Below are 115,343 nucleotides of genomic sequence, written 5' to 3'. Positions count from 1 at the left end.
CCATTCAAAAATATTACATTAGATGAATGCAAGGAAGTAGCAGAAGAAATTGGAGAAGAACTATTTAATAGATATGAAGTACCTGTTTATTTTTCAGGGGTAAATGCAAAAACAGAAGATAAGAAAGCATTGGCTTTCATTAGAAAAGGGCAATATGAGGGGTTAAAAGATTTATTAAAGGATAAGTCACATCCTGATTATGAAAAGAGAAAACCAGATTTAAGTGTAGATGGAAAACTATGCGATAAAAGAGGGGCAACGATTGTAAGTGCAGATATGGAAGGCTTGACTGCATATAATGTATTCTTAGCCACTGAAGATGTACAGATCGCAAAGAAAATAGCAAAAGGTGTTAGAGGGCCAAGCGGAGGATTTTCAACGGTTAGAGCAGTAGGGATTAAGTTTCCAGAAAGAGAAGGTGTAGTAGTATCTATGAATATGTTTGACTGTGAAAATACGCCACTTTATAGAACTTTTAGTTTTGTAAAACAAGAAGCAGCAAGATATGGTGTAGCTGTTACGGGTTCAGAACTTGTAGGACCTGTTAAATTAGAATATTTACTGAATTCTCTTGAATATTTCTTAGGATTAGAAAACCTTAATAGACAACAAATATTAGAAACGCATTTAATGAAATAAATATAGGGAAATAAACATAAGGAGGGGTTTGGAATGAAAGTAGATGTAATTGTTAAAAACGCTAGAATTCCGCAAGGTGATGACACAATTTTAACAAATATTTTAGTGAAAGATGAAAAAATTGCAGGTTTCACACAAGATTTAACAGATGTAGAAGCGGGTAATATAATAGATGCACAGGGAAATTTAACAATGCCTGGATGCATTGATTCGCATACGCACTTTATGTATCAAGGTTTTGGTCACAGAGAAAACACATTAACAGGCTCTGCTGCTGCTGCAACGGGTGGCGTTACAACGGTTATTGATATGCCATGCTGTTCTGTTCCATCTGTAAGAAGTGTTGAACAGCTAAATACAAAAGTATCTTTATGGAAACCTCAAGCGTTAGTTGATTTTGCTTTATGGGGTGGGGTAACAGGAGAAGATGTACGAGAAGGTTGGTTGCACAACGTAAAGGAACAAGTAGATGCAGGCGTTGTTGCATTTAAACTTTATATGACACCATCGGTTCCAACCTATCCTAGAGTATCAGATCCAGAAATGTTTGAATGCTTTAAAGCAGTTGCTGAAACGGGATTGCCTGTAGGGATTCATGCAGAGAACTTTGCGATGTGTGATTTTTATGTTAAAAAATATCAAGAAGAAGGACGATTAGATGGACCTGCTTGGGCAGAAGCAAGATCAATATTGGCAGAGAAGACAGCGATTCAGTTAGGGATTAGCTTTGCTGAAGAATCAGGCGCTAGACTGCACATCGTACATATGAGTACAGGTATTGGTGCACAGCTTGTAGGGGAAGCTAAAAAAAGAGGATTAAGTGTGACAGCAGAAACTTGTCCTCACTACTTAACACTTAATGCACAAGAAGCAATGACCGAGCATGGGGCATGTGCGAAGATTGCACCGCCACTAAGAAGAAAAGAAGATAATGAAATGCATTGGGAAGCATTAAGAAATGGAAGTATTGATTTTGTTGCTACGGATCATGCCCCTTATGAAATCGAAAGCGAAAAAGCGAAAGCGGGAACAAATATTTGGACTGCATTCCCAGGAATTCCTGGCGTAGAAACAATGGTACCTGTTCTTGTGAGTGAAGGTTACAATAAGGGAAGAATTTCATTAAGTAGATTAGTAGAGGTACTTTCTAAGAATGCAGCGATTCATTATGGATTATATCCTAAAAAAGGGGCAATGTTTATTGGATCAGATGCTGACTTTACCATTATTGATCTAGATAGAGCGTGGACGATTAAGCAAGAGGAACAAGTGACTTTAGCAAAATACAATCCACTACATGGCATGAAACTAAAAGGAAAACCTGTTAAAACAATCGTTAGAGGAAATCTTGTTTATTCAGATGGTGAAGAAGGGGTACTACCAAGCTATGACAATTGGGATGTTGTATTTAACACACCAGATGATTTACAGAGTGCTGAGTATCAAGTAAGCTATAGAAAAGATCATCCAGAAAAAGTGAAAAAAGAAGTGCAGTCTATTAAAGGAATCATGGTAGAACCTGGATTTGGCACATGGATTAAAAGACAAAGTATTCAGAAATTAGATAAAACGATTAAGTTCTAAGATCATACTATTAAAATACAATAAAGCATAGCAGGCAAAAATAAATGCCTGCTATGCTAAAAAAAAGGGGGCGTTTAATATGGCAAGACATGCGATATTAGTAATAGATATGTTAAATGATTTTATAGGAGAAAAAGCACCACTAAGATGTCCAGGTGGAGATGATATTGTTCCAACACTACAAGAATTATTAAAATGGGTTAGAGCGAGAGAAGATGACGATATTCATCTCGTACACATTCAAGAAGCACATAGAAAAAATGATGCTGACTTTAGAGTAAGACCTGTTCATGCAGTAAAAGGGACTTGGGGTTCAGATTTTATTAAAGAGCTATATCCAGAAGGAGAAGAGTATATCGTACCTAAGCGAAGACATAGCGGTTTTGCACATACGGATTTAGATTTATATTTAAGAGAAGAAAATATTGACACAGTTGTTCTAACAGGGGTTTGGACAAATGTTTGCGTAAGAAGTACTGCATCGGATGCACTTTATAACGCTTATAAAGTGATTACGCTAAGTGATGGTTGTGCTTCAAAAACAGAAGAAATGCATGCATATGGTTTAAATGATTTAAGTATATTCACAAAAGTTATGACGGTTGATGCCTATAAAAAAGCATGGGAAAATGGAGAAGATGCATGGGCAGGTGGCGGAGACGCAGAAAACAAAGTGAAATAGTCCTTTAGAAGAAAGAGGGATTGAAAGATGAGACTAACTGTGGCGATAACTGGAGGTAGCTGTGCAATATATGGCGTTGCGCTACTAAAAGCACTCGAACAACTTGGCGTAGAGACACATCTTGTTGTATCAAGAATGGGAGAATATGTAGTTGAACATGAATGCAATATGAACTTAGAAGAACTAAGGTCATTGGCAAGTTATTCTTATGACAATAATGATTTGGCTGCAGCAATTGCAAGTGGATCATTCAAAAATGATGGAATGATTATTGCGCCGTGTTCGATGAACACGGTAGCAGCTATTGCGAATGGCATTTCATCAAATCTGGTGGGCAGAGCAGCAGATGTAACCATTAAAGAAGGTAGAAAACTGATTATATTACCTAGAGAAACACCACTTAGTGTGATTCATTTGGAAAATATGCTCAAGCTTGCAAAGATCGGTGTAAAAGTAATGCCTGCTTCTCCAGGATTTTATCATCAGCCTCAGACGATAGGAGATATCGTAAATATTATCGTGGGTAGAATGTTAGACCAAATCGGAATAGAACACAATCTGATGAAAAGATGGGGTGAATAAATAATAAGGAGAGGCGGTAGAATGTGGAACGACAAATGCTTAGAGCTACAATAGATAAGCTAAAGAAAAATGGCTATTTAGAGATTTGTGATGTAGAGGTAGATCCTAAATATGAATTGGGTGGCGTGCTAAAACATTACAAAAATGAAAGACCAATGTTGTTTAACAAAGTAAGGGGAAGTAAAACTTCTGTGGTAGGTGCACTTTTTGGGAATCGTGAAATTTATTATGATTTATTGAATGTAACGCATGAAGAGAGAATTGCAAAATTCATAAATGCGATGATGAACCCAAAGCCTACGAAGCTTTTAGATAAAGGACCTATCATGGAGAATATTTTAACGAGAAATATTGATCTTAAAAGTATGTTACCCGTACCTACTTATCACGGAAAAGATTCCTCAAGCTATATTACATCAGGTATGTTAGTTGTCAAAGATCCACAAACAGGGAAAAGATATGTATCTGTTCGTAGATTTCAAATGCTTAAAGGGAATAAGATGAGTGCACTTATTGCTTCTCCTTTTTTAACAAGAGAATTTCAAGCATTAGAATCTAAAAATAAACCATTAGAAGTAGCAGTTGTGCTAGGATATGATGCCAATCTTTTATTAGCATCACAAATTAGTTCAGAAACTTATGGATTAGACAAATATGAAGTGGATAGTGCGTTAAGAGGAGAACCATTAGAGCTTGTGAAGTGCCATAGTGTTGATTTAGAGGTACCTGCACACGCAGAGTATGTATTTGAAGGCATTATTCCACCGAATAAAAGAGAACTTGAGGGACCTTTTGGAGAATTGATGGGTTATTATGGAAGTCAAGCACCCCATCCAATTATAGAAGTTAAAGTGATTATGCATAGAAATAACCCGATTTTCCAAACTGCTTTTCCTTGTCCACAAGAACATCTTTCAAATGGACTCATAAGAGAAATTGAAGTATATAGCCGTTTAAAAGCATTAGTCGATGTTAAAGACGTGAATGTTACAATTGGAGGAGGTTATAGATTTCATGTAGTTGCTTCTATTCACAAGAAATTTGATGGAGATGGGAAAAGTGCAATATTAGGCGTTTTAGCAAGTAGTACGGATGTAAAGCATGTAGTTATTGTAGATGAAGATGTAAATATATTTGATCATGATGAAGTAGAAGGTGCAATGGCATCTAGATTTCAAGCGGATCATGATTTGGTTGTAATAGGTGGGGCCTTAGGTTCGGGGCTTGAACCTAGTCATGTAGTGAGAGGAATTACAACAAAAATGGGATTAGATGCTACGAAACCACTAGGGGATGATTGTATAAAATTTGAAAAAGCGCGCATACCTAACTTTGAAAAGATTGACATTAAGAAATATTTTCCTAATATTGAAAAATAAGAATAAAGGGGATTAATGAGGATGAAACAAGCCTTAGGAATATTTGAAATAAAAAGTATGTTAGCCGCTATTACGGCAGCGGATGCAATGGTAAAAGCTGCTGACGTGACGATTGTTGACTTCAATTTTGTTGGCTCAGGGATCGTGTCTGTTATGGTAGAAGGAGAAGTAGCAGCCGTTAAAGCAGCGATTGAGAGTGCAGAAAAGTCTGCGAAAGATCTTGCAGAGATAGTTTCCATAAATGTAATTCCAAGACCACATGATGAAGTGGCAAAACTATTAAAGTAGTTTAATGGGGTGTTGATATGGCAAATCCATTAGCAATAAGAATCATGAAGAATATTGCTAAAAAGATGAATAAAGATATTGAATCAAATGTAGAAGTGTATGGGTTACCAAAAAAGGAACGAACGATTGATCAGAAATATGAATCATTATTAAAAGAGGTGATATATCATAAAGAGGATCAAGCAACGCACAAAACAGTTAAAAAAGAGCCTGTGAAATGGGATGCATATTTAGAAAATTTTATAGATCACCCAATAAAAGAACAATCAAAAAACAAAACAAGTGAGAAGAATACAAATAAAAAAAGTACAATGATGACATTAGAAGAACTAAGTAATAAATGATGAAAATAATGTTTTTTGCGATAAATAATGTATGTAAGCAAGCCATATGCCAATGGTTGGAGGTGTAAAATGAGAGGTGCTTTAGGTTTAATAGAAACACTTGGATTAGCAACAGCCGTGACTGCACTTGATGGCGCTTGTAAAACAGCAGAAGTTCGTCTTGTCGGTTATGAAAAAGTGATAGGAGCAGGCAAAGCTGTAAGTGTCACCATTCATATTGCTGGAGACGTAGCGGCGGTAAAGGCTGCAGTCGAAGCAGGTGTGATGGCAGCTGAAAAAGTAGGAACCGTATTAGCTCATAGTGTTATTCCGAGACCCCATGAGGAAGTACAAACACTCATTAATATTTTTAATAGAAATTTGGAAAAAGAGCAAGGAGAAAAAGTGGAAGATCAAAAAAAGGTTGAAAAAGATGTAAAATCTAACGAGAAAGTTGAAAATAATCAGATAAAAGAATAATAAGGAGGAATAAAAAAATGGGTCAAGCATTAGGAATGATTGAAACAAAAGGATTAGTAGGCGCGATTGAAGCCGCAGATGCAATGGTAAAATCTGCAAATGTAACCATCGTAGGCTATGAAAAAATTGGTTGGGGATTGGTTACAGTTATGGTAAGAGGCGATGTAGGGGCTGTAAAAGCAGCTACAGATGCTGGTGCAGAAGCTGCTAGAAATGTTGGAGAACTACATTCTGTACATGTGATCCCAAGACCTCATGCAGAAGTAGAAAGAGTTTTATTAAAATCAGAATAAGAAATAAACCTACATAACATGAAAAAAGTATTCGCGTTATGTATGAAGAGGTGCAAAAATGAAAGACAATTTTCTGGTTAAAGAAATTCTTAATAATATAGCAAGTAATATTGTAACAAGGCAGTCGGTTCAAATGAAAAATAGACAGGGAAGTGTTGGTTTAGTCAATAAAACTAAAAATATTTTGGTTGTTTTAACAGGTAGTAATAATGGAATAGACGAGATCCTAAATCATTTAAATCAGTTAAAGAGATATGGATATTGTCTAAATATTGTCCTATCTAAAACTGCAGAAAATATTATAGGGTTAGATAGACTAAAAAAGGAATTGTATAGCGTATCCATTTCATTAGAAGAAAATAAAGAACAATATTTAGATTTAATTGAAAAATCTCATTTAGTACTCGTACCTTTGCTCACCCAAAATACAGCGGCTAAATTAAGAGCGGGTATTCAAGATACAATGGCATCTTTATGTATTTGGCAAGCACTTTGGCAAGAAAAGATGGTTTTGGCAGATACAAGAGGACTTGTTTGTAATGGGAAAGATACAAAAAATGCCATACTAAACCAAATTGTAGAAGATAACTTATCATTTTTAAAAAAAATGGGATTAAAAATTTTGGATAGAAAAAGTTATCTTGTTGCAATAGATACTATTTTAAGGCATGAAGATAAAACTTTATGTCAAGAGAACCAATCAAAAGATGTAGAAAAAAAAGAACAAATAGATATTTTAGCAATCAATGAAGAAGAAGCAAAAAGAAAAATCATTACACAAAAGGATATCTATGCAATGGTAGGAAAAATGAATCAATTGCATATCCATAAGCATACAATTATAACTCCCCTGGCAAGAGATTATGCAAAAGAAAAAAATATTGAACTCATAAGGAATACGTAAATCAGGAGGAGAAAATTTTATGAAAATTGGAAAAGTTATTGGAACGGCAGTGGCCACAAGAAAAGATGAAAGGCTTGTGGGCCAAAAATTAATGATTATGCAAGAATTAGATCTTGAAGGCAATCCCAAAGGTTCACTTATTATTGCTGTCGATACAGTAGGTGCAGGGATTGGAGAATTAGTTTTGTATGTAGCAGGTGCAGCAGCACGCCATGCTACGAATAAGCCACAATCGCCAATTGATCTAGCGATTATAGGAATTATTGATAACTTAGATGTGCATCATGAACTGATAGATTCAAAAAAATAAAACAGTAGAGAGGAGGCAGAATATTGCTAGATGCTTTAGGAATAAAAAAAGCAATTGAGTATAGAGAATTAGTAGATGTCTTAATGGGAGATAAGGCATTTGCAGATGTTGTGCTTCGTGGTGGAAATGTAATTAATGTACTTACGAGAGAAGCTTATGTAGCAGATGTAGCCATAAAGGGAAAATACATTCTGATGGTAGGCGATGCATCTAAATTAATTGGGGAGGATACGAAAGTAATAGATGTTGAAGGAAAATATATTTCGCCTGGATTTATGGATTCACATATGCACTTCGAAAGCAGCATGTTGACAATTACTGAATTTTCAAGATTATCTATTCCATCAGGAACAACAACGCTCGTAGCAGATCCACATGAAATTGGCAATGCACTTGGACCTATAGGGATGAAAGCAATGGCACAAGAAGCAAGTGTAGTACCAAATCATGTTCATTTGGTGCTACCTGCATTAACACCAGATTGTCCAAGCTTAGAAACTGCTGGTTATGATATAACATCAAAAGATATGAAAGAAATTCTAAATTATCCGAATGTGATAGGTATTGGAGAACTTCAAGGTTTTAGTAATGCAAAACATGTATATAGCAATACGCCAGAGATTATTACAGATCTTATCGCATCAACAAGCTATGCAAGAAGTATTGGAAAGATTGTTGATGGAAATGCACCGGATATTTTTGGAAATGAGTTGGCAGCACATATTATCACAACAGGTGGAAAATGTTCTTGCCATGAGACAACAACAAAGGAAGAGTGTATAGAGAAGTTGAGACAAGGGGTTTACGTGTTTATGCGTGAAGGTTCTACGCAAAAAAATATGGCACAGTGTATTAGAGCTGTTACGGAAGAAAAAATGGACTCTAGACGTTGTATTTTAGCAACAGATGATATGCTTTCAGCGGACTTAGAAAAACTAGGACATATGAATGAGATCGTTAAAAGAACAATTGAGCAAGGCGTTGATCCGATTGAAGCAATACAAATGGTTACGATTAATCCAGTAACCTATTTTGGATTAGAAGATCGAGGCGTTTTGGCACCTGGTAAACTTGCAGATATTGCTATTATTAGTGATTTAACAAATATGGTTGTGGAGGGTGTTTTTATTGAAGGAAAATTAGCGGCGATTAATGGAAAACTGCTATTAGATATGCCAAAGTATATCTATTCAGATGTAGTGAAAAATTCAGTGAAAAGAAAACCATTAAAAGAGGAAGAACTTGTTATAGAAGCAAAAGGTTCAAAAGCTTTAGTAAGAGCAATTGAATTGATTCCAGATCAAAATCTTTCAGGATGCCTTGAATTTGAAGTAAAAGTGCAAAAGGGTATTGTGCAAGTAGATTTAAGACAAGATGCTTTATATATTGCTTGTGTTGAACGATATGGAAGGAATGGAAACATCGGAAAAGCTTTTGTGAATGGTTTTGGATTAAAAACAGGTGCTTTTGCGGAGAGTGTAGCACATGATACCCATAATATTATGGTAGTAGGAACGAACCTTAAGGATATGACGATCGCAGTAAATCATGTCATTGAAATAGGTGGAGGAATTGCAATTTCTAAAAATGGAAGAATTTTAGATGATTTAAGACTTCCGGTAGGAGGACTCATTACAGATGAATTAATAGGTACGCAAGTGAGTGAAAAAATTGCATCACTAGAAGAAACAGTTAAACGGGAACTAGATTGCAAGGTACATGCACCTTTTATGCACTTATCATTTTTAGCATTATCGACCAGTCCAAAATGGAAGATTACGGATAAGGGATTGATAGATGTCAACCATTTTACTGTGCTAGATCCTATTAAATAAAAATAGGCCTTATTATAAGGTGTAAAAAGCATATTTTTTTAACATGAATTGTTTAAATATTTAATAAACATATAACAAGTGCATGAAAAAATGTTCGTCAGAAGTTGTAAAAAAAGAGAAAAATAAAGGGGGATTAATCAATGAATATGCAACACGATAGTTTAGAAAAAAAAAGATTTCTCCAGAACACCTTTAAACTGACACAGCATAATACAGATATAAAAACAGAAATAATGGCTGGAATTACAACATTCATGACAATGGCATATATAATCATTGTTAACCCATTGATTATGGGTGAAACAGGTATGGATCAAGGCGCAATATTTACTGCTACTTGTTTATCAGCAGCAGTTGCTACACTGATTATGGCATTTTTAGCAAACTATCCATTCGTTTTAGCACCCGGGATGGGACTTAATGCGTTTTTTGCATATACGGTTGTTTTAGGGATGGGATATTCTTGGGAGTTTGCATTAACCGCTGTCTTTATAGAAGGGATTATTTTTATCATTTTAACCTTCTTTAATATTCGGGAAGCAATTATCAATGTAATGCCTATGAATATAAAAAATGCAGTGAGTGTTGGGATTGGATTGTTTATTGCATTTATAGGATTAGCAAATGCAGGAATTGTTGTAGCAAATCCTGCTACAAAAGTATCTTTAGGAGATATGGGAAATCCGATAGCGCTAGTTGCGATCATTGGTCTAATCATTACTGGGATTCTACTCGCTAAGAACGTTAAGGGTGCATTACTAATAGGAATTATTGCGACAACAATCATAGGAGTTCCTTTTGGCGTGACATCAATGCCTACAGGATTTGTGAGTGCACCCCCTTCATTAGCACCCATCGCATTTAAGCTTGATTTTAAAAATATATTTAGTATGGATATGTTAGTAATTATGTTTACTTTCTTATTTGTTGACTTATTTGATACATTAGGAACTTTAGTGGGTGTTGCATCGAAAGCAGATATGTTAGATAAAGATGGAAAATTGCCAAAAGCAAAACAAGCGTTATTTGCAGATGCAGTAGGAACTACTTTTGGCGCTTTGATGGGTACGAGTACAGTAACAACTTATGTAGAAAGTGCTTCAGGCGTAGCAGTAGGAGGAAGAACAGGGCTAACTGCATTTACGAGCGGTGTATTATTTTTATTAGCATTATTATTCTCACCAATCATTCGTATTATTCCAGCTGCTGCAACAGCTCCAGCACTGATATTAGTTGGACTTTTCATGATGTCTCCGATCAAAAAAATTGATTTAGATGACTTTACAGAAGCCATTCCAGCGTTCTTAACAATCATTATGATGCCACTTGCATATAGTATTGCTGAAGGTATAACTTTTGGTATTTTGGCATACGTATTTCTAAAGATGTTAACTGGAAGAACCAAAGAATTATCTATTCCAATGTATATATTGGCGATTTTATTTATTTTAAAATTTGCAATGTAGTGTATAGAGCCTCTATCCTACAAGGGGGAGAGGCTTTATTTCTAACCTATTCTTTTATATGAGTGACTATGGTAAATACAAAATAAAGCAATAAATCATAGTCATTCACATAAGTGGATATGTAAATGGAATAAAATATTTGCTAGGAGAAACGCCATACTTTAGGGATCAAAGAATGACGAGTAAATAGGGTAGTAAAACGATTACAAATATTTTCTATAGTGATTAAAGGGGAGAATAAAAATGGAAAAAAAGACTTTGGTAATAAAAAATGGAAATCTGGTGACGATGAATAAAAACAAAGAGATATTGAGTGGAGATCTATTAATAGAAGATAATCGTATAAAAAGCATTGGATCTAAATTAGATGTCAATGCGGATGAAGTGATTGATGCAGATGGAATGGTTGTTATTCCAGGACTTATTCAAACACACATTCATCTAACCCAAAGCTTATTCAAAGGACAAGCAGATGATCTGGAATTGCTAGATTGGTTAAAAAAGAGAATATGGCCATTAGAAGGTAGTCATACAGAAGAATCAAATTATATTTCAGCAAAGCTTGGTATTGCCGAGTTGATTAAAGGGGGGACCACTTCCATAATAGATATGGAGACAGTAAATCATACAGAATCTGCGTTAAATGCTGTATTGGAGTCAGGGCTTAGAGCCCATATAGGAAAATGTATGATGGATTATGGCCAAGGATTACCTGATGCTTTGATGGAAAATACAGAAGCATCAATAAAAGAAAGTGAAAGGTTATTAAAAATATGGCATCAAAGAGGAAATGGAAGAATAAAGTATGCTTTCGCGCCTAGATTTGTTGTTTCTTGTACAGAAAAATTATTATTAAAGGTAAGAGATTTGGCAAAAAATTATGATGTTATGGTTCATACGCATGCATCTGAAAATCAAGGAGAGATTGCATTTGTCCAAAAGGATAGAGGCATGCGCAATATTGTGTATCTTCATAAATTAGGACTAACGGGTGAAAATTTGATTTTGGCACATTGTATTTGGCTAAATGAAGAGGAAATGAAAATATTGGCAGATACAGGAACGAACATAGCGCATTGTCCAAATTCAAACCTTAAATTAGCTTCTGGAATTGCAAAAATACCTGAATTGTTAAATATGGGAGCAAATGTGTCTATTGGTGCAGATGGCGCACCGTGTAATAATAATCTAGATATGTTTGCAGAGATGAGAAGCGCAGCACTCATACAAAAGGCAAGACTACTTGAACCTACAACAATGCCTGCAAACCGTGTTTTTGAAATGGCTACTATCGGTGGTGCAAAAGCGATGGGACTAGAAAGTGAAATTGGAAGTATTGAGATAGGGAAAAAAGCGGACTTAGCGATTATTAATCTAAGGAATATACACAATGCACCGCATGAAAATACAGAGATCATATCCAAATTGGTTTACTCAGCATCTGCAAGAGATGTAATGACAACGATTGTGGATGGAAAGATCTTAATGAAAAATAGAGAATTAACAACCCTTAGTGAATCTTCAGTAATGAATGATGCAAATAGAATATTAAAAAAACAAATAAAGAAAGCAAAAATTCAATAAAAAGTTAGGGGTTGATACAATGATTAGACAGTGCATTACACCATCAACATTAGAAGCGGTATTAAATATATTAGATGAAGAAGGAAAAGATGTAGAACTGATAGCTGGAGGAACTGATTTAGTGATTGATATAAGAAATGAAAAATTCAAAAAAAGTAAACTTCTAAATATTGCAAAGTTTAAATTACTGAAGTTTATTAACATAAATGAAGACAAAACTTCTATAGGATCAGGAACAAAATTCACAGACATTGTTGAAAATGGTGAAGTTGAAAAGTTATTTTTAGGATTGTGGAAGGCGTGCAAATCTGTAGGAGCACCTCAAATACGTAATATGGGAACAATAGGAGGAAATATTTGCAATGGTTCTCCAGCAGCAGATTCTGTCCCTCCATTGTTAGCATTAGATGCTAACTTAATTATGATTTCTAAAGATAAAGAAAGAGTGATTCCGCTGAGGGAATTTTACTTAGATAAAGGGCGTGTGGATAGAAGAGAAGATGAACTTTTATATGCTATAAAATTCAATACTTTGAAAAGAAATGAAGGAATTGCATTTGAAAAGCTCGGACTTAGAAAAGCTTTAGCGATTTCTAGAATCTCATGCTCCATTTATATACAACTTGAGAAAAACGATTATATAAAAAATATCAGAATTGCAACAGGCGCGCTAGGAAAATATCCGCAAAGAGAAGTTGAATTAGAATGCATGTTAAAGAATCAAGAAATTAGTACAGGACTCTTAAATACTGTATCTAAGCATATGTCTCACATTGTAGAACAGAGACTAAAAGGAAGAAGCTCAATGCATTTTAAAAGAAGTGCTATTTCTGGATTGTTTATAAAAACATGCAAGGATGCAGTAGAGGAGGCTAAAAAGAATGTTTAGGATCAACTTTACTATAAATAATAAAGGGTATACAGTTGATGTAGATGAAGCATTAAGATTGGTTGACTTATTAAGAGATAAATTTCAGCTTACGGGGACGAAAGAAGGATGCGCAGAAGGAGAATGTGGTGCTTGTACAGTCATTATGGATGGAAGAACTGTGCAGTCTTGCCTTGTTATGGCATTTCAAGCTGATGGCAGTAATATTACCACGATAGAAGGGCTTGAAAGAGAAGATGGACTTCATCCTATTCAAAGAGCATTTTTAGATGCTGGAGCAGTTCAATGTGGTTTTTGTACTCCTGGAATGGTATTGTCATCGAAAGCATTATTAGATAAGAATAGTAATCCTTCGAGAGAAGAAATTCGTGAAGGACTTTCAGGAAATTTATGCAGGTGTACTGGATATAACAAAATTGTGGATGCAGTTGCATTAGCTTCAAAATATTTAAAGGAGGAAGAGTCGGATGGAGCCTCTGAAAATAGTAGGAAATAGAGAAATAAGAGTGGATGGGATGGCAAAAGTAACAGGTAAAGCGATATATCCTCAAGACATATTTTTAGAAAATGCTTTATACGGCTATACCGTTCGATCTACAAAAGTGCATGCGAAAATTGAAGTTGATATAAAAAAAGCAGAAGAAATAGAGGGTGTTGTAAAAATATTAACCCATAAAGATGTGACAGGAATGAATGCGCATGGTGTTTTATTTAAGGATCAAGAAGTGTTCTGTAGCCAAAAGGTTCGAAGAATTGGCGATCCAATTGCCTTTGTGATTGCAAAATCACAGAAGGTAGCAAAAGAAGCTTCTAAGATGGTAGAAATTAAGTATACAGAGCTTCCAGCAGTTTTCGATCCTGTTGAAGCGATGAAAGAGGATGCACCCATCATACATGATACGACCAATATACGCTATTATTATAAATGTAGAAAAGGGAATGTGGAAGAAGCTTTTAAAAAATGTGATGTGATTGTAGAAAGAGAGTACAAAACATCCATGGTTGAACATGCATTTTTGCAGACAGAATCAGGTGTATCTTATGTAGATAAAGAGGGTGTGATAAATGTATGTGCAGCTACACAATATCCACATTTTGATCAGCTTGAAGTTGCAGAGGGACTTGGTGTAAATAAGGAGCAAGTAAGAATTATTAATCCAGCTGTAGGTGGGGCATTTGGTGGAAGAGAAGATATAACACTTCAGATTCATCTAGCATTAGGCGCATATTTGCTCAAAAAACCTATAAGGATGACTTACTCAAGGGAAGAATCTTTCTATGCGCATGCGAAAAGACATCCAATAGTCATGAAATATAAAACGGGTGCTGATAAAAATGGAAAATTAATAGCGATGGAAGCAACACTCATAGGTGATACAGGAGCATATGCTTCATGGGCAATAAACGTAATGAGAAAAGCGGGCGTTCATGCTACGGGACCTTATGAAATTCAAAATGTAGCGATAGATAGTTATTCAGTTTACACAAACAATCCATATTGTGGCGCGATGAGAGGCTTTGGTGCTACACAAGTACCTGTTGCTTCTGAGCAACAGATGGATATTATTGCTGAAAAATTGGGGATCAGTCCTATTGAGATACGATTACGAAACTGTTTTAAGGTAGGAAGTAAAACAGCTACGGGTCAATTATTAAATGAAAGTGTCCCATTAAAGAAGTGTATAGAGGAAGTTCAAAACAAATTGTTTTAAAGAAGAGAGGTGATAGTGTGAAAAAAAGAGGTAAAGGCATAGGGGCAACTTTTTATGGTACAGGATATGGAAATGGGTTTCCAGATGTATCAAAAGCAGTAGTTGAAATAGACAAGGACGGAAAGGTGTCTATTTATTCATGTGCAACAGAGGTAGGGCAAGGTGCGAAAACGATTATGATGCAAATTGCTGGTGAAGTATTAGGGTTAGGTGTAAATGATATAAACTTTATATCTGAAGATACTTCGTTAACACAGGATTCAGGAACAGCCGCAGCGAGTCGTCAAACTTATAATACAGGAAATGCGATAAAACTTGCGGCAGAATCTATGAAAAATAAACTACTAAACTTGGCAAAAGATTATTTGAAGTTAAATGCTACTTTGGGATTAGAAATGGAAGATCATAAAATATATTTAAAGATGGAACCGGAAAAGTGTGTGTATTTTAATCAACTAGTAGAAAAAGAAAACATAAAAGTTTCAGAAAGTTTTACAGCGCAATCAACACAAATGGATGAAGAAACAGGTCAAGGGTCTCCTTATTGGCCATATACCTTTAACTGCTACGGTGTTGAGGTAGAAGTGGATACAGAAACAGGGATCGTAGAAGTGATAAAAGGTGTATGTGCGCAAGATGTAGGAAGAGCAATTAATCCAGAACTCGTGGAAGGACAAATCGATGGTGGATTTGCAATGGGACTAGGTTATGCCATTATGGAAGACTTAAATTGTGTAAATGGAAAGATTCATAATAATAAATTTTCAAAATATTTAATTCCAACTGCACTAGATATGATAGACCTTCAAAAAATTATTGTGGAAGATCCAGAATCTACCGCTCCTTTTGGTGCAAAAGGAATCGGAGAACCAGTAATGACGGCTGTTACACCAGCAATATTAAATGCTGTATATGATGCAATAGGCGTAAGATTTTATGAAATTCCTATTACGCCAGATAAAGTATTAAAGGCAATAAATGATTCATTAAGAGAGGGTGAATAAGGGATGAAAGACATTATAAAATTAAGGATTGATATAGCTGCAGGAAGAAAAAAAGCGTCTCTTGTGCTAAAGAACTGTAACATTGTGAATGTGTTTACTGATGAAATTATTTACGGTGATATTGCAATAGAAAAAGATACAATTATAGGTATAGGCATATATGAAGGTAAAGAAGAAATAGATATGTATGAAGCATATGTTGCGCCAGGACTTATTGATGGACATCTGCATATAGAATCCTCAATGCTAACGCCATCTGAATTTTCAAGAGCCATTTTACCAAGAGGAACAACGACAATCATTGCAGACCCACACGAAATCGCAAATGTATGTGGATTAGCAGGAATAGAATATATGATTGATGAAAGTGAGAAATTACCTTTATCTGTATATATTATGTTGCCTTCTTGTGTTCCAGCTACTTCTTTTGAAAACTCAGGCGCTGTATTGAATGCTAAAAAGCTAAAAACACTTGTTGATCATCCAAGAGTATTAGGACTCGGAGAATTGATGGATTATCCAGCTGTAATTAACGGGGATGAAAAAATATTAGATAAAATTCATATTGTAAAAGATAAATTAATAGATGGGCATGGACCTGTCATTTCGGATAAAGCATTAAATGCTTATGTAGTGGCAGGAACAAAAACAGAACATGAGTGTTCTACTGTAGAAGAAATGATCAATCGGTTGCGTTTGGGTATGTATGTTCAAATAAGAGAAGGTTCTGCAGCTAGAAATTTAGAGGTACTGCTTCGTGGTGTGACAAAAGAAAATCTTAGAAGATGTATATTTTGTACAGATGATCGTCATCCTGAAGATATATTGATGCATGGGCATATTGATAACAATATTAGAGAAGCAATCAAGGGTGGTTTAAATCCAATATCTGCAATTAAAATGGCAACACTAAATGCTTCAGAATGCTATGGATTGAAAAATGTAGGTGCTGTAGCGCCTGGGTATAAAGCAGATTTAATTGTAGTGGATGATTTGAAAAAATTTAATGTTAAAACAGTATTTAAAGAAGGAAAATGTGTAGCACAAAATGGAAAGGCGCTATTCCATGTAGATAAACATCTTAATCCTTCAGTGTTAAATACTATGCACATGGATAAAGTAGATTTAGAAAAATTACGCGTGAATGTTCAAACGGATATTGCGAATGTGATAAAAATATTTCCGCACAGTTTAACTACAGAAAAAGTAGTAAGAAAAATTCAAACAGAAAATGGTGCGTTTAAATTTCATAAACAATTGGACATTTTAAAAATGGCTGTGATTGAGAGGCATAACAAAACAGGAAATATAGGGCTTGCACTGGTAGAAGACTTCAAATTAAAAAATGGAGCCATTGCTTCTACAGTGGCACATGATTCTCATAATCTTGTTGTTATTGGGGATAGTGATGAAGATATGCTATTAGCAATCAATGAGATTGAAAAATGTGGTGGAGGTATTACGATTTGTTCAAGCGGAAAGGTTTTAAAAACTTTGTCATTGCCTGTTGGAGGACTTATGTCAGATATGACGATTGAAGAAGTACATATGAATCTAAAGGAAATGATAGAGATTGCTTATGGGTTAGGGGTGAACAAAGAGATTGATCCATTTATGACATTGTCATTTCTTGCACTGCCTGTAATACCACAAATAAAATTGACGGATATGGGTTTGTTTGATGTTACAAAATTTGATTTTATTGAATTAAGCGTAAAAGAGTAAGTGTCAAACAAGATAAATAGAATTTGAAATTCAAAATTTAATACAAATAAAGGGTGAAAAAATGGATTTAGTACGTGTGAAATTATTTGATACACCAGTGGTTATAAAAAATGAAAAAAAGATAGATTTTTCATTTAAAAAGGCTGAGGCGCTATTTTATTATTTATTGATTTGCCAACAAGCTACACGTGATACTTTGGCGAATATTCTATGGGGTGAAGTAGAAGAAAAAACGGCAAAAAAGAATTTAAGACAAGCAATGTATAAAATCAAAAAAGATTTTGATATGGATATTATTATTTCTCCTAAAAAATCTGTGGTCATGTTAAATAAAGATATTAAGATCGAAACGGATATCCATCATTTTTTAAGAGATGAAGAAAATAGTATTGAAGTATATACGGGAGAATTTTTAAAAGGTTTCCATGTGAAAGATGGAGAACCATTTGATGAATGGATGATGCAATATAGAGATAAACTAAAGGATTTGTATATGCAAAGATTAAATAGAAAAATAGAAGATGCGCGCTCAGAAAAAGATGTACAAACTGTAATTGCTTATGCAAAAAAACTAATTGAAATAGATAATTTTGATGAAAAACCTTATCGGATTTTAATGAAGACTTATGCAGATGAAGGTGTATTTCATAAAGCCATTGATGTATATAATTGTTTGGTACATGTATTAGATCATGAACTTGGAATAGAACCGGATTTTAAGACATCTAAAATTTTTGATGAAATTTTACTTACGCGTAATACAATGAAAGTGAAAAAAAAGAAAGAAGTAGACTTTTTTTATGGAAGAACTTATGAACTTTCCATACTTGAAAAATATTATAAACAATTTAAAACAAATGAAGATAGCAAATCGTTAATGATTCGGGGAGATGCAGGAATTGGTAAAACAAAATTAAAGGAGAAATTTTTAGAAAGTATTCATCTAGAGGAATGTATTTTATTAGAAGGTCAATGTTATCAAGCGGAACAATATTATTTATTTAAACCATGGAATGAGATATTTATAAAATTAGTAGAGATTATTAAAGAAGAGAAAATTGAAATTCCTCATTTGTGGAAAACTATCATCAGTAATATATTTCCTAGTTTTGCAAGAGAGAATGGAGACGGAATTACACATTTAGCAGAAAAAATGGATTTGTTGAAACATCAAGTAATAGAAGAAGTAATGATTGCGGTACTTAAAGAAGTATCAAAAAGACGAAAAATATTATTGGTTTTTGAAGATATTCAATGGATGGATGATATAAGTATATCTTTGCTAAACAATATGCTGATGCATCAGAAAAAAAATAATATATTTTTTATTGGAACATTGAGAAATGGATATGAAGGAAAAATTCATAAATCTATACGATCTGATTTACGACATAATAGACTTGAGGAAATTATACTCAACCCATTTAATAAAGCACAAGTACAAGAATTTGTTCAGATGGGTATGCTAAAATATTCATGGAATGAAAGGTTGTATGATCAGATTTATCATGAAACAAAAGGGAATACCTTTTTCTTAAGCGAAATATTAAATAGTATAAAAGAGAAAGGGAATATGACATATATGTCTCCAAAAATGAAGGATATATTAAAAAATAGATTTTTAGATATTTCTAAAGAAGGAAAAGAACTTTTAAATATTGCATCTTTATTTTTTGATAAAGTAAGTTTAGATATGTTGAAACTTCTTACTTCAAAAGATGTATTGACAGTAATGGATATTGTGGAGGAACTCCAAAGTAGAGGGATAATAAGAGAAGTAAGTGATAGTGAAGAGATTAGCTTTGCTTTTACACATCAGAAGTTAAGAGCATTCATTTATATAGATCAATCCAGCGTAAGAAAAAAAATATTGCATAATCATATCGGATTGATTTTTGAAAAAAAATTACATTATGATAAAAGAGACCGATTTTTGTATTCAAAATTGATTTATCACTTTGAACAAGGGGGAAATGAACTTCTGGCGCTGAAATATAGAATGAAAAATTTAGATGTATATTTTAATTTTACCCATGAGTTATTTCCTGTTTTAAAAGATGGAAACATAGAGGACGAATATGTAAGTTATTTGAGCCAACAGGAAGGGATCAAGCAAATCAAAAATATTGAAAAAAATATGATAAAGATTCTTCGTAAAGAGTCTGATTCAGAAGAAATAAAGAGGCTCCGTATTAATTTTTTACATATTAGAGGAAGATATTTTATTCGAGAAGGAGAATATGAGAACGGGGTTTGCGATATTCAAAAAATGATAGAAATTGCACGAGAGATAAAAGATGCTGACTACGTAATAAAGGGATATAGACAAATGATTTATTACGGAATACAAACATACAATGTAGAATGGATGGGAAAATATATTGAACTTGGTTTGGATTTAGCTAAAGCATATAATGATCAAAAAGATACTGGAATTATGCTGAGATTAAAAGGAATAGAAAAGCTTATGGATGGAAAGCATGAAGAAGCTGAAGAATTTTTAAAACAATCTATTCGTATTTTTGAAGTTGTGAACGAATATGAAGATAAATATACATTAAATATGGCAGCTGCATATAATTATATCGGAGAAATTAGAAGACAAAACATGAAATTTATGCGTGCATTGGAATATTATGATCGTGCAGTAAATGTATGTGTAGAGAAAAATGTTATTGGTGGACTTACGATCTTTTATACGAATGGGGGGCAAACAGCTTTGGATATGGGAGATGATGATCGCGCAAAAGTGTATTTTGAAAAAGCCATTCAGTTGTTTGATCAATTAAACACGTTATGGGGAAGATCTACGGCTGAGGGATATATGGCATTATTGTTAATTAGAAAAGGGGAATATAAAAAAGCATTAAAATGTCTAATGAGGGCAGAAGAATATGCTAAAAAGATGAAAAGTCCTTATGAAATGGGTTTGTTATATCGTGTAAAAGCAGAAATAAAGGTGCGTATGAAGGACAATGGATGTATCCATGAAGTATTTAAAAATTATTTAACACTAAATATAAAAAATTATTGTGATAAAGGAATAGAATTTTTAAAGCAAGTAAAAGATCCTTATGAAATAGAAATATTAGGAGTACTCAAAAAAAATGCTTAGCTGCTTAATAATATTTAGCAGCTAAGCATTTTTTTATGAAGATTTTGTGGATTTATTTTCTTCTCCCTGTAGGTAAACAAACCAATAAACAGTCCCTACAAATAATGCGCCTCCAATGATATTTCCAATGGTTACTGGAATTAGATTATTGGTGATAAAGGTGGTCCAATTTAAATTTGCTAATTTTTCAGGCGAAAGATGAGAGGCTGCTGCCCAACTGCTATTGGCTTTTGCCAAAATACCTGCAGGAACATAATACATATTTGCAATGCTGTGCTCAAAACCAGATGTGATAAATAACCATATTGGAAAAAATATACCAAATATTTTTCCAATCATACTTTTGGTACCATATGCTAACCACACAGCTAAACAAACAAGCCAATTGGCCATAATGCCTAAATAAAGAGCAGATAGAAATGGTAATGCTACTTTGTAAGAAGCAATTTTAATCGTTACGCCACCAAGTACATCTGCACCACTACTTAATAATCCTGATTGTACAATCATGAAAGCGATAAACAAAGAACCTATGAAATTTCCTATATATACAGTAACCCAATTTTTTAGCATATCACGAATACTTACTTCACCTTCTAAAACACTGATGATGATTAATGTATTTCCTGTAAATAATTCTCCACCTGCCAAAAGAACAAGCATTAAACCCGTACCAAAAATTGAACCTGCTAAAACTTTTCCTAGACCATAGGTTTCAGGTTTTGCAAATAAATTAAATGCAGCCATATTAGAGCCTTCTGATGCAAAAGCAATAAATGATCCTGCTAAAATTCCTAATATAAGTTGAGAAAGCATGGAGAGTCTTGTCTTTTTAATGCCGGTTTGTACTGTAGCTGTTGCAATTTCAACAGGTGTTAAACATTGTTTTGGATCCATTGTATCAGCCCCTTTTTTAAAATTTATAGATTTTATTCTTAGGATTGAACGACAAAAAGTTAATAATCAACGAAGACTATACTATTAGTCTAATCATTCTTATATACTATATAGTTGCCGTCACTAAAGCGTCAATATATAAATAAAATTAACGAAAAAACAAAGTGAGGGTGAAGAAACTTTCCTTTACTATGCAAAAATAATATAATAGCAGTATACTATAGGCGAAATTTCAAATTAAGGGATAAGAGAAAATAATTTGTTTTAGCATATCCCTAAGTGAGGATAAAGGGTGAGGAAAATGGATTTAATACGTGTGAAATTATTTGATAGTGCCTTCGTTTATAAAAACGAAAAAAAAATAACCTTTCCATTTAAGAAGGCGGAAGCTTTGTTTTATTATTTATTGGTTTATGGACAGGCTACTCGGGATACATTGGTGAATCTTTTATGGGGAGAAGTAGAAGAAAAGGTTGCAAAGAAAAACTTAAGACAAGCTATGTATAAAATCAGAAAGACCTTTGATATGGATATTGTTATTTCTCCTGAAAAATCTATCGTTATGTTAAATCCAGACATTCAAATAGAAATAGATATTCACCAATTTTTGAAGAATAAAGAAACGGCTATTGAAGTATATAACGGAGAATTTTTAAAAGGATTTCATGTAAAAGATGCTGAAGAATTTAGTAGTTGGATGATACAATATAGGATGTATTTAAAAAATGTGTATATTGAAAGGTTAAATCAAAAAATTGAAGATGCTTTTTCGAAAGACGATATAGAAGCAATCATTTTTTATGCAAAAGAAATGATTAAAGTAGATGATTTTGATGAAAAGGCATATCGAATTTTGATGCAGGGATATTCTCATAAAGGAGAATTTAATAAAGTGGTTGAGGTATACAATCATTTAACCTATATACTAGAAAAAGAACTTGGAATAGCACCAGATGCTGATACCTGTAAGATTTTTGATGAGATATTACTGATACGTAATATAAAGAAGGTAAATCAAAAAAAAGAATCAGATTTTTTTTATGGTAGAGTGAATGAAATTGGAATATTAAAGAAAAACTATAAAGCTTTTCAAGAAAATAAAGGGAACAAATCATGCATTATTATGGGAGAAGCAGGTGTAGGAAAAACAAAATTAAAAGATACATTTTTAGAAAATGTAAAAGGAAGTGAGATTTTATTAGAAGCGCATTGCTATCAAGCAGAGCAAGGACATTTATTAAAACCATGGAATGAAATTTTTATAAAACTAGTAGATATTATAAAAAAAGAGAAAATAAGCATTCCTAGCTTATTGAGAAATATGATTAGTCATGTATTTCCAACATTTGCAATAGAAAATGGACAAACCAGTATTAATCCTGTGGAGAAAATAGATTCATTGAAGTATCAAGTAATAGAAGAGGCGATGATTGAAGTACTAAAAAAAGTAGCACAAAGAAGAAAAATTGTATTGATTTTTGAAGATATTCAGTGGATGGATGAACTAAGTATCGCTTTGGTAGGAAGTATTTTATTACGTGTGCATAATAACATATGCTTTATCGTAACTTGTAGAAATGGATATAAAGAAAGAATTAGTGAATTGATTACATCTGCTATTAGATATAATAAACTTGAAAAAATCACGCTGAATCAATTTACAAAATCACAAGTACAAGAATTTGTACAAATGGGACTGCCGAAGTATTCGTGGAATGAAAAATTATATGATAGAATCTATAAAGAAACGGAAGGCAATGCTTTTTTCTTAAGGGAAGTATTAAATAGTATAAAAGAAAAAGGATATATTACACAAATGTCTGCAAAAATGCAGGATATATTAAAAAGTAGATTTGTAGATGTTTCTAAAGAAGGAAAAAATCTATTGAATATTGTTTCTATGTTCTTTGACAAAGTGAATTTGGATATGTTAAAACTCCTTAGTTCAAAAAATGTATTAGAAATAATGGATACTGTGGAAGAACTTCAAAGTAGAGAAATTTTAGAAGAAGTTATTGACAGTGAAGAGATTAGTTTTGCCTTTACACACCAGAAGTTAAGAGAATTTATTTATCTTCAACAATCAAGTGGAAGACGAAAAATACTACACAATGAAATCGGAATCCTTCTTGAGAAGAAATTACATCATAACAAAAGCGATCGATTTCTTTATTCTAAATTAATTTATCACTTTAAAAATGGAGGAAATCATGTTTTTGCACTCAAATATAAGATGAAAAATCTAGATGTACATTTTAATTTTACACATGAGTTATTTCCAGTTTTAAAAGATGGAAACATTGAGGAAGAGTATGGAAGTTACCTAAGCCAAGAAGAAGCGATTCGGCAACTACAAGATATTGAAAAAGACCTTTTGCGCGTAATTGAAAAAGAACCTGTATCTGAAGAAACAAAAATGCTTCGTATTGTTTTTTTGCACATGAGAGGAAGGTACTTTATCAGAGAAGGAGAATATGGAAAAGGCATTCAAGATATTCAAAATATGATAGGATTAGCACTACAGATGGATGATGCAGATTATGCGCTAAAGGGATATAGGCAAATGATTTATTACGGAATACAAATTCATAATGTTGCGTGGATGAAAAAATATATTGACGTTGGCTTAGAATTAGCAGAAGCATGTAATTATCAAAAAGACACGGGAATAATGCTTAGATTAAAAGGAGTTCAAAAAATAATGGACGGAGATTATGAGGAAGCTGAAGAAATATTAAAAAAGTCTATTCGCATTTTTGAAGAGACAAAGGAATATGAAGATCAATATACATTAAATATGGCAGCAGGCTATAATTATATTGGAGAAATCAGGCGTAGGAATATGAAATTCCTGAGTGCTTTAGAATATTATGACCGTGCCATAGCCGTGTGCGCAGAGAAGAAAGTCATTCATGGACTTACCATATTCTATACCAATGCCGGACAGGTAGCCTTTGATATGGGAGATGATGACCGAGCAAGAACTTATTTTGAAAAAGCGATTCAGTTATATAATCAATTAAACACCTTATGGGGAAGATCTACAGCACAAGGGTATATGGCAATGCTTCTCATAAGAGAAGGAAACTATCAAAAGGCATTAAAATATTTAATGAGGGCAGAAAAATATGCACAGCAGTTAAGAAGTCCTTATGAACTAGGGTTACTATATCGTATAAAAGCAGAAGTAAGAGTGCGTATGAAAGAAAATGAAAGTATTAAAGAAATATTTAGTGATTATCTGACCTTAGATATAAAACAGTATTGCGATAAAGGGATAGAATTTTTAAGACAGTTAAAAGATCCTTATGAAATTCAAATATTAGAAATATTAAAAAAAAATAGTTAGAAAATATACCAAGGCTTATAGATGAACTGAATGAAAGAGGTGAGCATTTTTTTGAACGAAAAATTAAAGCGATTAAAAGCGAATACAAATAAAATGTATAGTTTGATAGAGAAAAATATATAAATATAAATTTAAAGGATTTATTGATCATAAAGAATATAGTTAAGAAAAAGATGCAAGGAAATATGAACTTAATGTACCACAATACGGGAAAAATAATCATTTTAAGTTTCCTTATAGATTTAAAGGAGGGATGATTTTGGAAGATTTAAATATATTACAAAATATCAAAATATTATATGTAGAAGACGAGCGTATTACTAAAAATCAAGTTTTTAGATTTTTAAAAAAAAGAGTTGGGAAAGTGGTTTTGGCAGAAAATGGAGAGGATGGAATTAAAAAATTTATTGAATATAAACCGGATATTATTATAACCGACTTAATAATGCCAGATATGAGCGGTATTGAAATGCTGAGAAAAATTAGAAATGATGGTTATAAGTGTCCTTGCATTATTACTTCAGCATTATCAGATTCAAAAACAATTTTAGAGACTGTAGATTTAAAAATTGAAAAATATTTAATAAAACCTATTGATGTGGATGCATTGGTAAAATCCTTAAAAGATATCGTAAGTGAAGAATTAGAATGTAGTGAAAATTTATTAGTAATAAACAGACAGTTTATTTTAACAGATGATAAAAAAAGTGAATTAGAACTTGAAATTCGAAACGTATATTCAAGATATTTAAAAAAAGTTACAGGAAAAGGCGCTAAAATAATTCAAGTTTTTATAAAAGGAAAAGAAATAGAAATACTATCCAAAGAAAATTTAACGGCTATTGAAGAAAATTTACTGTTAGCTGGAGAAAATTTTAAAGCGATAGAAATAATAAGAAAAACTGTATATGAACATACAAAAGTAGATATTGAAAAGCAAATCGCTGATTTGATCAATAGAAATGTGACAATTAAAAAAATAGAAATATGTCCAAAAGAAAAATATGAAAGAATTATCGTACATGTTACGAATTAATCGTATAGACTTATTTATTTTTAATGTATTTGTTTCTGATGACAATAATAAGGGAGAAAGATGAACTCTTGCTAGAGAAATCAGCGCTATTGACAAAATAAACAAAAATGATATAATTTGTATAGATTCCTAAATTGCATTTTATATAGAGAAAAATTTTAATAAATAAAAGCAGATATATTAAAATATATAAACTGTTTTTATATTAAAAATTATATTATGATACAATAAAAATTTTATAGGGTAGGTTATGGAAGAACTATTTAAATCAAATACTTATTTGCAATTTAAGTGGCCCATAATAAAAGACGTACTGTCTTTTGTTATGGGCCATTTTTATTTACTTCTTATTTTTAGAATACGAAAAATGCAATAACTTAGAATCCATATTGGTATTAAATAAATAGGAGGCATTAAGGATGATATACAAAAGATGGACGAAAGAAGAGACCAATTATTTAATTTTTAATTATTCTAGAAAAAGTATTATTGCGATTGGTGCGAATTTAAATAGAACGAAAGATTCTGTTTTTAAAAAAGCAAAAAGATTGGGATTAACAACAGAAATGAAGCATTGGATAGAAAATGAAATTAATTTTTTGGTAGATAAATGGGGAAAAAAACCTGCTGATGATATAGCAAAGGAACTAAATAGAAGCATCCTTTCGATAAAGAAAAAAGCAATTGAATTGAAATTGGGGCCTGAGAGGATTGCTAATGGTGAATTTTTAACTACTGGAGATATAGGATATCTATTAAATAAAAATCCAGGTTTAATCTATAGATGGATAAAAGATGGAATTATTAAAGGGAAGTGTTTTGGGAAAAAGAAAACACTTCAAACAAAGCCAGATCATTTGATAATTTTTTTAAAAGATTATCCTGAGAAATGGTGTGCGAATAAAGCAAGAATAGATTTAATAAAACCTTACTTTTATTATAAAAACCGTGCGGATTTACCTGATTGGTTTACTAATAAAGTTAGAAAAGACGTATACTACAAAAATAGTCCAACAGGTATTTTATAACATAAAAGCTTTCTATATTAAAGGAAATATTCGAAATACATGGATCTAATTCATCCAGTCCTTTATAGACTGTTGATTATTTATTTCCTGCAAAAGAGCTACTATTTCTTTTTTGTGATCTAGATTATTTAGTTTGCTTAATATAGTTTCAAGTTCTTTTTTTAACTCATCCTTAAAATTGTACAATTTTCCTTGCCGAGTTGCATGTAATATTTCTTTGAATTTTTTTTGAATGATAAAGTCCATAATTTTACTGGGATTTTGCATTGAAATAGCCTCCTATAAATTTTTTATGGTATAAGTATTCTATATAGCATATAATATTCCTTTAGGTACTTAATGGAAGAACTTTTAGCAAGAAGGGGTAAGAAAATTTTATTTCATGATTCATCGTTGTAATATGCGACTGAATTAAGCACAACATGTATAAGCGTTTATCCTATTTTATATATTTTATGAATAGTATATTTTGATAAAACACATATATATATGTAAATAGAAAGGAAATTGAAGAAAAGCATAGAAATAGATAGTTTTTATAAGAAAATTGAATAAAATGTTAAATAATTGGTAAAAATGAAAAATATAGCGCATAAATGTGGCAAAATCAAGTTTGCCTAATAGATATAGATGTAATAAATTATAGTTAGCACTCGACAGTGGTGAGTGCTAACAATGTTAAGAAGATTGTAAATTAAATATATATTTCAAGGAGGGTTTCTAATGAATAATATTAAACCGTTAGGCGACAGAGTTGTAATTAAGAAACTAGAAGCAGAGGAAAAGACAAAGAGTGGTATTGTCCTTCCAACACAAGCAAAAGAACAACCACAAATGGCTCAAGTAGTAGCAATTGGACCAGGTGGTATGGTAGATGGAAAAGAAGTAAAAATGGAAGTAACAGTGGGCGATAAGGTAATATTCTCAAAATATGCAGGAACAGAAGTGAAATATGATGGAATTGAATACACAATTTTAAAGCAAAGTGATATTTTAGCGATTGTTGAATAATAAAATAATCATACATAATTGGGAGGTAATTAAAAATGGCAAAGGAAATTAAATTTTGTGAAGATGCACGCCGAAAGTTAGAAACAGGTGTGAATAAATTAGCAGATACAGTAAAAGTAACATTAGGACCAAAGGGAAGAAATGTTATTTTAGATAAAAAATTCGGTTCACCACTTATTACAAATGATGGGGTTACGATTGCTCGCGAAATTGAGCTAGAAGATGCTTATGAAAACATGGGTGCACAGCTTGTAAAAGAAGTGGCTACAAAAACAAATGATGTTGCAGGAGATGGTACAACTACAGCAACATTATTAGCGCAAGCAATCATTCGAGAAGGTCTTAAAAATGTTGCAGCGGGTGCAAATCCAATGATTCTTAAAAAAGGTATTCAAAGATCTGTAGATGTTGCAGTAGACGAGATTAAAAAGATTTCTAAAACAATTGAAAGTAAAGAAGCCATTGCACAGGTTGCGTCTATTTCTGCATCAGATGAAACAATCGGGAATTTAATTGCGGAAGCTATGGAAAAAGTAGGAAAAGATGGTGTAATCACTGTTGAAGAATCTAAAACAATGGGAACGACATTAGATGTGGTAGAAGGTATGCAATTTGATAGAGGATATGTATCTCCTTACATGGTAACAGATGCAGAAAAAATGGAAGCATTGCTTGAAAATCCATATATTTTAATTACTGATAAAAAAATTAGCAATATTCAAGAAATTCTTCCAGTTTTAGAGCAAATTGTACAACAAGGTAAAAAATTATTAATCATTGCAGAAGATTTAGAAGGTGAAGCATTAGCAACACTTGTTGTAAATAAATTAAGAGGAACTTTTGAATGTGTAGCTGTAAAAGCACCAGGATTTGGAGATCGAAGAAAAGCAATGCTTCAAGATATTGCAATTCTTACAGGCGGTACAGTAATTTCTGAAGAACTAGGGCTAGATATTAAGGAAACTACTTTAGATATGCTAGGTCGTGCAAATTCTGTTAAAATCGATAAAGACAATACAACCATCGTCAATGGCGGAGGAGAACCACAAGGCATTCAAGACCGTGTAAGACAAATTAAAGCGCAAATAGAAGAAACAACTTCTGATTTTGATAGAGAAAAATTACAAGAAAGACTTGCAAAACTTTCTGGAGGTGTTGCAGTAATAGAAGTAGGTGCAGCAACTGAGACAGAATTAAAAGAAAGAAAATTAAGGATTGAAGATGCATTAAATGCGACACGCGCTGCTGTAGAAGAAGGTATTGTAGCAGGTGGTGGTACAGCACTGATCAATACAATTGGGGCTGTGGAAAATTTAATTGCTACATTACATGGAGATGAAAAAACGGGTGCAGTGATCATTAGACGTGCCCTTGAAGAGCCAGTAAGACAAATTGCTGAAAATGCAGGATTAGAAGGATCAGTGATCGTAGAGAAGGTTAGAAACAGCGAAATTGGTATCGGTTTTGATGCACTAAACGAAAAATATGTAAACATGATTGAAGCGGGTATTGTTGACCCAACAAAAGTTACACGTTCAGCACTACAAAATGCTGCCTCTGTATCAGCTATGCTACTTACAACTGAAGCTGCTGTTGCAGATATTAAAGAAGAAGGTTCGATGCCAGGAATGCCTCCAATGGGTGGCGGAATGCCAGGTATGATGTAAGCATAATAAAAGAGAATCGCGGTAAAAGCGATTCTCTTATTTTTTTTATTTTAATTCACTCTTCATTTGGTTATATTTATCCTTAGCACTTTGTACATCTTGAGCAGGTGCTTTTTTTACTTGGTACCAACCTCTTTGATTCATAGATTGAAAGATATTTTCTTGATTAGACAATACATTTTGTTCACATTGTAATAATAGGTTTCTTAAATTAGAACAAGATGATTCAGTAATACCTACTGTGTAAGCAGATGAAACCTGTTTTTCAGACATTAACAAGTCATTCATCAATTCTTTTTCTGTAAAGCTTGCTTGGTGTGCCACTGAAATACCTCCTTTAGGATATGAAAATATAGGGTAAATTATTGATGAGAATTCAAATAATTTAATAAATTATTGAAGTTTTGGTTATGCTTTTGTCCACCTTGCTGACAAACATTTTTAAGCTGTGGGTCTGTACAATATTCAGCGTATTGGATTAACTTTTTATTCATCATGCATTCATAATTCAATTGATCTTCTAAAACTTTTAAATTAGGTGCATCTAGCTGTGCTTTCGTGTTCATTGGCATTGTAAATATTCCTCCTTTGTAACATATAGTTTATTATTTGTTTACTTGATTAGTATGTGAATTATAATAAAAAGTATTACATACAATAATTGTAAGAATGAAGGAATGAATAAAATTTTTTAAAAATATATTTATAAGTAAAGGAAGATAGGGAAAACTAAAAGCAAGTATAAATATATTTAAGGAGGTTACTTGGATGAATGAATTTATAAATAGGATTTTTAGAAATCTGACCAGAAAAGAATCTAAAAAGAGGGAATCAAACGTAGGATTAATTAGTAAAATGCCAGAGAATGTACTTTATGGAGAAGATCCAGGAATCGTTCCTTCAGACGATTTAAAAAACCAGTTAGACAATGATATAAAATAAGGAAGTGTAAAATTTTCACACATCCTTATTTGTATATACAAAATGATAAGAATTTTTCTATTATTTTATTGAATCTAATAAAATTTTTGGATAAACTATAGATAAGTTTATTTTAAAATAAATAGGGTTCAATAATAAATATTGTGATAAATCGTATACATACTCTGTCAAGATATACGATACAGGAAAATTATTGATATATTTTCCATGAACGTAGAAACATAATTTTAGATATATTTGATATTTTTATCTATATATAGTTATTATTCCTATAAAGGATAATTATAACAAAATAAGTAGTTACACGTATCCTAGGTACCTTGAAAAACTGAAATTTTAAGCACATTTAAATTCGTGTTTCACTTTAATTTCCCAATTATCACGATTACGATATTCGTAACTTCTTAGGAACTTTCTTTTTATTTTTTTGTCACCCAATAGGTGAAATTAAATTTTATGGAAACAGACCATTGGTAGTAGTTATTGATTGGAAAAACAAAAATGGCATGTTATATCAGTAAATGATTTTGGATTATTAAATTTAGTATTAGCAAAGACCGGAGTAGCATCTGCTGATACAAAAGAATTATCAATAAAGCCTAAATCTTTAACAAGCAAAACTAAATTCTGCATAATATTAGAAAAATATTGATTAGGAGTATTTTTAATAAATCTTTCAAAAGTCCAATAAGAATGTAAAGGTTTAAATAGATCAAAACCATAAAGATAAGCAATATAAAGCATTTAAAGTTATGCTAAATGCTATTATTTCTATATAAGGAGGGGGCGCTTATGAATTCAAAAAGAAATGTTATATTCTTAAGTTTTACATTTGCTGTAACATGGGCAACACACTGGATATTGGCTTATATTATACAGAATGATATATTACAACTTGAACAATCATTGAGTCAGCTATTGTTGTTTGTAGGAGGAAGTGGACCAATTGTTGCAGCGTATGTTGCTATAGCTCATACTAAAGATGAGGGTGATCAGAAAGAATTTCATTCTCGGGTACTAAAAGTAAAAGTAAATTATAAATGGCATCTGATGGTAGTGCTAACCCCTGTGGTTTTGGGCGGTGTGGCAGTAGCCATAGGATACTTTTGTGACAATCAAAGTTTAGTTTATAATCCTATTGAACCTTTTTATTTATATATACCAGCTTTTCTTAATTCTATTATTGCTGGTGGCATTGAAGAATTTGGATGGAGAGGGGTAGTTTTGCCTGAATTATTAAAAAAATATAATGCTATGATTGCCACTGTTATTCTAGGTGTGATATGGGCTTTATGGCATCTTCCACTTTTTTATATACCTGGCACAGGACAATTTGAATACTCATTTATTATTTTTATTTTATCCTGTATAGGTATAAGTGGTTTCTTAACTTGGATTTATGTTAATACAAAAAGTATTTTCCTTTGCGTTGTTTTTCATGCTAGCTTAAATGCTTCAGGTATAATAGGATTAACTGTTTTAAAAAGTGATATAATAGCATATGTTATATATACCATTTTAGAAGTAGTTATTGGATTGTTGTTGTTGATGAATTTAGATAAGAATAATACAGAAATAAAACAAGAGGCAGGCTGCTAAAGTATTAATATAGTGGTGTTAGATATATATTCTAAAAAATCTAATAGGGATAGACTTTGATTTTAAAATAAGGCGCTATATAATATTATCCTGTGCAAACTTAATATAACGCTTATGCCAGTCTGTACAAATCACAGAAGTAACATAAAGCCTTTCTAAATTGTTTGTTTTGATGCTACCTTTAGAGATCATTTCCATTACAATATTGTTGTTTCTATCAATTGCAGTAGCAATACACACTTAGAACCACTAGTCTTGACTTTAGATGTCTTGGCAATATCTATAATTCGTAATTTAGAAAAATGCACTAAATGATAAGTAAATTATCGACCGAAAAACCAATACTTGACAGATGAAAATAAATTTGTTATATTTTAAGTGTATTATTATATATAACACACTTAATACGATTAGTACAGAGGAGGTGTAATATGTTTCAAATCGATTTAACGAGCAGAAAGCCCATATATGAGCAAGTGATGGATAAATTTAAGCAGTTAATTATAAAAGAAATACTTAGTGCTGATGAAAAAATCCCTTCAGTGAGAGAATTAGCAACGCAGCTTACGATTAATCCCAATACAATACAAAAATCATACCGAGAGCTAGAAAGACAAGGGTACATCTATTCTGTTAGAGGAAGAGGAAATTTTGTTTCTAATAAAATAAAAAAGGTGGATGAAGAAAAATTGAATAAATTAAAACAGCAAGTTCAAAACTCCTTATCGGAACTTATTTATTTAGGAATAGAAAAAGAAGAATTGATTGAATTAATTGAAAAAACCTATGCAATGATAAAGGGAGGAAGTAGAGATGATTGAAGTAAAAAAACTTTCAAAATCCTTTCAAAAGCATCAAGTTTTAAAAGATGTTGATTTAACGGTGAAAAAGGGTTCGATTTATGGGTTAATTGGTGCGAATGGTTCTGGAAAAACCACTTTGATAAAGCATTTAATGGGAATCTATAAACAGGATGCAGGAGAAGTTTTTATAAACAATGAAAAGGTTTTTGAAAATAATGATATAAAAAAAAGTATTGGTTATATTCCTGATGAACTGTATTATTTTCCAATGTACAGCATGAAAAATATGGCATCATTTTACAAAAAAATCTATCCGAATTGGAATGAAGAAAGATATATAAATATGGTACATACATTTGAACTAGATGAGAATAGGAGAATCAACAAATTATCAAAGGGAATGCAAAGGCAAGTAGCTTTTATTCTTACGCTTTCAACCATGCCAGAGGTAATGATTTTAGATGAGCCAATTGATGGATTAGACCCATTGATGAGAAAAAAAGTTTGGAAATATATCGTTGAGGATGTTGCAGAAAGAGATGTGAGCGTACTGATTTCTTCTCATAATCTAAAGGAGCTTGAAAGTATTTGCGACTATGTTGGGATTTTAAATAGAGGACAAATGTTAATTGAAAGAGATTTAGATGAATTAAAATCAGATGTACATAAGATTCAAGTTGTTTATAAAACAGAAATTCCTGAAGAAATAACGAAAGATGTAAATGTCTTGCATCAAGAAAAACGTGGAACTGTATATCTTTTTATCGTTAAGGGAGAGCAAAAAGAGATTGTTTCTAAGTTTAATAAATATAACCCAATGATACTAGATATTCTTCCCCTTACATTAGAAGAAATTTTCATATATGAATTAGGAGGTGTCGGATATGAAATCCAAAATGTTATTTTTTAATATACATATCGTATTAGAAGATTTAAAAAGATACTGGGGAATGGCAGTACTCTACTTTTTGACTTTGTTTTTTTCAGGTCCATTAAATATAATGTCTTTATTTAATAATCCGAATGAATCTCCTAATAGCGCCATAAAAAACTTCTTAAACCTAAGACACGCAGATTTGCAAATGGTGCTTTCAATAGGCTTTCCAATATTATTAGCGGTGCTAATCTTTCGATATTTGCACCAAAATAAGTCAACTACTGTAATGCATTCCTTTCCAATTACAAGAGGACAGCTATTTCACAGTCACAATATAGCAGGTGTTGTATTACTGCTTCTTCCAGTAGTGCTAACCGCTGTTATTTTAATCGTTCTTTTAAATATACATCATGATGGAAGTAAATTATTTGAAGAAATATTTACAATTTCCAGTATATTGAAATGGGTTTGGTTTAGCACATTAACAAATCTCATTGTTTATGTTATTTCAGTTTTGGCAGCAATGATTACTGGTATATCCCTAATTCAGATGATTTTATCATTTATATCTATTTTTTTACCTATAGGAATTAGCTTTTTAATGATTCATAACTTTGATCAGCTTTTATATGGCTTTGTCATTAATGATCGCTTACTTGAAAGATCTGTTGCCAAAATAATACCTATCACATCATTTATGTGTAACGAAACAATCGATTCTAATTTTGTATTATGGTATATATTTCTAAGTATAGCCCTATATTTTATAGCATACCTTGTCTATAAAAAAAGACATTTAGAAAGTGCATCAGACACAATTGCTTTTGAACTATTAAAACCTATATTCAAATATGGATTTACCTTTTGTTCAATGATTTTAGGTGGCGCATACTTCTATATGATAGAAAGAATAGATTCATGGTTATATATTGGATATTTTATGGGTGCAATTTTAGGATATCTTATTGCAGAGATGATTATCCAAAAATCAATTTGGATTTTCAAAAACTTAAAAGGATTTGCCATCTATGGGATAGTAATACTGATTGTTTTTACAGGAATAAAATTTGACTTAGTGGGCTATGAAAAAAGAATCCCTAATATAGCGGATATACAGAGTGTGTATTATGGAAATGGCTTATATCGCTATTGGTCAGATGAAGAAGATCGTGACAATCATTTAAAAACCGCAGAAAATATTCATCTCGTTAGAGCGCTCCATTCAGAAGTAATCGCACACAAAGATGAATTTATACAGAAACGGGAAAATAGATCTACGGAACGTATTGGTATTGCATATAACCTTAAAAATGGAAAAACACTTACAAGAGAATATGATGTTCCTACAGAATTTGTAAATACAAATGATGCGATTTCTAAAATATATGAATCAACAGAATACAAAATGAATTACTACGATATTTTTCATTTAAATCTTAATAAGGTAAACTATATTGATATTGATCCAAAATTAAAGGATATATCTGAACCAGTAAAAATTGTAGTATCAGATGAGATGGGTGAGATGATTAATGCGATAAAAGCTGACATACTAGATGAAACCTACAAAGAGTTTATGAATAATAAAAGTCATTGGGCAGATATACATATAATATACCATGATAAAGAAAAAAGTTTGGAATCTGAATATAGAAATAACGATATATATATAGCATGGAAAAAACACGATAAGCATCTATCTAGCTGGCTTAAACAAAATGGATATTATGAAAAATCAAGAATTATGCCTAAAGATATAGATTATATAATCATTGAAAAAACAAGCAAAGAGATAAAAAATAGTGATTCTTATGATCCAATGGAATTAAAAAAAGAATTAAAAGAAAATAAAAATGAAAAGAGACTAGAAATAAAAGATAAAGAACAAATGGAAGAAATATTGGTTAATTATGGAGTTGATTGGCGTGATGAAAAAAGCTATATGATAGGCATCTATTATACGAATGGTGTGAATGATCTAGTTTGGATGACGCAAGAGAATGCACCCGAATTTGTGAAGAATTTTTTTGAGTAATAATAAATGGCAAAGGCATTCAATCCTATGAATTGAGTGCCTTTTATTATGGTTATATAGAAGATGTTAGAAGAAAAAGGATTTGATAAGAATATTCTAAATATATGAGCAAAGTGAATTTTTTTTGAAGGATTATTTATTTTAGTGTCAAATAAATAATTAGGGGTGAACGGCATATTATTCTATTTTATGAATAGAAATACTTTTGATGATATAATAACTCTTTAATCATAGTATCTGTTAAATGAATATTTAAGTCATCAGAATAATGCTTTATAAAAATTTGGCGTAGGGTCATTGGAACATTTTCTCTTTGTAGCTTATGAATAAAAACTGTGATTAAGCTTATATTTTTTTGAAACATCAATATACCCATAGTCTATCCCTCCTGATCAATGTATGATTGTGTGCTTTGCTTCTAAAGAATACGACAGATGGAAAATATTTAAGGTACGTTTATATGTAGTAAATTATGGTAATAATTAAAAGCTTAATGAGTGAGCAAATACTTAGATAAGAAGGAGAATGAATCATGTTTCAAAGCTTATTTAAAAAGAAGAAAGAAAATAGGTTGAAGGAAGAAGGAAATATGGATAAAAAAGAAACTGCTATTGCTGAGATAACCTATAAAAAAAAAGAGCATCAATTATCAAATGTATCTGAAGAAGAAATCGCAAAAGCAATAAAGTCTTTATTGTCTAAAGATGAAAGATAGAAGAAGCTACCAATGAAAGAATGAATGGAAATAAAATGGTTTAGCAATTTTATACTTGTTGAAATTTCTTAGAGTATACAGTAAGATTATGAATAAGATATAATTGAATAAAGGAGAGGAATAATTATGAACCAAAATACAAAAAAAATTGTGGCCATAACCATTGCGGGGATGATGGTTTTAAGTGCATTTTTCACAGTGTTTTCTATTTTCTAGAGATTATAGATTATCCTAATAATAGATTTTTATTTTTTCTAATCTCTAAGCGTGTGAAAAGGATGATTCTATGCAAAACAAATCAAGAATATACTGCAAAAAGTGTAAAAATTATTATATTACATGGGATATAAAATTTCCAAATGGTTGTAAATTATTTAGCATGAAAACCCAGTATATGCCCTCTGTACTTGTGTATCAATCTACTGGGCAAAATTGTACACATTATGAAGAAAAATTTTTTGAAAAATAAATTTTAAAATAGTGAATGAAACTTGCTTTTTTTAGGGATATGACTTTGGATGAAAGTCATATCCTTTTTGTTTTTGCATAAGTTTATAAGAATAGAGGTATCGAATTTATTTTATCTCTATTGAAAATACATGATAAAGGGGGATGCTTTTATGCAAGGCTTTTTAGACCTTATTGCCGCAATATCAGGATGGATTTGGGGTACGCCAATGATGATTATTCTTGTTGGTGGAGGAATATGGATGACGGTAGCATTAGGTTTTTTTCAATTTAGATATCTTCCATTCATCATTAAAGAAACTTTTGGTAAGATGTTTGCAAAAGCTGAAGGAGAGGGAACCATATCACCTTTTCAGGCTGCAACTTCAGCACTTGCTTCAACAATTGGTGCATCAAATATTGTTGGGGTTCCTGTTGCCATAGCTTTTGGAGGTCCAGGAGCAATATTTTGGATGTGGCTTACTGCTATTTTAGGTTCTGCACTTAAATTTTCAGAAGTTATATTGGGTATAAAATATCGTGAGAAAAATGAAGAAGGAGAATTTGTAGGTGGACCTATGTATTACCTTACAAAAGGGGTAACACCTATTTTAGGGACAATATTTGCTTTTGGTTTAATGATTGAATTAGTTCCTTCTATTGCAGCACAAACTGTTTCTGTTGTGCAAACTGCAAATACGATAGGCATTCCAAATATGGCAACCGGCATTGTTGTAGCGCTAATTGTTGGGTTGGTTGTGTATGGTGGGATTAAGAGGATCGCACAGGTTACAGAAAAATTAGTTCCATTTATGGCTATGTTATATCTTATTGGTGCATTGATTATTATTGTAATCAATATTGGTAGAGTTCCAGAAGCAATAGGTTTAATATTTAAATATGCATTTACACCTGTTGCAGCTGCGGGTGGTTTTGCTGGAGCTGGTATTGCAGCAACCATGAGATGGGGGATCGCTAGAGGAACTTACTCTAATGAAGCGGGTATGGGTACAGCGCCAATTGCTCACTCAGCAGCAGTTACGGATCATCCTGCTCGTCAAGCTATGTGGGGAATTTTTGAAGTAATTGTAGATACATTGGTTGTTTGTACAACAACTGCATTGGTTGTTTTGACAACAGGTCTTTGGAAGGAAGTTCCACCATCTGAAGCGGCTTCTATACCTGCTCGTGCTTTTCAAGGATTGATGGGTGAAGGTTTTGGTGGAGGTATTGTAACAATTAGTATATTGTTGTTTGTGGTTTCTACAATCATTGTTATTGTTTATTATGGTGAAAAACAAGCAGAATATCTTTTTGGCACAAGATTTTCGAAAGTTATGCGCGCCATATACATTTTGTCTATTTTCTTAGGAGCAGTTGGAGGTATTGAATTCTTATATCAATTCCTTGATATTTTATTGGCAGCAATTATTATTCCAAATATGATTGGTGTTGTATTGATGACAAAAGAAATTAAGGAATTGAAAAATGAATTTTTCAATGATCCAAAATTTTATCCTGGCGCGAGACTCAAAAAATAAAAGTTTTTAATCATATAAAAGATCAATAAATTTCTGTGTAGCAATAGGAATTGGAATATTCGTATTATGAAGAACCCCTATACTTCTTTGAGGGGGTTTTTCTTTTATATTTAAGATGAAAAATTTTTCTTTTTCGAGTGTATCTTTAATGGCATCAAGCATAACATATGAAATGCCGAGTCCAATCTTTGTTAACTCGACTAACAAATCAATACTGCCTAATTCAAATTCTGGCGTAATGGCTACATTATGTTTCTTGATAAAAGCATCAAAAAAATTTCTGGTCGTTGAATTTTTTTCAAGCAACAATAAAGGATAGTTTTCGAGTTCTTTTAGAGAAAGTACTTTACCTTTAAGATTTTTAAAAGAGCTCCCAGCAATAAAAACATCTTGAATTTTTTTGATTTCTTTGAAATGCATATTTTTATAAACTATTTTATGTGGAAGATTAATGACACTCATATCAACACTTCCCTTTTTTAACAGCTCTGCACACACAGGAGAAGGTCTATTGATGATATGAATTTTTATATCTGGATAAATTTCATGAAATTTCTTTAAAAAAGGAAGAAGATAATATTTGCAAATCGTGTCACTTGCGCCAATTCTTACTTCGCCTTTTTTTAAGGAATGAATCTCACCAACACTTCTCTCGCCAGATTTTATGAAGTTAAATGCTTGTTCAATATGTTTAAATAATAGTTCTCCTTCTACGGTGAATTTTACTTCCTTTGTATGGCGAAAGAAAAGTTTACTATTTAACTTTTCTTCTAATAGTTTGATGGATTGACTGACAGCAGATTGGGAAATATATAAATTATTGGCAGCTTGAGAAAAGCTTAAATATTTTCCGACAAAATAAAATACCTTGTATAATTCAAAATTGATCTCCAATTATAAGCACCCCTAATAGTTAATATTAATAGTATTAATTATATTTATTAATTGTATTATGTTAAAATTAAATTGTAAAGACATTAATTTATGAGGATCCTTCAATACCCTCAAGGTGCTCGAATAATGCATTATAAATTAATTTTTAAGGTAGCAGGACTATATGATGAAATATAAAATTTAATATATAAGGGTTTGAAAAAATTAGAGATAAAGGTGGGGAATAAAATGACAAAAGAGGTTAGAAGAATATTTGTGGAAAAGAAGCAGGGGTTTGATGTGGAAGCGAAGCATTTATATACGAAATTGGTAGAAAATTTAGGGATAAAGGAATTAAAAGGCGTAAGGATCCTTCATCGCTATGATATTTCAGGTATATCCAATGAAGAATATATAAAAACGAAGGGTACGATCTTTTCTGAGCCAAATGTAGACGATGTATATGATGAAAATTTTGAATATAGTGATTCGGATCGTGTATTTGCTATGGCGTATCTTCCAGGACAATACGATCAAAGAGCAGATTCAGCAGAGCAGTGTGTACAATTATTTACCCAAAAGGAAAAACCAACGATTATAACAGGAAAAATTATTGTTTTAGAAGGAGAAATTACAGAGGATATATTTTCAGCTATAAAAGATTATTGCATCAATCCTGTAGATTCGCAACAAGTACCTTTAGAAAAGCCAAATACTTTGGAAATGGAAGCAGAAATTCCAGATGATGTAGCTGTTATAGAAGGCTTTATGACAAAGACAGAAGATGAACTTCTAAAATTTAAAGAAGCGATGGGCTTTGCCATGAGTTTTGAAGATTTAAAGTTTTGTCAAAAATATTTTAGAGATACAGAAAAGAGAGATCCAACCATTACAGAACTTAAAGTGATTGACACCTATTGGTCAGATCATTGTCGCCATACGACTTTTTCAACAAAGATTGAAGAGGTAAAGATTGAAAAGGGTTCATTTAGTGAAATTATTGAAGAAGCATACAATGAATATTTAGCATCAAGAGCCTATGTTTATGAAAATAAGAAAAAAGATATGACTTTGATGGATATTGCGACAATAAGCATGAAGGAGCTTAGAAAGCAAGGAAAATTAAATGATTTAGATGTATCTGATGAAATTAATGCATGTAGTATTATAGTAAATGTGGATGTAGATGGAAAAATGGAAGAATGGCTTGTTATGTTTAAAAATGAAACACACAATCATCCAACAGAGATCGAGCCTTTTGGGGGTGCTGCCACATGCTTAGGTGGCGCAATCCGTGATCCATTGTCAGGAAGAAGCTATGTTTATCAAGCGATGCGTGTTACAGGTAGTGCGGACCCAAGAGCAAGTATGAGAGAGACCCTTCCAGGGAAATTACCTCAAAGAAAGATCACTACAGACGCAGCAGCAGGATATAGTTCTTATGGAAATCAAATCGGTCTTGCTACAGGACAAGTAGCAGAAGTTTATGATGAAGATTTTGTAGCAAAAAGAATGGAAATTGGCGCAGTGATTGCTGCCGCACCAAAAGAAAATGTAGTAAGAAAGAAACCCGAAAAAGGGGATGTGGTGATTCTCGTAGGAGGAAGAACAGGACGTGATGGTTGTGGAGGCGCAACAGGTTCTTCCAAAGAGCATACAGAAGAATCCATTTTTACATGTGGCGCTGAGGTACAAAAGGGAAATCCACCTACAGAAAGAAAAATCCAAAGATTATTTAGAAATCCATCTGTAAGTAAGCTGATTAAAAGATGCAATGATTTTGGTGCAGGAGGCGTTTCTGTAGCAATAGGAGAATTAACAGATAGCTTAGAAATAGATTTAGATCAAGTGCCTAAAAAATATGAAGGTTTAGATGGGACAGAGCTTGCCATATCAGAATCACAAGAGCGTATGGCAGTAGTAGTAGATCAGGAAAATGTAGCAGACTTTATAAAGTTTGCGCATGAAGAAAATCTAGAAGCGACTGTCGTTGCAAATGTGACAGATGATGGGCGATTAAAAATGAAATGGCGCGGGAAAACAATTTTAGATTTAAGTCGTGATTTTTTAGATACAAATGGCGTACAACAAAAGACAAATATTTATGTAGCAGCACCAAAGAACTCGGAAAATTATTTTGAAAAGTTACCAGAAGGATTGGAAATAAATGATTTAAAGAAAGCATGGATTGCAAATCTAAAAGATTTAAATGTAGCGAGTCAAAAAGGTTTAATCGAAAGATTTGATAGTACAATAGGTGCAGCGACAGTCCTGATGCCTCTTGGTGGCAAATACCAAATGACACCTGCTGAAGGGATGGTAGCAAAGATTCCACTACTTAAAGGGGATACAAAAACAGGTACAGTTATGACTTATGGATATAATCCAAAAATCGGAAAATGGAGTCCTTTCCATGGGGCATTATATGCAGTTGTTGAAGCCGTTACAAAGGTTGTAGCAACGGGTGGAAACCACAAAAATATTCGATTAACACTTCAAGAATATTTTGAAAAACTAGGAGATAATCCTACAAAATGGGGGAAACCATTTAGTGCCCTTTTAGGAGCGCACTATGCACAAAAGAAATTAAACATTCCTGCAATTGGTGGAAAAGATAGTATGTCAGGTACTTTTAAAGATATAAATGTACCACCTACTTTGGTAGCTTTTGCAGTAGATACAGTAAATGTAGAAAAGGTCATTTCACCAGAGTTTAAAGAAATTGCTAGCAACATTGTTCTTGTAAAATTAAACCGTGATGAAAATGAATTACCTGATTTTAATCATTTAGATAAAAACTTTAGTAAAATCACTACTTTGATTCAAAATAATAAAGTGTTATCAGCAAAATCTATTGGAATTGGAGGTATTGCAGCTTCCATTAGTAAGATGAGCTTTGGAAATAAAATAGGTATGGTATTTGAAAAAGAAATAGATCCTCAAACATTATTTTTAGCGGAATATGGTTCGATGCTCTTAGAAATAGATGTGCAAGAAAATATAGAAGAATTACTAAAAGATATAGAATATACAGTGTTAGGCCATACGCAAGAAAGAAATACAATCCTTATAAATGGATTAGAAATAGATATGGATTATGCCATGAGAGAATGGGAAGAACCACTTGAGAAGGTATTCCCAAGTAAAGAGGATATGGAAGGAACACCTAAGAAAATTTGTTTTGAACAAGGGGTTAAAAGTAAAGGAACTATAAAAATTGCAAAGCCAAGAATATTGATCCCTGTATTTCCCGGGAATAACTGTGAATATGATACAGCCAAGGTTTTCGAAAAAGCTGGTGGTGTGGCAGAGATGCTAGTTTTTAAAAACTTAGTTTCATCGGATATCGAAGAGTCTATAGAAGCAATGGTTCAAAGTATAAACAATTCACAGATTATTGCTATTCCTGGTGGATTTAGTGCAGGGGATGAGCCTGATGGTTCAGGGAAATTTATTGCAGCAGTTTTTAGAAATCCAAGAATAGAAGAAGCTGTTATGAACATGTTAAAACAAAGGGATGGATTAATGATCGGAATATGTAATGGATTCCAAGCGCTTATTAAGCTAGGACTTGTGCCTTATGGAGAAATCAGAGAAATGGATGCTAGTTCGCCAACTCTTACATTTAATAAGATAGGTAGACATATTTCAGGTTTGGCGAGAACAAAAATTGTTTCAAATCAATCACCTTGGTTAAGTAATGCTCGTGTTGGAGATATTCATACAGTTGCTGTATCTCACGGAGAAGGAAGATTTATTGCAAATGAAAAGGAACTGGAAATAATGATTCAAAATGGGCAGATTGCAACTCAATATGTAGACCTTGAGGGTAACCCAACTTACAATAGTGCCTACAATTCAAATGGCTCATTCCAAGCAGTCGAAGGAATCACAAGCCCTGATGGAAGAATATTTGGGAAAATGGGTCATACAGAAAGAATGGGTAAAAATATAGCGGTAAATGTTTTGGGAAATAAAGATCAGACGCTATTTGAAGCTGGTGTGAATTATTTTAGATAAGATGAACCGAGGGAAACCTCGGTTTTTTGTTATTTACTATAATAATGAAAAATGTAGATGGTATAAAAAACATGAATAAAATGACAACAGAATTTAATAGAAACGAATGTATTGATAATATTGTAAAAGTATTGGGATATGATGAATTAGAAGAGCTACCCTATCATGGTACTATTAATAATTTTTTAGAAAACCGTATATTTTCATTCAGTTTTAGAAGCGAAACTTATTTTAAATTTTAGTTGCATTGTAGCTAAAGAGGTGTTTTTTCAAAAAAGCCGCCATATATATTGTTAGGATTTTTAGAAATATTCGCAAAGATATAAAAGAGGTATTTCAGGTAAAATGTATGAATGTGCAATAGATGTAGAATATCTCAAGAAGGTAATTAATGTAATTTAAGTATTAGCGTGGGAGCGATTGCCCTGGAAAAACCCCTGTATTACATTGACTTTTGAGAATCTTAAGTTTATAATATTAATATTTATTCAATAAACTTTATATTAAGGAGGAATTATAAAAATGAACATAAAAGTAGCAAAGTTTGGAGGTTCTTCGGTAGCTGATGCCAAACAATTTCAAAAAGTAAGAGATATTGTATTAGCAGACAACCATCGTAGATATATTGTTCCATCAGCTCCAGGAAAAAGATATGGTGGAGATTATAAAATTACAGACTTACTCTATCTTTGTCATGCCCATGTACAGCATGCTGTTCCTTTTGATCAAATGTTTAGCATGATTACTGATCGTTATGTAGGAATTATTGATGAACTGAATCTATCGATTGATCTAAATCCTTATTTTGATGAGATTAAAGAAAAAATTACTCAAGGTGCATCTGCTGATTACACTGCAAGTCGAGGAGAGTATTTGAACGGACTTGTTTTAGCAAATTTACTAAATTATGATTTTGTAGATCCTAAAGAAATGATTTTATTTGACGAATATGGTGAGCTAGATACACAAAGAACACAAGAAGTTATCCGTGAAAAATTAAAACAACATAAATATGCAGTGATTCCAGGATTTTATGGAGGCATGCCAAATGGAGAGATCAAAACTTTTTCACGAGGAGGTTCTGATATTACGGGTTCTATTGTGGCGCAAGCAGTAGAAGCTGAAATTTATGAAAATTGGACAGATGTATCAGGTTTTTTAATGGCAGATCCACGTATTGTTGATAATCCAAAACAAATTGAGAAAATTACTTATCAAGAACTTAGAGAACTTTCTTATATGGGTGCAACAGTTTTACATGAAGAAGCTGTTTTTCCTGTTCGAGAAGCAGAAATTCCTATTAATGTAAGAAATACAAATGAACCTGATAATCCAGGAACAATTATTGTAAGTAATAATGAATCCAATAGGAGTATCAATACAATAACAGGTGTAGCAGGGCGGAAAGATTTTACCGTTATTGGGATTCAAAAAAATCGTATGAATGGAGAAGTAGGTTTTATCAGAAAAATACTTTCGATTGTAGAAGCAAATAACGTTTCTGTAGAGCATGTTCCATCTGGGATTGATACAATATCTATTGTTATATCTGACTCAAATTTAGGAAATAAAGGAAATAAAATTTTGAAAGAAATCAAAGAGCAATGTGACCCAGATGTAATAGAAATATATCCCAATATGGCACTTATTGCTACTGTCGGGCATGGAATGGCTTATACTCGTGGTGTCGCAGCAAAATTATTTTCTTCACTAGCAGAGAATAACATTAATATCCGAATGATTGATCAAGGATCAAGTGAAATCAATATTATTATAGGTGTTGAAACAAATGATTTTGAGAAAGCGGTACAGGCTATTTATAATGGTTTTGTAAAATAATATGATGTTTACTGACTATTTAAAGTTAAAGTGGAAGTTGATGTGAAACATTAAAAAGAAGCGACCAAGGTTGGTCGCTTCTTTATTACAGAAGTTTGAACAATAAAAATTTCAAAGAGAATTGTTTGAAACCTTTTTATTATTCATAAGTTCCTTTTACAAAGATTTCTTTTTTTTGAATCATGATACGCCCATTTGCAATAACCGTATCAATATCTAGATTTTTATCAAGAATTAGCAAGTCTGCATCAGATCTTTCTTGTATACATCCCTTTTTAGGATAAAGATTTAATGCCTTTGCAACATTTGATGTAAGGTACATAAGAGCTTCTTCAATGTTATAGTCTAATGTATCAACCATTTTCTTAAATTCATAGAATAGGCTATCAACCTGTGAAGCACCAATTTCAATAAGATTTCCGTAATCATCATAGTTTGACCAACTACCATATCCATCAGAACTCATGGTAATATTTTCAATGGGTACATTTTTTTCTTTTGCTCTTAAAATTACTTTTCCTGGAGCCAATTTGTCATAGATACCACAGGTTAAATCAATGATACCACCTTTTTTTGCAAAGTCAAAGCTTTCTATGAGTAAGTTTTCACGTCTGTTCACATGGGTAGGTCTGATGATTTTTATGGGAACTTCTGTATTTTCAACTACGTTCATGATTGGTTTTAATCCTTTATCACCATTTCCCATATGCACTACCAATATACCAGCTTTTCCTGACATCATTCCTGCAACCCGAACATCAGAGGCTAACCTAGCCAGTTCATCCTCATTAATATTTGAAGAACGATGATCTGAAAGGGCTATTTTTGCGCCGATGATTTCATCAATAAAAACAATATCTTTTTTGATAGAATCAGTAAGTGTTTTTGTAGGGTATTCATAAGAACCTGTATGAATATAAGCTGAAATTCCTTCTTCTTTTAAAGCTTTAGCTTTTGCTAAAACATTCTCTACAGATCTTGTAGTAGAATCTGTACCTAAAAGACCTACCACGGTAGTAATCCCTGCTTTTGTAAGCTTAGAAAGCGTAATTTCAGGAACTCTTGTTTTGAAGCTACCTTCTCCACCGCCACCTGTAATATGCACATGTTGATCAATAAATCCAGGAACCATTTTTTTCCCTTTTCCATCAATTACTTGTACTTTTTTATGATCAAGATGCAGTTTATCTTCTACTAATAATATCTTTCTGCCACCGATTAATACATCTTTTTTGCCTAGAAACTTTGGCGCATAAATTTCAATATTTTTTATTAATAGCATTTGCCTCTACCCCTTTTGGTTTAGTTTTATAACTTTTACTTCTTTTTATTAGGATCAAGAGGTGCAATACCTATACCTGTTATTGCAAGGATAATAGCAAACATGATCCCCATATAAGTTAAGTATTGCCCAAGGAAGGTATTCTAAAGTTGGAACACCTAAAGTAGCGGCCATATATGCTCCTGCTGCTGACCATGGCACGAGGGGAACTAAAACTGTTACTGAATCTTCTAATGTTCTTGAAAGATTTTTAGGATGAAGATTTTTTTGAATAAAAACGTCTTTAAATAATTCTCCAGGAAGTAATATGGATAAATAAGAACTTCCTGTAACAAAAGCTACGGTAAAACATGAAGCAATGGTAGAAAGAATAATACCAGCGGTTGATTTTACATGATGCATGATTGCTTGAAGAACCATATCGAGCATGCCAGATTTACTAACAATACCAGCAAAACCCATAGCACAGAAAATAAGAACGGTAGTGCCAGTAACAGAAACAACACCCCCACGATTGATCAGTTTTGTTACCTCAAAAATAGATTCTCCTTCAAATCCTGTCATAGTGACATTGAAACCATTTACAAGGGAAGTGAAACCATCTTTGAAAGTAAATCCTTGAATAAATACACCTAAAGCTACAGAAAAAAGACTTGTTCCAAGCATAGTAGGGATTGTTGGCCACTTCCTAAGGGAACCTGTAATGATAAGAAAAACAGGTAAAATTAATAGGATATTCCAGTTAAACATAGTATCTAATTGCTTAAGCATGATACCTACTGTTTCAGGTGTATTCATATGTCCAGATGCTTTTAGCCCTACAATAAAATAGACAATTAAAGAAACGATTGTAGCAGGAATCGTCGTATATAGCATGTGTTTAATATGCTCATATAGTTCACTTCCAGCAGCGATAGGCGCAAGATTGGTAGTATCTGATAAAGGAGAGATCTTATCTCCAAAATATGCACCCGCAACGATGGCACCTGCTGTAGCTGGTAATGAAACACCAAGTCCTCCTGCAATCCCCATAAGGGCAACCCCGATTGTTCCAGCTGACCCCCAAGAAGTTCCTGTAACCGTAGATACGACAGCTGTGATTATAAAAGCGGTTACAAGTAAAAATTTAGGGTTTACGATCTGAACACCGTAGTAAATAATCATCGGCACGGTTCCACTGAACATCCAAGAACCTATTAAGAACCCAACACTCCATAAAATAAGTGTTGCAGGAAGGGCTTGTGCAATTTTCTCGACAATTGCTTCTTGCATGTCTTTCCAAGTATAACCTAGCTGCATCGCAATGGTTCCAGCAACAAAAGCAGATAGGATTAATAATGGCTCTGTTCTAAATTGAAAATGCCCATAACCGATTGCTAATGCTAGAATCATGAAAATAATAGGAATGAGTGCCTGAACCAATGTAGGCTTTTTTCTGTTTGTTTCTTTCATGTTTATAAGTCCCCCTTTTTCTATTTGGTAATATATTTAGCAATTTTCATGCCAGAATTGTATGCATATAAAAAATGCATGAATACTTTGAAAAATTATATGCAAAAGATACATTTTTCAGAAGCTTCGTGCATTTTCGTAATATAGATAAATGATCAAAAAAATAATCATAAAAAATAAAAGTCTTTATTCGGGTTTTTTTTATCCATATAGTGGATGGATTTAACCGTATCTTATGCATTTATTTTAGTTTTTCTAAAAGGTGGATGCCTTTTTTTGTGATACAACAGCCTCTTTTTTTTGTGCCTATTTCAATCAATTCTTTTTGATTAAAACTTGCTAGGATGCTTCTGATTTTTCCCTCACCTAAAGAGAAGAGTTGTTTATCTGCTAAAGTTTTCAGTTTACTTCTGCCGATGCCTTCGTTTTTATATATGTTATCAAGAACCCATAATTCATGACGATTCAAATAGATCTTTTCATCTTGATGCACACTCTCAAGCAAATAATAAGGTAAATCGGAAAGGGTTATTTTTTTTTCTTCATATACAAAAGTGAGATATTCTACAAGATTGATAAGTTCTCTTACATTTCCTCGCCATCTGTAACTTTTTAAAAACGCAAGCGTATCTTGTTCGAATAGATCATCAAGGGGTTTGATTTTTTCTTTGCTAAAATAGATTTCTATAAAATGTTTCAAGAGATGAGGGATATCTTCTTGTCTGCTCCTCAATGGAATTGTTTTTAATGGCAATATATTGAGTCTGAAGAACAAATCTTCTCTGAATGCTTCTTTATCTATAAGAGATATTAAATTTTTATTTGTAGCAGTGATGACGCGTACATTGATAGGAATTTCTTCTGCTGCGCAAATTCTTCTTATTCTTTTTTCTTGTAGAACTCTCAATAATTTTACTTGAAAATCTAGAGGGGCATCTCCAATTTCATCTATAAATAAAGTGCCATCGTTGGCGATTTCAAAAAGACCGGCTTTCCCGCCCTTTCGAGCGCCTGTAAAAGCACCTTCTTCATAGCCAAATAATTCACTTTCTAATAAATTGGGTGTGATAGCTGCAATATTTACAGGGATAAACACATTTTTTTTTCTATAGGAATTCATATGGATACTTTGGGCGATGATTTCTTTACCCGTTCCATTTTCCCCTTGGATTAGAATGGTTGCATCTGTTTTAGAAAATTTTTCGGCTCTTTCTAATAATTTTTCGACTTGATGGTTTACTGTAATGTAGTCATGAAAGGTATAGTGTTTGTTTATAAATTTACTTACATAATTTCTTCTTATGGAATGATCTAATTTGGATATTTTTTCAGTATATTCTACTGTAATAACATAGCCTAAATGGTCTTCAAAGATAATAGGATCTACTTTTACTAATACCTCTTGTCTGCCGATCGTTGTAATGATCGAAGTCGTATCGGAGATAGAAAGATCTAGATTTGGAAAAAATGTATGGATCGATTGCATGAATAGATCTTTTTTATGTTTATTTAACATGTTTTCAAACTGTTTGTTAATTCTTATGATTTTTCCGAGTGCATTGATATAAACAACCCCTGATTCTACATTATTTAGAATGGTTTCTAACAATTTTTCAGATTGTTTGATTGCTTTTCTGTTAATATCAATAGATTTAGAAATTTCAACGATATCTTTTATATATCTTGTGGTCAAGCTTTCGTTAACAAATTTACTTAATTTAAGCCTTAATATAATTTCATATATAGTGCTTATATCTAGTATTCTGGTTTTTATATCAATGATTTCTTCAACAGAATGGGGAACTAAATGGGACTCACCTGGTGTTATTGCAGTAGTGAGTTTAGGATGATTTTCACATCCAGGATAGACTGGATAATATTTTATATCATCAAGTCCAATTTCTTCAAGCTGCCGAATAGCTTCAAAAGTAGAATTTTTAGCATCGTTTACAAGTAATACTTCTGTTCCATAGGCTAAAGAGATGAGTTGTTCAATATTTTTATGATTAATAACTCTTTTGGCGATTATATAATCCATATCTTTTTTGATTTTTTGTATAGAAGATAATTGAACAAGATCACTTGTAAATAAAATAAGGTCACAATCGATGGGGTGTGATTCTATTTCTGTTGACTGTATGGGTTCAATAATAATAAAATCTCCGATTAAATCAATAAGCTGTTTGGCAATAGCATTTCCTGTAATTTGACCGATACTCACAATAAGTAATTTTTTCATAAAAAGCCTCCATAAAACCTTATTTTATATAAAATTATAGCATATGTAAGTTGAAGCTTCATCGGTGAAGAAATAAATATTATTTATGCACCATGAAGCATGGTTTATAAAAATTAGCACTGGAAAATTATTTGAAAATAGATTACTATAAAACAAAAGTATAGGGGGGATGGAGATGAAAAAAATTGGTATACTTGGAGGAATGGGACCTCTTGCAACAGCTGATTTGTTCAAAAAGATTGTGCTACTAACAGATGCAAATAGTGATAATGAGCACATTCCTATATTAATAGATAATAATACAGAAATTCCTGATAGAACAGAGCATATTATTAATAATGGAGAAGATCCAACAATGCATTTAATAAAATCTGCGATTGGGTTAGAAAAGATGGGGGCAGATGTGATTATTATGCCTTGTAATACAGCCCATTATTTTTATGAAAAAATTATAAAATATGTGGATGTACCGTTTCTTCATATGATTGAAGAAACGGCAAAAGAAATTAAAAGTAAATATCCAAATGTCAAAAAGATCGGGCTTTTGGCAACAGAGGGAACGTATCAATCTTTAATATATGATAAAATCTTTGAAAAATATGATTTACCTTTAGTAAAACCAAAAGAGGGTAATAAGAAATATATTATGGAGCTTATTTATAATATCAAAAAAGGTAAAATGGATATGGATCTTACAAATTTTAAAAATGTTTTGAAGGAATTAAAAGAAGATGAGGTGGACATTTTTATACTAGGATGTACAGAACTGCCTGTAGCATTTGAAATATTTGAAATGGATAAGGAGTTTGCATGTGTAGACCCTACAAAAGTACTTGCATACAGTGCTATTCAATTTGTAGGGAAAAAGGTGAACAATAAATAAGATAATTTTTTAATAAAACATGTTAAAAAATTATCTATTGTTGCAATATTTAGAAAATTATAATACTATAGTGATAAATCAATTTGTAATATGAGATATAAATAAAATATTGTACCAGATGAGGATAGCGAGAGATATCTTTGTGAAGATAGCCGAAGGAGCAATATAAAAAGCGCTAACTTTTTATAGAAACTTTCAGGCAAAAAGGATCGCTATTGGATGGAACTCTGAAGAGTCCGAATAATCGGCACCGAAGGAGAAATACATGGTTTCATGTAGAAACTCTCAGGTTATGGAACAGAGGAATATATTGGCATAGGTGTTTATTGTGCTATTATATTCCTCTGTTTTATTTTATAAAAAAGAGGACGCAAAGGAAAATAATCATATTGTTTATGTTTTTAACCATGATAAGCAATAGTACTAAAAATGTAAAGGAGGATGCGTGATGAATGAAATTAGAAAAACATCTTTGTTTGAGCGACATGAACATCATGGGGGGAAAATCATTGACTTTTCAGGATGGGCATTACCTGTGCAGTATGAAGGGATCACGGCAGAGCATGAGGCTGTAAGAAATTTTGCAGGATTATTTGACGTATCGCATATGGGAGAAGTAGAGGCTATAGGGAGTCAATCATTTGATTTTGTACAAAATTTGGTCACAAACGATGTTTCAGTACTAGAAGATGGCCAGATACTATACACTTTTATGTGCTATCCTCATGGCGGGGTTGTAGATGATTTACTGGTATATAAGTTTAACAAGGACCATTTTTATCTTGTAATCAATGCAAGTAATGTGAAAAAGGATTTTAAATGGATGGAAGAAAACGTTGGGAATTTTGATGTGAAACTAAACAATATTTCTGACTATGTATCTGAAATGGCGATTCAAGGTCCAAATGCACAAAAAATATTACAAAAGTTAACGGATACAGATCTTTCAGAAATTAAATTCTTTTATTGTAAAAGAGATGTAGCGGTAGCGGGCGCAAATTGTTTAGTATCAAGAACAGGATATACAGGAGAAGATGGCTTTGAAATTTACTTATTCCATGAAGATGCAAAAAAAATATGGGGTGCATTGATGGAAGCTGGTAAAGAAGAAGGATTAAAGCCAGCAGGACTAGGGGCGAGAGATACTTTGAGATTTGAAGCGTCACTACCTCTATACGGAAATGAACTTTCTGAAGAAATTACACCACTCGAAGCAGGATTAGGTTTCTTTGTAAAACTGGATAAACCCAATTTCATTGGGAAAGAAGCATTGGCTAAACAAAACTCAGAAGGATTAAAGAGAAAAGTAGTTGGATTTGAAATGATCGATAAAGGAATTCCAAGACATGGATATGATGTGATGGCAGATGGCAAGAAAATCGGTTTTGTAACCACTGGTTATGCAGCGCCAACCGTAAAGAAAAACATCGGGTTGGCAATGGTAGATATAGCATATGCAAAATTAGATACAACCATTGAGATACAAGTTAGAAAAAAAGTTGCAAAGGCAAAAGTAATTAGCAAGAAGTTTTATACTAAAAATTATAAAAAATAATGGATTGTGGTGGAATGAATTTTCTATACAAGGGTAAATAGAAGCGAATGGATCAATTAACAAAATATAATATATATTTATAAAAAAAGGAGGAAGTTGTAATGAAAATTATACAAGGATTATATTATTCAAAGGATCATGAGTGGGTAAAAGTAGAGGGAGATAAGGCTTATATTGGTATTACGGAGTATGCGCAACATGCTTTAGGAGAAATCGTTTATGTAGAAGTGCCAGAAGTTGATGATGAATTAAATGTAGCGGATGTTTTTGGTGTTGTAGAATCTGTTAAAGCTGCTTCTGATTCGTATATGCCTGTTTCTGGGAAGGTTATAGAAATCAATGAAGAATTAGAAGATGCGCCACAACTGCTTAATGAAAAGCCTTATGAAAGCTGGATTTTAGCAGTTGCGTTATCGGATAGATCTGAACTTGATCATTTAATGGATGATAAAGGATATGAAGCATTTTGCAAAAGTGAAAGTCATTAATAAAAATAAATTTGTAAAGTAAGGAGGGAAAATATGCACAGATATATACCAAATACAGAAGTGGATAAAAAATTAATGCTTGATAGTATGGGTGCCAAGTCCATAGAGGACTTATTTGAAGATGTACCGAAAGAACTGCGTTTAAATAGAGCGTTAAACTTAGGGACAGCTTTATCAGAAACCGATCTTACAAAACATATGCATGCACTTGCAAATAAGAATAAAAGTATGAATGAAGGGGTTTCTTTTTTAGGCGCAGGGGCCTATGATCATTATATTCCTGCGATCATTAAGCATATTGCTAGTCGATCAGAGTTTTTTACAGCTTATACACCGTACCAGCCAGAAATTAGCCAAGGAACACTTCGTGTTATATTTGAATACCAAACCATGATTTCGAATCTTACAGGGATGGATGTAGCGAATGCCTCCATGTATGATGGACCAACTGCTTGTGTGGAAGCAGGAATGATGGCTTGTGCAAATACAAGACGAAAATCTGTTGTCGTATCAAAAACAGTCCATCCAGAGGTTAGAAAAGTAATGCATACTTATATGAAATTCAGAGATATTGAAGTGATTGAAGTAGATATGGCCGATGGTGTAACAGATATTGAAAAATTAAAATCTGTGGTTGAAAAAAATACAGCAGGCGTAATTGTGCAAAACCCTAATTTTTTTGGCATCATAGAAGACTTAACAGAAGTAGAAAAAATAACCCATGAAAATAAAGGAATGCTTATTACATATGTAGATCCAATTTCCTTAGGCATATTAAAAGCCCCAGGAGAATTAGGAGCAGACATTGTTGTAGGGGAAGGGCAATCATTAGGAAATGGGTTGAATTTTGGAGGCCCCTATTTAGGATTTATGGCAACGAAATCAAAATTAGCAAGAAAAATGCCCGGAAGAATTGTTGGGCAATCGGTTGATGTAGATAGAAAAAGAGCGTTTGTATTGACATTACAGGCAAGAGAACAACATATTAGAAGATTTAAAGCGACTTCAAATATTTGCTCAAATCAAGGATTAAATGCGTTAATGGCAACGATTTATTTAACAACAATGGGTAAAAAAGGACTTAAAGAAGTAGCGCAGCGGTGTGTTCAAAAGTCCCATTATGCATGCAATGAAATTACAAAGAGTGGTAAATTTAAACCCTTATTCAATCAACCATTTTTTAAAGAATTTGTAGTAACAAGTGATATGGACAGTGAAAATGTTAATAAGAATCTGTTAAAAAATGGAATATTTGGTGGGTATGAACTTGGAAAGGATTATCCTGAACTTGAGAATGGAATCATGTTTGCTGTAACAGAAAAAAGAACAAAGAATGAAATAGATAAGCTTTCAAGCGTTTTGGAGGTGATATAGTGAAGGCATATGATCAATTGATCTTTGAAATTTGTAAAGAAGGAAGAACAGCATATTCTCTTCCAAACTGTGACTTATGTAATGGAGAAATGAGTGAATTTATTCCTAATGCGTTTTTAAGAGTGCATGAAGTGGAATTACCTGAGGTAAGTGAAGTAGATGTGATTAGACATTACACCAATTTATCTAATTTAAATTATGGTGTTGACACAGGATTTTATCCTTTAGGATCTTGTACAATGAAATATAATCCAAAAATTAATGAAGATGTGGCATCTATTAAGGGACTTACTGATATACATCCTTATCAACCCGAAGAAACGGTACAAGGTGCGCTTGAAATGATGTACAATTTAGGAAATATGTTATCAGAAATATCGGGGATGGATAAAACAACATTGCAACCTGCTGCGGGGGCACATGGAGAACTTACAGGGCTTATGATTATAAAAGCTTATCATGAAAGCCGCGGAGATGTAAAAAGAAAGAAAATTATTGTACCTGATTCTGCGCATGGCACAAATCCAGCAACTGCTGCTGTTGCAGGATTTGAAATTGTTGAAATTCAATCTGATAAAAATGGTGCAGTAGATATAGATGCATTAAAAGCTGTGTTGAATGACGAAATTGCAGGTTTAATGTTAACCAATCCAAGTACGCTAGGGCTTTTTGAGAAAAATATAAAGTGGATTGCAGATCTTGTACATGAAGCAGGTGGACTTTTATATTATGATGGGGCAAATATGAATGCGATCATGGGAAAAGTAAGACCTGGAGATATGGGCTTTGATGTAATGCACTATAATTTACACAAGACTTTTTCTACACCACATGGTGGAGGCGGACCAGGAAGTGGGCCAATAGGCGTGAAAGAGCATCTTGTTAAGTTTTTGCCTGTGCCGGTAATTGATAAAAAAGAGGATCAGTATCTATTAAACTATGATCGACCGGATACAATCGGAAAGATTAAAGGATTTTATGGAAATTATGGAATTATGCTTCGTGCATATGCTTATATTCTTACAATGGGATCAGAAGGCATTAAAGAAGTAAGTGAAATAGCAGTTTTAAATGCAAATTATATGATGAATAAATTGAAGGAACATTATTATTTGCCAATTAATCAAGTATGCAAGCATGAATTTGTTTTAGGGGGGGTAGGGGGAGTGCTTTTAGAAGTTTCGACCCTTGATGTAGCAAAGAGGTTACTAGACTATGGATATCATCCACCAACTATTTATTTCCCATTAATTGTGAATGAAGCATTGATGATTGAACCAACAGAAACGGAAAGTCTTGAAACCATTGATGGATTTATCGAAACGATGATAAAAATTGCAAAAGAGGCAAAGGAAGATCCACAGATTTTAAAGAGCGCACCACATAATACACCTGTTAAGAGAATAGATGAAGCGAGAGCAGCAAGAAATCTCATTGTAAAATGGGAAAAATAGAGGGTATATAAGCTATTGATTCCAACGAATAATCTATTTGTTGGAATCAATAAGACCTCGTTTTGTAGGTTTGCTTAAATGAATATTTTATAGTATCAGAAAAAATAGTGGTGATAAAATTTATGGTATTTTGGTACAGCTTCCGCTACCTAAACATATAGACGATAAGAAAGTATTAGAAAGAATCAGTTATGAAAAAGAAAGATATGATTTTAAAGGAAGGTGAAAAAATGGAGAGCGGTATTATTGTATTAGGTGGGGGTCCAGGAGGGTATTATGCAGCGATTAGAGGCGCTCAACTAGGAGCAAAGGTTACACTTGTAGAAAAAGAAGAACTTGGTGGAACTTGTCTTAACTGGGGATGTATTCCAACTAAAGTGTTATATAGAAATGCAGAAATATTGAATACCTTAAAAAATATAGATGAATATGGTATTCATATTGAAAACTATCATATTGATGTTCCAAAGATTCAAGAAAGAAAACAAAATATTGTAAAACAACTTGTTGATGGGATATCTAAATTGATGGAAGCAAATAAAGTGGAAGTTGTTTATGGCGTAGGTGTATTAAAGAATAAGAATACGATTTTAGTAAATTTAAATGATGGTGGACAAATAGATATTAAAGGAAAAAATATTATCATTGCAACAGGTTCTAAAGTATCCATTCCCGCTATACCTGGAGCAGATTTAGATGAATTGCTTACAAGTAAAAAGATATTAGATTTTACAGAAATACCAAAGAGCCTTACTGTAATTGGTGGAGGGGTTATAGGAATAGAATTTGCTACGATTTTTAATGCTTTAGGATCAGAGGTAACAGTTTTATCTCGTTCACCGAATATCCTAAAAAGAATGGAAGCAGATTTGACAAAAAGACTTGCTACATCACTAAAAAAGAAGGGGATTACTATTCATAGAGGTGTACAAGGAAAAAAAATTAAAAAGGAAAATAATAAATTTGTTGTTTATGCAGATACGAAAAAGGGAGAAATAAGAGTAGAAAGTGAGCAGGTATTATTATCAAGTGGAAGAAAACCGAATATAGAAGGCATAAATCTTGAAGGTGTCGGAATCAATTTTGACAAAAAAGGAATAAAAGTAAATGAGCAGCTTGAAACAAATATCAATGGAATTTATGCTATTGGGGATGTAATTGGTAAGAATATGCTAGCTCATGTTGCATCACATCATGGTATAACAGCAGCTGAAAATATAATGGGAATAGAAAGTAAAATGAATCATGAAGTGATTCCTGATTGTGCATTCACTTTTCCTGAAATTTCAAGTGTAGGAATCAAAGAAGAAGAAGCAAAAGATAAAGGGATAAAATATAAAACCAGCAAGTTTTTATTTGGAGGAAATGGAAAGGCGCTTGCCCTAGGAGAATCTGAAGGGATGGTAAAAGTTATAGCCAATGAAAAAGATGAAATAATTGGTGTACACATTATGGGTCCTCATGCATCGGACCTGATACACGAAGGTGCTTTGGCAATTAGTTCGAAAATGAAAATTGATGATATTGCACATACAATTCATGCGCATCCAACATTATCTGAAGCTTTTGCGGAAGCTATTTTAGGATTGAAAGAGGAAGCTATTCATATGATTCCTTCCAAAAGATAGGTTTATTTTGGAGGACTCTTTAAGTGTAAAAGGAGCTGGTGCAATGAAAATAAATATTCTATTTCTTGGAAGATGTGAATATGAAAAAGCTTTAGAAATTCAGTATGATTTTTTAAAAAAGAGACAGAATCAAGAGATCGGAGATACGTTGATTTTAGTGGAACATCCATCTGTTATCACATTAGGAAGACGCGCGGAAAAGGCACATATTCTAGGAAGTGAAGAATTTTTAAAGGATAAAGGAACAAAATTATTCCAAATTAATAGAGGTGGAGATGTTACTTATCATGGAGATGGACAAATTGTTGGATATCCTATATTTGATTTGAAAAATTCTCGTATAGGTATAAGAAATTTTGTCAGTAATCTTGAGGAAGTGTTTATTAATATTTTAAAGGAAGAATACAATATCATAGCAGGAAGAGATGCAGAACATACAGGGGTATGGGTAGATGATAAAAAGATTGTTGCCATAGGTTTAGCAGTGAAAAGAGGCGTTACAATGCATGGGTTTGCTTTTAATGTGAATACAAATTTGGATCACTTTAAGTGGATCATACCTTGTGGTATATCTGATAGGGGTGTTACCTCTGTTCAAAATATTGTTGGAAGAGCGATTGATTTTAAACATGCAAATAAATTAGTATTAGATTATTTTTGTGAAACTTTCAATTATGAAAACTATGAAGAAATACATTTAAATAAATTAGTCAGCGAGAAATGATTCAAAACGACATAAATGGGAATGTATGGATAAACCAAGGGGCGGGAGGGATTATATATGGTGATACAAAGGAAACCAGAATGGCTTAGAATAAACTTAAGTGAAGGACGTAGTTTAGACTATATAAAAGATTTACTGAATAAGTATGATTTAAATACTGTATGTGAAGAAGCAAATTGTCCAAATAGAATGGAGTGTTTTAGTAAAAAAACAGCAACTTTTATGATTTTAGGGAGTGAATGCTCTCGTAATTGTAAATTTTGTAATGTTTCACATGGGAAACTACAAGACGTTGATTTGAATGAACCTGAAAATGTTGCAAATGCAGCGTTAGAACTTGGATTAAAACACGTTGTCATTACTTCAGTAACAAGGGATGATCTGCCAGATGGCGGAGCGGGGCATTTTGCCAATGTGATTAAAGCCATAAAATCACGAGATGACAGGATTGTTGTTGAGGTTTTGATTCCAGATTTTCAAGGGGATGAGGCCGCATTAAATAAAGTGATAGAAGCAAAGCCTGAGATTATTAATCATAATATTGAAACCGTTTCTAGATTGTACCCACAGGTACGTTCTATGGCAGTATATGCACGTTCTTTAGAAGTATTAAAGAATGTAAAGAAAATGAATAAACATATATTTACAAAGTCGGGAATTATGGTTGGACTTGGAGAGAAGGAAGAAGAAGTCATGAAGGTTCTAGAAGATTTGAGAGATATAGGATGTGACTTTCTAACGATTGGACAGTACTTAACGCCTAGTATAAAACATTATCCTGTTGTAGCGTATATACCACCAGAGACTTTTGAAAAATATAAGAAAGAGGCACGTAAGATAGGCTTTAAATTTGTTACTTCAGGACCTTTTGTAAGAAGTTCTTATCATGCTGCTGAGGCTATGCGTAGTCAAAAAAATTGATAGTAATTTTATGCTTCCAACCTGTAAAAAAATTTATAGATATTAAACCCCATAGATTTTTATATCTATGGGGTCGATTTTTTTAGATTGCTCTTGTTTCTTGTTTTAGCCAAGCTTTTTCTTCTTCATTTAAATAGGGAGAAAGTTTTTCATAAACGTTCTTATGGTAAGTATTTAACCAATCTCTTTCTTTTTCTATAAGCATCTCAGGAATGATTCCCTCGAGGTCAATTGGACAGAAAGAGATGGTTTCAAATTTCATGAATTGTCCAGAATCAGTCTTGCTATCTTCTGTTATTAATAGGATATTTTCTGTTCGAATGCCATGTTTTCCTTGTTTATATACGCCAGGCTCATTGGTTACAATCATTCCTTTTTCAAGTATTGTAGTATTTACACGAGGGCTTATGCTATGAGGACCTTCATGTACATTTAAGAAAAACCCTACACCATGACCTGTTCCACATTTATAATCTATACCATGTTCCCATAATGGCATTCTTGCCAATATGTCCATTCGCTCACCTGTACTGCCGTATAAGAAATTCGATATCGTTAAAGCAATATGACCTTTTAAAACTAAGGTGAAATCAATTTTTTCTTCTTCGCTTAAAGTTCCTAAAGCAATGGTTCTTGTAATATCTGTTGTCCCATCAAAATACTGAGAGCCTGCATCTAAAAGTAAAAACCCCTCTTTTTCAAGTTCGTAAGTAATCTCTGGGGTTGCTTTATAGTGCATCATCGCAGCGTGGTCTTTATAGCCTGCTATAGTATCAAAGCTAAGCCCAACAAATTGATCATCTTGTGCTTTGATTGCAGTAAGCTTTTCATCTACAGTTATTTCGGTGATTTTTTCTTTTCCGAGATTCTGATCTAACCAATGGAGTAATTTTACCATATAAACACCATCTCGGATATGACAATTTTTTATATTCTCTATTTCTATAGGATTTTTAACAGCTTTTAATGAAGTAGTAATATTTAATTGCTCAATTTTCTCACAGGCATTAGGGATTGCATGATATAACCATATATTTATTTTATCTGGATCTAATAAAACACGATCCGTATTCTTTAAGTTTTTCAAACAATTTTCTATTTCATTATATTCTTTGATAATAATGTCAGCATCTTCTAACTCTTGCCTAATATCTTTAGGAACTTTTCTGTGATCTATAAAAAGATTTGCTTCATTTTGTGAAATTAAAGCATAGGAAATGGCTACAGGACTACAATGTATATCATTTCCTCGGATATTAAAAAGCCAAGCAATATCATCTAGGCTCCCTAGTAAATAATGGGTTACATCTTTTTTCTGCATATGGGCTCTAACTTGGTCAATTTTTTCAGTTCTTGATTTACCTGCATATTTTATAGGGTGTGTAAAAATCGTATCCAATGGGGATGCAGGTCGATCATCCCAAATGAAATCAATTAAATCATATTCAGCGTTTATGCGGATATTCTTTCTAGCATATTTTTTCTCCATAGATTTAACAGTTGAAGTTGGAAATACTTTTCCATCAAAGCCTACTGTCCCACCAGGATTTAGCAAAGCATAGATCCAATCTACATACGTAGGTACATTAGGTTGCATCATCTTAAATAATTTAATACCAGAACCTTCAAGCTGTTTTTCAGCTTGTATAAAATATCTTCCATCTGTCCATAAACCTGCCTTATCTTTTGTAACAACTACTGTTCCAGCAGAACCTGTAAAGCCAGATATAAAAGTTCTTGACTTCCAATGCTCAGCTACATATTCACTTTGATGGGCATCAAAGCTAGGTATGATGTAGGCATCAATATTTTTCGAACACATCCACTGTCTTAGTGAATTGATTTTTTCTTTAATATTCATATAGGTGACCACCTCCTAGTTTATATATCCGTATTTTATAATTATATAACAGCCAAATGTTATTGTATAGAGCAAAAGTAGGATTATTGTATTTTTTTGTATTTAATGTATAGATTATACAGTTAAATAAAATTGTTTTTTCTAGCGGATCTATGCACTGTTAGAGCAAAAGATGAATTTATAGTATATATAATTGATGGATAGCACAGATTTAGATATAATAGCTACTATAGAGGAATGGGAATAGGAATATTAGAAAAAAATAGAACGATCAATTTATGAGATATAAAATTATTTTTAATCATCACATCAGGAGGGAAATGAATGTTAGAGGCAAAAAAAATATTAAAAAAGTACTATGGCTATGAGCACTTTAGAAGCGGACAGAAAAATATTATTGAGAGTATCCTACAAGGAAAAGATACATTTGCGATTATGCCTACTGGGGCAGGGAAATCGATTTGTTTTCAAATACCAGCGCTTTTATTAGAAGGATTAACATTGGTTATTTCTCCTTTGATTTCACTTATGAAGGATCAAGTAGATGGGTTAAAAAGTGTAGGGATACCCGCAACATACATTAACAGTGCATTAACATCAATAGAAGTGAAAAAACGGATTGATCATGCTAAAAACGGTGCATACAAGCTCCTGTATGTTGCACCTGAAAGATTAGAATCAGAAGGTTTTTGTCAATTATTAAACACGCTGAATATATCTTTGATAGCAGTGGATGAAGCGCACTGTGTATCTCAATGGGGACATGATTTTAGACCAAGCTATGGCGCTATTGCACCATTGATTAAAAAAATATCTAATAGACCGATTGTAGCAGGATTTACTGCAACTGCAACGAAAGAAGTTAAAGAGGATGCGATAAAGCTTTTATCTCTTGAAAATACAAATGTGTATATGACTGGATTTGATCGTGAAAATTTATCTTTCACTGTCATAAGGGGTGCAAATAAAAAAGATTTTGTAATGGATTATATTAGGGAGAATAAGGAAGAAGTTGGGATTGTTTATGCAGCAACGAGAAAAGAAGTAGAAGCGATTTATGAAAATTTATATAAAAGAGGATACGCTGTAGGAAAATATCATGCAGGCTTAAACCCTATTGAGAGGAAGGAAAGTCAAGAGGCTTTTTTATATGATGATATAAACATCATGATCGCAACAAATGCCTTTGGTATGGGGATCGATAAATCAAATGTACGATATGTGATTCATCATAATATACCTAAAAATATGGAAGCTTATTATCAAGAAGCAGGGCGTGCAGGAAGAGATGGGGAGAAGAGTGAATGCATGCTACTTTTCTCAGCACAGGACGTTATTTTGCAAAAATTTTTTATAGAACAAGGTGATGTATCTGTAGAGAGAGAAAAGAATGAATATAAAAAGTTGCAAGCGATGGTTGATTATTGTCACACAACAAAATGCTTAAGAAAATACATACTAGAATATTTTGGAGAAGAAAATGTAGGAGATATATGTGATAATTGCAGTAATTGCAAAGATGATAGTGAACTTACAGACATTACAATAGAGGCACAAAAGATTTTTTCTTGTATTTACCGCATGAAAGAACGGTTTGGTACTTCCCTTGTAGCAATGGTTTTAAGAGGTTCTAAAAATAAGAAGGTGCTAAGTCTTAACTTTGACCAATTATCTACCTATGGGATTATGAAACAATATACAGAAAAAGAAATAAAAGATATTATGAACATATTGATTGCAGAAGGATATCTTGATCTTACAGAAGGTCAGTATCCTATCGTAAAGCTAGGAAAGAAAGCGGTAGGGGTACTGAAAAATAAAGAAAAAGTTTTACAAAAGATACAAAAAAGGAAAGAAAAAGTATCTGTAGACAATTCTTTGTTTGAAAAGCTTAGAGAGCTTCGAAAAAATATTTCAACAAGAGAGAAAGTACCACCTTATATTATCTTTGCAGATAGTACCTTACGTGAAATGAGTGAATTTTATCCAATAGATCAACGAGAGATGCTTAAAATTAAAGGGGTGGGGGAAGAAAAGCTTAAAAGATATGGGGATGAATTTTTAAATGCTATTAAAGAATATGTAGAAGAAAATGGGATAAAGAATAGAAAAATAGAACATATAGAAATTGAAAAAGATCCAAAAGAAGAGAAAATACCTAGTCATATGATTACTTTTAATATGTACAAAGAAGGGAATTCCTTAAAAGAAATTGCTATGCATCGAGAGATGACAGAGATAACCATTCAAAATCATATCATTCGCTGTGTATCTGAAGGGTTAGATGTAGATTTGGATAATTTCATTCCAAATGAATATGAATCTCTAATTATAGAGACCATAGAAAAAATAGGTGCAGAAAAATTAAAACCTATAAAAGAAGCATTGCCTGATGCAGTGAACTATCTGGCGATTAGAGCGGTTTTGTGTAAACATAAAATATCTATATAGATGAATTTTTCATGGAATATATTAGTATAAATATATTCTATATATAGATAAAGTATATAGTTTTTTTCTATTGGATCATTTGGTAAATGGAAATTATAATGAAATATGTAGTATTATTGAAAAAATATAAAATTTTAAATATAAAAGTAAAATCATTCCTAATCATGAAAGAAGGGTTCTTTATGAAATATAATTTTGATGATGTAAACAATCGTTTGCATACTAATTGTTTAAAATGGGATGGATTGGAAGAACGGTTTGGGATTTCGGATAAAGATTTACTACCTTTGTGGGTAGCAGATATGGATTTTAAGGCGCCGCAGTGTGTAATAGATGCTATTATGAATAGAGCTGAGCACGGTATTTATGGATATGCTGGAGGGTATGACACTTATTATGATGCAGTAATTCATTGGATGAAGCATCGTTATCATTGGGATATAAAAAAAGAATGGATTGTATTTACACCAGGGGTTGTTCCAGCATTAAATATGATCGTAAAAGCATTCACGCATCCTGGAGATAAAGTGATCATTCAGTCGCCTATATATCCTCCATTTTTTAATTCAATTAAAAATAATAGCTGTCATGTAGTGAATAACCCATTGAAGTTTGATGGAAAGAAATATGTAATGGATTTTGATGATTTAGAGAAAAAAATGGAGGATCAAGTAAAACTTATGTTTTTATGTAGTCCTCATAACCCAGTAGGGAGAGTGTGGCACAAAGAAGAAATAAAAAGGCTTGGAGATCTCTGTATAAAGAATAATGTAATACTTGTATCAGATGAAATTCATGCTGATTTAGTGTTAAAAGGCCATAAGCATACGTCTCTTGCTTCAATAAGTGAGGAGTTTGCTCAAAATACGATTGTTTGTACAGCTCCAAGTAAGACTTTCAATATTGCAGGAATTCAAACTTCAAATATTATTATTCCAAATGAAAAAATACGAAATCAATTCTTAAAGGAAAGAGAAAGTGTAGGCATTTCAAAGCCAAATGTATTTGGAATAGAGGCGTTAGAAGCAGCATACTTACATGGTGAAGAATGGCTAGAGCAACTTTTGGGTTATTTACAAGAAAATCTTACCTTCTTGATAAAATATATAGAAGAAAATATTCCTAAAATAAAGGTAATTCAGCCAGAAGCTACTTATTTAGTATGGTTAGATTTAAGAGAACTAGGATTAAATAAAAATGATTTAGAAAATATTATTTTTAATGAAGGAAAGCTCGTACTAAATCAAGGATATACTTATGGAGAAGAAGGAGAGGGGTTTGTAAGGATTAATATTGCTTGTCCACGATCCATATTGAAAGAAGGGCTAAGCAGACTTAAAAAAGTGATAGATAACCAAATATAAGCGAGAAGAAGAGATAAAGATTGGAAGAACAATCGGCTGAATTGCAAGAAATGATGCGACATGCACAAAAAAACAAAAGATTTATCAAAAATATTGATAGAAAATGTAAATGAATTTAAGTTTTAATCAACAAAGGACAGATTGAAAAAATCTGTCCTTTGTTGATTGTTTACCACTTTCTACCTAAACCAATATTTTTATACTCAAAGAATTTTTTTGTTTTTGATTGAGGCTTTTCAGATGAAAGACTTAACCATAGATTTTCGTATAGCTGATTTCGCTTATTCTTCATATCTACAGATTTATATAGGGTTGAAATGGCTATAAGCCCTTCTACTCTTGAAATAATATCAAGTACAGCTATGTTTTTATCAATTGAGCCTTTAATTAAGCCATTTTTTTGGCCTGTATCAATGATTTCTTCTAAGATTGTACTGATATTTTTATAATATGTATCAATCTTTTCAGAAAGTGCATTAAATCTATTTGAATACAGTTGAAAAATTGTAATGAAATTTATAGGATGGTTGAAGTCATTGCCAATCATAATTGAAAGATTCGTATTAAAATCTAAAGCACATTCAAAAAATGATTGAAGCTGATCTTTAGGAGAAACAAATTTTGTTACTGAATGGTTGATCTTTTCCTCTAAATTATTTATTATAAAATAAATACTATTGAATAATAAATCTTCCTTTGACTTAAAATGGTAATAAATTGAAGGCTTCTTTATATTAACTTCATCTGCAATCATACTTAAAGTTGTATTTTCATATCCTTGGATTAAAAAAAACTTTAATGAAGCCATTAGAACTCTATCCTTTGTATTCATAATATCACATACCTCCATTTGATAATATTATATCTCAAATTATCAATATGTTCAAAAAATAATTAAATTGTCAGCTTCATACAAGTAGTATATAATAAAATAAGTAAAATTAAGCGTGGATAAAGTATTTTAAATGGCTACATATAGGAGAGATGATACAATGCATGAGAATCATGAATCCTTTAAACCTTTTATAGCAGCAGAGAAGATACTCCCTGAATTGACTTTTATATCAGTTATTACAGGAATTGTATTAGCAATTGTATTTGGCGCAGTAAATGCATACTTAGGGTTAAAGGTTGGAATGACAATAAGTGCTTCAATACCTGCAGCAGTTGTTGCGATGAGTGTAACAAGAGTAATAATGAAAAGAGATTCAATACTAGAGAGCAATATTGTTCAAACCATTGGATCGGCTGGAGAATCATTGGCTGCTGGCGTAGTATTTACAATTCCTGCAATGTTTTTATGGGCAAAATCAGTAGGGGTAGATATGCCAAGTGTTAAGTTTATAATATTAATTTCCTTGTTTGGGGGAATATTGGGTGTTATGTTTATGATTCCTTTAAGAAAAGCACTTATCGTAAAGGAGCATGGACATCTACCGTATCCAGAGGGAGTAGCTTGTGCTAATGTACTTCTAGCTGGTGAAGAAGGTGGCGAAAAAGCCAAAGCAACATTCGCTGGAGTAGGATTCGGCGCAATATATAAATTTCTCACAGATGGTCTTAAATTATTTCCATCAAATTTAGAATTTCATATAAATAAACCTTTTAGCACATTGATAGGTTTGGATGCATTACCTGCTGTTTTAGGGGTAGGATTCATAATAGGAAAAAGAATTGCAGGTTTTATGCTAGCAGGATCATTACTGGGATGGTTTGTGATCATTCCTTTGATATCAGAATTTGGAATAAATAGCCATGAGGTTATATTCCCAGCATCTGTTGCTGTTGGGCAACTGAGTAGTTGGGATATATGGAATACGTATATACGATATATAGGCGCAGGGGCTGTAGCTTTTGGAGGTGTGAGTAGTCTTATAAAATCCATCCCCCTAATATATGAAACCATCAGAGAAACAATAAACGATTATAATGAAATTATAGGTGGGAAAAGTGCCCTTCGAACAGATCAAGATATCCCCTTGTCTACAGTAGGATTAACCATTGTATTTATCATATTTGCAATAACTGTATTGCCATATGCGAAAATTGGTGCAATAGGTTCTTTGTTAATTGTAGTATTTGGATTTTTTTTCGCTACAGTATCCTCTAGAATTGTTGGAATTATTGGAAGTTCCTCTAATCCAATTTCAGGGATGACCATTGCTACATTAATCATTGCATCTTTAGCGTTTAAAATGAAAAGTGGGATAGGAAATGAAATAATATTCGCTGTATTTACGGTGGGATCCATTATATGTATTATTGTAGCTATGGCAGGGGATACATCTCAGGATCTTAAAACGGGATTTTTAATAGGCGCAACGCCATATAAGCAGCAAATAGGAGAAATGATAGGGGTTGTGGCAAGTGCATTTGTACTAGGTGGGGTGTTGGTTTTATTGGATAGGACCTTAGGATTTGGTTCATCAGCACTCCCTGCTCCCCAAGCAACCTTAGCAAAATTGGTCGTTGAAGGGGTAGTTCAAGGAAATTTGCCCTGGTCTTTAATATTCATTGGGGTGGGAATAGGAATTGTTGTAGAACTTCTTGAATTGCCAATACTTCCTATAGCAATAGGTCTTTACCTTCCGATACATCTTACGACCACAATTTTTATTGGAGGTCTTGTAAGAGGAATATTAGAATGGGATATTATTCGATGTGATGATTTTGAGAGAAATGGAAAAATTGATTTTGGCATTTTATATGCATCTGGCCTTATTGCAGGAGAGGGTGTTGTTGGTATTATAGTAGCCTTATTATCGGTATGGAATATAGATATTTCCATAGGATTGAATATGGGTAGTATTGGAACAAACATTACATTTTGTATTTTAGTGTATATGTTAATGAAATGGTCATTGTTTAAAGAGATTAAACAACATCAATAAACGATAGGGCGGATATGCCCTTTTTTTATTGCTTGCAGATGTACCCAAATTTTCAATCTATTACGTTACAGGGTTAGAATCTATCAATTATAAAAAAATATAAATTTAATAATTTAATAAAAATACAAAGTTATAAATAATTATTCTGGAATAAAGGTAGATATTTATGGAATGTGCGTTAGATAAGAGAGATATTTTTTATCGTATTATTGCTATAGGATAAATAATGATATGGGAGCCCTTTTTATATCAATGTACCGAACGTTAGGCAAATATAAAAAATATAGCCTAACGGCTGTAATTCTTGAAAATAGTGTGAAAATGAAAATGAATATACATTTAAATTCCTATAAAAATCTCTATTTGACTTTTTGAAAAAGGCTGTCTATACTTACAAACAAGGCCGAGACTTAGCGAATAAATGTGTATATGCACAAATAAAAGGTAATTATTTTTTAGCATTTTTAAGAACGACAGAATATGAATGTTTATGAAATTTAGATAACAAATAGGAAAACGTTTATGAACACAATCTAATAAATTAGGAGGAATAAAATATGTCAAGCGCGAATAAGACACAGGAATTTAAACCATTTATTTCTGCAGACAAAATATTACCAGAGTTCACTTGGACTTCAATTATTTTAGGGATATTATTATCAGTTGTTTTTGGTGCAGCTAATGCATACTTAGGATTAAAAGTAGGTATGACAATTAGTGCATCTATTCCAGCTGCAGTAATTTCAATGGGAATTATTAGAGGTGTTTTAAGAAAAGAATCAATACTTGAGAATAACATGGTTCAAACGATTGGATCAGCGGGTGAATCACTAGCAGCGGGAGCGATATTTACACTACCAGCTTTATATATTTGGATGGAAGAGTGGAATATGGGTGCGCCAAATTTAATATCAATTACAGCGATTGCTTTATGTGGTGGTTTACTTGGTGTACTTTTCATGGTTCCTTTGAGAAAAGCATTAATTGTAAAAGAGCATGGTATATTGCCTTATCAAGAAGGAACTGCTTGTGCGGAAGTATTGCATGCAGGTGAAGAAGGTGGAGAAAAGGCGAAAATTACATTTGTAGGACTAGGGATTGGTGCAGCATATAAGTTTATTGCAGATGGTTTTAAATTATTTCCAAGTGAAATAGAAACAGCTATTCCAGGGTATAAAGGAGCAGCAATTGGTGCAGATGTACTACCTGCATTATTGGGTGTTGGATTTATTATAGGACCTAAAATTTCTGCATATATGCTAGGTGGTGCGGTACTTGGATGGTTTGCATTTATTCCACTTATTGCAAACATTGGAAGTATGGGTGATGTAGTGATGTACCCAGCAACTGTGCCTATTGCTGAATTAGATTATTGGGGAATATGGAATTATTATATAAGATACGTAGGTGCTGGAGCTGTTGCATTTGGTGGTGTATTTAGTTTGGTTAAATCTTTACCACTGATTATTCAAACTTTCAAGGATGCAATGAAGGATTATTCAGGTGGCGTTGGTGGTACTACAAACCTTAGAACAGAACAAGATATGCCGATGAAATTAGTTTTAATTGGTACTTTAGCGGTTATTTTAGCAATGATGATGTTACCAATGATACCAGTAGGATTTATGGGTGCTTTATTAATTGCAATTTTTGGTTTCTTCTTTGCAACCGTTTCTTCAAGAATTGTTGGTCTTGTTGGTAGTTCATCAAACCCTGTATCAGGAATGACGATTGCAACATTAATCATAACGGCGATTATATTTAAGGCTACGGGAAATGATGGGCAAGATGGAATGATTGGTACATTAACTGTAGGTGCAATCATCTGTATCATAGCTGCTATGGCAGGGGATACATCGCAAGATTTAAAAACAGGTTTCTTAGTAGGTGCTACGCCTAAGAAACAACAGTATGGTGAAATTATTGGTGCAATAGCAGCAGCTCTTGCGATTGGTGCTGTTTTAACATTATTAAATAAAGCATGGGGATTTGGATCTTCTGAATTACCAGCACCACAGGCTACATTGATGAGATTGGTTATAGAAGGTGTTATGGGTGGAAGTTTACCATGGGCACTTGTATTTACAGGAATAGGTGTAGGTGTTACAATGGAATTACTTGGATTACCTGTTCTTCCAATCGCAATTGGTTTATATTTACCAATCCATTTAAGTACACCAATTATGGTGGGTGGTGTTATTAGAGGTATTTTAGACAAAAAGTTAGAAAAAGCAGGTGGAGAAGATAAGAGTATCAAAGAAAAAATCGAATGTGGGATTCTTTATGCATCTGGATTAATTGCAGGAGAAGGATTAATAGGGATACTACTTGCAGTATTTGCTGTAGCGGAAGTTAATCTTGCAGAGATGCTAGGGTTTAATTTAGGACAGATAGGAGCGATTATATTCTTTGGTTTATTGGTATTGTCACTGATGAAATATTCACTACTAAAGAAAGATTCATCAAAGAAACTTTAATTTAGTGTAAATAAAGAGTGAAATATATGAAATAATATAAAGAGGATATTTAAATATCCTCTTTTGAACTTATAATAAAGAGGTGGGATCATGGCTAAAAAGATAAAGAAGGATGACAATTATTTAGAACTTGTTCCTTTTAAAAATAAAGATCAAAACTGGGAGTTCAATGATCAAGGATTGGTGCAATTGATTATTCCAAGAAATAGTTTGTTGGACAAAATTGTAAGATTTTTCTTTAAAACACCTGAAGTAATGCGAATCGATTTAGATGGTCATGGAAGTTGTGTCTGGAAAGCTATAGATGGTAAAAGGAATGTAGCGGAAATTAGTAAAATAGTAAAAGCAGAATTTGGTGAAAATGCAGAGCCACTTTACGAAAGACTTGGAAAGTATATTAGTATTTTAAGAAATAATAAATTTATAACACTAGAGAAAGTAAGTGATTAATATGGCTGGCTTTGTAGTAAAAGTAGTTTTATTTGCGGTAACAATCACTTTTTTACTGGCATGGGGCTACATCAAGCAACAGCGGAAAACGGAAGAATTATTCAATCAATTATATAGAAAATGTGAAGAAAAAATCATAAAAGAACTTAGCAATGGAGAAGTTTTTACGAGTAAAGAAGTTGAAAAAATCATTCATGGAACGAAAGCATCTCTATTTTGGAGTAAAAATAAATTACAGGTTACAGATTCAAAAATAGTTATGAAGCATTTATTGACGGATCTATTAAATAAAGGATTGATTGTGGAAGTATCAAAAAGCAATCCTAAAAAATATAAACTAAAGTAAAGGGGTTTTTAAAAGTGAAAAATGTGCTAGGGGGATTAAAACCGGAAGCCGTATTTAGAAATTTTGAAAGCTTAACCCAAATACCTAGAGAATCAGGGAATGAAAAAGGCGTAAGCGACTATTTAGTTAAATTTGGGGAAAAATTAGGATTAGATGTAATTCAAGAAGAATGTTTAAATGTTATTATAAAAAAACCTGGGACAAAAGGATATGAGCATGCACCAACAGTAATCCTTCAAGGACATATGGATATGGTCTGTGTAAAAAAAGAAGATTTAGATTTTGACTTTACGAAGGATCCGATTCCACTAATGGTAGATGGAGATATGATTAGGACAAAAGGAACAACATTAGGGGCAGATAATGGCATTGCTGTAGCTATGGCAATGGCGATTTTAGAATCTAATGAATTAGCGCATCCTCCAATTGTAGCCCTTATTACTGTTGCAGAAGAAACCGGAATGGATGGAGTTTTGAATCTTAATCCAGAAAATATAGCAGGAGATATTTTGATCAACATTGATTCAGAAGAAGAGGAAACCATTCTTTCATCTTGTGCAGGCGGTGTAAATAATATTGTACGTTTACCTATTACGTGGAAAATGACAGATGGAGATAAAGAAGGATATAAGATTGCTATAAAAGGATTATTAGGTGGCCATTCTGGTATGGAGATCAATAAAAATAGAGCGAGTGCTATAAAATTACTTGGAAGAATTTTAAGAGAAATTGACAAAAAGATGGATATGGATCTAGCAAGTGTTAGTGGTGGGGAAAAGATGAATGCAATCCCTAAAATGGCCGAAGGAAAACTATTGATTAGCAAAGAAAATATTAGAGAATTAGAAAGCATTATAAAAACATACCAACAAATATTATCACATGAATTTCAGATATCAGATCCAAGAATTGAGATCCAATTAGAAAAAATCAACGGTATTGATCAGGTATTTGATGATGAAACAAAAAAAGCATGTATAGATATTTTAAGATTGTTACCTTTTGGGGTTCAGACAATGAGTGCGGCCATTGATGGCTTAGTAGAAAGCTCAAACAATATAGGGGTTTTAGTTACAAAAGAAGAGGAAATTGAATTTAGTAGTGCAGTAAGGAGTTCTGTTAAATCTTTGAAAAATGAAATAAATGATAGAATTCAAAACGTATGTGATTTAGTAGGTGCTAAAATGGTGTTAGTAGCAGACTATCCAGCATGGGAATATAAATCAAATTCACCGATTAGAGATTTAATGGGTAAGGTTTATAAAGAGAAGTATGGAGAAGAAGTGAAAATAGATGCGATTCATGCAGGCCTTGAGTGTGGATTCTTAAAAGAAAAATTAGGAGATATAGATATGGTTTCTCTAGGGCCTAATATGTATGATGTACATACACAAAATGAACATCTTAGTATTTCATCTACAAAAAGGGTATTTGAATTTTTATGTGAAGTATTAAAGAGAATAAAATAAAAAATTCAGGTGGGGGATAATCTCTACCTGAATTTTTATTTGAAAAAGAATCATATATTATGCATAAAATAATTCATAATGATAGAAGAGATTTAAATTGGTTTAAAAGAATTTTATCTTCGGAATCATAGTATCTAAATTTAGTTTGTGAATTAATAAAAGGTATATATGAAAACTATGATGAAATATCACGTTGTCATAAGGCGTTGGAGGTTGTAAAAATTAGAAGAAGATAAAAAGGATTATCAGTTTTTGTGGTTCAATCATAATATAATTTTATGTGCAATCGGACTGGAAAGGATGAGAGAAGTTCGTGTATTCCCAACTTTTTTTATCTCATCAATTAAAATTTCTAACTCTTTCATATTTTTTACCATGACTTTTAAAGTCATACAATCTCCACCCGTTACATGATGACATTCAACAATACTATTTATTGCAATTGCAAATTCCAAAAATTTTGCATATTTATCTGCAGCCATTGATATATCAATAAATGCTTGAATATTTTTATCTAGTTTCTCTGGATCAATGATAGCCTTATAGCCCGTAATAACACCATTTTCTTCTAATCTTCGAACTCTTTCGGTTACAGCAGGGGAAGTAAGACCCACCATCTTACCTAAATCTTTCATAGAAATTCGACCATTATTTTGTAATATTTCTATAATTCTATAATCTGTAGTATCCATCACTTTTACCTCCTTTTAAAAAATAAAGAAAAATAGAATTTTAACTATAATAATAAAGCAATTATATTATAACACTTTTTATAGTAACTGTACACATAGCATATAGCTTGGTAAAATGATATTGAAATAAGCTTTTACAAGTTTATATTGAGGAAGATGCATAAAAATGTATGATTTCGTGAGATAGTAATGGTGTGAAATCGTTTTTAAACAATAGTAAATTTGAAGGAATTATTTGAAATAAATATGAAATGAAAGGTAGGAGGTAAAAACATGGCAAAAGTTAAAATTACAGAAACAATTTTAAGAGATGCCCATCAATCATTGATTGCTACTAGAATGAAAACAGAAGAAATGTTACCGATCCTTGAAAAATTAGATCAAGCAGGATATCATGCTTTAGAGATGTGGGGAGGAGCTACTTTTGACGCTTCTTTAAGATTTTTAAATGAAGATCCATGGGAAAGACTTAGAGCCATAAGAAAAAAAGTAAAAAATACTAATTTACAAATGTTGTTAAGAGGACAAAATATATTAGGATATAAGCATTATGCAGATGATGTAGTTGCTGAGTTTGTAAAAAAATCTATTGCCAATGGGATTGATATTATAAGAATATTTGATGCATTAAATGATACAAGAAATATAAGGGTTGCGTTAGAAACAACGAAAAAAGAGGGCGGTCACGCACAAGCAGCCATTGCTTATACGATAAGTCCTGTTCATACAACAGAAACTTATGTAAAGTTAGCAAAAGAAATGCAGAGCATGGGCGCAGATTCTATTTGTATAAAGGATATGTCAGGATTATTGACACCCTATTATGCTTATGAGCTTGTAGCAGCGTTGAAAAAAGCTGTAAAAATTCCACTAGAGTTACATTCTCATACAACTAGTGGACTTGCAAGTATGATGTATCTAAAAGCAATTGAAGCAGGTGTAGATATCATAGATACAGCGATATCACCTTTTTCACTTGGAACATCACAACCTCCTACAGAATCGTTGGTTGCAACGCTAAATGGCACGAAATATGATACAGGACTAAAAATTGAAAAATTAAATGAAATTGCAGAGTATTTTGAACCAATACGAGAAAAAAGCTTGAAAAGTGGACTTTTAAATCCCAAAATACTAGGAGTAGATATTAATACATTGATTTATCAAGTACCAGGAGGAATGCTTTCAAACCTTGTTGCACAGTTAAAAATGCAAAATGCGCTTGATAAATATGAAGAAGTATTAAAAGAAGTACCAAGAGTAAGAGAAGATTTAGGATATCCGCCTTTAGTTACGCCTACAAGTCAAATGGTAGGAACACAAGCTGTATTGAATGTAGTAATGGGTGAAAGGTATAAAATGGTTCCAAAAGAAATAAAAGCTTATGTAAAAGGAATGTATGGAAAATCTACAGTGCCAATGAAAGAAGAAATGATCAAAAAAATAATTGGAAATGAAGAGGTTATTACTTGCAGACCAGCAGATTTAATAAAGCCACAGTTAGAAAATATAAAAAATGAAATGAAAGAATACCTAGAACAAGAAGAAGATGTATTATCGTATGCATTATTTCCACCAGTAGCTATGGAATTTTTTAAGTATCGACAAGCAAAAAAGTATGAAATAGATAGTAATTATGCCGATAAAGAAGAGAAGACATATCCTGTATAAACGAAAGGAGAATAATGATGAATATTTCATTATCAAAAAAACATATGGAGATCTCTCCATCTATTACATTAGACATTACAGCTAAAGCAAAAAAAATGAAAGTTGATGGAATAGATGTGGTAAGTTTTGGAGCTGGTGAGCCAGATTTTAATACACCAGTGCATATTAGAGAAGCAGCTATAGATGTAATGAACAAGGGACTAACTGGCTATACTGCTGCATCAGGACTTCCAGAATTAAAACAAGCGATCTGTGATAAGTTACAAAATGATAACAACTTAGCGTATAAACCTGCAAATATTGTAGTTTCAAATGGTGCAAAGCATTCCTTGCATAATGTATTACAAGCAATTTGTAATCCAGGAGATGAAGTGATTATTTCCGTCCCTTATTGGGTAAGTTACACAGAACTTGTAAAATTAGCAGATGCGCAGCCTGTTTTAGTGGAGACTTCAGAGGAAAGTGGTTTTAAATATACAAAAGAAAGCTTACAAAGAGTAATCAATCAAAATACAAAGGCGATTATTTTAAACAGCCCAAATAACCCAACAGGAACGGTTTATACAGAAGATGAATTAAAAGAAATCTCAGAAATTGCAGTAAAACATAATATTTTTGTGATATCCGATGAAATTTATGAAAAATTGATTTATGACGGAAAGCATGTCAGCATTGCTTCTCTTGGAGATGAAATTAAGAAATTGACAATTGTTATAAATGGGATGTCAAAAGCGTATGCAATGACAGGTTGGAGAATTGGTTATTTAGCTGCAAATGAAGAAATTGTGCATGTGATTAATAATATTCAAAGTCATGCTACTTCTAATCCAAATACTATTGCCCAATATGCAAGTATCGCTGCACTAAAAGAAGATCAAGAGCCCATTCAAAAAATGGTGGAGGCTTTTGTTGAAAGAAGAAATTACATGGTAGAAAAAATCAATACAATTGAGCATTTATCTTGTAGAATGCCAGAGGGTGCTTTTTATGTAATGGTAAATATATCAAAAATTATTGGAAAAACTTTTAATGGATTTACAATCAATCATTCAATGGATTTTGCCAATTATTTATTAGAAACTGTAAAAGTAGCAGTAATTCCAGGTATTGCTTTTGGCGCAGATCATTATATTAGACTTTCCTATGCTACCTCACTTGAAAATATTAAAGAAGGATTAAAAAGAATTGAAGAGGCGATTCAATAATAAGTAGATAAATTGAAAAAACATCCGAAAGGATGTTTTTTTCTGCTTTATCGAAGGAAGCACCTTTTGTAATTCAGAAAAGAGCATAAAAACATTGCTGAAAGATAGTATTGTGTTTTTTATATAAACTGCAAAAATAAAGTGAATAAGCAAACAAAAGAGATAGATACAAAGTATCGTTGGTGTAATCGAATAGGATATTTTACTCTTCAGAGGGAATTTTCAAATTGATATTGACAGAATATAAATCCATGTGTATAATATCTTTTGTAAGTAATATTTTGGATTTTTTAAGGGCGCATAGCTCAGCTGGGAGAGCACCTGCCTTACAAGCAGGGGGTCATAGGTTCGATCCCTATTGCGCCCACCATAAGTAGACATCTAAAATCTTTAATTTTACTAGGGTCACTTAGCGAGCAAGGATTACTAACATCCTTGGTTTTATTGAATGGCCCGGTAGTTCAGTTGGTTAGAATGCCAGCCTGTCACGCTGGAGGTCGAGGGTTCGAGCCCCTTCCGGGTCGCCAATTTTTATAAAGAAAAGATACAGAATATAGCATAGATAGATGTGTAAGCTAGTATATATGCGGAAGTGGCTCAGTGGTAGAGCATCGCCTTGCCAAGGCGAGGGTCGCGAGTTCGAATCTCGTCTTCCGCTCCATATATGGCGGCATAGCCAAGTGGTAAGGCAGAGGTCTGCAAAACCTTTATTCCCCAGTTCAAATCTGGGTGCCGCCTCCAATAATATAAAATAGAACTTTTACAATCCTAGTCAATTCTAGGATTTTTTGTTTTTACATTATAGCCATATGATATAATGAGTGCATAAACCGAAATAGGGAGGGGATTCATTGAAAGTTAAGGAAGCTATGACAAGAGATCCAATTATATTAACTATGAATGATACGCTCAATCATGCTGTAAATATTTTTATAAAAAATCATATAGATGGCATTCCAATTGTTGATGAACAAGGAAAATTAATAAATGTTATCACGAAAACAGATATAATGAAAGCTTTTGTGAATAAGGTTTCTCCGCTTATGCAAATAAATAAGATTGCTTCTAAAAGGGTCGTTACTATTTTGGAAGATGCAGAAATACAAGATGCTTGGCATATTAAAGTAGGATGCCTTCCTGTTATAAATGCACAAGGAAATTTGGTTGGAATACTTACGCGTACAGATTTATCTAAAAGACTTTTTGAAAACGAAGTTCAGGAATCGAGTGAATTGAAAACGGTTCTAAATTTAATAAATAATGGGATTATTATCATCAATAGGGAAGGGGTTATTACTCGATGCAATGCTGCAGCAAGGAGAATATTAAATTTAGATAACCAAAGTATTATTGGTTTTAAAATAAAAGATGTTTTACCAGAATTGAAATTGCATGAGGTTATTGAGAAGGGTGTTCATGCATCTGCAGAAAAAATCTATTTCAAAAACAAAACGCTTATATGTGAGCGTATTCCTTTGTTCAAAGATAAAGAAGTTTTTGCTGGGGTTATTGCTTTTAAGGATAGCTATGATTTACAAAGTGTTATAGATGAATTAAATACTGTACAACAATTATCCGAAAAACTAGATGCAGTGATTGAATCTTCATATGATGGTATTTATATTACAGATGGACAAGCAAATACTGTTAAAATTAATAAATCCTATGAAAGAATTACGGGCGTAAATCGAGAAGAAATGTTAGACAAAAATATGTTAGAATTAGAAAAATCAAGGTGTGTTTCTGAATCTGCAACGTTAAGAGTTTTAGAAACGAAAGGAACAGTTACCATTCATCAAAAATTTCGTACTGGAAAAAATGCATTGGTTACGAGTACACCGATTCTTGATGAAAATGGGGAAATTATCATGGTTGTAACAAATGTGAGAGATATTACTGAACTTGCAAAATTAAAAAAACAACTGGAAAAAAATAAAGAATTAACACAAAAATATTATTCTGAAATCGAAGAAATGCGTATGCAACTTTTAAACACACTACATATTGTTGCTCAAGATGAAAAGATGCTTGAAACAATGAGGATTGCAAAAAGAGTTGCAAAGGTTGATACAACCGTATTGGTATTAGGAGAAACGGGTGTTGGAAAAGAAGAAGTTGCAAAATTTATTCATAAGAATAGCAATAGAAGAAGAAACCAATTTATTAAAATCAATTGCGGTGCAATACCAGTAAACCTAATAGAATCTGAATTGTTTGGATATGAAAAAGGAGCTTTTACTGGAGCAAATAGAGAAGGTAAAGTCGGGTTGTTTGAAATCGCAGATGGTGGAACATTATTCTTAGACGAGGTAGGGGAATTATCGTTAGATATACAAGTGAAATTACTTCGTGTTTTACAAGAGCATGAAATTAAGCGTATAGGTGGAAATACATGTATAAAAATAGATGTTCGGATTTTGGCCGCTACAAATCGTAATCTTGAACGAATGGTAAAAGAAAAATGTTTTCGAGAAGATCTCTACTATCGATTAAATGTGATTCCCATGAATATCCCCCCTTTAAGGGAACGAAGAGGAGATATTCTTCCACTTGTGAGTTATTTTCTCTCTGAGTTAAATGAGAAGTATGGTTGGAATAAAGAATTTAGTAAAGAGGCTTTGGAATCTTTATATGAATATGCGTGGCTAGGAAATGTGAGGGAATTAAAGAATATTGTAGAACGTGTAGTTATTATGAGCAATGAAGATCGTATTATTTTAAATGACCTACCCAAAGAAATTATTGCATACAAGCATGATAAAAATTTAATGATCAGCCCTCAAATTATACCATTAAAGGATGCTGTGGCAAATGTGGAGAAAAATCTGTTAGATAAAGCTTTTGAAAAGTATGGAAATGTAAGGGATGCAGCAAAAGTTTTAGGCATAGATGCTTCAACATTTGTTAGAAAAAGACAAAAATATAAGACTTTATAACCGTTGAACATAGAAAAATCTGCTGCTAAAATGCAACAGGTTTTTTATCATTTAAAATAAGTAAAAATACATCAACAACGATTTCATCAAAGTTCTTATTGGATTGGTAATAATGCGAGATAAAAAATAGCCTATGATGAAAGTAATGAATATGCTAATGATCCCAACGGTGAGGATTTTATTTCTGTTTCAGTTTGATCGTTACGAAGTATTTTGATTTCGATGATTTAGACAAATGATTAAATGCAAAATAGAAAAAATTGGAAAGAGGAATATAAGAGGAAATTGTCGAATATGTAAGATATGAAAGGGTGGTGGGTATACATGAAAAGTATAAAATTGAAGTTAATCATTATTTTTTCAGCAATTATATTAATTGTTAGTGGAGGACTTGGCATTACTTCTTATATTGGTGCATCGAATACTTTAACAGCTGAAATAAATCACACTTTGCCACAAATTGCAAAAGAAGCATCCAAAGTTATAGCGAGTAAAGTTGAAACAGAGTTTAGGGTTTTAGAAGAGATTGCAGGAAGAACTAGAATTTCTTCAGAAGAAAATCCTATGGAAAACAAGCAGTTAGCCATGCAACAAGAAGTCGATAGAAATAGATATCTAAGAATGGCGATTATAGACAAAAATGGTAATGCTACATATTATGATAATACGAAAGCAAATCTAATAGAGCGTCCCTATTTTCAAAAGGCAATAAAAGGAGAAAGGGCAGTGTCAGATACGATTGTCAGTAAAGTAGATGGTTCAGTGGTTGTTGTATTTGCTGTGCCGATTAAATACAATAATGAAATAACAGGTGTATTACTAGCCATACAGGATGGAAACTTTATAAGTGAGTTGACGAAAGATGCCAAATATGGAAAAAATGGATATGTTTATGTGATTAGTAGTGATGGCACAATGATAGGACATAAAGATAGACAACTAGTTTTAGATAAATATAATATATTGGATGAAGCAAAAAAAGATAAAAATTTAGAAGCGTTAGCAGAGCATACACAAAAAATGATAAATGGAGAAAATGGCGTAGGAGGCTATCAATTTAAAGGGGAATATAAATATATGGGATATGCTCCAATAGAAGGTACTCAGTGGTCTACTGGAGTGACTACCTTAGAATCGGAAGTTTTAGCAGGTTTAAATTCTTTAAAGCTTTCCATTCTAATAGCAACAACCGTTTCTTTAATATTTGGCATTGTACTTACTTATATTATTGGAAATTCTATTACAAACCCTATAAAGAAAGCGACAGAATTAGCTGAAATTATTTCCAATGGTGATTTTACAAAAGATATTCCCCAAAAATTATTAAACAAAAAAGACGAAATAGGAAGACTTACAAAAGCTTTTGATAAAATGGGCAATAATCTACGCCAATTAATAAGCAGTGTCGCAGATTCTTCGGAGCAGGTGGCGGCATCTTCAGAAGAACTTACAGCTACATCGCAACAGTTAGCAGTAGCTTCTGAAGAAGTGGCCAAAACGATTGAAGAAATCGCAAGGGGTGCAACAGATCAGGCAAGAGATACAGAAAAAGGTGCTTCTAAAACAGTAGAATTAGGTAAAATCATAGAATCAAACCAACAATATGTAAATGAATTGAATGATGCATCTAATGCAATTATAAAACGAATTGGAGAAGGTTTAGAAATTATTAATGATTTAACCTATAAAACTGCTGAAAGTAAAACCGTATCAAATGAAATCTATGAAGAAATCATAAGAACGAATCAAAGTTCAGAAAAGATTGGACAAGCAAGCAGTATGATTGCCTCAATAGCAGAACAGACAAATCTATTAGCTTTAAATGCAGCTATAGAAGCTGCAAGAGCAGGCGAAGCAGGGAAAGGATTTGCTGTAGTTGCAGAAGAAATAAGAAAATTAGCTGAACAAGCTACTACTTCAACAAAAGAAATAGATGTGGTAGTAAAAGAATTACAAGAGAATTCTCAAAAAACAGTTGTAATGGTGGAGAAAGTTTCAAAAGTTACAGAAGAACAGTCTGAAAAAGTAATTACAGCAGAACAGAAATATGCTGAAATAGCAGATGCGATACAAATATCAGAGAAAGTGATTGAGAAATTAATCCATGCTGAAAAAGAAGTAGAAAGCAAGAAAAATGAAATTATAGATATTATCCAAAATTTATCTGCAATCGCAGAGCAGAATGCTGCTAGTACACAAGAGGCTTCTGCTACTACAGAAGAACAAACAGCTTCTATGAATGAAATTGCGACAGCGAGTGAAGGATTATCAGAATTAGCGCAAGGATTACAAGAGGCAACGAGCAGATTTAAATTATAAAAATGAACTATTTATAAAGTGCAGTTGAGATTATAGACATACGTTGAATGCATACTTTGAAGAAGTACTATCGTTTCATGAAAGCTTTATAGAAACAACGCGTATGAAAAAATAACAAGAGATTAGATAAGAAAAAAGCATCTACAAAAAGGCGTAGATGCTTTTTTAATTATGAGTAGAGCAATTTTATAAAAGAGCTATTGAAAATATTTTTAAATAAAGATAGTATTTTATATGTACCATAATAATTCGTGTAAGCAGAAACATCTGCACGACAAAAAACATTTAGAAAAGAGGGAAAAACATGAAATTATTTTTTATATCAGATATTCATGGGTCATTATATTTTTTAGAAAAAGCGTTAGAAGCTTATAAAAAAGAAAAGGCAGACCATTTAATTATTTTAGGAGATGCGCTATATCATGGACCAAGAAATCCATTACCAAAGGATTATAAGCCAAAGGAAGTAGCATCATTATTAAATGCATATAAAGAAAAGATTATAGCAGTAAGAGGAAACTGTGATGGCGAAGTAGATCAAATGATGCTTGATTATCCAATGATGGGTGATTATTCCATCATTCTTTATAATAATAGAAAGTTATTTTTAACGCATGGACACATTTTTAATAAGGAGCATCTGCCAAATTTATGTGAAAATGATGTGCTCATTCATGGGCATACACATATTCCTGTAGCACAAAAATTAGATACGATATACTTACTAAATCCAGGGTCCATTACTTTACCAAAGGGAAATAATCCAAATTCTTATGGGATTTTAGAGGATGATTTGTTTGAGATTAAGGATTTAGAGAGAAAGATTATAAAGTCAATTAAGTTATAAGATTAATTTGAGCAAGCAGGATGGTATGAATGCTGGTTGAAAGATTAGTATAAACATATCCATTGATGTATTTGTATATGAATAAGTCGTAAAATCAGTATTTTACTGTTTTGGCGACTTATTTTATTTATTATAGATTTGTTCATTCAATATATGATCATGCTTGTTATTTTGAAGCGTGTGCTGTTTATTAAAACAAAGTTTAAAGAATTAAAGATTAAAAGCATTTTATTGATGAAATGAGTAGTGATAACAGCAAGTATTAGATGATCTTTACAATATTTATAAAATTACAAATTGTTGAAATAATAAATGGACATGAAGCATAAAATGTAGTAATATAATATAGTGCATTCCATAAAAACAAATGTGTTTTGTATGCGAACAAAAATAAAAAGGGGGATTTTAAGTGAAAAAACATGTAGCAATATTATTGATACTTGTGTTGATGATGTCATTGTTTTCCGTAGGATGTGTTAAGAAAGTAGAAACGGCTCAAGAAGGAGAGCAGGGGGCACAAGAAGATGTAATAAAAATAGGTGTATTTGAACCATTAACAGGGGCTAATGCTGCAGGTGGAGAATTAGAAGTTCAAGGAATAAAACTTGCAAATGAAAAATATCCAGAAGTATTAGGAAAAAAAGTGGAACTTGTTATTGTTGATAATAAATCAGATAAAGTTGAAGCAGCAAATGCAGCTACTAGACTTGTAGATAAGGATAATGTATCAGTAGTACTCGGGTCTTGGGGAAGTGGATTTTCAATTGCAGCAGGTCAAGTATTAAAGGAAAAGCAGGTTCCCGCAATTGGAACATCTGCTACGAATCCTCTTGTAACAAAAAACAATGATTACTACTATAGAGTTTGTTTTATAGATCCTTTCCAAGGAAAGGTTATGGCAAATTATGCTTTTAATGAAGTAGGTGCTAAAAAAGTAGCGCTTGTAATCGAAAAGTCAAACGATTATTCAGTAGGTCTTGCTAAATTTTTTGAAGAAGCATTTGTAGCATTAACAGGTGACGAAAATGCAATTGTATCAAAAGTTTTCTATATCACTGGAGATCAAGATTTTTCAGCACAACTTACAAATTTAAAAGATTCTGGTGCTGAAGCAATATTTGCGCCTGGGAACTTTACAGAGTCAGCACTTATCATGAAGCAAGCAAGAGAGTTAGGGATTGACCTTCCTATACTAGGGGGAGATACTTGGGAAACGCCTGATCTTTTAGATATTGCAAAAGAAACAGCAGAAGGTGTAGTATTCTCAACATTCTTCGATGCAAAAGCAACTTTTAATGAAAATACAACGGAGTTTTTAGAAGCTTATGAAAAAGCATATCCAGGTAAAGAGCCTGCTGCAGTTACAGCGCTTTCATACGATGCATATGTTTTAGCAATAGATGCAATTGAAAGAGCAGGCAGTGCAGATCCTAAGGCAATAAGAGATGCAATTGCAGCAACAAAAGATTTTAAAGGTGCTGCAGGAATCGTAAACTTTGATGAAAATGGAGATGCGGTTAAATCAGCCGTTATAAAAACAGTAAAAGACGGTAAATTTACTTTTAAAACAATTGTAGATCCTAAATAAATCAAAAAAATAATAAGGGCTTCCAGAAACGGAAGTCTTTATTTTCTTAAATTATAAATTGAAAATAATAGAAATGAAGAGATTGTTTGGAGGAAATCATATGATGAGTTTTCAAACCTTTATGCAACATTTAGTCAATGGTATTTCGTTAGGGAGTTTATATGCACTTATTGCTATCGGATATACGATGGTTTATGGAATTTTAAGACTGATTAATTTTGCCCATGGAGATATATTTATGCTAGGGACTTATTTTGCCTTTTATGCGATGACGTCTTTTATGCTTCCTTGGTGGGCAGCTTTTGTTATAGCCATCGTTTTAACTTGTGTGTTTGGCATGATCATAGAGAGAACAGCCTATAGACCTCTTAGAAATTCTCCAAAAATATCCGTTATGATTTCTGCAATAGGGGTATCGTTTTTAATAGAAAACCTTGCAATCGTCTTGTTTGGTGGAAGACCAAAAGCATTTCCAATACCACCTTTGTTTGGAAATATCATCAATATAGGTGGTGTTAGAATTGCAAATATTGTCTTTATCATTCCGGTGATTACGATTATATCGTTAGCCATTCTTTTATATATTATAAACAAAACAAAAATAGGGATGGCAATGCGTGCGGTATCGAAAGATTATCAAGCATCTATGCTGATGGGGATCGATGTAAACCATGTTATATCTGTTACATTTGGAATAGGTTCCGTGCTTGCTGCTATTGGAGGGATCATGTGGGCTATGCGCTATCCTCAGCTTATGCCGCTTATGGGAATTATGCCAGGACTAAAATGCTTTATCGCTGCAGTAGTAGGAGGAATAGGAAATATAAAAGGAGCCGTTATTGGTGGATTTATTTTAGGGCTTTCTGAAATCCTCATTGTAGCATTTTTACCCGAACTTTCAGGATATAGAGATGCATTTGCATTCGTATTTTTAATACTCATACTTTTATTTATGCCTGGTGGATTAATGGGTGAGAATATTAAGGAGAAGGTGTAGAGAATGAAGGAAAGAAAAAATATAAAAAAATTACTCAATATTGGAGCAATTTGTTTTGCCATTGTTTTGTTATATATATTTAATCAAGTGTTTAATTCGTTTCAAATGAGAATATTTAACCTTTGCGGCATTTATGTCATATTAGCCTTGAGTTTAAATCTGATCAATGGTTTTGTAGGATTATTTAGTCTCGGACATGCAGGGTTTATGGCAGTGGGCGCATATACCTGTGCATTACTTACAATGAGTCCTGATATGAAAGCAATGAACTTTTTTTTAGAGCCGATTGCGCCATGGCTTGAAAATATAAACCTTCCATTTGGAAGTGCATTAATTGTTTCAGGGCTTATGGCTGCGATCGCGGGTGCATTAATAGGCGCACCTGTTTTGAGACTAAAGGATGATTATTTGGCCATAGCAACACTGGGATTTGGTGAAATTATTCGTGTTATATTTACCAACACGCAAAGTATTACAAATGGTTCATTGGGACTCAAAGGTTTGGCTAAAATAGGTTGGTTTAATGCATCGAGTGAAAGTATATGGTGGATATGGGGGATTGTTATTTTAACCATTGTTTTCATGGTTCGCCTCATAGGTAGTAGTTATGGTAGAGCATTTAAAGCAATCAGAGAAGATGAAATCGCAGCAGAGGCAATGGGAATCAATCTATTTAAACATAAAATGATGGCTTTTGTGATCGGTGCATTTCTAGCAGGGATAGGCGGCGCTTTATTAGGACACCTAATCGGAACGATCGATCCCCTTATGTTTAGATTCTTATTGACATTTAATATTGTATTGATTGTTGTTTTAGGGGGTACAGGAAGTATCACAGGAAGCGTAATATCAGCGGTAATTGTAACGGTTGCGATGGAAGCTTTAAGAGTTCTAGATGGAAATATTGAAATCGGTGGATATATGATTCAAGGAATACCTGGAATGAGAATGGTTGTATTTTCGTTACTGCTTATGATTGTAATACTTTATTACCAAAGAGGACTTATGGGAACGAATGAGTTTTCGTGGGATATTTTAATCAAAAGATTTAAACCTAGCAAACATTAAAACTAAGGGAAGTGAAAATGTGTCTATATTTAAAACAGATAATATTACCATGAGATTTGGAGGCCTTACGGCTGTTTCAAACTTAAATATAAACATAGAAGAAAATGAAATTGTCGGATTAATTGGCCCAAATGGAGCAGGTAAAACCACGTGCTTTAATATGATTACTGGCGTGTATACAGCGACAGAAGGAAAAATACATTTTAAAGATGTAGATATCACAAATGAAAAGACCCACAACATAACAAAGCTTGGGATTGCAAGAACTTTCCAAAACATTCGATTATTTAAAGACTTGACAGTGTTAGATAATGTCGTGATTGCAAATCATATGCGATTAAATTCAAATATTGTGAGCGCAGTGATAAGAACGCCTAGTTACATAAAAAAAGAAAAGTATATTCATGAAAAATCTATCAATCTTTTAAAAAGTGTAGGACTAGAGGATCTAAAGGATGAAAAAGCTTCTTCATTGCCTTACGGAAAACAAAGAAGACTTGAAATTGCAAGAGCCCTTGCAACAGATCCAAAACTTTTAATTCTAGATGAACCAGCAGCAGGGATGAATCCACAAGAGTCCTTAGAGCTTATGGGTTTTATTAAAGAAATACGAAAAAATCATAAGCTATCTATACTAATGATCGAACACCATATGCAAGTGGTTATGGGTGTATGTGAAAGAATGTATGTACTTGACTATGGGGTTCTAATCGCTGAAGGAAATCCGAGTGAAATACAAAACAATCCAAAAGTAATAGAAGCTTATTTAGGAGTTGATTAGATGCTAAAAATAAACAACTTAAATGTTTTTTATGGGGGTATTCATGCACTAAAAGGGATTAACATAGATGTTGAGGAAGGAAAAATCATATCATTAATCGGTGCAAATGGCGCAGGAAAGACTACAACACTAGGCACTATTATGGGGCTTGTAAAACCGAGTGAAGGAACGATTTATTATGAAGGAGAACCGATCATCAATAGAAGAACAAAGGATATTGTAAAGAAAGGAATTGTATTAGCGCCAGAAGGAAGAAGAATTTTTCCGAATTTGACAGTAGAAGAAAATTTAATATTAGGGGCCTATGTCAGAGAAAATAAAGAAGCAATAAAAAAGGATATGCAGTGGGTATACTCATTATTTCCAAGATTAAAAGAACGTATGTGGCAAAAGGGAGGAACTATGTCAGGAGGAGAACAGCAAATGCTTGCTGTTGGAAGAGCACTTATGACAAAACCTAAAATCCTCATGTTAGATGAGCCCTCTTTGGGTTTAGCACCCTTAATCGTAAAGGATATATTTGAAATCATCAAACAAATCCACAAAGAAGGGGTTACTATTCTTTTAATTGAGCAAAATGCAAAGGCTGCACTTCAAATTGCTGATTATGGATATGTACTTGAAACAGGGAAAGTCGTATTAGAAGGAAAAGGAATGGAATTATTAAATAATGAAGAAGTTCAAAAGGCATATCTGGGTGAAGCACAATAGAAAAACTATCGGAGAATAAATCTCCGATAGTTTTTTATTTGCTTATCTTTTTATACTTTATAATTAAATGATGTTGTTTATCTATATGAGAAAATGCTCTATTTTACCTCTATTTCTATAAATCCGCACGAAAAACCTTAGATATTCATATTATATAAATCAAGAGAAAGGGAGGGTTAAAAATGTTAACGGGTATCCATTATATTTATATGCTGTTTATACTAATTGTATTACTAACAATGTCACGAAAGAGAGATACACTGATCCCATGTATACTAGGGATATTTTGTATGGGACTATATGCGAGTCAGGATATTATATTCTCCATAGGAGCTATATTTAACGCATTTGTAGTAGCAACAAAAGAGCTGATAGGGATCATACTTATCATATCTATTATCGTTGCATTATCTAAAGCATTAGAAGAAATAAAAGCGACACAATTAATGGTAACACCATTTATAAAAGTAATAAAAAATAGAACGAGTGCATTTTTTTCAGTAGGAATTGTAATGTTAATTTTAGCATGGTTCTTCTGGCCATCTCCTGCTACTGCATTAGTTGGAGCAATTTTCTTACCTATTGCTATTAGAGCAGGACTTCCAGCTATAGGGGTAGCTATGGCAATAAACTTATTTGGGCATGGATTCGCATTATCTACTGATTTTGTAATTCAAGGTGCGCCTACTATAACAGCAGCAGCAGCGGGCGTAGAGGTATCAGATATAATAAAAGATGGTATGATCTTATATTGGACTATGGCAATCGTTTCCATTGGCATAGCCTATTTTATGCTAGATAGAGATATTAAAAATGGGAAACTAAAAATTGAAGACAGTATGGAGATCTCTAAATATGAAACACATAGTAAGGAGGCAAAAATATCAGCTGCGTTAGTTCCGTTAGGATTTATAGCTGATGTAGTATGTATGTTTTTATTTCATCTAAAAGGTGGAGATGCTACAGCATTAATTGGGGGAACTGCTGTACTTCTGTTAATCATTATTACAGTCATTAATTATAAAAAAGAAGCATTAGAAAAAATAACAACATACATTCAAGATGGATTTGGATTTGGAATAGAAATTTTTAGCCCTATTATTCCCATAGCTGCTTTTTTCTATTTAGGGCAATTAGGACCTTTTACAGAAGCACTAGGAGGAAGTTTTTTATTAGAGGGATCTCAAGGGATCTTATCAGATATAGGAATAGCATTATCTACCTCTATCCCTATGAATAAAGGGATGGTATGTTCAATAGAAAGTACAGTGGGAGCAATAACAGGATTAGACGGATCTGGTTTCTCAGGGATATCTTTAGCAGGGTCTTTAGCTAAAATATTTGCGCAAGCTGTGAATGTAAAAGCATCAGTTTTATCAGCATTAGGTCAAATCACTGCAATTTGGGTTGGTGGAGGGACGATTGTTCCTTGGGGATTAATACCAGCAGCTGCAATATGTAGAGTATCACCAATAGAACTTGCAAAAAGAAATTTTATACCTGTAATGATCGGTATAATTGTGACGACTGTTGTTGCGATTTTTATTGTATAGCATATTAAAAGGCTAATAATGATCTGAAAAGTGTACAATGATTTATGAATATCTTTCAAGAATATAAAGGACATCTATCTAGAAATGATAGATGTTCTTGTATTCAATTGTTTTTCCTTATTTCTTCATCTATAGAAGCATGTTCTAATAATTCAGATATGGTTACAAATTCATACCCTTTTTCTTTTAGGGTAGGTAAAATTACTTTTAAAGCTTCAAGGGTATGACTAGGACCTTCAACATAATCATGAAATAAAACAATATCTCCATTTCCTACTTCAGAAAGAGTTTTTTTTATAATTACCCCTATACCTGGATTACGCCAATCGTTGGAATCCTGATGTGCTGACCATAATATAATCTTATAATTTTTTTCACTGGCGATATTTATGACGGTTTTGTTACAAAATCCGAATGGAGGACGAAGTAGTTTTGGATGAATACCAGCTACTGAAAAAATTTCGTCTTGTGTTTTTTCAAATTCTTCTTGTATCTTTTTTTTAGGGGTTTGCTTTACATCGATATGTGTAAAGGTATGATTACCAATTTCATGACCTTCTAGTACTTCTCTTTTTACCACATCAGGATACAACGCTACGTGCTTTCCAAGAACAAAAAAAGTAGCTTTTGCATCATATTTTTTTAATAGATCTAATATTTGTGGTGTAAATCTAGGATGGGGACCATCATCAAATGTTAAAGCAATGACTTTTTTGTCATTAGGGCCATTTCGAATAATTTCTGAATGATTTGTATCAAAAGGGATAAATGTTTGTATACGATTTATAAGAGATGTAGTTGTATATATGTGATGAATGGTAAAAGCAATGATTAGTAAAAAAATGATAAGCATAATGGTAGATTTTTTTTTCATTTTATTCTCCTTTTTTAAATAAAGATATAGGCTGACAATCTAAATTTTAAGTAAAGAACACGAAAAATGGATGTTTGGGTGTATGATGATGAAAGGTGATAATAGGATTAGATAATAAAAAACTTCTTATAATATTTATTGTATGTAATGGCATAAAATACATTATTTCTATAGAATGATCATGTACTTTCATATTGAATAATATTTTAAATAGGCGTAAAATGAAGATGTGAAAATTTGTAAATAAACGGGGAGGGGGATGGTTACATTGAAAAACTTTATAAACACAAAGTGCTTATTTGAAAATTTAGAGAAGGATCATATTGTTATTGTAGATTGTAGATTTGACTTGTTCGATCCAGAATATGGAAGAAGTGTGTATGAAGCAGCCCACGTTGAGCATGCTTTTTATCTAGATATGAATACTGATTTATCAGGTGAAAAAAAAGAACACGGTGGATCCCGACCACTTTCAGATCTAGATGTTTTTCGGAAAAAGTTAGAACATATGGGGATTGATAACGATACAACGATTGTCATATATGATGAGCACTTAGATGGCACACCTAGGCTTTGGTGGTTTTTGAAATATTTAGGACATGAAAAAGTCTATGTGTTAAATGGTGGCATGAGAGCATGGGCACAACAAGGTTATCCTATAACGAAAGAAATACCAAAAGTGATAAAGAAAGGGAAATACAATATAAAAGTAGATGAAAGTATTTTTTGTGATAGGACATATGTGAAAGAAAGAAAAGATTTAGATGATGTAATATTAATTGATGCGAGAGCTTATGAAAGATACACAGGAGAAAATGAGCCTTTATATAAAAAAGCAGGGCATATACCAGGGGCTATAAACTATGCTTGGAAGAATAATATAGAAAATGGTTTTTTCAAGAGAAAAGAAGCATTAGAAAAGGATTTTAAAGAAATAATGAAGTATGAGGAAATTATATTTTATTGTGGTTCTGGAATTGCAGCTTGTGTGAATTGTTTAGCGTTAAATGAAATAGGGATTCATTCGAAGGTGTATATTGGAAGCTTTAGTGATTGGATCAGCTATGAAGACCATTTGATCGCTACAGTCTAAAAATAGCTCAACAAGGATGCTGTAGATTTTTTAAAATGATTTCAATAGCTTCAACGATTTTTTGTAGAAACTTGGTAATGGCAATTGAAATTTGCACATATTCCGACATATAAAAATGGTATTTATTTCTTGCACCGTTAACCTATCTTTGCAAAAGAAAAACGACGGCTTTGAATGTCATTTCAAAACCGCTGTTTAGCCTATAATATTCTGTTTTGGTGCAACTATACAGCTACCAAAACAACGTTTTTTTATTACCGTTGGACGGCTATCGATTATAAGTAAATTAAATATAGCGATATTGCTTTTTATATATAACAAGAACCGTAGCGGACAGTAAGAAAGTCAAAAACTCTGCCACAGGGATTGCCAACCATATGCCATTTATATTTAGTATTTTAGGTAATACAATCAGACCTATTGTGATAAACCCAAATGTACGGAGAAACGAAAGAATAGCTGATATTTTCCCATTAGATAATGCAGTAAACATAGCACAAGCAAAAATGTTCAATCCGCTAAACAAGAAACTAAAAGCAAATATCGCAAATCCGTTTTGAGCAATCGAGTAAACAGTGTCACTATCTTTTGCAAAGGTGCGAACAATGTACTCACCACCCAAAAATGAAATCAGAAAAACCAGTATAGATACTGTGAAAACAAACCCAATACATAGCTGAAAAACTGATCGTAGTTGGTTTATGTTTCTACTACCGTAGTTATATCCAATGATTGGTGCAACTCCCATAGAAAAACCTATATATAAAGTCGTTAATAAGAATTGGGAGTAAATGATAATTGTAATAGCAGCAACGCCATCTTCGCCAAGTAACTTTAACATAGTTGCATTAAATAAAAATGTAGTAACTGCAGTTGCAAGCTGACTTACCATTTCTGATGAGCCATTGAAACAGCTTTCACACAAGATAGACAATCGCATTTTAGGTTTGCATAAGTGCAATCCTCCTTTGTTTTGTAAAAAGAAGATACAACCTGCAACGGTAGGGATCATATACCCCATACTGGTGGCAAGAGCTGCTCCAGCGATCCCCATTTTTAAAATTGCAATAAATACATAATCAAATAAGGCGTTAGTACAACCTGCAAAAACTACAAGCCAAAATCCAAGGCTAGGTTTTCCAGCTGTTACGAATAGATTTTGGAAAAGCACTTGTAAGATACTTGCCGGCGTGAAAATAAGAAGTATTTTCAAGTAATCCTTGCAATATGGAAATAATAGATCGCTTGCTCCCAGCACCTTGATGATCGACTCGATATAGAGCAATCCCAATATGGCAATCAACACGCCAATAGTTAAACCTGTTAAAATAATAAGTGAAAAGTCTTCGTGAACTTCCTGCTCGTTGTTATTCCCCATTTTTCGTGAGATAATTGCATTCCCACCTGTTGCAAGCATTGTACCCAAGCCGACGATGATATTGATAACTGGGCAAACTATATTGATTGCCGACAATGCATTTGTGTTCACGAGCCGTGCAACAAATATAGTATCCACAATGGTGTAAAGCCCCATGAATACCATCATAAAAATGGTGGGGAAAGCAAATTGTAGAAGCAATTTGATATTGAATTTTTGAGCTAAAGGATTAATAGATTGCTCGCTATCAATCTGTTCAGTTTCTTTCATCTGTTAGTTCCTCCTGGCAGGTATTTAGTCATCAGTTTACTTGAAAATGCTTTGGTGACACCTTTCCTGCGATATTGTGGATGTACGCCTAAAAAATCTATGCGACCAGTTTCTTTACAAAAAACGAGAACGTCGACTACAGCCATAACATTTTCAATGCTGCCTCTCATAACAGGCGCCTCCTTTCACAACAAGTATAACAAGACCAATAAGTATTTGTTTTGCTTATTCTTGCGGTTTTTTCAGTTGAAATAATTTTTTATTAGTTTTACCTAAATTTCACGGCAACTTGAATAACGCTATAAGTTGGTTTATGCTACGAAAAATCCAAGTAGAATGTTCTGTATTTTAACATAATTGGAATTTTACGATTGTATCCTTTGATTGCACCTTATTGATGGTTTTCTACTGGAATATCGAATCTATTATCCAATACAAGGTCATTTTTAATGAGTTCGAAAAATTTCGTTATCTTTTACATTACATTTACTGCTATATTTTTACTCAATATATGAGCAAAAATGCAAAAAAAGAACCTTTCAATCGTTATTTTCTTTCACCCATTGGGTAAAAGCTGGATTTGGTTGAAACCTTTGCATACTATGGCTTGAAGGGTGATTCTAAATATGTTGACGTAGAATCTAGGTTATAGTAAATTGTTGATATAATCAATATAAGTATATTTCTTAGATAGGTCAGTAAAATGCAATTATGAAAATCTCCGAGAATGAGATACATATGGGAAAGGCTGTGATGAAATTGAAAAAAGAAGTCGTATCACTCATTGAATGTAGAACGTATGATTATGATGTTGTAAAAGTGTCCATGGAAAAGAGTTTTGAAAATTTGGGGGGAATCAGTAAATTTATCGATAAAGGAGATAAAGTTTTATTAAAACTAAATCTTTTAATGAAAAAGAAACCAGAAGATGCAACCACAACACACCCTATTTTTGCAAAAGCTTTAGCAGAAATATTAATAAATTATGGGGCAGAGGTGGTTATTGGAGATAGTCCTGGAGGTCCTTTTAATATGTCACTTTTAAGAGGGGTTTATAAAGCGTGTGGTATTGAAGCGATCGCAGAAGAAGTGGGTGCTAAATTAAATGATAATACAAATACCATAGAGATTAAAAATCAAGAAGGATTGATTTTAAAAAAAATAAAAGCCATCGAAATTTTAAAACAAGTAGATAAAGTCATATCTGTATCAAAATTAAAAACCCATGGGATGATGATGTTTACTGGCGCTGTAAAAAATATGTTTGGTGTGGTTGGTGGACTAGAAAAGGCAGAATACCATGTACGAATGCCCAATAATGATGATTTTTCAAATGCATTAGTAGATATCTGTTTGGCATCAAAGCCAATTTTATCCTTCATGGATGGGATCGTTGGGATGGAAGGCGCTGGTCCTAGTGGTGGAGAACCAAGAGAGATAGGAGCAGTGATTGCGTCTAGCAGCCCATATCATTTAGATGTAGTCGCAACGAAGATTATTGGACTTGAACCTACGAAAGTACCGACAATTAAAAGATGCGTGGAAAGAGGATTGTGTGAAGGAGATCTTGAAGATATTCTATTAAGAGGGGACAATATAGAGAATTTTATATTAGATGATTTTGTCGTTCCTGAAATAAGAAGTTTAGACCTACTAGAAGGGATTTTACCAAAATTTTTAAGAGAGATTTTAAATGGGCTGTTACAACCAAAACCAGTGTTTATCCATAATAAGTGTGTAGGATGCAGTGATTGTGCAAAAAATTGTCCACCAAAGGTCATTGAAATGATTGATAAAAAGCCTATAGTAGATTTAGATGGATGCATTCGGTGCTTTTGTTGTCAAGAACTCTGTCCAGTGCAAGCTGTTGAAATTCATAGACCGATGCTTATGAAATTATTGAGTAAGCTGTAGATCAAATCTCTTAAGGATAAGAAAAAATAATTAAATCTATTGAAAATCTTATATCTATGTATTATAATACATAGATATAAGATATAAATTTATTATTAGAGGGGAGGATATATTTTGTGCATACCTATAAAACAAATCCTGAGTTTTTTGAACAAAAATCAGAAATACTCAAAGCATTAGCTCATCCAGTTAGACTTTGTATCATACAAACGCTTTATAATAATGGACCTACGAATGTGACAGATATGCATAATTGTTTAGATAAACCTCAATCAACTATATCCCAACATATTTCAAAATTAAAATCTGCAAATATCATTATTGGAAAAAGGCAGGGTACAGAAATTACTTATTCTATAAAAAATGATGAAATAAAAAAAATTATTCAAATATTATTTTGATTTTTTTTAATCTAAACATTTGATTATTCTAATATTCAAATAATCAAATATAAAAAACGAAGGGAGAATGATTATGAAAAAGACAGATTTACTAGTAATAGGAGGAAGTGCAGGAGGGATATTAAGTGCAAATACTGCTAGAAAGGCATATGGAGATATAAAAATTACTGTAATACGTGATACACAAAAAGTAATGGTACCTTGTGGAATTCCATATATTTTTGGGAGACTTAAAGATACAAGCAAGAATGCTATTCCTGATGGAATATTAACAAATAATGATATTGAAATTATGATTGATAAAGTAATAAAAATTGATAAAGAAAATAAAGTGGTAGAAACAAAAAATAATGAGTTGATTGAGTATAAAAGATTAATTATTGCTACAGGATCGCTTCCTTTTATTCCTACCTTTATTCCAGGTCATGATTTAGAAAATGTTTATACAGTGTTAAAAGAGGAAAATTATTTGAAAAAAGTATTAGAAAAAACAAAAGAAGCTGAGAATATTGTAGTTATTGGAGGCGGATTTATAGGGGTAGAATTTGCTGAGCAAATGAGACTATTAGATAAAAATGTAACGTTAGTTGAATTAGCAGATGCATGTTTATGGCAAGCTTTTGATAAAAAATTCACAAATGAAATTGAAGAAAATCTTAGGGAAAACGGTATTAAAGTAAAAACAAAAACTAAGGTAGAAAAGATACTAGGGAATACGAAAGTAGAAGCGGTTCAATTAGATAGTGGAGAAAGAATCAAAGCGGATTTGGTAATATTAGGAATGGGTGTTAAACCAAACGCAAAATTAGCTAAGGATGCAGGTCTTGAATTAAATGAAAAAGGTGCAATTGTGGTGGATCAATATACGAGAACTTCTAATTTAGATATTTTTGCTGTAGGAGACTGTGCAGAGAAGAAATGTTTCTTTACAGGTAAAAACGTGCCTGTATTGTTGGCGTCTACTGCTGCAACGGAAGCAAAAATAGCAGGATGTAATGCTTTTCAATTAAGATTAATCAGACAGAATAAAGGAACGATTAGTGCATTTACAACAAAGTTTTTTAGTACAACTTATGCAGCAGCAGGAATGACAGAAGCGAAAGCAAGAGAAGAAGGGTTTAGCATTATGATAGGAGAATTTTCTACTTTTGATAAGCATCCTGGTTCTTTACCAAATACAAAAAAAATTAATATCAAATTAATTTTTTCAAAATGCTCAGGCGTAATTTTGGGGGCTCAAATTTCAGGAGGGGACTCAGTTGGTGAGATGATCAATATATTAAGTCTTGCTATACAAAAAGGAATTACAGCCTCTGAATTAAATACTTTTCAGGTAGCAACGCATCCTTTGGTTTCAGCATCTCCTGTTGCATACCCTATTAACGAAGCATCTATGAACGCCATTTCAAAGAATTGTAAACATTTAAATGAAGATTTTCAAATATAAAAATTTAGGTTCAACGACGAGTTTTGTGATTAAATAAAATTTCCATAAATTACATTACCCATTCACTGGTAAAAAGGGTACAAAAAATCCGACATTATGAGCAGGAGTTATTACTTTTCCGTACTAGAATGCCTGCCTAATGCAAAGCCTGTACATGAAAACCTACGGATTGCTTTTGCTAAATATCCAAAACTTGAACAGCTTCATTATCTCAAAGAAGTATTTAGAATATTCTTTGACCTTGCAACAAAGGAGAATGCTACAGCGTTTTGGATTTCTATAAAGATTTAGCAACAGAATATGATATTCCTGAACTAAAAAAATTCAAAAAAACTCTTGATAACTGGAAGCTATATATTCTAAATTATTATGATTATCCTATATCCAATCGAACTACAGAGGGTAATAATCATAAGATAAAAAATATTAAGCGCAGAAGTTACGGATATCGTAATCGTGATAATTGGGAAATTAGAGTGAAACACGAATTTAAATGTGCTTAAAATTTCAGTTTTTCAAGGTGCCTAGGATACGTGTAACTACTTATGTTGTTATAATTATCCTTTATAGGAATAATAACTATATATAGATAAAAATATCAAATATATCTAAAATTATGTTTCTACGTTCGTGGAAAATATATCAATAATTTTCCTGTATCGTATATCTTGACAGAGTATGTGTACGATTTATCAAAATATTTATGGTTGAACCTAATAAAATCTTAACTTTCCCTATTACCATAAGGAAAGTTTTTTTTATGGAAAATTTCAAATAAATTCTTGAATAAAAAATGGTAAAATATTCATAATTAAGAAGGAAATAGAATGTTTTCATAGTATTATTAATATAAGAGATGAATTTTAAAAAGTGATGAAATTGTTGAAAAGTCAATTTTATCATAAAGTATTTAATAACCCAATTATTGCAGCTGTAAATGATCTGAAAAAATTAGATGCAGCAATTCTTTAGATATAGGGATAAAATCAATTCGTTCTACGAGACCTAAGGCTATGACTATTTCTACAAGTAAAGAAGAAATATGATATGCGTAATACTTGATACTTTTTACCAATCACTATTGGAAAAAACACCGTGGATTGGGAAAAAATATCAATCAATAGGGGAATCATATATTGAATTTAAAGAAAATTATGAAAATTGTATCTGGCATGATATTTGCTTATATAACATAATAAGAAGTTAAAATTAAAAAAAAGGAGGTGAAAAAATGAAACATATAGGTACAATTTGTGGAACTGCAATTGCAGGTATGTTTGTTATGAGTGTTTGGGGAGCATTTGCATCAAAATATGGAATTGGTGGAGGCTGGTTTGCAGGATTTATCATTATTGGAACAATGTGGTTTATAAATCACTATATTGGACTTGTTAATAATGATGGAGCATTTGTAGACATGGCACTAGGAATTGGTGTATGTGGAACAATGAGAGATGTCTTTAGACATGGCGTTGCTGCTGGTACATCTTCAATACCAACATTAGGATGTGTCATAATAGGAGGAATTATCGGGGGCTTGGTAGCTTACAAACTAGAAGTATATTTAGCTGAAAAGAAGAAAGCAGAAAGTGCAGCATAGAATCGTTTAAAAATTTATGAAGGGGGGTAACCATATGACATCAGCTAATATGATTACGACTTTAGCAGGAGCCTTCATCTTTCCTTTCTTGATCAGATTATGTTGGGGTAAAATGGTTGATAATTGGGGAGCAATAGGTGGATGGATGGCAGCCGGATTTATTGTAGGAACTGCATGGTGTATCAATCATGGTGTTGGGCTAATCGTACAATCAGGTGATGCTTGGATTGATATGGCATGGGCAGCTGGGTGTGGGTTGTTCGCAGCATCAACAGCATCAGGGGATAATATTGGAAAAGGTTTAACAAACGGATTCTTTGCAATTGTTGGAGGAACAATAGGTGGATTTATACTTTCATGTTTGTAAAATTAACATCTAGGGCTTTTATGCCCTAGAGTTTAAAAAATAGGTCTCATTCTTTATAAGATTTTTTACTATATATTTGATATAAATAAGAAGGTTTACATAATTTAAAGGGGGAAGGACGATGGATAAAAAATACATATTGGCATTAGATCAAGGAACAACAAGCTCTAGAGCAATATTATTTGATCATGATGGTAAAATTGTAAAGGTTGCACAACAAGAGTTTGCACAAATTTATCCAAAAGCTGGATGGGTTGAGCATAATGCTATGGAAATATGGGGAACACAAAGTGGCGTAGCAAGACAAGTATTAGAAACAGCAGGTGTTAGACCTGATGAGATTGCTGCTATTGGTATTACTAATCAAAGAGAGACGACTGTAGTATGGGATAAATTTACAGGAAAACCTATTTATAATGCAATCGTTTGGCAATCCCGTCAAACAGCAAGCATTTGTGATGAATTAAAGGCGAAAGGTCTTGAAGAATATATTCGTGAAAACACAGGGCTTGTAGTGGATGCATATTTTTCAGGAACGAAAGTTAAGTGGATTCTAGATCATGTTGAAGGGGCAAGAGGGAAGGCTGAAAAGGGAGAATTGCTATTTGGTACGATGGATACATGGCTTATTTGGAATTTGACACGTGGAAAAGTACATGTAACAGATTATTCTAATGCATCAAGAACTTTGCTATATAATATTAAAGATCTTAAATGGGATGAGAAGATTTTAAAAGAATTAGATATACCTGTTTCCATGCTTCCAGAAGTAAAACCATCTAGTGAAGTTTATGGCTATACAGATGAAAAAACTTTTGGTGGCGCACAAATTCCTATTGCTGGAGCTGCGGGAGACCAACAAGCAGCATTATTCGGTCAGGCTTGTTTTGGGCCAGGTATGGCAAAGAATACATATGGAACAGGATGCTTTATGCTGATGAATACAGGGGGAAATTTGATTCCATCTAAGAATGGACTACTTACAACGATTGCTTGGGGAGTAGATGGTGTCGTTGAATATGCACTTGAAGGAAGCATCTTTGTTGCTGGTGCATCTGTTCAATGGTTACGTGATGAGTTAAAACTCGTTGATGATGCAAAAGATAGCGAATATTTTGCTATACAAGTTGAGGATACAAATGGCGTATATGTAGTACCTGCTTTTGTCGGTCTTGGAGCACCTTATTGGGATATGTATGCGAGAGGTACGATTGTAGGTTTGACAAGAGGAGCAAACAAAAACCATATTATTCGTGCTACACTTGAATCTATTGCATATCAGACAAGAGATGTATTAGAAGCAATGCAGGAAGATTCTAATATTGATCTTAAGGCATTAAAAGTTGATGGTGGTGCTGTTGCAAATAACTTCTTAATGCAATTCCAGTCTGATATTTTAAAGGTATCTGTTCAAAGACCAGAAATAATTGAAACAACTGCTCTTGGAGCAGCATATCTTGCGGGTCTTGCAGTAGGGTTCTGGGAAAGTAAAGAAGAGATTGCCAAGAAATGGAATGTTGATAAAACATTTACTCCAGAAATGAATGAATTAGAAAAAGAAAAATTGTATACGGGTTGGAAGAAAGCAGTAAATCGGTCACTGAAATGGGAAGCAGCAGAATAAAATTATAGGAATATTTTTAAGAAGTAGCGCGTAAGTATAATAATAAGAATTTCATATTGAAGGCCGGAGATTCGGAGAGCCGTATGAATTAATCTATGGGAACGTAGGTTAATTCGTACGGTTTTTTATATAGAGCAGGGAGGGATATGGATGTATGATGTAGCCATTATAGGAGCTGGTATAACAGGTACTTTTATCGCAAGAGAATTATCTAGATATAAATTACGTACTGTTATTTTAGAAAAGGACAATGATGTTGCAAATGGTACAACAAAAGCAAACAGTGCCATTGTACATGCAGGATATGATGCAACGGTAGGAAGTAATAAAGCAAAATTCAATGTTTTAGGAAATGTTATGTTTGATAAGGTATGTGAAGAACTAGATGTGCCGTTTAAAAGGATTGGGTCGTTGGTAGTTGCTTTTGATGAGGAAGATATGAATACGATTCAGACCCTTTATGAAAATGGGATAAAAATTGGGGTACCCGATATGGAAATGATTGATGCAAAAGAAGTAAAAAAAATGGAGCCTAATTTAAATGATCTTATTTTAGGGGCTTTGTATGCACCTACAGCAGGAATTGTTGGACCTTTTGAGTTAGCTACTGCACTAGCTGAAAATGCATTAGATAATGGTGCAGAGTTATTATTGAATAATGAAGTAAAGAGGATCAATAAAGCTAAAGGTGGATATAAAATCTATACAAATGAAAATATAATCAATACAAAATATATCATAAACTGTGCAGGCGTATATGCAGATCATATTTACAGTATGGTCACGAATAGTTATTTTAAGATTGTACCTAGAAGAGGTCAATATTATTTATTAGATAAAAGTGCAGGAGATATTGTGAATAAAGTTATTTTTCAATGTCCTACTAAATTAGGAAAAGGTGTATTAATAAGTCCAACTGTTGATGGAAATATTATCATTGGTCCTGATGCAGCGAACTTAGAGGATAAGGAAGATGTTGAGACTACAAGCGATGGTCTTTCATTTGTACAAGAAACTGCAATAAAAACATGTAGTAAAATACCATTTAATAAAAATATAACAACCTTTGCAGGTTTAAGGGCAGAACCAAGTACAGGGGATTTTATTATTGAAGAATCAGCAGAAGCAAAAGGATTTATTAATGTTGCAGGCATAAAATCTCCGGGACTTTCATCTTCACCAGCTATTGCAAAATATGTAGTTGAACGCGTAAAAAGTATGGCAGGACATCTTGACGAAAAGGAAGATTTTAATCCAAGAAGAAGAAAAAGAATTCGATTTGCAGAATTAAGTGATGAGGAGAAGGCGGAAATCATCAAAAAAGATCCAAGATACGGCAGAATTATTTGCAGGTGTGAGACGATCACAGAAGGAGAAATTGTAGATGCAATCCATAGAAATGCTGGAGCGAAAACGGTAAATGGTGTTAAAAGAAGGGTAAGGCCAGGAGCTGGTAGATGTCAAGGGGGATTTTGCGGACCAAGGGTTATGGAAATTCTAGCGAGAGAACAGGGAAAAGATATGAAAGCTGTTGTAAAAGAAGGGACAAATTCATATATTCTTATAGGCGATACAAAAGAAGATAGTGAATATGAGATAACAAAAGAGTTCGTGGCATCGTCTTGCGATGCGTAAAGCAGGAGGTGAGTATATGTTAAACTATGATATTGTTGTTATTGGCGGTGGGCCTGCAGGTCTTGCTGCAGCCATAGAAGCTAAGAAAAATGACGCGAAGCGTATTTTAGTCATTGATAGAGATCGGGAATTAGGAGGGATTTTGCAACAGTGCATTCATAATGGGTTTGGCCTTCATGTATTTGAAGAAGAATTAACAGGTCCTGAGTATGCGCAGCGGTTTATTAATGAATTAAAAGAGATGGACATAGAATATAAATTGGATACGATGGTATTAGATATTAGCAAAAACAGAGAGTTAAGTGCCATTAATACAAAAGATGGATTTATGAAAATAAAAGCAAAAGCAATTATTTTAGCTATGGGATGCAGGGAAAGAACTAGAGGCGCAATCGCCATACCAGGAACAAGACCTGCTGGGGTGTTTACTGCAGGTACAGCTCAAAGATATATGAATATGGAAGGATATATGGTAGGAAAAAAAGTAGTCATATTAGGCTCAGGGGACATAGGTCTTATTATGGCAAGAAGACTTACATTAGAAGGTGCCAAAGTGCTAGCAGTAGCTGAATTAATGTCTTTTTCAGGTGGACTTACAAGAAATATTGTACAATGCTTAGATGATTATAATATTCCACTTTTATTAAATCATACAGTTACACAGATAAAGGGGAGAGACAGAGTAACATCTGTTGTAATTACTGAGGTAGATGGTAAGAAAAAACCAATTCAAGGAACGGAAAAGGAATATGAATGTGATACATTGCTTTTGTCAGTAGGATTGATTCCAGAAAATGAACTATCAAAAAGTGTGCATGTGAAGTTATCTCCTGTAACGAGTGGACCTGTTGTGAATGAGTCTATGGAGACCACTATAAAAGGTATTTTTGCATGTGGGAATGTTGTTCATGTACATGATCTTGTAGACTGGGTTACAAAAGAGAGTCAAAAGGCAGGAAAAAGTGCAGCAAAATTTATAAAGAATCAATTAAAAGATTCTATAGATGTTGTGAAAACGTTTGCGAATGATGGGATTTCTTATATCGTTCCGCATGTTATAAGAACGGATAATCTTGAAAATTCATTAGATCTACTGATGCGGGTAAAGGATGTTTATAAAGATGCTAAATTGATGGTTAAAGCTAACGGAAAAATCATAAAAGAAATAAATAAAAGACATATGGCACCAGGAGAAATGGAGAGAATAAACATACCTTCAAGTATATTTAAAGAGAAAAACATACGGGAAATATCTGTGGCTATTGTAAAGGAAGGTGAATAAGGTGGATAAAAAAGAAATTATCTGTATTGTTTGTCCAATAGGCTGCAGACTCACAGTAAGTAAAGACAAAGATGAATACAAGGTTACAGGAAATAGCTGTAAAAGAGGAGAAACTTATGGGATAAAGGAAATGACAAATCCTACTCGCGTCATTCCCACTACTGTAAAAATAAAAAATGGATTCTTAAAGAGGCTTCCAGTAAAAACAAATGGATCTGTTCCAAAAGAACTTATTTTCAAATGCATGGAAATTATGAATCATGTTGAAGTGGAAGCACCAGTAAAAATGGGAGATGTAATCATTTATAATATATTAGAAATAGGGATAGATGTAGTAGCCACGAAAACTATGGGAAAAACATAGTAAAAATATGAAGATGGGGGGCGCAATGGGAATGGCAAATTTTTCTTATCTCAATAAAAAAAGAAATGTAGGAAAAGGGGGTTGCAGTTATTCTCATTTATTTGATCATTTTCAAGAGGGTGTGTGTATCATTAATGAGTTTGGAAATATAGCATATATGAATAGGGCTTATGAAAAAATATTTCATGTAAATAATTTTTTGCAAGAGGGAAAGAGTATTTTTGTTACTAAAAATGACGATTTTATTCTAACCGCCTTTCGAGAAAAGAAAAGTTTGAAAGGAAAAATTCAGTTTTTAAAAGCGTCAAATGACATAGAAGGGTCTGCTTCTCCATTGTATGAAGAAAATCAATTTAAAGGAATTATTGCTATATATAGAAAAGATGTTATGAAAGAAAAGGAAACAAATATATTGAATCTCCCTACTTCTTTTGAAGAACGGGAGATTCAATTGGATCATCCTTTCCTCAAAATCATTGGAAATAGTATTTCTATAAAAAAAGCGCTTTTAAGAGCACAAAAGGCTTCTAAAATTTTATCAACCGTGTTGATAATAGGAGAAAGTGGGACAGGAAAAGAGTTAGTAGCGAAAGCAATTCATGAAAATAGCAAAAGAAACAATGGTCCTTTTGTTGCCATAAACTGTGGAGCGATTCCATCTGAATTATTAGAGTCAGAGCTGTTTGGTCATGAACAAGGAGCTTTTACAGGAGCTTTAAAAAGAAAAATCGGAAAATTCGAACGAGCAAATCAGGGTACGATCTTTTTAGATGAGATAGGAGATTTGCCTATGGAAATGCAAGTGAAACTCCTACGGGTATTACAAGAGAAAGAATTTGAAAGAATCGGTGGAAATGAAACCATTCATGTAGATATTAGGATTATTGCAGCGACGAACAAAAACTTGGAAGAAATGATCAATAAGGAAAAATTCCGAGAGGATCTATATTATCGATTAAATGTAATCCCTATAGAATTACCGCCTCTTAGAGAGAGAACGAAGGATATTCCTTTATTGATTGAATATTTTATAAAAAAGATTTCACAAAACATGGAAGTAGATTCTGTAAAGCTAACAAAAGAAGCTGAAGCGTGTTTGACTGCATATGAATGGCCTGGAAATATAAGAGAACTTCAAAACACAGTGGAAAGAATCATTGCACTAGCAGATGAAACTATTATAGATATTGAACATATACCAAGGAATATATCTAATCTTTATAAGATACATCATGTGGAGCAAAAATCTATTGGTTTAATTAATATGAATAAAAAGGGTGCTTTAGCAACCTTGGAAGAATATGAAAAGGAAATCATAAAAATGGCATTAAATACTTTTGGAAGTTTTAATGCAGCAGGAAACGCATTAGGGGTTACACATAAGACAGTAGCATCAAAAGCAAGAAAATATAAGATTATAGAAAGTGAGGGTTGATAAAAAAAGAAAATTCTTTGAGAATACAAAGAATTTTCTTTATTTCTTAAAACGAATTTTTGACTCATTTCCAGAGAGTAATCTTTTTATATTTGCTCTATGTTTATAAATAACAAAAGATCCTAAACATAGCGCATATAATGTAAATGATATATGCTTTTTAAGAATAAAAGACACAATTGGAAAGGATGCAGCAACAGTAATGGAAGCTAAAGAAACCATTCTTGTGAGTCCCGTAATTGAAAAATGGATGATCATTAATATAACACCGATAAGAGGATATAGCGCGAAAATTGTTCCACCAGCAGTAGCAACCCCTTTGCCTCCTTTAAAGCCTAGAAAAAATGGATAACAGTGGCCAATGACTACAAAAGTAGAAGCTATGACTCCACCTTGAATCCCTAATAAGTTTTTTCCAATAACGGCAAGAATAAATCCCTTTAGGAAGTCTAGTATAAAAGCAATGGCCCCTGCCTTTGCGCCTAGTGTTCTAAGGACATTTGTCGCACCAGAATTTCCACTACCATGACTTCTTATATCAATATTCCCTAAAAATTTTGCAGTAAGATAAGAGAACGGAATACTCCCAGTAAGATATCCTAAAATCATTAATAAAAAGTATTTTGCCATGGACATACCTCCTTTTTAATTATTTTATCATTATTTCATCAAGAACAGTATAAAAAGTTCAATATTATCATAGGAAATATATAGATAGATTCATTTTAAAATAAATTTCTCACTATTTTGTTATTTTAGTTGTCTTTAATATTAGTAAGTTATATCGATGTTACTTTATATAACGCAATTATTCAAGGGAAGGGAAATAATTAAAAATATTTAGAATAAATAGGGTATTACGGGGTATTTATAAAATATAGTATAAGTAAGTGCGTATAAAAATAGAAAGGTGGGATAATATGTTAAACGCACCTAAAATTGAATTGAATAGTAGTTTGACCATCCAACGAAAAGTTACAAAGGAAGACACAGCACTAAACTATGGTAGTGGACAATTAGAAAAGCTATTTGCAACACCAAGATTGACAGCATTAATGATTGAAGCTTCCGTTAAATTAATAGACCATGAACTTCCGAAGGGTTTTATTACGGTGGGTAAAATGGCGAAAGTAGTGCATGAAAAAACAACCATATTAGGTGAAACCATAAGTGTAAAAGTTGAAATTAAAAGCTATGATGGCAATAAAATACTTTTAGATATGGTTGCATTTGATGAAATCGGTGTAATTGGTAGAGGAACTCACGAAAGAATCATCGTAAATAAAAAATCATTGTTAGAAAGAGCCAATGCAAGAGCTGAAAAACTAAAAAATAAAGATTTTTAAACCTTACCGGATTTATTCCGGTAATTTTGTGTGATTCTGTAAACAAGAAAGGTAGGATACTTTTATGATTTCACCTGCAGTTATATCTGGTGCTATTTTAGGGTGGGCGCTTGGGGGAAATGATGCTGCAAATTGCTTCGCTACAGCTGTATCAACGAAAGCAATTAAATATTCAAAGGCTGTTATGATCATAGGGATTTTTGTTTTATTGGGTGCGATTTTAGAAGGGGATAAGGGCGTAAAGGAATTAAGCAAATATGCATTTGATAGTGGTGTAGATACACCAATAGATGCATTTTTGGTGATGTTAGGAGCAGGGATTACAGTGATACTCATGACGATTCTTAAATTCCCAGTATCTACGTCTCAGGCAATCATTGGAGCAATCATTGGCTGTGCGATTTTAGTTGATAAAATAGATTATTCACAGGGCGTCAAATTTTTTGGAGCTTGGGTCATTACACCTATTGGTGCAATGATTAGTGGACATATTCTCTATAGGTTCGCAAAAATATTTATTGAAAAGCCCTTTGGAAGGGGGAAGCTTTATAATTACTTTATAAAGATAGGTTTTATTATAGCAGGGGCTTTTTCAGCCTATTCATTAGGGGCAAACAATGTGGCAAATGTTACAGCTGTTTATGCTGGCAAATTAAATCTTTTAACAACAAATGAAGCAGTAGTGATTGGTGGAATATCCATGGCAATTGGTGCTTTAACCTTTTCGAAACCTGTGATGAAAACTGTAGGAAACAGCCTAACACCCCTTTCACCTACAGCTGGTTTTATTGCAGTTTTAACAGCATCTATTATAGTCTATATTTATGCACAAATAGGCATTCCTGTATCAACTTCACAAGCAATGGTTGGTTCAGTAATAGGAATAGGGCTTGTACAAGGCGTAAAAACAGTGAATTTTAAAATGACTAGAAATATTTTGTTGGCATGGATCGGAACACCTATTGTAGCTGGATTAGTTAGTTTTTCTTGCTTTAAAATATATGCTATTTTTATAAAATAATATGTTTTAGACAAGGTTCGTTCTGCCAAAGATACTTCCACCTGCTTCTAAAAAAATATTAGGGCATTTGTAGTGGCAATCTTGTAAAAAGCATCAGTTGCCAATAAACTGGCTATTTATTTTGTATATTTAGCTATGATCATTGCGCTCTTCTCTTTTTATATAATAGTCTATGTTGTAACTTCTGTGAATGTTATAATAAATTATAATACATGTGGTTATGATTATAAGAAGAAAAAAATATTTAAACAGAATGGAGTATGTAAGGTGGAGAAAAGGAAGCTTATTTGTAAAATCAGTCGAGTTGGAATCGTTATTTTATTGCCAATCACTATATTGTTATCAATTCTTCAAGTCTATGCATTGAATCCTAATTTTTATCTAAAAGAATTTAATAAATATCATGTGTCAGAAGATACAAAAATAGAATTAGCAGATTTGAATAAGATTGTAGTAAAAATGGTTGATTATTTAAAAGATGATGAAAAAAATTTAAATATACAGGTGAAAATAAAAGGAAATCTATCTGAAGTTTTTGGAAAGCGGGAAAAAGAACATATGGTAGATGTAAAAAAGTTATTTCAGCAGGGATATATTCTAAGGAATGGAGGTGTTTTATTAATAGGAATTTCATTTTTTTTGATTATGAAAATATCAAAGAATAGAACTAAAGATGTGTATAAAAGCTTATTAGGAGCCAATATTTTATCTGTAATGGCGATAGGATTTCTATTTATATTGATGCAAATAGATTTTTATAAATATTTCACTTATTTTCATAAGATTTTTTTCCAAAATGATTTATGGCTCCTAAATCCAAAAACAGATATATTAATTCAAATGCTTCCATTAGGATTCTTCATAGATATTGCTATGGGCGTGGTTGGTTGGTTTTTTTGTGTCATGGTTATAATAGGCATTATAGCTTTTTATAAATTAAGAAAAGTTCATGAATAAATAATTTCGAGCAACGAAAATCCTAAAGAATTTCTTTGAAATTTCATGGTCAAAAGGAGCAACTAGGATAGGCGTATGCAAATTTTTTATTTATATACATTCTATTGGATAGCGTAAATCATCGATAAAGACATTTAATGCATCTGCTAATTTTTCAACTGTAGTAAAACTTGGATTGTTTTTATCGCCTCTTTCAAGTTCTTCAACATAACTTTTCGATAAATTACTTAAATTTGCTAAATCTCGTGAGGTATATCCTTTTTTTAAGCGTAATTCTCTGATCTTAAACCCATTGATCATATAGAATTCCTCCTTAGATAAGTTTTTTCCTCTATATTTAGAGCGATTAATAGTAATATATATGCATAGAACGAAGAGATTATCATCAAGGTATCATCAAAAAATAAGTTTGCAAATCTTGCACTGTGTTTTAATGATTTTCTTATCTATAAGATACTACGTAAACTACATTTTTGTAAAGCGGATATAGGTTAAATTTATGTTACGAAAAAATTTGCCTTGCAGAAATAACTGAAATGTAGTAAAAAGGAATAGAGAGAAAGTAAAAATAGAAAGGATGATGAAATATGCAAAACCCTATCGTCAATATTCAAATGGAGAATGGACAAGAAATAAAAATAGAATTATATCCAGAGGTAGCACCAAATACAGTGAATAATTTTATATCTTTGGTACAAAAAGGATTTTATGATGGATTAATTTTTCACAGAGTAATCCCTAGTTTTATGTTACAAGGAGGATGCCCACAAGGAACAGGAACAGGTGGACCTGGATATGGCATTAAAGGTGAATTTAACATAAACAATTTCAAAAATGATTTGAAACATCAAAGAGGGGTTTTATCTATGGCAAGATCAGGACACCCAGATTCAGCAGGTTCACAATTCTTTATTATGCACAAAGACTCTACGCATTTAGATGGACAGTATGCCGCTTTTGGAAAAGTTACACAAGGTTTAGAAGAAGTAGATCGTATTGCAGCTGCAAAGACAAATTTTCAAGATAGACCTCTTGAGGAACAAAGAATAAAAAAAGTAAGCGTAGAATTATTTGGAGAAATATATCCAGAACCTGAAAAATTATAAAAAGATACATAGAATTAATTTTCTCATTTTAAATAAGCACTATGGATTTGAATTATATTCATAGTGCTTTTACTATTATCTTATACAAATAAGGTAGGTATTCTCAAAAAATCTCCTGTTATTTGTATATTTTGAGATACCTTATTTTCAATTATATAGATCACTCGCGGAGCAAATATTTTTTAGAGATTTCTATAGCTTTGTCAAACACATATTTTTCAGGAGAAATTGGATGAGGAAGATGATCTATAGGAAACCATTTTACATCATTGCTTTCAAAACTACATTCTAGACTTCCTGAAATATATTGACAAGCATATACGTGAATATGTGATACGTCATAGCCATTATCGTATATAAAGTCATGAATTTTTTCTAGGACTTGGGATTTCACACCCGTTTCTTCCCCTATTTCACGGACAACGGCTTCTTCTTCTGTTTCACCTGGATCTATAAATCCCCCTGCTGGTGCCCAAAGAATAGGATGCCATTTTCTATGTACTAAAAGAATTTCATTTTTATTTACAACAATACCAAGAGCAGCAGTTTTCATGATAAGCCCTCCTAAGATGAATAGCCAGGAGATCATGGCTATTGATTATTTTAGTGTATTGCTTGAACCTAAAACATTTTTGATTTTATGTTGTACCATATTTTTGATAGCAGATCGTGCAGGAGATAAATATTTTCTAGGATCAAATTCAGAAGGATTTTCGATAAGAAACTTTCTTACCGCAGCAGTCATTGCTAGCCTTAGATCCGTATCGATATTTATTTTACAAACACCTAATTTAGAAGCCCTTAAAAGCATATCTTCAGGAACTCCTTGGGCACCTGGAATGCTACCACCATATTCATTGCACATTTTTACAAATTCAGGAAGGACTGTAGAAGCGCCATGTAGTACCAATGGTGTATTTGGAAGTAAGTTTGTGATTTTTTCTAGTCTTTCAAAATCCAATCGAGGATCTCCTTTAAATTTGTAAGCACCATGACTTGTACCAATGGCAATAGCTAAAGAATCTACACCTGTTCTTTTAACAAATTCTACCGCTTCATCAGGATCAGTGAATGTGGCATCTTTTGCACTGACATCTACATCATCTTCAATTCCTGCAAGTTTTCCTAGTTCTGCTTCAACGACAACCCCTTTTGAATGGGCATAGTCTACAACTTTTTTCGTAAGCGCAATATTTTCCTCAAAAGGATATTTAGAACCATCAATCATGACAGAAGTAAAACCATCATCAATACAAGCTTTACAGATTTCAAAACTTTCTCCATGATCAAGATGAAGTACAATATCTAGTCCACTATCTTCAACAGCAGCTTCTACAAGCTTTTTAAGATAAATAGGACTTGCATATTTTCTTGCACCAGCAGAAACTTGAAGAATAAGGGGAGATTTTTCTTCTTTTGCAGCTTCTACAATACCTTGAATAATTTCCATATTATTCACATTGAATGCACCAATTGCATATCCGCCTTTATGTGCATTCTTAAACATTTGAGTAGATGTAATAAGTGGCATGGTCAAACCCTCCTATGTATTTGAGATAAATTTAGGCATTTAAAAATAGACGAGCATACGGATTCGCTATTTTTTGAAGATGCCTTTAATAATAAAAAAACAATAAAGTGTAATATAAAAAAGTAGGATATATTAGATAGATCTATTTTAAATAAGGCTATCGCTTTATAGGGATGAATCCATCCAAATGTAATTATATAACATTAAATTTTAAAATACCACAAAAAAGCTTTGAATAATGAAAAAATTTACTGTAAAATAGTAGATATAGAATAGACTTGTTATAATTAGATTGCAAAAACAATAATTTGCATATAAACTATATTATAGCTAGTTTTGCCCACTGATTAAATATAAAGGAGTTGAAGTTATTGCTAGTTTCTTGTGGTGCAATCATAATATCTATTGAAATATAATACTATAATATAACACGAAATATAACAGAAAATACATGAAGTAGGAAAATGAATTGTAAAATAGGAGGATCAAAAATGAAATATAAAAGTCAAATACCGAATATGTGTACACTTTTGAATTTAGTATTGGGAATTTTAGCAATTATTTCAATATTCTATGAAGCATATGGTGCTTCAGCTATTTTGATTATTACGGCGGGTATATTAGATCGGATGGATGGAAAATTAGCAAGGAAATTTGATGTAGTAAGTGATTTTGGAAAAGAACTGGATTCACTGTGTGATCTTATTTCTTTTGGCGTAGCTCCAGCGATTTTAATGTGGCATCTGAATTTAATGGAAACGGGTGCAAAAGGTATTCTAATTACATTGATATTTGCACTTTGTGGAACTGTAAGACTTGCTAGATATAATGTTATGGAATTTGAAGGGGTTTATGTGGGGATTCCAATCACTATGTGTGGAGGGCTTGTAGCGTTAATGTCCTTATATTCTACGAAGTATGTTGCAAATTTAAATTTCATGTTGATTGCCATGCTATTTTTATCTTATGCTATGGTAAGTAAAAAGATCAAGTTGAAAAAAAGATAACCCAAAACCCACCATCATGGTGGGTATCGTTTTGCCCAAAGATCGGTAATAATATAAGAAAAAGCACATTCAAGTTGCTACGAAGTATGGATCATAAATGAAAAAGTTGGATTTTTAAAGTAGGAAATCTATAGAAAAAGGAGAAATAATATGTACTTACCGCGAAAATTTCTTGACAAAATGAAGATTCTGTTAGGAGATGAATTTGAATCATTTTTTAAATCATATGATCAGCCAAAATTTCAAGGATTAAGAGTAAATACTTTAAAAATTTCAGTAGAAAATTTCAAAAAAATATCACCCTTTAACCTAAAACCCATTCCTTGGTGTAAGAATGGCTTTTATTTCGAAGAAGGACAAAGACCTGCAAAGGATCCATATTATCATGCAGGACTATATTATATACAGGAACCTAGTGCCATGTCAGCAGCAGAAATTTTAGATGCTAAGCCATTTGATAAAGTATTAGACTTGTGTGCGGCACCAGGAGGAAAGTCTGTACAAATTGCTGCAGGTTTAAAAGGAGAAGGGATCTTAGTAACAAATGATATTAATATGAATCGGGTAAAGGCATTGATTAAAAACATGGAATTATTTGGAGTTAAAAATGCCATTGTGACCAATGAAAATCCAAAGAAAATCCAAAGCTACTTTCAAAACTATTTTGATGAAATATTGGTAGATGCCCCTTGTTCAGGAGAAGGGATGTTTCGAAAAGATCCATCAATGGTAAAAAGCTGGGAAAAAAATGACGAAAGTACGTATGTACCGATTCAAAAGGAAATCATGGGTTGTGTGGATGCTATGCTAAAAATGGGAGGAAAACTTATCTATTCTACTTGTACCTTTTCACCAGAAGAAAATGAAAAAATTATCAAAGAATTTATAGAGCATCACCCAAGATTTGATCTAATAAATATTCCTAAAAATAATAGCTTTTCAAAAGGGATGCCCACGTGGGTGGATGGAAAGGAATCATTAACCTATTGTGCAAGGCTATGGCCCCATAAAATAGAAGGAGAAGGGCACTTCTTAGCGTATATGCAAAAAGATTTGAAGGGATATATAAATCATCCTGATTTTGAAAAAAGATCAAATTTAAAGCCGTCCGATGCATTTCATAATTTTGTTGATGAAAATTTAAATATTTCACTAGAAGGTGAATTTGAAACATACAATAATAATCTTTATTTGGTTCCGAAAGGTTTACCAAAGTTAAAGGGACTAAAGGTTTTAAGATCTGGTTGGTTCTTAGGAACGGATAAAAAGAATAGATTTGAACCGAGCCAAGCACTTGCAATGGGGCTTAATTTTAAAGATGTAAAAAGAGTGCTGAATTTTCATAGGGACGATATAGAGGTTTATAAATATTTAAAAGGAGAAACCTTAAATATTGGTGGAGAAAAGGGATGGACATTAGTTTGCGTAGACCATTTTCCATTAGGATGGGCAAAGCAGACAGGCAGTATGATAAAAAATTATTATCCACCCGCTTGGAGATGGTTAGATTAGGAGGAACTTATGGCAAAGACGAAAAGAATAGATAAAATATTAAGCAATATGGGTTATGGTGCTAGAAAAGATATAAAAAACATTCTAAGAAAAGGACGAGTAAAGGTAGATGGGAAAATTATAAAAAGTGGGAGTATGCATGTAAATCCTTATGAAGAACTTATAGAAGTTGATGGAGAGAAATTGGTATACAAAGAATTTATATATATTATGATGAATAAACCACAGGACGTGATTTCTGCAAGTTTTGACAAAAGGGTTAAAACGGTTATTGATTTATTAGAAGAAAAATATAAAATATTTGATCCTTTTCCTGTAGGAAGATTAGACAAGGATACAGAAGGATTATTACTGCTTACGAATGATGGGAAATTAGCACATGAATTATTATCTCCTAAAAAACATGTGCCTAAAACTTACTTTGCATGCATTGAAGGAATGGTAACGAAAGAGGATATCTTTAAATTTAAAGAAGGTGTTACATTAGAGGATGGCTATAAAACAAAGCCAGCAGAATTACATATTATTAAAAGTGAAGATATTTCAGAGATTGAATTAATCATATATGAAGGAAAGTTTCATCAAGTAAAGAGAATGTTTGAATCTGTCGGAAAAGAAGTAATTTATCTAAAGCGAATCACTATGGGTGGTGTCAAATTAGATGAAAGTTTGGAATTAGGAGAATATCGAGAAATAAGTGAGAAAGAATTAGAAAAATTAAAGAATCGGTGATATAAAGGAATGTTTAAGAGGTTGCTGTTTGTTACAAATATTTAGTGATATATCTATTCAATAAAAGGCACTTACTAGCAAAAATGATTGGGCTAGTAAGTGCTTTTTATCAATTTATTATGTTACTTACACTAAGGAGAGTTTGAAAAAGATATTGGATCTTCCCAAGGATATTACAGCAATGTTTGTATGTAATGAAATAGTTTCGGCAATCGAAAGCTAGCGCCTTGAAGTGGGGGCTTGTTTCTAAGCTAGTAGTATGAAGCATAAATTTAAAGAATATGCTTTAGGGGGAAGTTCGCTACTTATATCCATCTACAACAACCTCTAAGGCACCCGTTTCAGGATCAATTAAAAGGCCATGAATAAAAACATCTTTAGGGATTAGAGGATGATTTTTGATGATGGAGACACTTTCTTTTATAGAAGAAGTTAAACAATCAAAGCCATGTAGCCATTTTTCTAAATCGATTCCTGAATATTCAAGGGTCGATAGAGTATCTTGTGATATACCTTTTTTAATAATTTTTTCAAGGGTATTTGTTGGATTAATGGTACTCATGCCACAGCCATGGTGACCAATTACAAAAACTTCTTCAGAATTTAATTCATAGATTGCTACCAAAATACTTCTCATAATACTTCCAAAAGGATGCGTAATAATTGCACCCGCATTTGAAATGATTTTTGCATCTCCGTTTTTTATATTTAATGCACGGGGAAGTAGTTCGGTTAATCTTGTATCCATACAAGAGAATATGACCATTTTTTTGTATGGATATTTTGTTGCTTTATATTTTTCATAAGTTTTATTTTTTACAAAGGATTGATTATGGGTTAACATTTCTTGTAGTTTATTCATGACAAATGGCTCCTTTTTAAAAATATATTTGTATGTATTATATCAGAATATTTTGTCTGATGATTCTATAGAGTTAGAAAATATTATACAGTAAATACTTTTACTTGTAAAATAATATTGACAAAGATATAAAAAAAGAATATTATGTAACTGAACATATGAGCAATCGTTCATGTGTTGTTGTGAAATGAATTCTAAAACAGATTATAACCATACAAAAAGATATTAAGAGTAGTCACAGAAACTAATGTATAAAATTTAATTTTTATGCAATCCATTAAAAATCTATAAATTTTATCATTAGAGCTCATTTATATATGAAAATGGGCACAACAAATACACCTACAAAGTGTAAGCTGAAAAAATTATATTTAATTGCTAAACTGTTATTCTAATAAATTTAAAATATTAAAACCAGAAACTTTAATTCTAGCA

General features: G+C 32.6%; 101 protein-coding genes, 4 tRNA genes, 1 pseudogene and 2 riboswitches (1 of these 108 running past the window's edge). Of the genes and pseudogenes, 84 read left to right on the top strand and 22 right to left on the bottom strand.

Annotated features, from left to right (window positions below; translation table 11 throughout):
* The 20 genes from ftcD to EV214_RS08465 form a co-directional block, all read left to right on the top strand.
* On the top strand, positions 1-639 hold the 3' portion of the coding sequence (gene ftcD, locus EV214_RS08560; RefSeq protein ID WP_132244716.1) for a glutamate formimidoyltransferase. Its footprint begins 288 nt before the window's first position; the window shows 639 of its 927 coding nt (coding positions 289-927); its start codon lies beyond the left edge, outside the window; its stop codon occupies positions 637-639.
* Between the two features lie 33 nt (positions 640-672).
* Positions 673-2,223, top strand: a complete 1,551-nt coding sequence (locus EV214_RS08555) for a dihydroorotase (RefSeq protein ID WP_132244715.1) — start codon at positions 673-675, stop codon at positions 2,221-2,223.
* A 79-nt stretch (positions 2,224-2,302) separates the two neighbouring features.
* Complete coding sequence (locus tag EV214_RS08550; protein WP_132244713.1) at positions 2,303-2,905, top strand: cysteine hydrolase family protein; 603 nt, start codon at positions 2,303-2,305, stop codon at positions 2,903-2,905.
* A gap of 27 nt (positions 2,906-2,932) precedes the next feature.
* Positions 2,933-3,487: a UbiX family flavin prenyltransferase gene (locus tag EV214_RS08545; protein ID WP_132244711.1), complete on the top strand. Its 555-nt coding sequence runs from the start codon at positions 2,933-2,935 to the stop codon at positions 3,485-3,487.
* 23 nt (positions 3,488-3,510) lie between these two features.
* On the top strand, positions 3,511-4,866 hold the full coding sequence (locus EV214_RS08540) for a UbiD family decarboxylase (protein WP_132244709.1): 1,356 nt from the start codon (positions 3,511-3,513) through the stop codon (positions 4,864-4,866).
* 21 nt (positions 4,867-4,887) lie between these two features.
* The gene (locus EV214_RS08535) at positions 4,888-5,154 is read left to right on the top strand and encodes a BMC domain-containing protein (RefSeq protein ID WP_132244707.1); all 267 of its coding nucleotides are present in this window, start codon (positions 4,888-4,890) and stop codon (positions 5,152-5,154) included.
* A 17-nt stretch (positions 5,155-5,171) separates the two neighbouring features.
* The gene (locus EV214_RS08530; protein WP_132244705.1) at positions 5,172-5,498 is read left to right on the top strand and encodes a hypothetical protein; all 327 of its coding nucleotides are present in this window, start codon (positions 5,172-5,174) and stop codon (positions 5,496-5,498) included.
* 69 nt (positions 5,499-5,567) lie between these two features.
* A complete protein-coding gene (locus EV214_RS08525; RefSeq protein ID WP_132244703.1) occupies positions 5,568-5,957 on the top strand; it encodes a BMC domain-containing protein in 390 nt (129 codons plus the stop codon).
* Between the two features lie 17 nt (positions 5,958-5,974).
* The gene (pduA, locus tag EV214_RS08520; protein WP_132244701.1) at positions 5,975-6,250 is read left to right on the top strand and encodes a propanediol utilization microcompartment protein PduA; all 276 of its coding nucleotides are present in this window, start codon (positions 5,975-5,977) and stop codon (positions 6,248-6,250) included.
* A 58-nt stretch (positions 6,251-6,308) separates the two neighbouring features.
* Positions 6,309-7,154 (top strand): flavoprotein, encoded by an 846-nt coding sequence (locus EV214_RS08515; RefSeq protein WP_132244699.1) that lies wholly within the window; start codon positions 6,309-6,311, stop codon positions 7,152-7,154.
* Between the two features lie 19 nt (positions 7,155-7,173).
* Positions 7,174-7,464 (top strand): EutN/CcmL family microcompartment protein, encoded by a 291-nt coding sequence (locus EV214_RS08510; protein ID WP_132244697.1) that lies wholly within the window; start codon positions 7,174-7,176, stop codon positions 7,462-7,464.
* Between the two features lie 23 nt (positions 7,465-7,487).
* Positions 7,488-9,299, top strand: a complete 1,812-nt coding sequence (ade, locus tag EV214_RS08505; RefSeq protein ID WP_243116602.1) for an adenine deaminase — start codon at positions 7,488-7,490, stop codon at positions 9,297-9,299.
* A gap of 146 nt (positions 9,300-9,445) precedes the next feature.
* Positions 9,446-10,765 (top strand): NCS2 family permease, encoded by a 1,320-nt coding sequence (locus EV214_RS08500; RefSeq protein ID WP_132244746.1) that lies wholly within the window; start codon positions 9,446-9,448, stop codon positions 10,763-10,765.
* Positions 10,766-11,008: 243 nt separating this feature from the next.
* The gene (locus EV214_RS08495) at positions 11,009-12,349 is read left to right on the top strand and encodes a 5'-deoxyadenosine deaminase (protein ID WP_132244695.1); all 1,341 of its coding nucleotides are present in this window, start codon (positions 11,009-11,011) and stop codon (positions 12,347-12,349) included.
* A 19-nt stretch (positions 12,350-12,368) separates the two neighbouring features.
* A complete protein-coding gene (locus EV214_RS08490) occupies positions 12,369-13,238 on the top strand; it encodes an FAD binding domain-containing protein (protein ID WP_132244693.1) in 870 nt (289 codons plus the stop codon).
* Positions 13,231-13,734 carry a (2Fe-2S)-binding protein gene (locus EV214_RS08485; protein WP_132244691.1) on the top strand — a complete coding sequence of 168 codons (504 nt, stop codon included), beginning with the start codon at positions 13,231-13,233 and terminating at the stop codon, positions 13,732-13,734. The genes EV214_RS08490 and EV214_RS08485 overlap by 8 nt, the downstream gene beginning before the upstream one ends.
* Positions 13,706-14,950 carry a xanthine dehydrogenase family protein molybdopterin-binding subunit gene (locus EV214_RS19375; RefSeq protein ID WP_132244689.1) on the top strand — a complete coding sequence of 415 codons (1,245 nt, stop codon included), beginning with the start codon at positions 13,706-13,708 and terminating at the stop codon, positions 14,948-14,950. Before EV214_RS08485 ends, EV214_RS19375 begins: the two co-directional genes overlap by 29 nt.
* Before the next feature lie 17 nt (positions 14,951-14,967).
* Positions 14,968-15,954, top strand: coding sequence for a xanthine dehydrogenase family protein molybdopterin-binding subunit (locus tag EV214_RS19370; RefSeq protein ID WP_279233115.1), 987 nt, complete (start codon positions 14,968-14,970; stop codon positions 15,952-15,954).
* A gap of 3 nt (positions 15,955-15,957) precedes the next feature.
* Positions 15,958-17,679, top strand: coding sequence for an adenine deaminase (gene ade / locus EV214_RS08470; protein WP_132244687.1), 1,722 nt, complete (start codon positions 15,958-15,960; stop codon positions 17,677-17,679).
* Between the two features lie 61 nt (positions 17,680-17,740).
* Positions 17,741-20,794: an AAA family ATPase gene (locus EV214_RS08465; RefSeq protein ID WP_132244685.1), complete on the top strand. Its 3,054-nt coding sequence runs from the start codon at positions 17,741-17,743 to the stop codon at positions 20,792-20,794.
* Between the two features lie 33 nt (positions 20,795-20,827).
* Here the strand turns inward: EV214_RS08465 and EV214_RS08460 are convergent, their stop codons facing one another.
* Positions 20,828-21,691, bottom strand: a complete 864-nt coding sequence (locus EV214_RS08460; protein WP_132244682.1) for a formate/nitrite transporter family protein — start codon at positions 21,689-21,691, stop codon at positions 20,828-20,830.
* 301 nt (positions 21,692-21,992) lie between these two features.
* Here EV214_RS08460 and EV214_RS08455 point away from each other — a divergent pair, with 301 nt between their 5' ends.
* From EV214_RS08455 to EV214_RS08445, 3 genes are all read left to right on the top strand, one after another.
* Positions 21,993-25,040, top strand: coding sequence for a tetratricopeptide repeat protein (locus EV214_RS08455; RefSeq protein ID WP_132244680.1), 3,048 nt, complete (start codon positions 21,993-21,995; stop codon positions 25,038-25,040).
* A 259-nt stretch (positions 25,041-25,299) separates the two neighbouring features.
* Complete coding sequence (locus tag EV214_RS08450; RefSeq protein ID WP_132244678.1) at positions 25,300-26,076, top strand: Na-translocating system protein MpsC family protein; 777 nt, start codon at positions 25,300-25,302, stop codon at positions 26,074-26,076.
* 419 nt (positions 26,077-26,495) lie between these two features.
* The gene (locus EV214_RS08445) at positions 26,496-27,104 is read left to right on the top strand and encodes a hypothetical protein (RefSeq protein WP_132244676.1); all 609 of its coding nucleotides are present in this window, start codon (positions 26,496-26,498) and stop codon (positions 27,102-27,104) included.
* 45 nt (positions 27,105-27,149) lie between these two features.
* On the opposite strand, the gene EV214_RS08440 is transcribed toward EV214_RS08445, so the two are convergent.
* Positions 27,150-27,371: a hypothetical protein gene (locus EV214_RS08440; protein WP_132244674.1), complete on the bottom strand. Its 222-nt coding sequence runs from the start codon at positions 27,369-27,371 to the stop codon at positions 27,150-27,152.
* A 456-nt stretch (positions 27,372-27,827) separates the two neighbouring features.
* Here EV214_RS08440 and groES point away from each other — a divergent pair, with 456 nt between their 5' ends.
* Both groES and groL read left to right on the top strand, forming a co-directional pair.
* A complete protein-coding gene (gene groES / locus EV214_RS08435; protein WP_132244672.1) occupies positions 27,828-28,115 on the top strand; it encodes a co-chaperone GroES in 288 nt (95 codons plus the stop codon).
* 35 nt (positions 28,116-28,150) lie between these two features.
* Positions 28,151-29,782, top strand: a complete 1,632-nt coding sequence (gene groL / locus EV214_RS08430; protein WP_132244670.1) for a chaperonin GroEL — start codon at positions 28,151-28,153, stop codon at positions 29,780-29,782.
* A gap of 45 nt (positions 29,783-29,827) precedes the next feature.
* Here groL and EV214_RS08425 read toward each other — a convergent pair whose 3' ends face one another.
* Both EV214_RS08425 and EV214_RS08420 read right to left on the bottom strand, forming a co-directional pair.
* A complete protein-coding gene (locus EV214_RS08425; protein ID WP_330571282.1) occupies positions 29,828-30,106 on the bottom strand; it encodes a spore coat protein in 279 nt (92 codons plus the stop codon).
* Positions 30,107-30,144: 38 nt separating this feature from the next.
* Complete coding sequence (locus EV214_RS08420; protein WP_330571281.1) at positions 30,145-30,354, bottom strand: hypothetical protein; 210 nt, start codon at positions 30,352-30,354, stop codon at positions 30,145-30,147.
* A 196-nt stretch (positions 30,355-30,550) separates the two neighbouring features.
* Between EV214_RS08420 and EV214_RS18725 the strand changes: the two genes are divergently transcribed.
* Entirely contained in the window at positions 30,551-30,724 is a 174-nt protein-coding gene (locus tag EV214_RS18725; RefSeq protein ID WP_165916312.1) for a hypothetical protein, read from the top strand.
* Between the two features lie 480 nt (positions 30,725-31,204).
* Here EV214_RS18725 and EV214_RS18720 read toward each other — a convergent pair whose 3' ends face one another.
* Positions 31,205-31,468: a hypothetical protein gene (locus EV214_RS18720; protein WP_165916311.1), complete on the bottom strand. Its 264-nt coding sequence runs from the start codon at positions 31,466-31,468 to the stop codon at positions 31,205-31,207.
* A 48-nt stretch (positions 31,469-31,516) separates the two neighbouring features.
* On the opposite strand from EV214_RS18720, the gene EV214_RS08415 reads away from it, so the two are divergent.
* A complete protein-coding gene (locus EV214_RS08415; protein ID WP_165916310.1) occupies positions 31,517-32,323 on the top strand; it encodes a CPBP family intramembrane glutamic endopeptidase in 807 nt (268 codons plus the stop codon).
* Between the two features lie 75 nt (positions 32,324-32,398).
* Here EV214_RS08415 and EV214_RS18715 read toward each other — a convergent pair whose 3' ends face one another.
* Complete coding sequence (locus tag EV214_RS18715) at positions 32,399-32,563, bottom strand: hypothetical protein (protein ID WP_165916309.1); 165 nt, start codon at positions 32,561-32,563, stop codon at positions 32,399-32,401.
* A 191-nt stretch (positions 32,564-32,754) separates the two neighbouring features.
* Here EV214_RS18715 and EV214_RS08410 point away from each other — a divergent pair, with 191 nt between their 5' ends.
* The 3 genes from EV214_RS08410 to EV214_RS08400 are packed head-to-tail and all read left to right on the top strand — an operon-like array spanning position 32,755 to position 36,038.
* The gene (locus EV214_RS08410; RefSeq protein ID WP_132244666.1) at positions 32,755-33,144 is read left to right on the top strand and encodes a GntR family transcriptional regulator; all 390 of its coding nucleotides are present in this window, start codon (positions 32,755-32,757) and stop codon (positions 33,142-33,144) included.
* The gene (locus EV214_RS08405) at positions 33,137-34,036 is read left to right on the top strand and encodes an ABC transporter ATP-binding protein (RefSeq protein WP_132244664.1); all 900 of its coding nucleotides are present in this window, start codon (positions 33,137-33,139) and stop codon (positions 34,034-34,036) included. Before EV214_RS08410 ends, EV214_RS08405 begins: the two co-directional genes overlap by 8 nt.
* The gene (locus EV214_RS08400) at positions 34,011-36,038 is read left to right on the top strand and encodes a DUF6449 domain-containing protein (protein ID WP_132244662.1); all 2,028 of its coding nucleotides are present in this window, start codon (positions 34,011-34,013) and stop codon (positions 36,036-36,038) included. Before EV214_RS08405 ends, EV214_RS08400 begins: the two co-directional genes overlap by 26 nt.
* A gap of 187 nt (positions 36,039-36,225) precedes the next feature.
* Here EV214_RS08400 and EV214_RS08395 read toward each other — a convergent pair whose 3' ends face one another.
* A complete protein-coding gene (locus tag EV214_RS08395; RefSeq protein ID WP_132244660.1) occupies positions 36,226-36,414 on the bottom strand; it encodes a hypothetical protein in 189 nt (62 codons plus the stop codon).
* Positions 36,415-36,570: 156 nt separating this feature from the next.
* Between EV214_RS08395 and EV214_RS08390 the strand changes: the two genes are divergently transcribed.
* On the top strand, positions 36,571-36,753 hold the full coding sequence (locus EV214_RS08390; RefSeq protein WP_132244658.1) for a hypothetical protein: 183 nt from the start codon (positions 36,571-36,573) through the stop codon (positions 36,751-36,753).
* Positions 36,754-37,373: 620 nt separating this feature from the next.
* Positions 37,374-38,741 (top strand): alanine/glycine:cation symporter family protein, encoded by a 1,368-nt coding sequence (locus EV214_RS08380; protein WP_132244653.1) that lies wholly within the window; start codon positions 37,374-37,376, stop codon positions 38,739-38,741.
* A gap of 6 nt (positions 38,742-38,747) precedes the next feature.
* Here the strand turns inward: EV214_RS08380 and EV214_RS08375 are convergent, their stop codons facing one another.
* Positions 38,748-39,635, bottom strand: coding sequence for a LysR family transcriptional regulator (locus EV214_RS08375; RefSeq protein ID WP_132244651.1), 888 nt, complete (start codon positions 39,633-39,635; stop codon positions 38,748-38,750).
* A 228-nt stretch (positions 39,636-39,863) separates the two neighbouring features.
* Here EV214_RS08375 and EV214_RS08370 point away from each other — a divergent pair, with 228 nt between their 5' ends.
* A complete protein-coding gene (locus EV214_RS08370) occupies positions 39,864-43,634 on the top strand; it encodes a phosphoribosylformylglycinamidine synthase (RefSeq protein WP_132244649.1) in 3,771 nt (1,256 codons plus the stop codon).
* A 522-nt stretch (positions 43,635-44,156) separates the two neighbouring features.
* A complete protein-coding gene (locus tag EV214_RS08360) occupies positions 44,157-45,473 on the top strand; it encodes an aspartate kinase (protein WP_132244645.1) in 1,317 nt (438 codons plus the stop codon).
* Between the two features lie 139 nt (positions 45,474-45,612).
* Here EV214_RS08360 and iadA read toward each other — a convergent pair whose 3' ends face one another.
* The 3 genes from iadA to EV214_RS08345 form a co-directional block, all read right to left on the bottom strand.
* Positions 45,613-46,755, bottom strand: coding sequence for a beta-aspartyl-peptidase (gene iadA / locus EV214_RS08355; RefSeq protein ID WP_132244643.1), 1,143 nt, complete (start codon positions 46,753-46,755; stop codon positions 45,613-45,615).
* Positions 46,756-46,809: 54 nt separating this feature from the next.
* A complete protein-coding gene (gene nhaC / locus EV214_RS08350; RefSeq protein WP_330571280.1) occupies positions 46,810-48,207 on the bottom strand; it encodes a Na+/H+ antiporter NhaC in 1,398 nt (465 codons plus the stop codon).
* Positions 48,208-48,448: 241 nt separating this feature from the next.
* Positions 48,449-50,446, bottom strand: coding sequence for a sigma-54 interaction domain-containing protein (locus EV214_RS08345; RefSeq protein ID WP_132244641.1), 1,998 nt, complete (start codon positions 50,444-50,446; stop codon positions 48,449-48,451).
* A gap of 175 nt (positions 50,447-50,621) precedes the next feature.
* On the opposite strand from EV214_RS08345, the gene cuyB reads away from it, so the two are divergent.
* From cuyB to lipA, 9 genes are all read left to right on the top strand, one after another.
* Positions 50,622-51,329, top strand: coding sequence for a cysteate racemase (cuyB, locus tag EV214_RS08340; protein WP_132244639.1), 708 nt, complete (start codon positions 50,622-50,624; stop codon positions 51,327-51,329).
* Positions 51,330-51,447: 118 nt separating this feature from the next.
* Positions 51,448-51,551, top strand: a riboswitch (glycine riboswitch).
* A gap of 3 nt (positions 51,552-51,554) precedes the next feature.
* Positions 51,555-51,632, top strand: a riboswitch (glycine riboswitch).
* 145 nt (positions 51,633-51,777) lie between these two features.
* Positions 51,778-52,884, top strand: coding sequence for a glycine cleavage system aminomethyltransferase GcvT (gcvT, locus tag EV214_RS08335; protein WP_132244637.1), 1,107 nt, complete (start codon positions 51,778-51,780; stop codon positions 52,882-52,884).
* A 101-nt stretch (positions 52,885-52,985) separates the two neighbouring features.
* Positions 52,986-53,372 (top strand): glycine cleavage system protein GcvH, encoded by a 387-nt coding sequence (gene gcvH / locus EV214_RS08330; RefSeq protein WP_132244635.1) that lies wholly within the window; start codon positions 52,986-52,988, stop codon positions 53,370-53,372.
* 33 nt (positions 53,373-53,405) lie between these two features.
* Positions 53,406-54,746: an aminomethyl-transferring glycine dehydrogenase subunit GcvPA gene (gene gcvPA, locus EV214_RS08325; protein ID WP_132244633.1), complete on the top strand. Its 1,341-nt coding sequence runs from the start codon at positions 53,406-53,408 to the stop codon at positions 54,744-54,746.
* Positions 54,746-56,200: an aminomethyl-transferring glycine dehydrogenase subunit GcvPB gene (gcvPB, locus tag EV214_RS08320; protein WP_132244631.1), complete on the top strand. Its 1,455-nt coding sequence runs from the start codon at positions 54,746-54,748 to the stop codon at positions 56,198-56,200. Before gcvPA ends, gcvPB begins: the two co-directional genes overlap by 1 nt.
* 130 nt (positions 56,201-56,330) lie before the next feature.
* On the top strand, positions 56,331-56,426 hold the full coding sequence (locus EV214_RS19665) for a hypothetical protein (protein ID WP_243116601.1): 96 nt from the start codon (positions 56,331-56,333) through the stop codon (positions 56,424-56,426).
* Positions 56,392-57,828, top strand: coding sequence for a dihydrolipoyl dehydrogenase (gene lpdA, locus EV214_RS08310; RefSeq protein ID WP_243116600.1), 1,437 nt, complete (start codon positions 56,392-56,394; stop codon positions 57,826-57,828). The genes EV214_RS19665 and lpdA overlap by 35 nt, the downstream gene beginning before the upstream one ends.
* A 43-nt stretch (positions 57,829-57,871) precedes the next feature.
* On the top strand, positions 57,872-58,552 hold the full coding sequence (gene lipB / locus EV214_RS08305; RefSeq protein WP_132244629.1) for a lipoyl(octanoyl) transferase LipB: 681 nt from the start codon (positions 57,872-57,874) through the stop codon (positions 58,550-58,552).
* Positions 58,553-58,609: 57 nt separating this feature from the next.
* Positions 58,610-59,473 carry a lipoyl synthase gene (lipA, locus tag EV214_RS08300; protein ID WP_207669658.1) on the top strand — a complete coding sequence of 288 codons (864 nt, stop codon included), beginning with the start codon at positions 58,610-58,612 and terminating at the stop codon, positions 59,471-59,473.
* Positions 59,474-59,555: 82 nt separating this feature from the next.
* Here the strand turns inward: lipA and EV214_RS08295 are convergent, their stop codons facing one another.
* A complete protein-coding gene (locus tag EV214_RS08295) occupies positions 59,556-61,334 on the bottom strand; it encodes an aminopeptidase P family protein (RefSeq protein ID WP_132244627.1) in 1,779 nt (592 codons plus the stop codon).
* Positions 61,335-61,658: 324 nt separating this feature from the next.
* Here EV214_RS08295 and recQ point away from each other — a divergent pair, with 324 nt between their 5' ends.
* Together recQ and EV214_RS08285 are read left to right on the top strand one after the other, a co-directional pair.
* Positions 61,659-63,785 carry a DNA helicase RecQ gene (recQ, locus tag EV214_RS08290; protein ID WP_132244625.1) on the top strand — a complete coding sequence of 709 codons (2,127 nt, stop codon included), beginning with the start codon at positions 61,659-61,661 and terminating at the stop codon, positions 63,783-63,785.
* A 182-nt stretch (positions 63,786-63,967) separates the two neighbouring features.
* Positions 63,968-65,149, top strand: a complete 1,182-nt coding sequence (locus tag EV214_RS08285) for a MalY/PatB family protein (protein ID WP_132244623.1) — start codon at positions 63,968-63,970, stop codon at positions 65,147-65,149.
* 169 nt (positions 65,150-65,318) lie between these two features.
* Here the strand turns inward: EV214_RS08285 and EV214_RS08280 are convergent, their stop codons facing one another.
* The gene (locus EV214_RS08280; RefSeq protein ID WP_165916308.1) at positions 65,319-65,981 is read right to left on the bottom strand and encodes a TetR/AcrR family transcriptional regulator; all 663 of its coding nucleotides are present in this window, start codon (positions 65,979-65,981) and stop codon (positions 65,319-65,321) included.
* Positions 65,982-66,141: 160 nt separating this feature from the next.
* Between EV214_RS08280 and EV214_RS08275 the strand changes: the two genes are divergently transcribed.
* The 5 genes from EV214_RS08275 to EV214_RS08255 all read left to right on the top strand — a co-directional run bounded on the left by EV214_RS08275 (position 66,142) and on the right by EV214_RS08255 (position 72,782).
* Positions 66,142-68,040 carry an OPT family oligopeptide transporter gene (locus tag EV214_RS08275; protein WP_132244619.1) on the top strand — a complete coding sequence of 633 codons (1,899 nt, stop codon included), beginning with the start codon at positions 66,142-66,144 and terminating at the stop codon, positions 68,038-68,040.
* Positions 68,041-68,597: 557 nt separating this feature from the next.
* A complete protein-coding gene (locus EV214_RS08270; RefSeq protein ID WP_132244617.1) occupies positions 68,598-70,517 on the top strand; it encodes an OPT family oligopeptide transporter in 1,920 nt (639 codons plus the stop codon).
* A gap of 90 nt (positions 70,518-70,607) precedes the next feature.
* Positions 70,608-70,967, top strand: coding sequence for a PqqD family protein (locus tag EV214_RS08265; RefSeq protein ID WP_132244615.1), 360 nt, complete (start codon positions 70,608-70,610; stop codon positions 70,965-70,967).
* A 1-nt stretch (position 70,968) separates the two neighbouring features.
* Positions 70,969-71,313: a hypothetical protein gene (locus EV214_RS08260; protein WP_132244613.1), complete on the top strand. Its 345-nt coding sequence runs from the start codon at positions 70,969-70,971 to the stop codon at positions 71,311-71,313.
* Between the two features lie 14 nt (positions 71,314-71,327).
* On the top strand, positions 71,328-72,782 hold the full coding sequence (locus EV214_RS08255) for an aminoacyl-histidine dipeptidase (protein WP_132244611.1): 1,455 nt from the start codon (positions 71,328-71,330) through the stop codon (positions 72,780-72,782).
* Positions 72,783-73,045: 263 nt separating this feature from the next.
* On the opposite strand, the gene EV214_RS08250 is transcribed toward EV214_RS08255, so the two are convergent.
* Complete coding sequence (locus tag EV214_RS08250) at positions 73,046-73,474, bottom strand: Lrp/AsnC family transcriptional regulator (RefSeq protein WP_132244609.1); 429 nt, start codon at positions 73,472-73,474, stop codon at positions 73,046-73,048.
* A gap of 273 nt (positions 73,475-73,747) precedes the next feature.
* Here EV214_RS08250 and EV214_RS08245 point away from each other — a divergent pair, with 273 nt between their 5' ends.
* The 15 genes from EV214_RS08245 to EV214_RS08175 all read left to right on the top strand — a co-directional run bounded on the left by EV214_RS08245 (position 73,748) and on the right by EV214_RS08175 (position 89,150).
* Positions 73,748-75,145 (top strand): oxaloacetate decarboxylase subunit alpha, encoded by a 1,398-nt coding sequence (locus EV214_RS08245; RefSeq protein ID WP_132244607.1) that lies wholly within the window; start codon positions 73,748-73,750, stop codon positions 75,143-75,145.
* Positions 75,146-75,162: 17 nt separating this feature from the next.
* A complete protein-coding gene (locus EV214_RS08240; RefSeq protein WP_330571279.1) occupies positions 75,163-76,350 on the top strand; it encodes a pyridoxal phosphate-dependent aminotransferase in 1,188 nt (395 codons plus the stop codon).
* A gap of 294 nt (positions 76,351-76,644) precedes the next feature.
* Positions 76,645-76,720: transfer RNA gene (locus EV214_RS08235), tRNA-Val, on the top strand.
* A gap of 80 nt (positions 76,721-76,800) precedes the next feature.
* Positions 76,801-76,877: transfer RNA gene (locus EV214_RS08230), tRNA-Asp, on the top strand.
* A gap of 59 nt (positions 76,878-76,936) precedes the next feature.
* A tRNA-Gly gene (locus EV214_RS08225) sits at positions 76,937-77,011 on the top strand.
* A 5-nt stretch (positions 77,012-77,016) separates the two neighbouring features.
* Positions 77,017-77,091, top strand: a tRNA-Cys gene (locus EV214_RS08220).
* Between the two features lie 110 nt (positions 77,092-77,201).
* A complete protein-coding gene (locus EV214_RS08215) occupies positions 77,202-79,286 on the top strand; it encodes a sigma 54-interacting transcriptional regulator (RefSeq protein WP_132244605.1) in 2,085 nt (694 codons plus the stop codon).
* Positions 79,287-79,610: 324 nt separating this feature from the next.
* The gene (locus EV214_RS08210) at positions 79,611-81,605 is read left to right on the top strand and encodes a methyl-accepting chemotaxis protein (RefSeq protein ID WP_165916307.1); all 1,995 of its coding nucleotides are present in this window, start codon (positions 79,611-79,613) and stop codon (positions 81,603-81,605) included.
* Between the two features lie 304 nt (positions 81,606-81,909).
* A complete protein-coding gene (gene yfcE / locus EV214_RS08205; protein ID WP_132244601.1) occupies positions 81,910-82,452 on the top strand; it encodes a phosphodiesterase in 543 nt (180 codons plus the stop codon).
* A gap of 409 nt (positions 82,453-82,861) precedes the next feature.
* Positions 82,862-84,040 (top strand): ABC transporter substrate-binding protein, encoded by a 1,179-nt coding sequence (locus EV214_RS08200; RefSeq protein WP_132244599.1) that lies wholly within the window; start codon positions 82,862-82,864, stop codon positions 84,038-84,040.
* A gap of 100 nt (positions 84,041-84,140) precedes the next feature.
* Positions 84,141-85,037, top strand: a complete 897-nt coding sequence (locus EV214_RS08195) for a branched-chain amino acid ABC transporter permease (RefSeq protein WP_330571278.1) — start codon at positions 84,141-84,143, stop codon at positions 85,035-85,037.
* A gap of 3 nt (positions 85,038-85,040) precedes the next feature.
* Complete coding sequence (locus EV214_RS08190; RefSeq protein ID WP_132244597.1) at positions 85,041-86,105, top strand: branched-chain amino acid ABC transporter permease; 1,065 nt, start codon at positions 85,041-85,043, stop codon at positions 86,103-86,105.
* 19 nt (positions 86,106-86,124) lie between these two features.
* Positions 86,125-86,886, top strand: coding sequence for an ABC transporter ATP-binding protein (locus EV214_RS08185; protein ID WP_330571277.1), 762 nt, complete (start codon positions 86,125-86,127; stop codon positions 86,884-86,886).
* On the top strand, positions 86,887-87,597 hold the full coding sequence (locus tag EV214_RS08180) for an ABC transporter ATP-binding protein (protein ID WP_132244595.1): 711 nt from the start codon (positions 86,887-86,889) through the stop codon (positions 87,595-87,597).
* Between the two features lie 182 nt (positions 87,598-87,779).
* Positions 87,780-89,150, top strand: coding sequence for a hypothetical protein (locus EV214_RS08175; protein ID WP_132244593.1), 1,371 nt, complete (start codon positions 87,780-87,782; stop codon positions 89,148-89,150).
* A gap of 103 nt (positions 89,151-89,253) precedes the next feature.
* Here the strand turns inward: EV214_RS08175 and EV214_RS08170 are convergent, their stop codons facing one another.
* Positions 89,254-90,024 (bottom strand): polysaccharide deacetylase family protein, encoded by a 771-nt coding sequence (locus EV214_RS08170; protein WP_207669657.1) that lies wholly within the window; start codon positions 90,022-90,024, stop codon positions 89,254-89,256.
* 268 nt (positions 90,025-90,292) lie between these two features.
* On the opposite strand from EV214_RS08170, the gene EV214_RS08165 reads away from it, so the two are divergent.
* Complete coding sequence (locus tag EV214_RS08165) at positions 90,293-91,117, top strand: sulfurtransferase (protein ID WP_165916306.1); 825 nt, start codon at positions 90,293-90,295, stop codon at positions 91,115-91,117.
* Between the two features lie 286 nt (positions 91,118-91,403).
* On the opposite strand, the gene EV214_RS08160 is transcribed toward EV214_RS08165, so the two are convergent.
* The gene (locus tag EV214_RS08160) at positions 91,404-92,765 is read right to left on the bottom strand and encodes an MATE family efflux transporter (protein WP_132244589.1); all 1,362 of its coding nucleotides are present in this window, start codon (positions 92,763-92,765) and stop codon (positions 91,404-91,406) included.
* Positions 92,762-92,935 carry a GNAT family N-acetyltransferase gene (locus EV214_RS08155; protein WP_132244587.1) on the bottom strand — a complete coding sequence of 58 codons (174 nt, stop codon included), beginning with the start codon at positions 92,933-92,935 and terminating at the stop codon, positions 92,762-92,764. The genes EV214_RS08160 and EV214_RS08155 overlap by 4 nt, the downstream gene beginning before the upstream one ends.
* Before the next feature lie 583 nt (positions 92,936-93,518).
* Here EV214_RS08155 and EV214_RS08150 point away from each other — a divergent pair.
* The 11 genes and pseudogenes from EV214_RS08150 to EV214_RS08095 all read left to right on the top strand — a co-directional run bounded on the left by EV214_RS08150 (position 93,519) and on the right by EV214_RS08095 (position 104,834).
* A complete protein-coding gene (locus EV214_RS08150) occupies positions 93,519-94,679 on the top strand; it encodes a DUF362 domain-containing protein (protein ID WP_243116599.1) in 1,161 nt (386 codons plus the stop codon).
* Between the two features lie 116 nt (positions 94,680-94,795).
* Entirely contained in the window at positions 94,796-95,080 is a 285-nt protein-coding gene (locus tag EV214_RS08145; protein ID WP_132244583.1) for an ArsR/SmtB family transcription factor, read from the top strand.
* A gap of 73 nt (positions 95,081-95,153) precedes the next feature.
* A complete protein-coding gene (locus EV214_RS08140; RefSeq protein WP_132244581.1) occupies positions 95,154-96,527 on the top strand; it encodes an FAD-dependent oxidoreductase in 1,374 nt (457 codons plus the stop codon).
* A 266-nt stretch (positions 96,528-96,793) separates the two neighbouring features.
* Positions 96,794-97,030, top strand: a pseudogene (locus EV214_RS19660) (transposase); the annotation flags it as partial.
* Positions 97,031-97,758: 728 nt separating this feature from the next.
* Positions 97,759-98,127, top strand: a complete 369-nt coding sequence (locus tag EV214_RS08125; protein ID WP_132244575.1) for a Lin0368 family putative glycerol transporter subunit — start codon at positions 97,759-97,761, stop codon at positions 98,125-98,127.
* 34 nt (positions 98,128-98,161) lie between these two features.
* The gene (locus EV214_RS08120; RefSeq protein ID WP_132244573.1) at positions 98,162-98,494 is read left to right on the top strand and encodes a Lin0368 family putative glycerol transporter subunit; all 333 of its coding nucleotides are present in this window, start codon (positions 98,162-98,164) and stop codon (positions 98,492-98,494) included.
* Between the two features lie 121 nt (positions 98,495-98,615).
* A complete protein-coding gene (glpK, locus tag EV214_RS08115) occupies positions 98,616-100,118 on the top strand; it encodes a glycerol kinase GlpK (protein WP_132244571.1) in 1,503 nt (500 codons plus the stop codon).
* A gap of 150 nt (positions 100,119-100,268) precedes the next feature.
* The gene (locus EV214_RS08110; RefSeq protein ID WP_132244569.1) at positions 100,269-101,753 is read left to right on the top strand and encodes an NAD(P)/FAD-dependent oxidoreductase; all 1,485 of its coding nucleotides are present in this window, start codon (positions 100,269-100,271) and stop codon (positions 101,751-101,753) included.
* 16 nt (positions 101,754-101,769) lie between these two features.
* A complete protein-coding gene (locus EV214_RS08105; RefSeq protein WP_132244567.1) occupies positions 101,770-103,035 on the top strand; it encodes an NAD(P)/FAD-dependent oxidoreductase in 1,266 nt (421 codons plus the stop codon).
* Between the two features lies 1 nt (position 103,036).
* Positions 103,037-103,399: a DUF1667 domain-containing protein gene (locus EV214_RS08100; RefSeq protein WP_132244565.1), complete on the top strand. Its 363-nt coding sequence runs from the start codon at positions 103,037-103,039 to the stop codon at positions 103,397-103,399.
* Positions 103,400-103,430: 31 nt separating this feature from the next.
* Positions 103,431-104,834, top strand: a complete 1,404-nt coding sequence (locus EV214_RS08095) for a sigma-54 interaction domain-containing protein (RefSeq protein WP_279233114.1) — start codon at positions 103,431-103,433, stop codon at positions 104,832-104,834.
* Between the two features lie 39 nt (positions 104,835-104,873).
* Here the strand turns inward: EV214_RS08095 and plsY are convergent, their stop codons facing one another.
* Positions 104,874-105,464: a glycerol-3-phosphate 1-O-acyltransferase PlsY gene (plsY, locus tag EV214_RS08090; RefSeq protein WP_165916305.1), complete on the bottom strand. Its 591-nt coding sequence runs from the start codon at positions 105,462-105,464 to the stop codon at positions 104,874-104,876.
* A 290-nt stretch (positions 105,465-105,754) separates the two neighbouring features.
* Here plsY and EV214_RS08085 point away from each other — a divergent pair, with 290 nt between their 5' ends.
* The 3 genes from EV214_RS08085 (at position 105,755) to EV214_RS08075 (ending at position 108,158) form a co-directional block, all read left to right on the top strand.
* Positions 105,755-106,180 (top strand): thioesterase family protein, encoded by a 426-nt coding sequence (locus EV214_RS08085; RefSeq protein ID WP_132244559.1) that lies wholly within the window; start codon positions 105,755-105,757, stop codon positions 106,178-106,180.
* Positions 106,181-106,244: 64 nt separating this feature from the next.
* Complete coding sequence (locus EV214_RS08080) at positions 106,245-107,201, top strand: inorganic phosphate transporter (protein WP_132244557.1); 957 nt, start codon at positions 106,245-106,247, stop codon at positions 107,199-107,201.
* Positions 107,202-107,468: 267 nt separating this feature from the next.
* Positions 107,469-108,158, top strand: a complete 690-nt coding sequence (locus EV214_RS08075; RefSeq protein WP_165916304.1) for a TIGR01906 family membrane protein — start codon at positions 107,469-107,471, stop codon at positions 108,156-108,158.
* 90 nt (positions 108,159-108,248) lie between these two features.
* Here the strand turns inward: EV214_RS08075 and EV214_RS08070 are convergent, their stop codons facing one another.
* Complete coding sequence (locus EV214_RS08070; protein WP_132244553.1) at positions 108,249-108,458, bottom strand: helix-turn-helix domain-containing protein; 210 nt, start codon at positions 108,456-108,458, stop codon at positions 108,249-108,251.
* 287 nt (positions 108,459-108,745) lie between these two features.
* Between EV214_RS08070 and EV214_RS08065 the strand changes: the two genes are divergently transcribed.
* Positions 108,746-109,264: a peptidylprolyl isomerase gene (locus EV214_RS08065; RefSeq protein WP_132244551.1), complete on the top strand. Its 519-nt coding sequence runs from the start codon at positions 108,746-108,748 to the stop codon at positions 109,262-109,264.
* A gap of 160 nt (positions 109,265-109,424) precedes the next feature.
* Here EV214_RS08065 and EV214_RS08060 read toward each other — a convergent pair whose 3' ends face one another.
* Positions 109,425-109,817 carry an NUDIX hydrolase gene (locus EV214_RS08060; protein ID WP_165916303.1) on the bottom strand — a complete coding sequence of 131 codons (393 nt, stop codon included), beginning with the start codon at positions 109,815-109,817 and terminating at the stop codon, positions 109,425-109,427.
* 45 nt (positions 109,818-109,862) lie between these two features.
* Complete coding sequence (gene fba, locus EV214_RS08055) at positions 109,863-110,795, bottom strand: class II fructose-1,6-bisphosphate aldolase (protein ID WP_132244547.1); 933 nt, start codon at positions 110,793-110,795, stop codon at positions 109,863-109,865.
* A gap of 491 nt (positions 110,796-111,286) precedes the next feature.
* On the opposite strand from fba, the gene pssA reads away from it, so the two are divergent.
* From pssA to EV214_RS08040, 3 genes are all read left to right on the top strand, one after another.
* Positions 111,287-111,802 carry a CDP-diacylglycerol--serine O-phosphatidyltransferase gene (pssA, locus tag EV214_RS08050; RefSeq protein WP_132244545.1) on the top strand — a complete coding sequence of 172 codons (516 nt, stop codon included), beginning with the start codon at positions 111,287-111,289 and terminating at the stop codon, positions 111,800-111,802.
* Positions 111,803-111,952: 150 nt separating this feature from the next.
* Positions 111,953-113,314: an RsmF rRNA methyltransferase first C-terminal domain-containing protein gene (locus EV214_RS08045; RefSeq protein ID WP_132244543.1), complete on the top strand. Its 1,362-nt coding sequence runs from the start codon at positions 111,953-111,955 to the stop codon at positions 113,312-113,314.
* 9 nt (positions 113,315-113,323) lie between these two features.
* Positions 113,324-114,046 carry a pseudouridine synthase gene (locus EV214_RS08040; RefSeq protein ID WP_132244541.1) on the top strand — a complete coding sequence of 241 codons (723 nt, stop codon included), beginning with the start codon at positions 113,324-113,326 and terminating at the stop codon, positions 114,044-114,046.
* A gap of 301 nt (positions 114,047-114,347) precedes the next feature.
* Here the strand turns inward: EV214_RS08040 and EV214_RS08035 are convergent, their stop codons facing one another.
* Positions 114,348-114,908, bottom strand: a complete 561-nt coding sequence (locus EV214_RS08035; RefSeq protein ID WP_132244539.1) for a beta-class carbonic anhydrase — start codon at positions 114,906-114,908, stop codon at positions 114,348-114,350.
* Positions 114,909-115,343 lie beyond the last annotated feature (435 nt).

Origin of the sequence: Marinisporobacter balticus, assembly GCF_004345705.1 — a bacterium.
Classification (GTDB): Bacteria; Bacillota; Clostridia; order Peptostreptococcales; family Thermotaleaceae; genus Marinisporobacter; species Marinisporobacter balticus.
The sequence above is the reverse complement of the archived record's forward strand: the minus strand, read 5'-3'. Positions and strand labels throughout refer to the sequence as shown.

Coding starts and splice junctions, on each gene's coding strand:
- EV214_RS08495 (WP_132244695.1), top strand. CDS start 11,009: ATGGAAAAAAAGACTTTGGTAATAAAAAATGGAAATCTGGTGACGATG.
- EV214_RS08105 (WP_132244567.1), top strand. CDS start 101,770: ATGTTAAACTATGATATTGTTGTTATTGGCGGTGGGCCTGCAGGTCTT.
- EV214_RS19375 (WP_132244689.1), top strand. CDS start 13,706: ATGGAGCCTCTGAAAATAGTAGGAAATAGAGAAATAAGAGTGGATGGG.
- lipA (WP_207669658.1), top strand. CDS start 58,610: ATGGTGATACAAAGGAAACCAGAATGGCTTAGAATAAACTTAAGTGAA.
- EV214_RS08370 (WP_132244649.1), top strand. CDS start 39,864: ATGACAAAAGAGGTTAGAAGAATATTTGTGGAAAAGAAGCAGGGGTTT.
- yfcE (WP_132244601.1), top strand. CDS start 81,910: ATGAAATTATTTTTTATATCAGATATTCATGGGTCATTATATTTTTTA.
- EV214_RS08045 (WP_132244543.1), top strand. CDS start 111,953: ATGTACTTACCGCGAAAATTTCTTGACAAAATGAAGATTCTGTTAGGA.
- EV214_RS08250 (WP_132244609.1), bottom strand. CDS start 73,474: ATGGATACTACAGATTATAGAATTATAGAAATATTACAAAATAATGGT.
- pssA (WP_132244545.1), top strand. CDS start 111,287: ATGAAATATAAAAGTCAAATACCGAATATGTGTACACTTTTGAATTTA.
- EV214_RS08500 (WP_132244746.1), top strand. CDS start 9,446: ATGCAACACGATAGTTTAGAAAAAAAAAGATTTCTCCAGAACACCTTT.
- EV214_RS08120 (WP_132244573.1), top strand. CDS start 98,162: ATGACATCAGCTAATATGATTACGACTTTAGCAGGAGCCTTCATCTTT.
- EV214_RS08060 (WP_165916303.1), bottom strand. CDS start 109,817: ATGAAAACTGCTGCTCTTGGTATTGTTGTAAATAAAAATGAAATTCTT.
- EV214_RS08095 (WP_279233114.1), top strand. CDS start 103,431: ATGGCAAATTTTTCTTATCTCAATAAAAAAAGAAATGTAGGAAAAGGG.
- EV214_RS08360 (WP_132244645.1), top strand. CDS start 44,157: ATGAACATAAAAGTAGCAAAGTTTGGAGGTTCTTCGGTAGCTGATGCC.
- ade (WP_132244687.1), top strand. CDS start 15,958: ATGAAAGACATTATAAAATTAAGGATTGATATAGCTGCAGGAAGAAAA.
- EV214_RS08285 (WP_132244623.1), top strand. CDS start 63,968: ATGAAATATAATTTTGATGATGTAAACAATCGTTTGCATACTAATTGT.
- iadA (WP_132244643.1), bottom strand. CDS start 46,755: ATGCTATTAATAAAAAATATTGAAATTTATGCGCCAAAGTTTCTAGGC.
- EV214_RS08395 (WP_132244660.1), bottom strand. CDS start 36,414: ATGGGTATATTGATGTTTCAAAAAAATATAAGCTTAATCACAGTTTTT.
- EV214_RS08140 (WP_132244581.1), top strand. CDS start 95,154: ATGAAAAAGACAGATTTACTAGTAATAGGAGGAAGTGCAGGAGGGATA.
- EV214_RS08170 (WP_207669657.1), bottom strand. CDS start 90,024: ATGAAAAAAAAATCTACCATTATGCTTATCATTTTTTTACTAATCATT.
- EV214_RS08460 (WP_132244682.1), bottom strand. CDS start 21,691: ATGGATCCAAAACAATGTTTAACACCTGTTGAAATTGCAACAGCTACA.
- EV214_RS08155 (WP_132244587.1), bottom strand. CDS start 92,935: ATGAGAGGCAGCATTGAAAATGTTATGGCTGTAGTCGACGTTCTCGTT.
- EV214_RS08550 (WP_132244713.1), top strand. CDS start 2,303: ATGGCAAGACATGCGATATTAGTAATAGATATGTTAAATGATTTTATA.
- EV214_RS08270 (WP_132244617.1), top strand. CDS start 68,598: ATGTCAAGCGCGAATAAGACACAGGAATTTAAACCATTTATTTCTGCA.
- EV214_RS08490 (WP_132244693.1), top strand. CDS start 12,369: ATGATTAGACAGTGCATTACACCATCAACATTAGAAGCGGTATTAAAT.
- EV214_RS08510 (WP_132244697.1), top strand. CDS start 7,174: ATGAAAATTGGAAAAGTTATTGGAACGGCAGTGGCCACAAGAAAAGAT.
- nhaC (WP_330571280.1), bottom strand. CDS start 48,207: ATGAAAGAAACAAACAGAAAAAAGCCTACATTGGTTCAGGCACTCATT.
- EV214_RS08245 (WP_132244607.1), top strand. CDS start 73,748: ATGGCAAAAGTTAAAATTACAGAAACAATTTTAAGAGATGCCCATCAA.
- EV214_RS08515 (WP_132244699.1), top strand. CDS start 6,309: ATGAAAGACAATTTTCTGGTTAAAGAAATTCTTAATAATATAGCAAGT.
- gcvPA (WP_132244633.1), top strand. CDS start 53,406: ATGCACAGATATATACCAAATACAGAAGTGGATAAAAAATTAATGCTT.
- EV214_RS08260 (WP_132244613.1), top strand. CDS start 70,969: ATGGCTGGCTTTGTAGTAAAAGTAGTTTTATTTGCGGTAACAATCACT.
- lipB (WP_132244629.1), top strand. CDS start 57,872: ATGAAAATAAATATTCTATTTCTTGGAAGATGTGAATATGAAAAAGCT.
- EV214_RS08530 (WP_132244705.1), top strand. CDS start 5,172: ATGGCAAATCCATTAGCAATAAGAATCATGAAGAATATTGCTAAAAAG.
- EV214_RS08085 (WP_132244559.1), top strand. CDS start 105,755: ATGTTAAACGCACCTAAAATTGAATTGAATAGTAGTTTGACCATCCAA.
- EV214_RS08445 (WP_132244676.1), top strand. CDS start 26,496: ATGATATACAAAAGATGGACGAAAGAAGAGACCAATTATTTAATTTTT.
- EV214_RS08390 (WP_132244658.1), top strand. CDS start 36,571: ATGTTTCAAAGCTTATTTAAAAAGAAGAAAGAAAATAGGTTGAAGGAA.
- gcvT (WP_132244637.1), top strand. CDS start 51,778: ATGAATGAAATTAGAAAAACATCTTTGTTTGAGCGACATGAACATCAT.
- EV214_RS08410 (WP_132244666.1), top strand. CDS start 32,755: ATGTTTCAAATCGATTTAACGAGCAGAAAGCCCATATATGAGCAAGTG.
- EV214_RS08345 (WP_132244641.1), bottom strand. CDS start 50,446: ATGAAAAAATTACTTATTGTGAGTATCGGTCAAATTACAGGAAATGCT.
- EV214_RS08420 (WP_330571281.1), bottom strand. CDS start 30,354: ATGCCAATGAACACGAAAGCACAGCTAGATGCACCTAATTTAAAAGTT.
- EV214_RS08190 (WP_132244597.1), top strand. CDS start 85,041: ATGAAGGAAAGAAAAAATATAAAAAAATTACTCAATATTGGAGCAATT.
- plsY (WP_165916305.1), bottom strand. CDS start 105,464: ATGGCAAAATACTTTTTATTAATGATTTTAGGATATCTTACTGGGAGT.
- EV214_RS08150 (WP_243116599.1), top strand. CDS start 93,519: ATGAAATTGAAAAAAGAAGTCGTATCACTCATTGAATGTAGAACGTAT.
- EV214_RS08465 (WP_132244685.1), top strand. CDS start 17,741: ATGGATTTAGTACGTGTGAAATTATTTGATACACCAGTGGTTATAAAA.
- fba (WP_132244547.1), bottom strand. CDS start 110,795: ATGCCACTTATTACATCTACTCAAATGTTTAAGAATGCACATAAAGGC.
- EV214_RS08180 (WP_132244595.1), top strand. CDS start 86,887: ATGCTAAAAATAAACAACTTAAATGTTTTTTATGGGGGTATTCATGCA.
- EV214_RS08065 (WP_132244551.1), top strand. CDS start 108,746: ATGCAAAACCCTATCGTCAATATTCAAATGGAGAATGGACAAGAAATA.
- EV214_RS08380 (WP_132244653.1), top strand. CDS start 37,374: ATGCAAGGCTTTTTAGACCTTATTGCCGCAATATCAGGATGGATTTGG.
- EV214_RS08080 (WP_132244557.1), top strand. CDS start 106,245: ATGATTTCACCTGCAGTTATATCTGGTGCTATTTTAGGGTGGGCGCTT.
- EV214_RS08175 (WP_132244593.1), top strand. CDS start 87,780: ATGTTAACGGGTATCCATTATATTTATATGCTGTTTATACTAATTGTA.
- EV214_RS08415 (WP_165916310.1), top strand. CDS start 31,517: ATGAATTCAAAAAGAAATGTTATATTCTTAAGTTTTACATTTGCTGTA.
- EV214_RS08555 (WP_132244715.1), top strand. CDS start 673: ATGAAAGTAGATGTAATTGTTAAAAACGCTAGAATTCCGCAAGGTGAT.
- EV214_RS08110 (WP_132244569.1), top strand. CDS start 100,269: ATGTATGATGTAGCCATTATAGGAGCTGGTATAACAGGTACTTTTATC.
- EV214_RS08440 (WP_132244674.1), bottom strand. CDS start 27,371: ATGCAAAATCCCAGTAAAATTATGGACTTTATCATTCAAAAAAAATTC.
- groES (WP_132244672.1), top strand. CDS start 27,828: ATGAATAATATTAAACCGTTAGGCGACAGAGTTGTAATTAAGAAACTA.
- EV214_RS08455 (WP_132244680.1), top strand. CDS start 21,993: ATGGATTTAATACGTGTGAAATTATTTGATAGTGCCTTCGTTTATAAA.
- EV214_RS08195 (WP_330571278.1), top strand. CDS start 84,141: ATGATGAGTTTTCAAACCTTTATGCAACATTTAGTCAATGGTATTTCG.
- EV214_RS08295 (WP_132244627.1), bottom strand. CDS start 61,334: ATGAATATTAAAGAAAAAATCAATTCACTAAGACAGTGGATGTGTTCG.
- glpK (WP_132244571.1), top strand. CDS start 98,616: ATGGATAAAAAATACATATTGGCATTAGATCAAGGAACAACAAGCTCT.
- EV214_RS08400 (WP_132244662.1), top strand. CDS start 34,011: ATGAAATCCAAAATGTTATTTTTTAATATACATATCGTATTAGAAGAT.
- EV214_RS08240 (WP_330571279.1), top strand. CDS start 75,163: ATGAATATTTCATTATCAAAAAAACATATGGAGATCTCTCCATCTATT.
- EV214_RS08210 (WP_165916307.1), top strand. CDS start 79,611: ATGAAAAGTATAAAATTGAAGTTAATCATTATTTTTTCAGCAATTATA.
- pduA (WP_132244701.1), top strand. CDS start 5,975: ATGGGTCAAGCATTAGGAATGATTGAAACAAAAGGATTAGTAGGCGCG.
- EV214_RS18725 (WP_165916312.1), top strand. CDS start 30,551: ATGAATGAATTTATAAATAGGATTTTTAGAAATCTGACCAGAAAAGAA.
- EV214_RS08125 (WP_132244575.1), top strand. CDS start 97,759: ATGAAACATATAGGTACAATTTGTGGAACTGCAATTGCAGGTATGTTT.
- EV214_RS08160 (WP_132244589.1), bottom strand. CDS start 92,765: ATGAAAGAAACTGAACAGATTGATAGCGAGCAATCTATTAATCCTTTA.
- EV214_RS08265 (WP_132244615.1), top strand. CDS start 70,608: ATGGCTAAAAAGATAAAGAAGGATGACAATTATTTAGAACTTGTTCCT.
- cuyB (WP_132244639.1), top strand. CDS start 50,622: ATGAAAAAAATTGGTATACTTGGAGGAATGGGACCTCTTGCAACAGCT.
- EV214_RS08485 (WP_132244691.1), top strand. CDS start 13,231: ATGTTTAGGATCAACTTTACTATAAATAATAAAGGGTATACAGTTGAT.
- EV214_RS18720 (WP_165916311.1), bottom strand. CDS start 31,468: ATGCTTTATATTGCTTATCTTTATGGTTTTGATCTATTTAAACCTTTA.
- recQ (WP_132244625.1), top strand. CDS start 61,659: ATGTTAGAGGCAAAAAAAATATTAAAAAAGTACTATGGCTATGAGCAC.
- EV214_RS08040 (WP_132244541.1), top strand. CDS start 113,324: ATGGCAAAGACGAAAAGAATAGATAAAATATTAAGCAATATGGGTTAT.
- EV214_RS08525 (WP_132244703.1), top strand. CDS start 5,568: ATGAGAGGTGCTTTAGGTTTAATAGAAACACTTGGATTAGCAACAGCC.
- EV214_RS08405 (WP_132244664.1), top strand. CDS start 33,137: ATGATTGAAGTAAAAAAACTTTCAAAATCCTTTCAAAAGCATCAAGTT.
- lpdA (WP_243116600.1), top strand. CDS start 56,392: ATGAAAAAGAAAGATATGATTTTAAAGGAAGGTGAAAAAATGGAGAGC.
- EV214_RS08070 (WP_132244553.1), bottom strand. CDS start 108,458: ATGATCAATGGGTTTAAGATCAGAGAATTACGCTTAAAAAAAGGATAT.
- EV214_RS08275 (WP_132244619.1), top strand. CDS start 66,142: ATGCATGAGAATCATGAATCCTTTAAACCTTTTATAGCAGCAGAGAAG.
- EV214_RS08535 (WP_132244707.1), top strand. CDS start 4,888: ATGAAACAAGCCTTAGGAATATTTGAAATAAAAAGTATGTTAGCCGCT.
- EV214_RS08545 (WP_132244711.1), top strand. CDS start 2,933: ATGAGACTAACTGTGGCGATAACTGGAGGTAGCTGTGCAATATATGGC.
- gcvH (WP_132244635.1), top strand. CDS start 52,986: ATGAAAATTATACAAGGATTATATTATTCAAAGGATCATGAGTGGGTA.
- EV214_RS08280 (WP_165916308.1), bottom strand. CDS start 65,981: ATGAATACAAAGGATAGAGTTCTAATGGCTTCATTAAAGTTTTTTTTA.
- groL (WP_132244670.1), top strand. CDS start 28,151: ATGGCAAAGGAAATTAAATTTTGTGAAGATGCACGCCGAAAGTTAGAA.
- EV214_RS08035 (WP_132244539.1), bottom strand. CDS start 114,908: ATGAATAAACTACAAGAAATGTTAACCCATAATCAATCCTTTGTAAAA.